The organism is Pseudomonas fluorescens, assembly GCF_902497785.1.
Taxonomy (GTDB): Bacteria; Pseudomonadota; Gammaproteobacteria; order Pseudomonadales; family Pseudomonadaceae; genus Aquipseudomonas; species Aquipseudomonas fluorescens_BO.
Genome location: NZ_CABVHK010000023.1, coordinates 1 through 113,027 on the forward strand (window position 1 = coordinate 1; position 113,027 = coordinate 113,027).

Below are 113,027 nucleotides of genomic sequence, written 5' to 3' on the forward strand. Positions count from 1 at the left end.
TTTCGCCCTTACGGCGAGTCACTTTTGAAAAGCGCAAAAGTAACCCAAACGCTCTTGCCCCACCACTCGGCACCTCGCTTGGGCTCGGTGTGCCCTCACTCCGGCATTGCTCCGCGGGTCGCCGCGAAGGGCCATCCCTGGCCCAGCGCGGCTAAACCGGCATCCTTGCCGGTTTCCCCGCTACGCACTACCTGCGTTCGGCCAGCGTGGTTTTATGGGGCGCTCAGGATCAAAATCAAAACCGCGGCGGCCTGCGGGCCGACCTGGCTGTTAGCTCGGCCAAGTGATCGCGGTGAATAACAATGCCACGCCCAACTAATTTTCCATTGTGGGAGCGAGCCTGCTCGCGAATGCGGACTCACATCCACATTGATGTTGGCTGACCCACCGATTCGCGAGCAGGCTCGCTCCCACAGGGAATCATTCCAAGTCCAGAAAATGTGCACGATCAAACAAGCGAAGCGCGCCCGCTTGATGCCCCGGTCGGCCCGAAGGCCGCCGCGGTTTTGATTTTGATTTAAGGCGCCCCGTTAAACCACGCTGGCCGAACGCAGGCATTGCGCAGCGGGGAAACCGGCAAGGATGCCGGTTTAGCCGCGCTGGGCCAGGGATGGCCCTTCGCGGCGACCCGCGGAGCAATGCCGGAGTGAGGGCACACCGAGCCCAGGCGAGGTGCCGAGTGGTGGGGCAAGAGCCTTTGCTTACTTTGGGCTTTTCAAAGTGAGTCGCCGTAAGGGCGAAACCAATACCCGCCGTTACCCCAACAACGGATATGTACTCAACCTCATCCAACCCACCCCCAAAACAACAGCATCACGCCGAGTGGATATCTGCGCGAACCTGATTATGCTTCATGAAACCTTGCAGAGATGCGAGGCGGTCAGCCTGTTGCCAGGCTTTGTGCATTCCGTAGTCCTATGACTTCAGCCCAAGGCCTGGGTGCAATAGTGTTAATGAGGTGCTCCGGCCTACTACAAGAGCAAGACGGAGAAGACTCATGGCCGCAATCGACAACACCACCACGGGCAACCCGCCCAACCACGGGATCACCAGGGAGGAGCGCAAGGTCATCTTCGCCTCATCCCTGGGCACCGTGTTCGAATGGTACGACTTCTACCTCTACGGTTCCCTCGCCGCGATCATCGCCAAGCACTTCTTTGCCGGCGTCAACGAGACCACGGCGTTCATCTTCGCGCTGCTCGCATTCGCTGCGGGGTTTGCCGTACGGCCATTCGGCGCGATTGTGTTCGGTCGGCTGGGCGACATGATCGGGCGCAAGCACACCTTCCTCATCACCATTGTGATCATGGGTATTTCCACCGCCATCGTCGGCTTTCTACCCGGCTACGCGACCATTGGGGTGGCGGCACCGGTCATTCTGATCATCCTGCGCCTGCTCCAGGGCCTGGCCCTGGGCGGTGAGTACGGCGGGGCGGCGACCTACGTGGCGGAGCATGCGCCGAAAGGCAGACGCGGCTTTTTTACCTCGTGGATTCAAACCACCGCGACCCTCGGCCTGTTCCTGTCGTTGCTGGTGATTCTCGCGTGCCGCACCCTCCTGGGCACCGAAGCCTTCGAGGCCTGGGGCTGGCGGATTCCTTTCCTGCTGTCGATCCTGCTGCTGATTGTCTCGGTGTACATCCGCCTGCAACTCAGCGAGTCGCCGGTATTCTTGAAGATGAAGGCTGAAGGCAAGGCTTCCAAAGCGCCGCTGACCGAATCTTTCGCCCGCTGGGACAACCTGAAAATCGTGATCATGGCATTGCTGGGTGGCACCGCCGGCCAGGCGGTTGTCTGGTACACCGGGCAGTTTTATGCGCTGTTTTTTCTGCTGCAGATGCTCAAGATTGACCCGCAGACCGCCAACCTGTTGATCGCCGGCTCGCTGCTGATCGGTACGCCGTTCTTTGTGATATTCGGCAGCCTGTCCGACCGCATCGGCCGCAAGGGCATCATCATGGCCGGGTGCATTCTCGCGGCCCTGACGTACTTCCCGATCTTCCACGCGTTGACTCAGTACGGTAACCCCGACGTGTTCACGGCCCAGGCGAACAATCCGGTCACGGTGGTCGCCGACCCCGACCAGTGCTCGTTCCAGTTCGACCCGGTGGGCAAAGCCAAATTCATCAGCTCCTGTGACCTGGCCAAGACCGTGCTGGCGAAGAAGGCCATTCCCTATAAAAACGAGAAAGCCGAGCCGGGCACAGTCGCGCAGGTGCGAATCGGCGACAAAGTGATCACCAGTTTTGAGGGCACCGGCATGCCGGCTGCGGACTTCAAGACTCGCAACGACGCCTTCACCGCCACTCTCGGCACCGCACTCAAGGACGCCGGTTACCCCGAGAAAGCCGACCCGGCCAAGACCAATTACCCGATGGTGCTGTTATTGCTGACCATCCTGGTGATCTACGTGACCATGGTCTACGGACCGATCGCGGCCTGGCTGGTAGAACTGTTCCCGGCGCGCATTCGCTACACCTCGATGTCGCTGCCGTATCACATCGGCAACGGCTGGTTCGGTGGCTTCCTGCCGACCGTTGCGTTCGCGATGGTCGCGGCCACCGGGGATATTTATTACGGGCTGTGGTACCCGATCGTCATTGCGGTGATGACGGCGATTCTGGGTACGTTCTTCCTGCCGGAAACCAAGGATCGGGAAATCAATCACACCTGACGTTGGCGTCTGCCCTCTCCCACGTGGGGGAGGGTGGGACCGGGTAGAAACCGGAGGCATTCTTCAACACCCGCGCACGAAAAAGCCCGGTTTTTCAGACCGGGCTTTTCGTTGAGTCGTGCGGTAAAACCATGCATTTACGCGTTACGGCTTTCGATCAGACGATCCGAGCCGCCTTCGGCAACACGCTTCTCGATCAGACGATCCGAACCACCTTCGGCAACACGGTTCTCGATCAGACGATCCGAACCACCTTCGGCCACGCGGCTCTCGATCAGACGATCAGAACCACCTTCAGCAACGCGATTCTCGATCAGACGATCAGACCCACCTTCGGCAACGCGATTCTCGATCAGGCGATCAGAACCACCTTCGGCAACGCGATTCTCGATCAGACGATCAGAGCCACCTTCGGCTACACGTTGTTCGATCAAGCGATCCGAGCCACCTTCAGCGACAACCGGATGAACAGAGGAAGCGGCAAAAGCGTTAACTGCAAAAACCGAGAAAGCGATGCTGAGAAGAGTTTGGCGTTTCATGATCGTGTGCTCCGGGGTGTTATTGGTTGGTATGGATGCGATGTTACGCCCCGGAGTTTTTAAGAGAACTTCATTGAGTTGATGGTGACTATCGACGCCGGCAATGTATGGATACCGTCCCAAGCCCGTTTGTATTCAAACCTCAACCCCCATCAAGCCTCCCGAATCTGGCTCACACTGGTCACCTGTCCATTCCACACCATCTCGTAATGCGCCGCCTGAATCACCGATACAACCGGTTTTGGCGTCATCAGCGCCCAGCAATGACTGCCCGACATCCGCACCGAGTTGTAACGCAGCCCTGGGCAACCGGTGTTTTTGACCGACTTCCCCAAGCGACGAGCCTCCGTGTAATCGTCCGGGTCGTACACCGGATCAGTCATTGCAATCGATGTCGCATCTTTCATCCCGCCATCCACAAACGTGCAGGCCAATCCGCGAAAAACAAAGCGTTCATAGTTGAGGCTCGGGACGTTTGACCAATACAGGCTCTGGTGATGACGTACTTCAGCCAGCGCGGTTTCCATCGTGTCTGCGAGGTACAACACCCCGAAACTGCCATCGCTGAACCGCGAGCCGGCCGGGTTGACGTGGGTGAACGGCGCGGTCGCGTAGGAACAGCCGGGGATGCCGAACGGAATTTGATTGCGGGGTATCAGTTCAAGGCGACCGACTTCATTGTTCAGCCTGGGGTTGGTCAGTTCCTGGATCTGGTACAGCACCTCGAACTCGTCAGCGTCGGCGACGTCGTCAAACAACGCCACCGGTGGAAATTTTGAATTGACCAGTCGATAGGCCTGCAACGACTCGCCTGCACACGGTGCCAGGTCGTCCGGCTTCACCATTGCGCGCCTCGCAGCACGTCGATGCGGCGGAAGGTTTCGTACAGGGAAATCATATCGCCCTGAGCCATGATCTCGAGCGGGGAGCGGCCATTGAAGAACTCGTTTTCATTGGCCATCGACGCGAAGCCGTAGACGTTTTCCGGGTTATCGAACACCAGGCGCAACGCGGCGTGAATGTTCAGGACAAAACTGATGCGCTGCATCTGGTCCGCGTCCAGCGCCACGGCCCAGTCGGGATCGCGTTGGCGGGCGCGGGTGTAGGTGCTGCGAGAAATGCGCAGGATGCGGCAGGCCTGATCGCTGGACGCTTGCCATTTTTCGAGGATGCCGACAGCGGCACGCAGGCCGGTGACGCATTGGCTCTTGCTGAAGGCTTGTTGCTGCAGGGCAACGGCCATTTCTATCACTCCCTTTGATTCCATAGATTCAAATCTAGGCAAAGAGCGTCTATAGAGCAAGTTCTGTGCGACCAATGGAGGCTGCTATGGTTATAAGCCCCGGCCACGGGATTTGAGAGGAGGGCGCACCATGGACCGATTTACCGGCGGTTGCCAATGCGGCAACGTGCGAATCGAGGCGTCGGGAAGTCCTTACCGGGTGGGCCTGTGTCACTGTCTCGATTGCCGCAAACATCATGGCGCGCTGTTTCATGCGTCCGCGATATTTCCCGAGGAGGCCGTAATAATCAGCGGCGAAACCCGCGATTACGCCGGTCGGCATTTTTGTCCGCGCTGCGGCTCGTCAGTTTTCGCCCGCAGCGCCGATGAGATCGAAGTAAATCTCGGGTCGCTGGATGAGCCTGACCAACTGACGCCCACCTACGAAAGCTGGATCGTGCGTCGCGAGTCGTGGCTGCCGCCGTTTGCGCTCACAAGGCGCTATGAGCGCGACCGTGAGGGCACAGGCCGCTCTGAGGAGTAGGGGCCGACGTTCGACAAATCAGCCCCTTTGCGATTGAAGCTTTTTCAGAATCGCCACGCTCGGATCAACATTCTTGGCGCCGGATTGTGCGCTGTCAGAGCCGTCCGTCACGATACCCTCGAGAATTTCCGCGAGATTGTGAAAGTGCCCGGACTTTTTCTCGGCGGGGTCCACGCCTGCGCTTTGATTCAATGCCGCCTCCAGTGACAAGTGCTGGGACAGCCACTCAGGTGTGGCTTTTTCTTCAGGGCTCATGTTGTCCATGAAATCCAGCGCTGCGCGGGCTCGACCGTAAGGGTCGCCGGCAAAGGGGTCTTTCCAGTTTTTTTCCTGGTCCGCCGGGCCGCTGTAATAGCCGGTGGCGAGTCGGGATTGCTGGCGCATCAAGGCTTGTGCCGAGGCTTGTTCCTGCGCGGTGAATTGTCCGCCCTGGTTGGTGGCGACGGCGTTCAGCGAACGTCGATCCAGATCGCCCATCAACGCATTACGGTCCTCATCGCTACCGGTGTACGGTTTGCCGCTGGCGGTCATCAGCGCGTACTTTTCATCCATGCGCTTGCGCGCATCGGTGGCTACTTCGGCAAAGGTCTTGTCCTTGGAACTGGAGATCGCGCCAGGCTTGGAGGCCCCCAGAACAAGTGCGTCGGCATTCATTCCCGTACGAACCGGAAAGAACGGTGCATTACCGCTGATCGAGTTGCTGTAAGCGGTCGACGTACTGGACAGACTCACCGAATCATCGTTTTGTGTTTTGGCCTGATCATCCTCAGCCACGGTTTTTTGCACAGCGGTCGCAGTCTTGGTCTCGACGGCAGACGTGTAGGCAGACATCGCCGCATTCGTTGAAGTTGATGCAATGATCATGGTTCTTCCTTGACGAGGGAGGTTCGCAAGTGGCCGCGTTGAGACGCTCTTTGGCGGACAAGATACGCGGTAATTGTGAACCTGGCATTCATACCTAAGTGTCAGCGGCAACAGCGCAGGGCGAATCAACATGAAGGCTGCATTCGCCACGGCTGGCTGCGCAGCTAGAATGAAAGGTCAGCCGCTCTTTTGGAGATCCAAAATGGTCAGCAAAAACACGATTTGCCTGTGGTACGACGGCACCGCGCTGGACGCCGCGACGTTCTACGCCGAAACCTTCCCGGACAGCACGGTCAACGCGGTCCATCGCGCGCCGGGCGATTACCCGTCGGGAAAACAGGGCGACATTCTGACGGTCGAGTTCACCGTGATGGGCATCCCTTGCCTGGGTCTGAACGGCGGGTCGGGGGTGCAACACAACCACGCGTTCTCGTTCCAGGTGGCGACCGATGATCAGGCCGAAACGGACCGCTTGTGGAACGCGATTGTCGGCAACGGCGGTGAGGAAAGCGCCTGCGGCTGGTGCAGGGACAAGTGGGGGCTGTCATGGCAAATCACTCCGCGCGTGCTCACGGCGGCCTTCACCAGTCCTGATCGCGAGGCGGCCAAGCGCGCGTTTGCAGCGATGATGGAGATGACAAAAATCGACGTCGCGGCGATTGAGGCGGCGGTCAAGCAGTAAACATACCGTGTGGGAGCGCAATGCTGTTCACATAAGCGCAACGCTGACTCTGTGGCTAGGGAGCTTGCTCCCGATGGGCCGCGAAGCGGCCTCAAAAAAGGAACTGCTGCGCAGTCCAGCGGGAGCGAGCTCCCTCGCCACAGGTATCTCACTCGGCTCAAGAGGTCTCTGTGGGAGCGAGCCTGCTCGCGATGCGGACTCACATTCAGCATTGATGTTGGCTGAGCCAATGCCTTCGCGAGCAGGCTCGCTCCCACAGGGTTCCCGCAAATTCGGTTAAGTGCACCATCCCCCCCACGCGACCCTTCATCGGCTTTCAAGCCAACGTTTTTGAACGCCGCAGATTTTCCGCCTCTCCAAATCCTTAGAAGCGCGCATAAGGTGACATCGGTCACCAGGGTCGCTCTTCGACTGCAGGAATTGGCGTCGAAGCCAGGTCGCTACTGTGCTTCAGATTTTATTTTGGTGATGACCGAAAGGAATTTGTATGAACCTCATAGAGCAACCTGACTCACAACTGACCGCCACTTCGCTCAACGCTGAAGCGCACCTCGCCCAATCGTTGCGTCCTGTACTGCTGTGCCTGTCGCACCTGCGCTGGGGCTTTGTGTATCAACGACCGCAGCATGTGATGTCGCGCCTGGCCAAGGATTACGACGTGCTGTTTTTCGAAGAGCCTGTGCATGACGCCGTCGACCAACCCTGGCTGGAGCAGACGCAACCGGCGGACGGCGTAACGGTACTGGTGCCGCGTCTGCCGGCGGGTCTCGACCCTCAGCAGACCAACGCCGCCCAGCGTCACTTGCTGGACGAATACCTGGCGATGCACGCGCCGGTGCCGTTGTTGCTGTGGTACTTCACGCCCATGAGTCTGGATTTCACCGCGCACCTCGAAGGGCAGGTCACGGTCTTCGACTGCATGGACGAACTGTCGGCCTTCAAAGGTGCACCCAAGGAGTTGGTCGAGAAAGAACGCACGCTGATGCGTCGCGCGGACGTGGTTTTCACCGGCGGCTTCAGCCTCTGGGAGGCCAAGCGCAAGTACCACAACAATGCGCATCCGGTGCCCAGCAGTGTTGACCTCGAACATTTCGGTGCCGCAAGGCAGGCTTTGCCCGAACCCGCAGATCAGGCCGGCATCGGCGGTCCACGTCTCGGATTCTTCGGCGTCATTGATGAAAGATTCGATATTGCCCTGGTGAGCGAACTCGCACGCCGACGGCCGCAATGGCAGATCGTATTGATCGGTCCGGTGGTGAAAATCGATCCGGCGATGCTGCCGCGAAATTCCAATATTCATTACCTGGGCAGTAAGGATTATTCACAGCTGCCGGCCTATCTGGCGGGCTGGGATGTCGCCCTGATGCCGTTCGCGCTGAACGAGTCGACGCGTTTCATCAGCCCCACCAAAACGCCTGAATACCTGGCGGGCGGTTGCCCCGTCGTGTCCTCACCCATCGCCGATGTGGTGCGCACCTATGGCGACAGTGGCGTGGTGAAAATTGCCGCATCGGTCGATGAGTTCATCGACGCCATCGACAGCATTCTCACTGACGAACCGGATGCACAGGCGTTCACTCAGCGCATCGACGCTGTGCTCGACGGCATGTCCTGGGACAAAACGTGCGCGGTGATGAAGGAGCAGATCGAATGCCTCAGATAACGCTGGAGACGGCCCTCGACGGTTCATCCGCAGACGGCTCGGCGGTTTACGATTACTTGATCGTGGGTGCGGGTTTTGCCGGCAGCGTGTTGGCGGAACGCTTGGCCGCCGGGCTGGGCAAGCGGGTTTTGTTGATCGATCGCCGCGAGCATATCGGCGGCAACGCCTACGATCATGTCGATGACGCGGGTGTGATGGTTCATCGCTATGGCCCGCACATCTTTCACACCAACGCCGAGCGCATCGTGCAGTACCTGTCGCGGTTCACCCGATGGCGCCCCTACGAGCATCGCGTGCTGGCCCAAGTTGCCGAACATCGCGTGCCGATTCCGATCAACCTGACCACGCTGAATACCTTGTACGGCTTGCAGATGACCGAGGCCCAGGCCGCCGACTTTCTTGCCAGCCGGGCGCAGCCGGTCGAGGCCATTCGTACGTCCGAAGACGTGGTCGTAAACCAGGTGGGCCGTGAACTGTATGAGCTGTTTTTCCGCGGCTACACGCGCAAGCAGTGGGGCCTGGACCCGTCGGAACTCGACAAGTCCGTGACGTCCCGCGTGCCGACACGCACCAACAGCGACGATCGCTATTTCGGCGACACTTTTCAGATGATGCCGCTCGAGGGCTATACGCGGATGTTCGAACGCATGCTCGATCACCCGAACATCGACATCCTGCTCGGCACGGACTTCACCGCCGTGGCGGATCAGGTGCCCTACGGTCACTTGGTGTACAGCGGTCCGATCGATGAATATTACGATCACTGCTTCGGCAAGTTGCCGTACCGCTCGTTGCGGTTTCAGCACGAGACACACGCCCAACCGCATTTTCAACCGGTGGCGGTGGTCAACTACCCGGATGAAGCGGTGCCCTACACGCGCATCACCGAATACAAACACCTGACCGGCCAGACGCACCCGCTGACCAGCATCAGCTATGAATTTCCCTGCGCGGACGGCGACCCGTATTACCCGGTGCCACGTGCGGAAAACGCCGAGCTGTACAAGCGTTACAAGGCGCTGGGCGACAGCACGCCGAACGTCACCTTTCTCGGTCGGCTGGGGACCTACAAGTACTACAACATGGATCAGGTGGTGGGCCAGGCGTTGGCCCTTTATCAGCGGATAGCCGAGGCGACGGCGGATGCCAGCGTCCGGGGCTGTGGAGTGGAATCGTGACCACCGGCGATCCGGGCGCGGCTGCGGTGTCATGAACCCGGTGGGCCTGTTCGACAGTTTTCTCCTGGCGGGCTACGAATGCTCGTCCCACCGGCGCAATGACGGGCGACGTCTGGATTTGTCTGCCACCACGGGCCACGCTCGTTGGGTGCAAAGCGATTACCGCCAGTTGTCGGCCGCCGGCATTCGCACGGTCCGCGATGGCTTGCGCTGGCATTTGATCGAGACGCGTCCCGGTCATTACGACTGGAGCAGTTTCCTGCCGATGCTGCGGGCCGCGCGGGACGGCCATCTGCAAGTGATCTGGGATTTGTGTCATTACGGTTATCCCGACGATCTGGATATCTGGCGGCCGGCCTTCGTCGAACGCTTTGCGCGTTTCTGCGCGGCGGTGGCGCGGCTGGTGCGGGAGGAGGGGATCGACGTGCCGTTTTATTCGCCGCTCAACGAAATTTCGTTCTGGAGTTGGGCGGGCGGGGCGGTCGGCTACTTCAACCCATCCGCCCAGGGGCGCGGCGTGGAACTCAAGCATCAATTGGTGCGCGCAAGCATCGCGGCCATCGAAGCCATCCGTGAGCAGGCACCGGCCGCAAGGTTTATCCAGTGCGAACCGTTGATCAATGTCATCGCCGGTTCGCACCGGGTCGATCAGGTCAATGCCGCCGAAGATTATCGTCAGTCGCAGTTCGACGCCTGGGATTTACTGACCGGCCGACAGTGGCCCGGCCTCGGTGGACAAGAGTCTTATCTGGACATCGTCGGGGTTAATTACTACCCGCATAATCAATGGATTCTCAACGGCCCGAAAATCCTTCGCGATGCTCGAGAATATCGACCGCTGGCGGGCATGCTCAGTGAAGTTCATCAACGCTACGGGCGACCGATGATCCTGTCGGAAACCGGTGCCGAAGGTGATGAGCGCGTTCCCTGGCTGGCCTACATCAGCGATCAGGTCGAGTTGGCCATACGTCGCGGCGTACCGATCGAAGGCATCTGCTGGTACCCCATCCTCGACTACCCCGGCTGGGACAACGACCGCTATTGCCCGGCCGGCCTGTTCGGCTACGCCGATGGCGAAGGCCTGCGCGCGCCGTGTCATCCGCTGGGCCTGGCCATGCAACAGCTGACGCAACGGTTCAGTCGGGCCGGTGCCGGTACGAATTCCCATGGAACGTGAAGAACATAACCATGAGCAGCCGTTGCCGGATCAACCGGTGGCGTTTCTCTGGCGATATGTGTGCCGGCGGCCCTGGCATTTCGGCGGGATGCTGTTTCTTGTAGTTGGCGCGGCGAGTTGCGCGGTGGCCGTGCAATACGGCATGAAATTGCTGGTGGATGTGATGACGCTGGGCGATCGGGCTAGCGCGCATATCTGGTCGCCGTTCAGCCTGTTCATCGGCTTGATCGTGCTGGAAAACATCTTCTGGCGACTGGGCGGGTGGCTGGGTTGTCGCACGGTGGTCGCCAGCTGCGCGGACCTGCGCATCGACCTGTTCAGCCATCTGACGGGCCATCCCATGCGCTATTTTTCCCAGCATTTCGCGGGGGCGTTGGCCAACCGGATCTCGTCGGCGGGAGCGGCAGCGGGCTCGATCTACGGCGGGCTGGCGTGGAAGATCATTCCGCCCTGCGTCGATTTCCTCGGTGCGGTGATCGTGCTGTGCACGGTGAGCGTCGGTATGGCCGGCGCACTGATCGGCTGTGTGTTTGTCGTCGGCCTGCTGATTACCTACTTCGGCATTCGCGGAAGAAAACGCCACATCGACTTTGCATCGCAATCGGCGCGGGTTGGTGGCGAGATTGTCGACCTGGTGTCGAATGTCTGGACGATCAAGGCATTCTCCGCCCGCCACCGCGAGCGCCAACGACTGGAACGCGCGATTGGCGTCGAAGCCAAGGCCCAGCGCCGCAGCTGGATTTACCTGGAAAAGGCACGAGTGCTGCACGATATTTTTCTGTCGTTCATGGCTGGCGGCATGCTGATCTGGGCGATCAGTCTCTGGCGCGACGCCGGCATCACCGCAGGCGATGTGGTGATGATCAGCGCGCTGACCTTTCGTATCCTGCATGGCTCACGGGATCTGGCACTGGCACTGGTCGACACTTCGCAACAGCTGGGGGACATCGCCGAAACCCTGCGCATCATCGTTCAGCCCCATGCCCTGTCCGATGCCCCGGAAGAAATGCCGGCCCCGCGCGGCGGGATCAAATTCATCGACGTCAGTTACAGCTATCCGGATGGGCGCGAGGTGTTCAAGCACCTGTTTCTCGACATCCCGGCAGGGCAAACGGTGGGGGTGGTCGGCACTTCCGGCGCGGGCAAATCAACGCTGATCAATCTGCTGCAGCGCCTGGACGACGTGCGCAGCGGCATCATCCTGATCGACGACCGCGACATCCGCACGGTCAGCCAGGACAGCCTGCGTCGGCAGATTGCCGTGGTGCCGCAGGAAGCGGCGCTGTTCAACCGCAGCATTTTCGAAAACATTGCCTACGGCCAGCCGAAGGCCACCGACCAGCAAGTCATGGACGCCGCCAAACAAGCCTATTGCGAAGTGTTTATCCGCGCCTTGCCCCATGGTTATGCAACGCTGATTGGCGAACGCGGCGCGATGCTTTCAGGCGGGCAGCGTCAACGGCTGGGGCTGGCCCGGGCGTTTCTGAAAGACGCACCGATCCTGGTGCTGGACGAAGCGACGTCCGCGCTGGACTCGCAAACCGAGTCGGTCATCCGCACCGCGCTCACCGCCTTGATGCGCGGTCGGACGGTGCTCGCGATTGCGCACCGTCTGTCGACCGTGGCGAGTTTTGACCGGGTCATCGTTCTGCACGAAGGGCAAATCGTCGAAGACGGTATTCCCGAAGACCTGCTCAAGCGCGACGGGCCGTTCAAGGCGTTGTGGCAGGCGCAGGCAATGGATTCGCGCAGTGCCTGAGAGGGCGTGTCGCCTAGTGTTCGAGCCACGCAGCATGCAGCTGTGGAAAACGCTGTTGCAACCACTCGATAAACACCTGCACTTGCGGGGCGATGTGCGTCCGGCTCGGGTACAGCACCGATACCGGGCGAGGGGCAGGGCGATAGGGTTTGAGAATCTCCACCAGAGCGCCGCTGTTCAGGTACTGACCGACCGCGATTCCCGGCGCCTGAATGATGCCGAAGCCGGCCACACCACATTGCACATACGCGTTTGATTCAGTCACGGTGATGCCCGCATGGCTGACATGAACCCTGTCTTTGCCCTCAACCAGAAAGTGCCATGGCAAGGTCCTGTTACTTTGCCCGGACAGGAAGTTCACCCCTCGGTGCGCTGCCAGATCTTCCAGCCGTTTGGGTTCGCTGTGCTGGTGCAGGTAAGCGGGGGCGGCGCAGGTGACCATGGTTGCCATGCCGACCGGGCGCGCGATCAGGGTCGAGTCCGGCAATTCGCCGATGCGCAATGCGCAATCAATGCCTTCACCCACCAGATCGACCGTGCGGTCGGTGACGCCGAGCACCAGATTGATGCCCGGAAATAACGTGGTGAATGCTTTCAGGCTGTCGATGAATTCCACTTGGGCGAAAGCGGTCGGGATGTCGATGCGCAGCCGCCCACTCAGGGTCGCTCCGGATCGGTCGAACATCGACGTCGCCGCAGCAATGCTGCCGAGAATGTCTTGCACCCGTTCGTAGAAACGTTCGCCTTCCGCGGTAAGCGTCACCTTGCGTGTGGTGCGCTGGAACAGGCGCACCCCTAATGACGATTCCAGTTCCTGGATGTAGCGGGTCACCTGCGGTCGGCCGATGTCCAGCGATTCCGCGGCTTTGGTGAAGCTGCCCAACTCGGCGAGTCGGGCGAACAGGCGCATTGATTGAAGCAGTTCCATGATCTCTTCCTGTGCGGATTCTGACGTCCGGTTTGACTCTAGTCGGGGATTGTTGCCTGCGAATAGAACAATCATGTCCTTTTATACGCATTTATTGCGCGCCACTAACAGCGAAAGATACGCCCAGGGCAGGGCCAATCATGGCGATGCCACCACAGACAACGCTTTGGAGATTCGCAATGAAGGCTTGGTTACTCAAAGATTTCGGACTCGACAACCTGCAGATGGGCGAAGTGCCGACCCCGGATCCAAAAGCCGGCGAGCTGCTGGTCAAGGTTGGCGCCGTGTCGCTCAACTTCCGCGACAAGGCCATCGTCGATGGCATTTATGAGCCGGACAGTGTTCCGAAAAATCTCATTCCGGTCAGCGATGCGGCGGGCACTGTGGTTGCCGTCGGTGACGGCGTCACCCGCTTCAAGGTCGGTGACCGCGTCAACTCGCACCTGTATTCACGGTGGCTTGACGGCGAGCCCGGCCCGCATGAACCCGACTACTGCTTCGGCTCGCCTCTGCCCGGCGGGCTGGCCGAATACATGATCATCCACGAGGACAGCGCAGTGCGTGCGCCGGATGACATGAGCGACGAGGAAGCCGCCACGCTGCCGATTGCGGCGCTCACCGCGTGGTACTCACTGGTTGATTTCGGGCAGGTCCAGCCGGGTCAAACCGTGCTGGTCCAGGGCACCGGCGGCGTTTCCATTTTCGCCGTGCAGATCGCCACGGCGCTGGGTGCGAAAGTCATCGCCACCTCCAGCAACGACGACAACCTGCGCATCGTGAAAAAACTGGGCGCCGTGGCGGGGATCAACTATCGCAGCACGCCGAACTGGGAAGAGGAAGTGCTCAAACTTACCGATGGCAAGGGCGTTGACCTGCTGCTCGACGTCGCTGGCGGAAGTGGCATTAACCAATCCGTCGCGGCGACCAAGGCGGCCGGACGGATCGCCCAGATTGGTTTCCTCACCGGTCAAACCGTGCAGCTCAATCTGATGCCGCTGATCTTTCGCCAGACCACCATTCGCGGCATCGCGGTCGCACCGCGTTCGTCCTTCGACCGGATGAACGCGTTCTTGAACGAACACAAGATTCGCCCGGTGATCGATCAGGTCTACCCGTTTGAAAAAGCCCGGGAAGCCTACGAGCACCTCGCCAGAGGCGCATTCGGCAAGGTAGTCATCAAGATCGCCTGACCTTTCAAAATCGCCGAACGATAACCCGTGCACGCTGAATCAATACGGTGTTCTGTAGGAGCGAGCTCGCTCCGGGCGGCGTTCCGACGATGGTCGTTAACGATGACGCGTGCATGCTGGATGAACGCGGCGCTCTCAGGTGCATCGCGAGCAAGCTCGCTCCTACAGGGGGGGCGGTGTGTCTATGGGCGGGAGGCGACCTCGTCCAGATGATGGAGCAAATCCAAGGGATCTTCGTACACCCTGAGCGCGCCGGCGCGCTCAAGCTCACCGGTATCGTAGCCACCTGACAACAATCCAATACCTGTCGCCTTACACCGTCTCGCGGCCAGCATGTCCCAGACCGCGTCGCCAATCACCAGGCATCCCTCGATGGCGACATCCATCTTGTGCGCGGCCGCCAGGAACAGGTCCGGGTCGGGTTTGCCGTATTTGACGTCGTCGCGGGTGATCAGATTGATGTCCTTCACGTCCAGATCCAGGGCCTTGAGATTGATTTTCGCGGTCTCCATCGCGCCGCTGGTGGCGATGCACCACTTGATGTGCTCGCGGGTCAGCGTACTCAAGAGCTCAACGGCGCCGGGCAGCGCAATGATCTGCCCCTGTAATGCCTGGTAAGCCGAGGCATGCTTCGCGCTCAGCCTCTTGGCCTGTTCTGCACTGATCTCCAGCCCGGTCTCGCGCGACAACGTCTTGAGCATCAGCCCGCCACTCATCCCGATTTTGCGATGAATTCGCCACATAGCCAGAGGGATGTTTTCCGAGTCCAGCGCTTCTTTCCAGGCGGCTACGTTTTGATAGACGCTGTCCGTCAACGTGCCGTCAAGATCGAAGATAATAGAAGTTTGCGGTCGCATTCATGGCCCCACGCTTATAAGTGGCATCACATGGAAACTGTCCGTTTCCATTTCACTTTATGCCCCGAGTACAGGGCGCTTAACTTTTCGAGACCATTGCGGGCCCAGCGTTCAGTCTTTCGGTGCAATGCGTTGATGGGCGGGTAGCGGAGCTTGGGAGAGAAGGTGTTATAAAAGGGGACGCGTGCGGTGCGGTTATCGTGCATTCGACGCCTTGTCGCTTAGGCGATCCCCTTCAATCAGGATGAATCGCCATGCGCCTTTCCAGTTTTTTGCTCACACACATCGAGCCCATTCTTCAAGAGTGGGAAAACTTTGCGCGCACGATTCGAACTGAGAGCAAACCGCTGGATTCCGAGGGGCTGCGTGACCATGCCGAGCTGATGCTGCGGGCGATTGCAGAAGACCTTCGAACCCATCAGTCGCCGCAAGAGCAGGTCGAAAAATCCAAAGGGCTAGGTCCGACCGAGGAAGATACAGCGGCCAAGACCCACGCGATCACACGGCTGATGGCTGGCTTTACCATCGAACAAGTGACGTCCGAATTCCGTGCATTGCGCACCAGCGTTATCAGCCACTGGATGAAGCAAGTGAAGGTCGGCGAAGAGTTTGAAGTGGAGGACATGATTCGCTTCAACGAAGCGATCGATCAGGCGCTTGCGGAGTCGATCAGCAGCTACGCTGCCGCCGTGCAAGCTTCGCGCGACGTTTTCCTGGGCGTTCTGGGGCACGATTTGCGTACGCCCTTGAGCGCCATTCTCCTCGGCGCCGATGTGTTGCTGCGCACCGACGAATTGGGCACCCGGGCGACCAAGATCGCCTCGAGGATCTATGCCAGCGTCAAGCGTGCATCGCACATCGTGGGCGACTTGCTGGACTTTACTCGCTCACAAATAGGTGGCGGGATTCCGGTCAACCGCGTGTTGCTCGACATAGCCCCTGCGTGTGAGCGGATTGTCGATGAATGCCGCGCCGTCCACCCCGAGGCGAGCATTCGGGTGACGACGGTCGAGCACGCCGAAGGTTTATTCGACGGTGCGCGGCTCGAGCAAGTGTTCTCCAATCTGATCGGCAACGCGGTCCAGCATGGCGCCAGTCAATCACCGATCACGGTGGCCCTGGACCTCACTGACCATGCCGTGCTGTTCTCCGTCCACAACATGGGCAAGCCCATCCCCAAAGAGGTGCTGCCCTTTATCTTCAATCCCATGGGCCGTTACTCACCAGAAGCCTCGATGGAGAACGGGCCCTACGCAAGCCTGGGCCTTGGCTTGTTCATCGTTGATCAGATCGTCAGCGCGCATAACGGCACCATCGAAGTGTCATCGGATGCGGAGCGGGGCACGAAGTTTGTCGTGCAAATCCCTCTAGGCGCTCCGGCAGCCGTCACGACGTGAAGCAGCGCTTCTCGACTATCACGCCACCGCCGTTATCTCTGCCTTGTTCTCACCCGACGGAACATCATGCAGAGAAATCCTTGAAGTCTCCGGCAATGCCAAACCTCCGGCCAGCGCGAGCAGTGCAATGGCAATCAAATAGAACGCCGGCGACAGGTTGCTGCCGGTGGTGCTGATCAGCCAGGTCGCCATCAACGGCGCGGTGCCGCCAAACAGCGTGTAGGCCATGTTGTAGGTGATCGCCGACGCGGTGTAGCGAGTGCGGGTGGGGAAGGTTTCCGAGAGCAACGCCGCGGTTACCACGTTACACAGCACCGCGCCAATCGCCAGGAGCATGACGCCGACGATGGACGCGGCGAACGAGCCGGAACTGGCCATCATGAACGAGGGATACACCGCCACTATCAACAGCGCGCAAGCCGTCATCACCGTCATCCGACGCCCGACCCGGTCCGAATACAACCCGGCCAGCGGACAGATCAGCGCGGCGAAGATCAGCGCGATCAGCGACACCAGCAACGCCGTTGCGCGGCTCAGGCCGCCCGCGACTTGCAAGTAAGTCGCGAAGTAGGTGGTGAACATATAGAACGACAGGGCCGTCAACGAGATGAACGCACCCAGGCAGCACATCGCTTTGCCATGGTTGCGCAAGGTGTCCTTGAACGGGGAGTGAGCGACGGCATGTTGCTCGGTCACGGCCTGGAACGCCGGGGTTTCATCCAGCTTCCAACGCAAGTACAACCCCACCAGGCCCAATGGCGCGGCAATCAGGAACGGCAGGCGCCAGCCCCAGCTGCCCATGGCTTCGGCGGATAAGGACGCCTCGAGCGCGTAAGCCACCACGGCGGCCGATGCGAAGGCTGCGAAGGTCGACACCGGAATGAAGCTGCCGTACCAGGCCCGTTTATCATTGGGCGCGTGTTCCATCAGATAGGCGCAGGCCCCGGCGTATTCGCCGCCGGCAGAAAAACCCTGGGCACATCGGATCAGGCTCAGCAGCACCGGGGCCATCACGCCGATAGCCGCATAGGTCGGCAACAACCCGATCAAGGTGGTTGCACCCGCCATTAGCAGGATGGTCATCGCCAGGGTGCGCTTGCGACCGATCCGGTCACCGAGCATGCCAAAGAAAATCCCACCGAGCGGCCGAAACGCAAACGCCACGGCGAACACCGCGAAGGTTTTCAGCAAGGCAACGCTGGCATCGCCGCTGGGAAAAAATTGCTGGGCGATGGTCGTGGCCAGGAAGCCGTAAACGGCAAAGTCAAACCACTCGACGAAATTGCCGATGCCGGCGGCGACAATCACTTTTCTCAGGGTTTTCGGGCTGACCTGCTCTGTAGCGGCGCTTGTCATGCTGAACCTCGACGTTTCATCCATTAGCCCGGGATTATCGCGGCAGACGCTGAATCGTTTCGGTTCAAAAGTGTCGTCCGCGTAGTCAGGACCGACCTGAAACCAGTGGGCGGCTGGAAATACTGCGCTGACCCGGCATGGGTCAGGGACGACTCGTCTGTGGTCTGGCCGTCGCCGTCTCGGGGATCGCAACCCAATTAAAGCAAACACGCACTTGTGGGAGCGAGCCTGCTCGCGAAAAAGCTCCTGACAACGCGTTCATCCAGACAGTACGCGTCTTCGTTGTCGTTCTTCGCGAGCAGGCTCGCTCCCACGCATTGGCACGGCGCGACCGCGACCACCGGCATGAGCCATATCGCGATTGCCAAGGTGCAGGACGGCAAGGTGGTGGACTGGATGGAGCAGGTCAGCGCAACAGATTACGCCCGCGCGCAGTAATCGCCGCTGGCGGGAACAGCGATAAACGCCTGGCTGTTCCCGCCAACCTCGATCAAATCATCGGCGGTAATGTGTCCAGCAGCTTGTCGAGGGTGATCGGGTATTCCCGAACCCGTACGCCGGTGGCGTTGTACACCGCGTTGGCAATCGCCGCACTCACTCCGCACAAGCCCAGTTCCCCCACCCCCTTGGCTTTCATCGGCGAGGAATAGGCGTCGGTCTCGTCGAGGAAAATCACTTCCTGATGCGGGATGTCGGCATGCACCGGCACTTCATAGCCGGCGAGGTCGTGATTGACGAAAAAGCCCTGACGCTTGTCCACCGCCAGTTCTTCCATCAGCGCCGCACCGACGCCCATGGTCATCGCCCCGATCACCTGACTGCGAGCCGACGTCGGATTGAGAATTCGACCCGCCGCGCACACCGCCAACATCCGCCGCACCCGCACTTCTCCCGTGGCGCTGTCGACGGCAACTTCGACAAAATGCGCGCCGAAGGTCGATTGCACAAACTGTTTGCTCAGCTCGCCAAACTCGATGGCATCCTCGGCGACCAATTCACCGGCCCGGGCCGCGTTGCGCAACGGCAGGCGTTGATCGCCGACGCGCACTTCGCCATCGCTGAACACGGCCTCCTGGGCATTCAAGCCCAGGCGTTGCGCGACCGCTTCGCGCAGTTTCACGCACGCGGCATACACGCCCGCCGTCGAACAGTTGGCACCGAACTGGCCCCCGGAACCGGCCGACACCGGAAAGCTCGAATCGCCCAGGCGCACCACCACTTTGTCGAGGGGCAGGCCCATCATTTCGGCGGCGGTCTGGGCAATGATGGTGTAGCTGCCCGTGCCGATATCGGTCATGTCGGTTTCAACGGTGACGATGCCCTGATAATCGAGCCGCACCCGTGCTGCGGATTTCACCAGTTGATTGCTGCGAAACGCCACGCCAACGCCCATGCCGATCAGCCAGCGACCCTCGCGTTGCGTGCCCGGTTGCGGATGTCGTTTATCCCAGCCGAAGTGCTCGGCACCGGTTTTCAGGCATTCAACCAACTGCCGTTGGGAGAAGCGCCGTTCGGGTTTGGTCGGGTCAACTTGCGTGTCGTTGCGGATGCGGAACTCGATGGGGTCGAGGTTGAGCTTCTCGGCCATCTCGTCCATGGCAATTTCCAGCGCCATCAGCCCCGGCGTTTCGCCCGGTGCGCGCATGGCGTTGCCTTCCGGCAGATCCAGGATCGACAGACGTGCGGTGGCCAGGCGGTTGGCTCCGGCATACAGCAACTTGCTCGGTTGCGCGGCGCGCTCGACTTTGCCGCCGGGCAAATCCCCGGACCAGCCCTCATGCCCCATCGCGGTGATCTTGCCGTCAGCGGTGGCGCCGATCCGGATGCGTTGAATGGTCGCCGGGCGATGCGTGGAATTGTTGATCATCAGTGGCCAGGTCAACGCGACTTTCACCGGTCGGTTCGCCAGGCGCGAGCCAAGGGCGGCGAGCACCGCGTCGGCGCGGGTGAACAGTTTGGCGCCGAAGCCGCCGCCGATGTACGGGGAGATCAGCCGCACGTTTTGCTTCGGCACGCCGAGGGTGGTCGCCAGATCGGTGAGGGACCGGTCGATCATCTGGGTAGAGGTCCAGACCGTCACCTGATCGCCAGTCCAACTGGCCATCGAGGCGAAGGGCTCCATCATCGCGTGGGCCTGATCCGGGGTGGTGTAGGTCGCGTCCAGTTGCACTGGCGCGGCGGCGAACGCGCCTTCGAAATCACCGTGTCGGGTGTCGGCCAATTGTTCCGTGACCTCCACCCCGGCGTCGCGAACGCTGGCCAGGTCAAACGCACCGTTGCTGCGCTGGTAGGTGATCTTCACCAGTTGCGCGGCACAGCGCGCCTGCTCGAAGGTGTCCGCGACCACCATGGCCACGGCCTGGTGGTAGTGCTGGATCTCCGGTCCGCCCAGCAGTTTGGCGGTGTTGAACTTGCCCTTGCCGAGCTTTCCCGAGTTGGCGGCGGTGACAATCGCGATCACCCCCGGCGCGGATTCGGCATCGGACAGGTTCATCGAGGCGATGCGGCCCTTGGCGATGGCCGAGCCGATGACATAGCCGTAAGCCTGATTCGGCACGGCGTCATGATGTTCATAGGCATAGGGGGCGAGGCCGCAGGTTTTCAGCGGGCCTTCGACCCGCACGGTGGGCTTGCCGACCACTTTCATCTGGTCGATGGGGTTGGTTGTGGCGGGGGTATCGAACTTCATGCCAGGGCCCTCGCTTGGGCGATCACCGCGGCGAGCGTGCGCTCGACCAGGGTCAGCTTGAATGCGTTTTCAGAGGTGGGAGTGGCGCCGGCGAGCAAGCGTTCGGTCACCGCTTTAGCGCCGTCGGGCATTGCCGCTTCGGCGCTTTCCACGCGCCATGGCTTGTGCGCGACACCGCCCAGCGCGACACGGCCGCTGCCGTCCGGTCGAATCACTGCGCCCACCGAAATCAGGGCGAAGGCGTAGGAGGAGCGGTCACGCACCTTCTGATAAATGTGCGTGCCGCCAAGGGGCGCCGGCAGGGTCACGGCGGTGATCAGTTCATGGGCTGCCAGGGTGGTTTCGATGTTCGGCGTGTTGCCCGGCAGACGATGCAAATCCGCCATCGCGATAACGCGTGTGGAGCCGTCGGGGCGCACGGTTTCGACTTGGGCATCGAGGGCGCGCATGGCGATGGCCATGTCGCTGGGATGCGTGGCAATGCACGCGTCGCTGACGCCGATGATTGCCGATTGCCGACTGAAGCCGCCAATGGCTGCGCAGCCACTGCCGGGCTGGCGCTTGTTGCACGCCTGATAGGTGTCATAGAAATAGGGGCAGCGCGTGCGTTGCAGCAGGTTGCCCGCAGTGGTCGCGACGTTGCGCAACTGGCCGGACGCGCCAGCGAGCAAAGCGCGGGACAGCAGGGCGTAATCCTTTCTGATCCTCGCATCGGCGGCGAGGTCGGTGTTGCGTACCAGGGCACCAATTCTTACGCCGCCCTCGGGCGTGGCGTCGATACGGTCCAGTTCCAGGCCGTTGACATCGATCAGGTGCGTCGGCGTTTCAATCTCCAGTTTCATCAGGTCCAGCAAATTGGTGCCGCCGGCAATAAACCGCGAGCCGTTGACCTGTGCCGCCAGTGCGGCGGCTTCGGCCGGGGATTTGGCGCGTAGATAGGTGAAGGGCCTCATGCGCTGACCTCCGCGACTTCGCTGATCGCCTCGATGATGTTGGAGTACGCCCCGCAGCGACAGATGTTGCCGCTCATGCGCTCCTGAAATTCGCTGGCGCTCAGTTGCGGCGCGAGGGTGAGGCTGGCACTGGCGTGGCTGGGAATGCCCTGGCGTATTTCATCCAGCATCGCCACAGCGGAACAGATCTGCCCGGGCGTGCAATAGCCGCACTGATAGCCGTCGTGTTTGACGAACGCCGCTTGCATCGCATGCAGTTTGTCCGGGGTGCCGAGGCCTTCGATGGTGGTGATCTTCGAACCTTCATGCATCACCGCCAGGGTCAGGCATGAATTGATCCGCCGGCCATCGGCAATCACTGTGCACGCGCCGCACTGGCCATGGTCGCAACCTTTCTTGGTGCCGGTCAGCTTGAGGTTCTCCCGCAGGGCATCGAGCAAGGTCGTGCGGGTGTCGATGTCCAGCGCCTGACTCTGGCCATTCACCGAAAGATTCAACGTCGACTTGATCGGTCGCGCGAGGTTGGCTGCGGAGGCTTCTGCGCAGATGAACGGAGGAAGCGCCACGGTCGCTGCGGTCACCGCGCCCACGATCAGAAAGGTGCGTCGAGACAGGGTTATCGGATGGTCCATTGGTTCTATTCCCGGGTGGCGGCAGCGGTTGTTCAGGCGACGGCAGCGCGGCGGTGCGGATCTTCGTCCGGTGCGCCAGAGCATTATTGCCAGTACTCATCAAAAAGACTGGCCCCCATCATTGCAGAATGTTTTTGCGTTGTTCGGCTATAGAGTCATGCGCACCATTCATGAATCGACTGGGTCTACGGATGATTGGGCTCTTGGCGATCGGGCCCGGCCAGTGGGGCAGTACGGAGCTATTTCAAGATGTATCCGTACCTGTTCCAGACGCTGTCTGCTGGCGTCTGGACAACCGGCGTTACGACTCGCGAAACGCAGCGCAGCCCATTTAAGTCTCGGGTGACGGGTCAGAGGGTGTAGTATCAAGCTCTGTTCATCAGATATCAGTTAGCCATGTCAGCGCTAAGCGAAGAGAGCCGCCAGATCGTAGCTTCTCTGGCGCACCGTGTTGGCCCCAACGCCGACATTGCAAGGATCGCCCAGGCGATTGTTTCAACCTTGCAGGCTATGGACGCCGCCCTCACGCCCATTATTGGCGTGCAAGGGGTTGCCGCGCTTTATCGCCGCAGCCTGCATCTGTGCGCTTCCAAACATCCGCGCCTGGCGGGCATCTGCAACGATGTGCAGTCTGCGCCGGATCCGACGGATCTCAATTCTGTGCTCGTTGCGCAAAGCGAAACCGATGGCTGGTATTTCGGTGAAGCCTTGCTGATGACCTATTACGAGTTGCTGACTACCCTGATCGGGCCCTCGCTCACCGCACATTTGCTTCGTGACGTGTGGGAACTTTCTTTGAGCAACACCCCTTCGCAGGACATTTCGCCATGAGCACCAAAGTGACTATCAACCGCCTGGCCACCGGCGTGCCAGGACTGGACGATGTGCTGGGCGGAGGTTTGCCGGAGTTTTCGTTCAACCTGATCGCCGGCCCGCCGGGCTGCGGCAAAACCACTCTGGCCCACCAGATGATGTTCGCCCTCGCGACGCCGGAGCGCCCGGCGCTGTTCTTCACTGTGCTCGGTGAACCGCCACTGAAAATGCTGCGCTACCAGCAGCAGTTCGACTTTTTCGACAGCGAAGCGATCAACCACTCGATCCGCTACGTCAACCTGGCCGCTGACACCCTGGCCGGGAATCTGGACGAGGTGCTGCGGCGCATCATCAGCGAGGTCGAGGCGCATTCCCCGGCGCTGGTGTTCGTTGATTCGTTCCGCTCCGTGGTGCTGGCCAGCCAGACTGAGGACAACCCTAACAACAATCTGCCGCAGTTCGTTCAGCAACTGGGCATGTTGATGACCACCTGGCAGGCCACGACCTTCCTGATTGGCGAATACTTCACCGAAACCGACACCAACCCGATTTTCACCGTGGCCGACGGCCTGATCTGGCTGCGCCAGAGCGTCCAGCGCAATTCCATGGTGCGCAAGATGGAAATCATGAAGATGCGCGGCCAGCCGACATTGCCGGGGCTGCACACCTTCCGCATCGCCACCTCGGGCATCAAGGTATTCGCGCCGGCCGCTTTCAAGCCGGATGAAGCGCCGCTGGAGTTCCCGATCAAGCGCCTGAAAATGGGCGTACCGGAGCTCGACGAGATGCTGGGTGGCGGCCTGCCTCGAGGTTATTCCTTGCTGGTGGCCGGGCCGTCGGGCTCGGGCAAAAGCATTCTGGCCGCGACCTTCCTCGCCGAAGGTGCGCGCAACGGCGAAACAGGCGTGATCGCGGTGTTCGAGCAGCGCCCCAATCATTCGCAGAACGCCACCCTCGCCAACCTGATCCAGAGCGGGCAGGTCGCCCTGGTGGACAGCCGCGCCCCGGACCTGTCCATTGACGAGATCGTGCATCTGCTGTTGAGCGAGATCAGCCGACTGAAAGCCACCCGCGTGGTGATCGACTCTCTGTCCGGTTTCGAACTGGCGCTGGCGCCGACCTTCCGCGAAGACTTTCGCGAGTCGCTGTCGCGCATGGTCACCGCCCTGACCAGCATCGGCGTCAGTGTATTGATGACCTCGGAGCTGGAAGACCGCTACACCGACCTGCGCTTCAGCCCCTACGGCACGGCGTTTCTCACCGACGCGATCATTGTCCAGCGTTACATCGAAGTGCAGAGCCGCCTGCTGCGCATCCTGGCCGTGGTCAAGATACGCGCCAGCGCACACTCTGATGAATTACGTCAGTACCACATCGACAATGACGGCCTGCACATCGGTGACACACTGCCGGATCAGGAAGGGCTGCTCGGCGGCCGTCCCACGCAGCATCGGCTGAGCAAGGACGACGGATGAGGAACCATCATGGATGAGACCAACGGCAAGAACGAACCAGCGGTAGCCTCTGCTGCTCGCGAACTGTTCCTGCTGGGCCAGAAAACGGTCAAGGCGCGCGCGGTGCTGGCGGCATTACACAAACAGCTGAGCGAGGCCAATGCCCAGCTCGCCGACAGTGCGCAAATCGAGCAGCTGATCGAGGCCAATCAGCAATTGGTCCTGGCGATTCTATCGGCGCAGTCGGAAGCGGATCTGCCTTGGCGTTCAGCCCAGGAACATCAGCGTTACCTGGAGATGCGCGAGGCCAACGAACAATTGGTGCTGGCCGTCCTCAGTGCGCAACACTTGCAGGACTCGGCCGAAAAGAGCCTGGCACAGCAACGAAATATTCTGAGCCAGGTGGCCCACGAGTTGCGCAACCCGTTGGCGCCGATCAGCATGATTGCCGGGCGACTGGTGCGGGTGCCGAGTGAAGAATTGCCGCGCATGCAGGCGCTGATCGAAGGCCAGGTGAAACACATCTCACGTTTGGTGGATGACTTGCTCGACGTCTCCCGCGTCAGCACCGGCAAGTTGCGCCTGGACCGCAGCATCGTCGACATGGTGCAGATCACTCAGGAGGCCATCAGTGTGTCCAGCCCGGTGATGATCGCTCAGCAACTGAGCTTCACGGCTGATTTGTCTGAAAATCCGCTGATGGTGGACGGTGACCCTGTACGACTCGCGCAGATTCTCGGCAACCTGCTGGGCAATGCAGGCAAGTACACGCCGGCGGGCGGGACGGTCAGTCTTACGGTCACCGCCGACGACAATTTTCTGCAAATCAGCATCTGCGACACCGGCATTGGTATTTCCGCCGCTGCGCTGCCGTTTATTTTCGAGCCCTTTGTGCAAGACAATCATGCCGTCGGTTTCAACGGCGCAGGCCTTGGCATTGGTCTGACGGTGGTGCGCGAGCTGGTCGAAGCCCATGGCGGCACGGTGGCAGGCAGGAGCGAGGGTTACGGCCAAGGCAGCGAGTTTGTGGTGACGCTGCCGCTGGTGAGCAATCCGCAATAGCCATTCTTGGATTCAGGGGCCGATGCTGAGTGTCCCTGGTCGTCGGCACCGAAGCCCGTATTCTTGGGGCGGGAACAATCCCCTGAAATCCGGCTGCACCTGACGATTAAGGTCTCGACCTATACCTGGGTATGGTCCCGGATACCTCTGTATGGTACCGGACGCGTTGGGGCAAGTTGCACAATCACTCTCCTGGCGATCCGTCGCTCTCGCACCGTGAGAGCCGCTTTCGCCTGAAAGTCCTGACCCAGGCATTCGGAGAGCGACCATGACAACCTATCTGAACCACCCCACCCAAAACACGGGGCTCCAGCAGAACAGTCACGACCAACGCGAGTCAGACAGCAGCGCATACCCCGGTGCAGCCGGATTCGAGGAGCTGGTTCCGTCGCGCTATTCGCTGAGCGTCGGCGACATCGAGGTGCTGGTGGTCAGCGATGGCGTGCTGCCGCTGCCGACCTCGACGATGTCCACCAATGCCGACCCGGCCGCCCGCGCGACCTGGTTCAAAGAGATGTACCTGGGCCCGGATGCGTTCGATTGGGCGCTGAATGTGTTGGTGGTGCGCAGCGGCGACCAGACCATTTTGGTCGACGCCGGGCTGGGAGGGCAGTTTCCTGGCTTTCCGCGGGCAGGGCAGTTCCCCAAGCGGCTGGAGGCCGCCGGTATCGCACTGGCCTCCGTGACCGACGTGATCATTACCCACATGCACATGGACCATATCGGCGGGCTGCTCGTCGACGAGGTCAAGCACCAGCTGCGTCCGGACGTGCGCATCCACGTTGCGGCCACCGAAGTCGCGTTCTGGGAGTCGCCCGATTTCACCTTCACTGACATGCCGTCGCCGGTACCGGACGTTTTGCGCGCGACGGCCGATCAGTTCATCAACGATTACCGCAGCAATGTGCGCACCTTCGAGGACGAGTACGAAGTAGCGCCGGGCGTGGTGGTGAAGATGACCGGCGGCCATACCCCCGGGCACAGCGTGGTCTACGTGACGTCGGGCGGCGAGCGCTTGACCTTCGCCGGCGACGCGCTGTTTCCGGTTGCGTTCGACCACCCCGACTGGCACAACGGCTTCGAACATGATCCTGAAGAATCGGTTCGGGTTCGGGTTCGCCTGATGCAAGAGGCGGCGGCAAGTGGTGAGCTGCTGGTCGCCACCCACTTGCCGTTCCCCTCCGTGGGCCGCGTGGCGGTCAACGGTGACGCCTTTCGCTGGATAGCGGTGTTCTGGGATTACTGACCGGCAGTGGCGGGGCCTCTGTCCATGCCGGTCGGAGGCCCATCCTGACCGGCAACTATTGCTGGAAGTAATAATCACCATCATGAAAGACACGTTCTCCTTTGACGCAAATACCCGGAAAATCCCCTCCATCGAACACACGGCTCTCGGCCTGTGCGTGACTTGAAAGCCGAACATTTTATTTTCAGGATGAGACCGATGCGTCTTTTATTTATGCCCGCCCTGGCGCTTGGCGCTTTGTTGCTCGCCGGTTGTGCCTCTGCGCCGAATGACCCGACCCTGACGTTGCAGACCCGCAAGACGCCGGCGCAGTACGCCGACTGCGTCGTCCCGAAATTGCAGGGCAGTGCGTTGCACCCGACGGTCTCGCAGACGCAGCGCAGCTACCGGATCGTGGTGCCGAGCAAAGTCTCGGCGGACAACGTGCTGGAAGCCTACAAGGCCGGCAACGGCGGCAAGGTGTACGTCTACGAGCGCCACTTGCTGGCCTCGAATTTACTGCCTTCGAGCTTTGGACGGGCCGCCCAGGATTGCATCTGAGCCGCGCCCGCCAACGCTTTCTACAGAGCTCCTTTGGTTGGCCGCAACCAACCAATTTTTTGCCCCGCAGCCCATTGGCATGCGGGGTTTTTTTTGTGCGCGAATCGGCCGTTTCCGCAACGTGAACCGGCGCCTCATACACTCGCCTGCATCGACAGGCCAAACCGGTACTCCCGGTCTGTCCCCTCGTGCCGGGAAACGGGCTCGACCAAGAAGCCACAGCGTTCGAGCACTTTTGTCGAGGCGATATTTTCAACGTAGACGTTGGCCATCAGGTGAGTAAGGTTCCAACGCCGTTGCGCCTCTCGAATCAGATGCTTGACCGCCTGTGTGGCCAGTCCTCGCCCGCAAGCGCTTTGAGCGATCCGATAGCCGACTTCTGCTGTCCGTGCGGACGTGTCGATGGCTTTCAGGTTCGCTCGACCGACTATTCTTCCGCCATCTTCCTCAATGACAAAAGGGTGCCAGGTTCCAGCGGCATGCTCGGCCAAATATTCCCTGATGTGGTCGGTGACCCCCTGCACCGAGTAAAACGCAGCGCCACGGGCATCAATATGGCGCTCGAACCATTCGCGATTGTCCACTTCAAACTTCAGCAGTGCTTGAGCATCAGTGCGTTGCAGGGTACGAATTCTGACGGACTTCATAAGGGCGCTCACCTTCCTGGTGCAGTTGTCTGGCTGGTTTTGCAGAAGAATACTAACGCAACGGCTTGAACGCCTTGCGCAGCTCTTCAGTAAACAGTTGCGGCTGCTCCCACGCGGCGAAATGACCGCCTTTGTCGGCTTGATGGAAGTAAATCAGGTTGCGGTAGGCGCGCCGGGCCCAGGATTCGGGCGGGTAATACACGTCATCCGGAAACACCGTGACCGCCACCGGCAGGGAGATTTCGGTGGTCTTCTGGGCAGCGGAGGAAAGCGGACTGCGTCCCTTGTTTTCCCAGTACAGCCGTCCCGCCGAGGCGGCGCTGTTGGTCAGCCAGTACAGGGTGAAGTTATCCAGTACTTGATCCTTTGTCGGCTGTTGCCCGGCGTCGGCGCCGTAGGTCCATTTTGCAAAGCCTGGGTGAACCAGCATGAGCGCGGCGAGAAAGGCCGGTGAGTCCGCCACGCCGTAGCCCATCATTTGTGGCCGTGCTGCCAGCATCGCGCTGTACGCCAGATTGCCCTGCTTGATCAGCGTGGCGACGGCCTCGAAGGTCGCGCGTTCCTGCTCGGAGAAACTCGCCGGTGCCGGCCCTCCGGCAGCGAGTGCCGCCGTCGCTTCCGGCGGTATCGTCGCCGGTAGATTGAGGTGAATGCCGAGCAACCCGGGCGGTGCCTGGCGCGCCATCGCGCTGGTAATCGGGCCACCCCAGTCGCCACCCTGGGCGACGTAGCGCGAGTAACCGAGACGTTCCATCAACTGCGCCCAGACCTTCGCTATTTTATCGGGATCCCAACCGATACCCGTCGGTTTGCCGGAGAAGCCGTAGCCGGGAATCGACGGAATCACCACATCAAAGGCATCCGCAACATTGCCCCCGTGGGCGGTGGGGTCGGACAGCGGGCCGACGACATCGATAAACTCGAGAATGGAGCCTGGCCAGCCGTGGGTCATGATCAACGGCAACGCCTGCGGCTGGGGAGAACGCACCCAGATGAAATGAATCGGGACCCCCTCGATCGTTGTGACGAACTGCGGCAAGGCGTTGAGTCGGGCCTCCACCTTGCGCCAGTCGTAACTCGTGCCCCAGTAGTGAACCAGCTCGCGCAATTGCTCCAGCTGAGCGCCCTGGGACTGATCGGCAACGGCCTCTCTGTCCGGCCAGCGGGTCGCCGCAATGCGCTCGCGCAGGTCCGCAAGCTCGTGGTCTGTCACGTGGATCTGGAAGGGCCGGATGGCGTCGGGATCTTCTGCGGAAAATGCAGGAGCGGGGAGCAATGAGCAGAGCACGAGGGCAACTACGACGGCGACGAAGGCGCGTTTCATTTTCAATTCCTCGGATGAGGGCATGCAAGGGGGCATTGCAAATTGAAGGGTAGCAGTTCACCTGAAGGCGTCTGTATCGGTGGCCCGTTCACACTGACTGCCGGCCTGAGTTGGCGGCGAATCCAGGTCACCCGCCAGCATCAGGCATAAACATCGGCAGGCGCTGTTGCACCCAATTCAGCAATTCTTGCGCGGGGGCGGCCAGCGGGCGACCGGCTTTCACCAGCAACTTGGCCTCGACACCGAGAAACAATGGATGATCGATGGGTACGGCCGCCAGGCTGCCCTGGGCGATTTCGCGATAGGCCGCTACTTCGCCCAGCAACGATGCAAACTCCCCGCAGGCCACCAACCGCTTGAGCGCGGCCAGTGAGTTGCTGACCAGTGCCGGACGGATCTCGATTTTCTCGGCGTACTCCAGCATCTTGATCGCATGCCCGATGCCGAACGTGGTCGGGGTCAGCACCAACTGACAGCTGAGTATGTCTTCGACAGTGGCCATCCCACCGCGCAGGGCCAGTGGATGATCCGGTCGCACCAGCAACATCACCGGCTGCAACGACGTGGCTCGATAGTCGATATGCGGGTGAGGAGGGGGGTTGTAAGCCAGGCCGATATGGGCACGGTTTTCAGCGATTTCCTTGAGCACATCGTCGACGGGCAGGATGTCCAGCGTGATGTCCAGCTTCGGGTACTGTTTACAGAAAGGGGCGAGCACGTGGTCGACCAATGCATCGACGTAGCCTTCGCTGATGACCACCCGCACCTGGCCTTGCTGCAAACCCTTGATCGCCTGTAGCTGGTCTTCGAGTTTCTCCTGGTGCGATCGATAGCCGCGCCAGAACTCCAGCAAATGCGCGGCAGCCTCAGTGGGCTGAACGCCACGCGCCTGACGCTCGAACAGCTTTGCGCCAAGTTCTTCCTCCAGCAACTTGATCTGGCGCGTGATCACCGAGGGCGACGTGTTGATGTGGTCCGCCGCCGCCCGAATCGATCCGTGGACCAGTACCTCGTGAAAATAGCGCAGGCGCTGTTGATTGATTTCGCGCATATCCGACCCTCCATTGAAAAAACCTGCCATCCCCTGTGGGAGCGAGCCCTGTGGTGAGGGGATTTATCCCCGTTGGGGCTGCGTAGCGGCCCGCTTCGCAGCCGAACGGGGTGGTGCGGCATTCCGATAAATCCCCTCACCACAGGGCTCGCTCCCACAGGGAATTGTGTACTGCGTTGCCCACAGAGCAACGATACCTGAACTTAGTTGCTCTTGCTGACTGTGCACGCCGGGGCGCAGCATTCTGGTCACGAACGCTGGCCAATAAGAACAACGGAGATTCGTATGTCGACCCTTCAGATACCGCCCGGCAGTGATGCCATTTCTGCCCTGTACCGCAAGCTCAACTGGCGGCTGCTGCCGCTGCTGTTTGTGTGTTACGTCTTTGCGTATCTGGACCGGATCAACGTCGGCTTCGCCAAACTGCAGATGCAAAACGACCTCGGACTGTCCGACGCGGCTTATGGCGCCGGCGCAGGTATTTTCTTTCTGGGGTACGTGCTGTTCGAGTTGCCGAGCAACCTGATGCTGCCGAGGGTGGGGGCGCGCAAAACCTTCAGTCGCATCCTGGTGTGTTGGGGAATCACTTCGGCGTGCATGCTTTTTGTCCGCAACGTGCCGATGTTTTACGCCATGCGTTTTCTTCTCGGTGTATTCGAAGCCGGTTTCGCGCCGGGAATGATTTATTACCTCTCGTGCTGGTACGGCCCGAAGCGCATGGCGCGGGCCATTGCGATCGTGTTTATCGCCGGCCCGGTGGGCGGCATTGTGGGTGGTCCACTGTCTGCCTGGCTGATCACCACGTTCGAAGGCGTGGGCGGTCTGGCGGGCTGGCAGTGGATGTTTTTGATTGAAGGGCTGCCGTGCGTTTTCCTTGGCGTCCTGACCTTTTTCATTCTTGCCAACCGGCCGGCTGAGGCGCGTTGGCTGAGCGTTGAAGAAAAGCGCCTGCTGGAGAGCGAGCTGGGGACGGTCTCGGGGCCGGTGCATTCGTTCAAGGCGATCCTGCGCAATCGCAAAATCTACATCCTGGCGTCGGCTTATTTCTGCATCATCTTCTCGATCTACGCCCTGAGTTTCTGGCTCCCGGCCATGCTGAAAGCCCAGAGCGTCAACGACACCATGCAATTGGGTTGGCTTGCGGCCATTCCCTATATCGCCGCAGCTGTCGGCATGTACTGGATCGGCCGCCGCTCCGACCGGACCGGGGAAAGGCGCTTGCACTGCGCAATTCCCGCGGGCCTCGGTGCGTTGCTGATGCTCTCGTATCCGTTTGCCGATGGAAACCTGATGCTCTCACTGGGCGTGCTGACACTGGCGACCGCCATGATGTTCATGGCTTACACGGTGTTATGGGCGATGCCCTCTGAACTCATCAAAGGCGAAGCGGCAGCCGGAGGCATCGCGCTGATCAACACCATCGGCCTGTCCGGGGGATTCTGGGGACCTGCCGTGATCGGTTGGGCAAAAACTGCCACCGGCAGCATGAACCCCGGCATCGTCGCGGTGGGTTGCGTATTCCTGTGCGCAGCGCTGGTCATCATCGCGAACAAACCGCTGAAGCGCAGTCAACCGGTGCCTGACTACACCGCTGGCTAACCTCATTAAATTTCAACCCGCCATGTTCCGAAAGGAACGCTTTGAAAGAGAGAACTCACATGCTTTTACACCTATCGACCTGGGCCGAGATCGGGCAATTTCTGCAACGCAGTCGCACCATCGTCATTCCGATTGGCTCCAACGAACAACACGGTCCTACCGGCCTTCTGGGGACCGACTGGATGTGCCCGGAAATCATCGCTGGCGAAGCGCAGAAAAGCGCGGACATCCTGATTGCTCCGACCTTCAACATCGGCATGGCCCAACACCATCTCGGTTTCCCGGGGACCATCTCGCTCAGGCCTTCGACGTTCATCGCCGCCATTGGTGACTGGGTTCGCTCATTATCGGCACATGGTTTCGACAAGATTTTTTTCCTCAATGGCCATGGCGGCAATGTCGCGTCGATTGAAGCGGCTTTTTCCGAGCTGTATGCCGAGGCGAGTTTTGCCCGACGCCCATCCGGGTTTGCCCTGAAATTATGCAACTGGTGGGACCTGGAGGGGATCGGTGATCTGGCCAAAGAACAGTTTCCAACCGGCCACGGCATCCACGCCACGCCTTCCGAAATCGCAGTCACTCAATGGGCCTATCCGGACTCGATTAAATCGGCCGACTACTCGCCGCAGATCGCGAACTGGGGACCCATCCGTGAGGCACTCGACTTTCGTGCGCGTCATCCGGATGGCCGCATGGGTTCGGACCCGGCGCAGGCGACACCGGAAAAAGGTCGGCAACTGGTGATGCTGGCCGCGCAGGGCCTGGTTCAGGAACTCGAAGCGTTCAGCCGGGAATCGACGCCCGGCTAAGTGAAGTCGGCAACCTGATGAGCAGTGAGGAAGGGTGATGATCAAGAACATGATGAAAGTGGGTTGGCTGACAGCCTGTGTTGTTGCAACGGCTGTCTTGCCGTTCGCTCAGGCCCAGCCTTTGCCGCTCGGTAAAACGGGTTCGCTGGCGAATGAAGAGGTGGAGTGGCGCAGCTTTCCAGCGTTCCCGAAAGAAGTGAAACTAGCCGTCCTGGTCGGTGACCCGGGCAAGCCAGCACCCTATGTGGTGCGGGTCAAAGTGCCGAATGGCACGAAGTTGATGCCTCATACACATCCCGAAGACCGTATCTATACGGTGATGTCCGGAGTTTTCTACATCGGTTTCGGTGCTGTGTTTGATCCGGAGAAGCTGATGGCTTACGGTCCCGGCAGCGTGGTGGTCCTTCCGGCCAATACGCCACACTTCCATTGGGCGAAATCAGGCGAGTACATCTCTCAGGTCTACGGCACGGGGCCGCTGGGTCTGGAGTACATCGATAAGCACGATGACCCTCGCAATGCGTCGAAGCACGAATAAAAAAACGGGCGCTGTTGGCGCCCGTTTTTCCGTTTGATGGACTCAAGTGTCAGCAATGATCTGCCGAAGTGCCTGCTCGTAGAAGTCCGCCGGTTGCGCACCGGTGATTAACTGACGGCCGTTGAGCACCACGCCCGGCACCGAGTGAATACCGCGAGTGGTGAACCAGGACTCCCGCTCGCGCACTTCGTCGCCGTACTGCGCTGAAGACAGAACCTCGCGAGCCTGGACGTCAGACAAGCCGACACCGCTTGCGATACTGGCCAGCGTTGCGTGCGAGCTGATGTCCTGGCCCTGTGTGAAGTAAGCCTTGAAGAGGGCATGGGCAAGAGGGCGTTGAACCCCCTCAAGTCCCGCCCAGAACATCAGTCGATGCGCATCGAACGTGTTGTAGAAATGGCTTCTCTTCTCAAAATCAAAGTGAAATCCGACGCGTTGGCCGCCCGCGCGAATACTGACCTGGCTGCGGGCGATGTCCGAAGCGCTGCTGCCATATTTGTGCATGATGTGCTCAACCGCGTTCTGACCGCCGACGGGCATCTGCGGGTTTAACTCAAAAGGTTCAAAGTTGATGTCGACTTTCACTTCATCCCCCAGGCGCAGAATCGCTTGCTCCAGGGCACCCAGACCGATTGCGCACCAAGGGCAGACAATGTCGGAAATAAAGTCGACGCGTATCGGCGTGCTCATGTCGAGACCTCTGGTTATAAAGCGAATTGTTCGGCAATGACGCGACGGCCTTCCACAAGTTCTCGGGTGACCCGTGCTACGCGGGCACCCAGATGTTCAGCCGTCAGGATGTCGGGGTTTTTCGGGGCGGTGTCCGGGCCTTCATCGAAGTTGGACTGGGTGCCGACACCGATGAAGTAACTGTCTCGGTTGAGCATTTCTTCTGTGGTGGCAGAGCTGTTGTGGCCAGGCGGCAGACCGAGGTTGACCCAGTGCATGGCGTGCTGGGCGGCGAAGATACTCAGCTGTTGCAGCGTTGCCAGTTTATCGCCCGAACGCGAGGCTGCGTTGGTAAAGCCGGCAGCCACTTTGTCAGCCCAGACTCCGCCTTTGGCGAACACATGGCGTGAGGTGGCATCCATGAAGGTTTTGAACTGCGCCGACGCACTGCCCATGTAAGTGGGGGAGCCGAAGATGATGGCATCCACCTGCTCAAGCGCTTCCCAGTGTTGGTCGATGTCCTCGACTTGAACCAGCAGGCTCTGGGTGTTTGCGACACTTTCGGCACCGCGCGCCACCGCTCGTGCAACATTGGCGGTGTGTCCGAATCCACTGTGATAAATAACAGCAACTTTTAAGGTCATGTGAGTGCTCAACTGTTTTTTGGAAACTGTTGGCCTCACTATATTTATGTCGTGAGTTCGAATAAATGAACGATCTGCAACAACAGTTGATACTTGGTGTAACTAATCATGGAACGTAACTCACTGTCGCGCCAAATCCGAAGCGTTGAACTAAAAACTGACCGACAAGTCAGGGTATTGAGCAGCGCTTCTGCCCACACGAGGATCCCACCATGCACAACTACACCCTGGAATACCTGTTCAACGGCGAGCCCCGCCGCCAGACGTTCGAATTCGAGCAACCCCGGCTGCCCGTCCATGAAGCGGCGATGCACCTGCTTCAGCTGCATTTTGGCGATGCAGAAAACGGCTTGATCATGCCCAACGCGGACGCGACGCCGGAGGAGATTCTGGAGCAGGCTGAGGTGATGGGGCTGACGCAGATAAAGGTCGTCGTTCAACCCGGTTGATGCGACCGCGCCGGCGCATTACCCTGCCGCCCACATCCCGCGTCATGGGCCGCTCGCACTCATGGCCAAGGCGCCGGGCATTCGTAGTGAAAAGGAACTGCAGTTGAACCAACAGACATTGTCCATGCGCCTTGAACGCGTGGCGGCGCATGTACCCGCCGGTGCGCGCCTGGCCGATATCGGCTCGGACCACGGCTACTTGCCGGTGGCGTTGATGCGCCGTGGCGCCATCGTGGCGGCGGTGGCCGGCGAGGTGGCCTCGACGCCGTTTCGAGCGGCCGAACGCACGGTGCGCGACAACGATCTGGACCAGCGGATCAGCGTGCGCCTGGCCAGCGGTTTGGCGGCGATCGAACCGCAGGACGGGATCACCGCGATCAGCATTTGTGGCATGGGCGGCGAGACGATTCGCGACATCCTCGACAGCGGCAAAGCGCGCCTGAGCGGGCAGGAGCGCCTGATCCTGCAGCCCAACGGCGGTGAACAGCCACTGCGCCAATGGCTGATGGAAAACGGCTACCGCATCCTTTGCGAGGAATTGCTGCGGGAAAACAGCTTCTTCTACGAAATCATCGTCGCCGAGCGCGCCGGTCCGGTGACGTACACCGCCGAGGAGCTGTACTTCGGCCCCCTGCAGATGCAGGCCCGCAGCCCGGCGTTCCTGGTCAAGTGGCAGCGCATCCTGCGCCATAAGCAGCAGACCCTGAGCCATTTCGCGAATGCGCGACAGGCAGTGCCTGAGGAGAAACTGCAAGATGTCGCCCGGCAGGCCCGGTGGATCAGCGAACTGCTCGCTTGAGAGCGATCCGGACTTTGTACTAAACCGAACAAATTTATTGAAAAAATACGCTATAAGCTTTAAACGGGAAGCTCGCTGGCGCATTGCTGGCACCCAGTAGTGTGGATCGCCAGTTTCTGGCTCAGGGAGCGCTGATGAGTTTTCGTCCATTGACGGACTTGCCGCGGCAATCGAACGATTGCGACGTTGTCGCATCTCAGCAAAAAAACCATTCGGATACTGGCGGCATGGCTTACGCCGGCAACGAAGACGCGATCGAACAATTACTGCATTCAGCGCGCCACTGGACCCATTCCACTGCCTGGGTGGTTTACCGCGCCGGTGAACAAATGCATTTGATCGGGCAGGGCGACCCGCAGGTGCACTGGCCATCCAGCGTGGCAAATGCAGACTTCGAAGCCTTTTGCCTGAGCCGGCACCTGCACCGCTGGCCGACCGGTAGCGGCGAGAGTGCGCTCGGTTGGCTACTCGCGCCCATCGAAGACGCTGCGGAACCGGCGCTCGCCGGGTTTGCCCAGCGCTTGGGCGTTCAGGTACAGACCAATACCCTTGCCCGTGCGCAGATTACTCAACGGGTGTTGTATGAAATTACCTACCTGGCCAGCTCGACCCGCGACCGCTCGGTGTTTCTGGAAGGGGCTCACCGGCTGCTGGCGAGCCTGATCGATGCCGAGAACTTCTATCTCGCCCTGTACGACCCGCATACAGGCAAAATCGACTACCCGTATTACGTCGACATCATCGATGTGGATGCCGTGGAGTCCCAGCACTACGAATACCTCGACCTGTCGCACCTGTCGTTGACCGGCCAGGTGCTGACCACTGGCCAGCCGTTGCTGATCGACGCCGCCGGCATTCTCGCGGCGCAGGCCGAGGGCCGTTTCTATTGCGTGGGTGATCGTCCGGAATTCTGGATGGGCGCACCGCTGAAAAACGCCTCGGATGATGTGTTTGGCATGCTAGCCATGCAGGTCTACGACGTTTCCCGCACCTACAGCGCCGAAGACCGCGCGCTGTTTCTGGTGGTCGCCCGCCACGTGGCGATGGCGCTGGACCGGATTCTCCATCGCGAGGACCTGGAAGCGACCGTGATGCGTCGCACCCTGGAGCTGTCGGCGCTCAACGACGCTTTGCGCCAGGAAGTGGCCGAGCGAAAGCGCGCCGAACATCTGCAGAGCGCACTGTTCCAGATTGCAGAGCTGTCGAGCCAGCCGGGAGATATGGCCGAGCTGTTTCAGACCTTGCATGGCATCGTCGGTGATCTGCTGTTTGCGCATAACTTCTACATTGCGCTGTTCGACGACGCGACCGGTGAAGTGACCTTTCCCTATTACGTCGATGAGCGCCAGACAACTTGCCCGGTGGCGCGGCGTGGGCGTCGGGGCCTTACCGAGTACGTGATCCGTCAGCGTCGACCTTGCCTGATCGACGTCGACGAGGCTGAACGATTGTCTGCGCACGGCGAAATCGAACTGGCCGACGAGTACGTCCGATCCCACTCGTGGCTGGGCATTCCCTTGTTCGATGGCGACGTGGTGCGTGGCGTGCTGGCGGTGCAAAGCTACACCTCACAGGTGCGCTACACCCCGCGTGATCAGGAATTGCTGACGTTCGTGTCGCGGCACATCGACACCGCGTTGTCGCGGCGCACGGCGGCCGAAGCCATTCACGCCGCCAACCTCAAGCTCGAAGCCCGGGTGCAGAACCGCACCCGCGAACTCGACCACGCCAATGCCAAGTTGCAACACGAAAACTCCCACGATGCGCTGACCGGGCTGCCGAATCGCACCTACTTGCAGCAACGCCTCAATCTGGCCTGGTCGCGGTTCGGCAGTGAAGGCGGGCACCTGGCCGTGATGTTCATTGACCTTGACCGTTTCAAGATGGTCAACGACAGCCTCGGCCACCATTTTGGCGACCTGCTGTTGATGCAGGCCGCCCACCGTTTGCGCGGTTGTCTGCGCGACACCGATATGCTGGCGCGCCTGGGCGGCGATGAGTTTTCGGTGCTCGCGCCCGAGGCGCCGCTGGAAGTGGTCATCGACATCGCCGAACGCATTCTACTGGCGTTCGACCTGCCGTTTTTGATCAATGGCTATGAGGTTTTTTCGTCCTGCAGTATCGGAATCGTCAGCGCCGACAGTCAGTTCCATCACGAGCCCGCCGACTTGCTGCGCGATGCCGATGCGGCGATGTACCGGGTCAAAAGTGCCGGGCGCGACAGCTACGCGGTGTTCAATCAGGAAGTGCGCCGGGAAGTCTCGGATCAGGTCGAGCGTGAAGGGGCGTTGCGCAACGCGCTCAAACGCACCGACGAACTGCTGCCGTATTTCCAGCCGATTGTCAGCGTCGACACCGGCGAGCTAATGGCCCTCGAAGCGCTGATCCGCTGGCATCAGCCGGGCGGCCGGGTGATTGCCCCGGGCGAGTTTTTGCCGGACGTCGAGGGTCTGCGCCTGATCGGTCGGCTGGATTTGTACATGCTGACCAGCATCGCCGTGATCCTCGCGCAGCCCGAACACGCCAATTGGCCGCCGATTCACGTCAATTGCTCCAGCTACAGCATGACGCGTCCGGATTTCGCCAGTGATGTACTCGCGCTGCTGGAACGACACGGAGTCGCGCCGTCGCGCATTTGCCTGGAATTGACCGAAGGCGCGCTGGTGGCCGAGCCGGCAATTGCCCGGCTGACCATGCAGCAACTGGCCGACAACGGCATGTCGGTGGTGCTCGATGACTTCGGCGCCGGGTTTTCATCCCTGAGCTACGTGCATCAGTACCGCTTCAGCGGCCTGAAAATCGACAAGTCGTTCATCCTCGAACTGACCACCAGTGCCCGCAGCCGCGCGATCGTCCGGGCGATTGTGCGCATGGCCGAATCGCTGGACCTGAGCGTGGTGGCCGAAGGTGTCGAGGATGAAGCGACGCTGGTGCTGCTGCGAGAAATGGGCGCGGGGCAGGCCCAGGGGTATTTTTTTGCGAAGCCGATGGGGCTGGAGGCGTTGTTGGCGAGTTCGTTGATGGGGGGTAGGGGGCTTCTATTTCCCTAAAGCCCTTCGTATCAAGTCAAATACGGGCGCCTTTAGCGCCCGCTTTAATTTATGCCTTAGCTTGCACCCGCAAACGTCGGCCAATCACATCCATCAAGTCACAGCCGTCGCGCAACGGGATGGCCAGCAACTGAGAAAAGTCCTTCAGCACCACCGTGTCGCAACCAAGCTCGGCGCGGAAGGCGATGTTTTCCAGTACTTGCGTGACCGTGCGAATTCGGTAGTCCGCTGCGGTTTGCAGTACTTCGAGCGGTGCTTCGGTGTCGATGAGCAAGGAAGCCGGAATCAGGTCGATTCCGGTGAGGGGCATATATCTAGTCATTTGAAGATCTCAGTTTGATTGGCTCAAAGGCCGTTACTCAGTCTTCTCTGTGGTCAGGTCGCCAAACCTGAATCGCCATTTTGGGCGACGGAGCGGACTATAAGCTGCATCGGAACGGCGGGCAAGGTGAGGGATTCCGAGGTTTGTGTAGGAATTTTTATGGTGGTCCTAGGACCGTTATATCTGTTTCGCGGGCGACTGCTATCGGCCAAAAGCAGTCGTTCGAAGTACGTGATATAGGGGGGGGCAACGTGAATTTCGAAGTTATAAAACGTAAGTTTATAACGAGGAACACTGCACTATTCTAGAGTTTGACTTCATTCCTCTGGCTGATTTACGCCAGCCACCACTGACAATAATTCATAAAATCGAAATCATAGATCTTTATAACTAGGACTAAGTGCCGTTAGGAGGGAGTCATAATTAAATAGAAAGGCAGAGCCGTTTCTTTTCCAGAATCTAGAATTATCAACAATTAACTGTGTAAGTGCCTCTAGCTTTTTATCCATTTCCCCACTAAGTCCTGCCGCCCAAGACCCAGGAATTTTTCCGATGGTCTCTTCAACTACGTGGCCTAACGTGAACCGACGTGTTTCTGGATTAGACTGGGCATCGCACGCCGAGTCCAAAAACAAGCCGAGAGGACGACCTTCTGCATTCAACCCATAGGCTAGTCCTGCAAAATCCTGCAGTGAAAGATAACTGATTCTGTCCATCTGAATTGGTAAGCTGCCGTACTTCCCCGTGAGCCGGTCTACTAGATCAGTATCTATGTACTCCGAAATATACTTTCCACCAAAAACATAATGATCACCAAACGTCACTACTAGCAATCGATAGTTACAGCCAACAAAATCCTTTATTTTTGATAAGCCATCAGCGACAGACTGACCTTGGTGAATTGCTTTGATATAGCTTGACTCCAGAAGACCTTTCAGCAATTTTGCATCAGCGGTACATTTCATTAAATCCGTAGGTTCAATTGCCTTGCACTCAATCAAAGTAACGCGATCCTCCTCTCTAACTATAAAATCGACCAGCTTACCTTTTAAGCCTTGACCTGTCAAAATCGTGCTCAATTCACTCTCAGCGATTACTTTATCAAAATTCATTCCATTAAGAATCTCCCCTACCCTTAACTCCATATCATTCCCGAATTTATCTTTGAATGCAGGAAATTCTTTTTTTAAAATGGCGGGAGCCAAAGCACATAATGCAGTTATGCAGAATTTTGAGTTAAAAGCCACAAGACAACCTTCCTCCAACAAGAACGGAATATATTTGAATGGAGTTTCTTGGAAATACTCACTTTCGTATATGCCTCCTAAATCATGGAGCTCCATAAAACTTGGAATGGCGCCAGCTTCACAGCTAGCGAGTCGTATGAAAGCTAAAATATGAGCATTAGGTATTCCTGGGGAAAGATAGAACAGGATTTCAGATATTGGCATTTTTACAACACCACCTTGTTGCTTATCTAGCCGAGTAACGATGAACATTGCTATCTTCAGGTAGCTATCTAGACTTAACCCAAAAAACCTAACAAACAATTCGTCATAATAATTATCTGAGCGACTTAGTATAGCCCCCTGAACAATCAGTTCACGCATACCACTTGTAGTGGTTTTCTGATATAACAACTGGGATAAAATCATAGCCCTTAATTTCAATTCCAAGCTTCCGACTTCCAAGGCCGCTGCAGCACTTTGCAAATGAAAAATTTCGTTAGCAATCCTGTGGAATTCTGTTGTACTAATCTCTTTGTTACCAGCCTCCCCCAATACAGCCATTTTCAGCATAAACATGATAATCCAGGGCATTTTCCCTGCTTCGGGCGTGCCGTCTACTACCCTCATACCTAAATATTCAAGTGAATGATTTAGCACGGACTCGTGTGTATAGCGAGCCAACTGTTCTTTTATAGAACTGATACCAATTAAATATTTGTTAGAATTCATACGTTTCTCAACTACAGTTAGCAGTGCCGAATCTTTGTACAAGCTCACTTGTGTATTGAGCCCCAAACAAAATAATAGTGAAATTTTTTCCACTTAAGTATCTATTAAATTTAATCTAATGCCGTGCCCACAAACAAAAACCAAGGGATTTTATTCGGAAACAAGAACGCTGAACAAAGCGCACCGATCTTAACTTCCGGAAGTTTTAGCGATACATCCAAAGCTAACTGAGGCAAACATGATGTACGCCATCTAGATACCAAATCCTTCACTTCCCAAACACCATGCCCTATCTGGAAGACGTGATTGAGGCCGTTTTCGATGCAAGGTAGAGAAAATTGTGTATGATCATTCGGTATAAACACATGGAGGTGCGAGTGATCTAAAAGTTCGAGATTGTAGTTAATCAAATTTTGTAGAGAAAGCACCTCACCCATTAATAAAACGAACGCTAAGGATTCAGACGGATGGCTACTGGACTCCCTTTGTGTTTCTAGATCATTACATGCTCGCGCACGCAGATAGCCTAATACATTGCTAGGCGGTAGATCCGCCCTCGCAAGCGCACCGTCATTTTCTATAAGGGCGTTATAAAGCGAGCTAATTATCTGCTCGCAAATTTCAGTATCTCCATTCTCATTTGCAGTGAGCAGAAACGCTGCCAAGAACGGTGTTTCAGACTCAGACATTCCTGTTGCGGAAGCCGCGTAATGATCAGAAATGTATTGACTAAACTTAACACCAAGCTCTTTAATCTCAGCGATTTCCAGGCTATATTGTTTTGCGATGTATAGCGCTGCGCCTATCCAGCCTAATATTCTTGTTATTCTCTGAGGCAGATAAAATAAATCAGGTATGCCGTGTCGACAGAGGCTCTTAGGATTTGTTTCCAGGGCTGCCAATACGCTTACCAATACGTCGTGCAGCTCAACAAAAAGATCTTTCGCAAGATTACGTACGCAGACTGCCGAAGTTAAATCACGTGGCACTGATGGAAGAAGAAGCGATATGCACGTTGCCGTAAACTCAATATGAGCAAAGGAGTTCGCCTGTTTTCTAACTGAATCCTCCAATGAGCGCCAGACACTCTCGATAAAAGTTGCCGCAGCACCAGGTATCTTTTCAAGGTGTTCCATGCTCTGGAACATTTTCTCATACAGCTTTTCAGGAGTGAGCTCCGATGCAGGAGCGAACATCAGGCCTAGGAGCTCCGAGGATCTGTTCCCAATCACCACACCAGCGGCTGATGTAGGCGATATCCCAGTAATTTGTAAAAGCGAATTAGGTGTTCTATCGACTGCATGAGGATTACCGAATACTGGCATAGGACCATATAGGTTCATACCCCAGACCGATGGGAGCTGCTTTCCAGCGCTGGTGACTGCTACGTATTGAGCAGCTGCTCGTCCAATGTCCAAGAGGTCTAAAAATGGAGCTCTTGATCCTGTATCAATTTCACCACGTAAAATCCGCAATATCGCATTTGTTCCCCATCCGCCAGCGTTATCTTCCGAAGCCGCTTGATCAGAAGCAGAGGAAACAAAAATTGATACGCCGCAACTTCTTGCCTTTCCAATTACCTCCGGCTTGAGGAGCGTTCCCATGTCAGAAATCATACCGCCAGCTTCGCAAGCATCAATAATCAAGTTGCAATGCGCGGCTTTTATTTCGTTGATAAACTCGAATAAATGACTAAGCGCCAACCCTGTCGTTGACATCCTATCGTTGCGCGTATCACACAAACAAAGATAATACGTTCCGTTAACGACCCCGCCATGACCTGCAAAAAATATCGTTAAACTTTCTATTTCCTCGAAACGATCCTGCAAATTTTCTAGAGTTGCCCTAATGTCATTTAACGAGGGAGAGAGCACTAGAAGTGAGTGTTCTGGCTTTATACAACTCAATGTACTTGCGGTCAGCTCTGAATGGATTTTTTTTGCGTCAACTTCCGCTCCCGTAAGCTTGCCAAGACTCAGATATTCGTTGCAACCGATGCTAAGTAGAACTCGCTTCGACATTATTGCGGCTCCTTAACGAACTTGGCCTTTCGCGCCGCTTCTTTCTCAAGGGCTTCGGCAGACTTCCTCTCTTTTATCTCGGCAATTTTATCTCCGAACTCGATTGAATTCATAGTTTCGTCACGCTTAAACGCTTCTATTACTGCGGTTCCTGCATGTATTTCAGGCATCGATACGTTTCCATTTCGATCAACGCCAAACTCAATTTTTTCAAGCATTTCGACGAACGCTCTCGCAGGCTCCTTGCCCCCATTGACCACATTCCCATACTTGTCGCAAGTGTCTGAAACTGTGGCGTACAAACTCCTTATAAACGTCTCTGCCATCTCGTTTGATAGTTCATTAAGCGTATTTTCTAAAACTTCAAAGCGCCGCAGCATTATGTCTTCAAATTGAATGTTCATTTGATGGTGGTGGCGTTCCAGCTCCGATATCTGGTCAGGATCAAAGCTTTGATGAGATTGCCATGATCTGCCATGAAGGAATCGTTGGACATTTCTAGGATCAACATACGCATGTTGCGATTTTCGCAATTGCTTTATGACTTCTTGGCCAAACTCCTGCATAACCAGGCCTGCCTCGGAGTCAAACGGAAAAGGATGCTGATCCATCATAATTGCTGTCCTTTATGGATTGCGATTTCAGTGGGCGAAACAAAAACTACCGATGAGATTAGCGCTTGCTGGAAGGAATAACCACCAGGGCGGAATCTCTACTCAGGCTGCCGAAATAAAAAAACGGGGGCGCGTCATTAGTCCAACGCCTGTCTAACCTCAAATCGCATTAGCGGCAACTATTGGTCAGCAGTGGCCTCTGCAGCATCCAGTAGCTGCGTCATAAGACAAGGAAAAGGGGACGGATTTATTTTTCCGGAACCAAATGTCGCTACTGGTCGGTAGCTGCCTTGGGCGAAGGGCTGCTTCTGGCCGTTCTCTGCCGGTCATCATTCCCATGTGCGCTGCTCAAGTCCGATGCAAATGACTCGTCAGTGCTGATGCAGTTGGGGGCAATTCCGTGCAACCCCAAACCGCTTTTTACTGCCCGCTCATCTGCTCAGTCGCACACTGTTCACCTGCCGACTTCAAACTATTACGGCCCAGCAAAGCTGGACCTCATGGGTGAGGTGGGTATGTCTTCCGATTCGAGTTTTCAAGACCAAACACAAGGTTCTGTTCCATCCAAACCTGAGCCAGGTTCAGATGAGCCGACGCTGGATCCAGACGATCCGAATAAATACGATCCGTTAACAAAACCCAGCGATGATCGTTCAGAAGACTGGAAAGAGCCTGGTGAGAGGACTACACCAGAGGCAGATGAAATAACACCGCTATCAGACGATATGCGATAGGAGAGAAAGCCCGGCCAGCAAGCCGGTTTTTTTTGTGTTCGCCGTCTGTCCAATGGTAGGCACTTGCAGCGCACGACCGCTTCTCATGATTAAGCACGCAAATCCCGCGCATTAGATCGGAGAGCCACCATGGAGATTGACGAGAACGCACCCGGCAATAAATCGCAGCAACGCGAAACACGCACCACGGACAACGAAGCTGGCCATGACCCGAGCGGGAACCAGTACGAAGTTCCGTTACCGACCGACGATGAAGCCCCTGTCGATGCAGATATGGCTGATGTGGATGCTACTAATTCGGTATCGAGTGAGCATCCAAAAGCGGGTACGAACAGCCACGTCGATAACCCAGACAACGACCCACAGATGAACGAGCAGGACGAAAACGATAAGGAGGCTCGCGGGATGCCTGCGAGTGACCCTGAATCAGGTGCCTGAATGAGTTCGGATGATTTCCGATGCCCGCTCAACGCGGGTAGCCCTCGGGGAGGCCTGCATTCATAACAATCAAGCTAAAAGGCCACTTAGTCGGTGCCGGTGAACGAGCCGCACGATTTGGACCTAATGCCCCATTTAAGAGTTATCCGCCTCGGGCGCACGGAAGGCCTTACTGTAGTAACCGGACGGGTCGAAACAGCAAACGTGCTTCTTGCCGGAGGCGAGCATGTCGCAGGCATCACTGATTCGTTTTGCACGGGTCTTGAGTTGCTTGGCTGAAGTCATCCAGTGAATCCAGTCTACTCGTGCGAGGGTCGTCGTACTGTTCCAGACTTTACGAGCCTCAGGAGTGGCTTGCAGTGCCTCCTGAAAATCTGCCGGGATGTCAGGCTCGGGTTCCTTTTTCACAGAGGCTAGCTCCAGCGTAACGATGTCCCCAACCGCCGCGCCTGCGGCTTCGAGTAACTCTCTGCTGACCCGCAGCCAATGGCTCAGCTGACCATCCGGCTCAAGGGTTGCCTGGAAGTGGTGCGCATTGATTGTGCCTTCAACTGTCGTCCTCCCTCGCCTCGGAAGCTGTTCACTTGCGTCTCCTGGCAGTACCAGAAACGCCCACGACGTATCATTACCAGGCTTAGCCGGACGGAGAAGCTTTGCTTCGAATCGGGATTTCACGTTGATTGTTGTCATTGCAACTTCTCCAACCAATACGCCTGATGATTCAACTACGGGAAAGATTCAGTGCAGAGGGTCGACGCTACCTATTAGCCACTTGTCTGTCCAGCGGCTGCTATTGGCCGGCTGCTACTCTTCGTAACTGGTCGTTCTCCAGCAGCCACCTGCTAGCATTGCTACGCCCGGTAATCGACCTGATAACAGAAGTCGCAATCCAGTCTCGCGCAATCTTGTCATTTGCCAAGGCTTAGGGCAGGGTCGATACCACTGACATCTCTGCCAAAGGAGTCACCCATGTCAAAGCTATATCCCAGTATCGATCCCGAGGGGCTGGTCGAGTATTCAGTGGTCTACACCGACCGCTCGCTCAACCACATGTCGCAGTCATTTCAAGGCGTGATGAAGAACATTTCCAAGACCCTGAAACAGGTCTACAACGCCCAGGCTGTTGCGGTGGTTCCGGGCAGCGGCACCTTTGGCATGGAAGCGGTGGCGCGACAGTTTGCCACCGACCAGCAATGCCTGGTGATACGCAACGGCTGGTTCAGTTATCGCTGGAGCCAGATCCTTGAGATGGGCAACATTCCGGCGGCCACCACGGTGCTGAAAGCCCGACCGGTCGACACGGGTCGCCAGGCTGCCTACGCTCCACCTCCTCTGGACGAAGTGCTGGCAGCCATTCAGGCGCAGAAGCCGCAGATTGTCTTCGCCCCCCACGTTGAAACCTCATCAGGGATTATCCTGCCCGACGAGTACCTGCGGGCAGTCGGCGACGCCGTGCATGCGGTGGGTGGCCTGTTCGTGCTGGACTGCATCGCCTCGGGCACGCTGTGGGTTGATATGCACAAATGCGCAGTCGACCTGCTGATCAGCGCGCCGCAGAAGGGCTGGAGCGCTTCCCCTTGCTGCGCCCTGGTGATGCTCAGTTCTTTGGCCCTCGAGCGCATCGAACAGACGCAGAGCAGCAGCTTCGCCTGCGACCTGAAAAAGTGGCTGCAGATCATGCAGGCCTACGAGCAGGGCGGACATGCCTACCATGCGACCATGCCCAGCGATTCCCTCGCGCGGTTTAACGAAGTGATGAAAGAGACGCAAGCCTACGGTTTCGACAAGGTTCGCGGCGAACAACAGGCCCTGGGCGATCGGGTGCGCGCCATGTTGACCGGCAAAGGTTTCAAAAGCGTGGCCGCTGTGGGCTTTCAGGCCCCTGGCGTAGTGGTGAGCTACACCGATGATGCCGACATCAAGAGCGGTAAGAAATTTGCCAGCCACGGCCTGCAGATCGCCGCCGGAGTGCCGTTGCAATGCGACGAGCCGGCCGACTTCCAGACCTTCCGCATCGGTCTGTTCGGCCTGGAAAAGCTGCACAATATCGAGCGCACGGTCAGCACCCTTGAGCAGGCACTGGACGAGGTGATGGATAACTAAGCCCTTGTCGTGCCGAGGGTAGGGCGACGCTATCGGGCAAGAAGTCATATTGACTATTATGGTGTCATTATGACCAATATTGTATTGGGTCATAATGACTATTTAGCTTCATAAGTATTTGATATTAAGCATTAAAAAATATTGGCCCGTTTTGTGTATTGGTTAGCGAACTTAATGCCAACCTCAAAGGGACAATGTCATGACTCGTTCAATCGCGCTCGGTTTTACCCTGTGTGCACTGCTGTCTCCGCTATGCCAGGCAGACCAGATAATCCGTGAAGTCCCCGACACAACCGCTGGCAAGGGTTTCGGCGCCTTGACCGGAATGATGGTTGGCGCGGCAGGCGGCCCGATTGGTGCACTCGTCGGCGCAGCGGGCGGTTTTTTCGCCGGCAGTGCGGTGCAGACAGGCATTGGCAAGTCTGAAACCGCTTATGAAGTGAAAAACGCGCATGGCGAAATCAGTACGGTGCGCTCACCCAATGCGACTTTTGAAGTCGGGCAACAGGTTACGCGCCAAGGTGTGCGACTGGTGGCATCTGAGGAGTAAGGAGCAGAAACAGTTTCATCTGATTAATTGAACTCCTTTTTATCATCGGACCGACCCCGCGCAGCTGCTGCAAGCGAACGGCCGTTGGCTCACTTGCCACGCGCGCCAACGGTCATTGGGGTCCCATGTTCAAAGTGAAAAGCTTCGCGGGGCTTAAGTCAGCCGCGCGAGTAATTCAAGGGTTTTACTCAGTGCCATCTGTGCCCGGTCCAGCCCACTCACGCCCTGTTTCAGCAGTTGCGCGGTGGGAATCTCCAGACTCAAAGGAATGTTAGCCGGCAGACACCGCAACAGCCCTGGCAGATCACATTCGCCATCGCCTGGAAAACGCCGTTCATTACGCGCCTGCCGTAAGATCTCGGCCATGTCTGCAGGCCTGGGACCCGCTACGTCACACAACTGCGCATACCGTAACCGCGAGGGGGAAACCCTGGCCAGATCTTCCAGCCGTGACCCAGAGCGATCGAAGTGAAACGCGTCGACCAGCACTGCTGCGTTTTCACGTCCGGCCTTTTCAACGATGCGCACGGCTTGCTGCAGATCACGCGCGTCGGTCCAGGGCATGAACTCCAAGTGCGGATGCAGCCCGTAAGGCGCCGACAGATCACATAGCCGGGCAAAGTTTTCTGTCAGCCGCTCCTCGTCAGGATCGTTACCCGCCACCAGTAGCTCACTGGCACCGAATTCAGCTCCCACTGCCAGCACCCGCTCGAAATCACCCACAACGGTGTCCGGTTTAAGCCGCAGGATTTCAACATCCAGGACACGAATGCCGGTATCGCGCAGACGTGCCAGGGTCTGGCGTCGGAGATCGTCATCGGTCACCAACGCAAAATGGTGTTCCTCTGGCGTTGCCGGCACCAGGCGCAAGCCGACATGACTGTAACCGGCCCGCGCCGCAACCTCGACCATGTCTGGCGGTGACAACTCCAACACAGTCAGACTGGCAAGGGAAAAAATCCGTTCACTCATGGTCAATCCTCGATCAAGGCGGGTGCGCAGGCGCGCCCGGTTTCAGCGGCTTGGCGAATGGCTTCGACCAGCGCCAGGGTGCGGGCTGCATCGGCGGCGCAGACCAGCGGTTGAACCTCTCCACGCGCAACGCGCACGAAGTGTTGCAACTGCAAGCGCAGCGCTTGATCGTTACTGCAAGGCTCGTCAGTCGGCACCAAGGGTTGATGCCATCCACCGTCCGCTTGCGTGTAGTGCCAGCGTTTGAGCTGCGGGATGCTCAGCGCCCCCGCAGTGCCCGCCAGCAAATAGCACGGTTGGTCGGCCTGGCGTGGATAGACCGGGTTCTCCCCGGAGCCCAGCTCCCAGCTCCAGGGTGCCGCCACCGCATCGGACCCGGTCAGACTGCCCAGCGCACCGTTGTCGAATTGCAGCACCACGGCGACGCAATCCTCGTTGGCAAACCCACGCACGGCGTTACTGGTGATGGCCTGCACCTGGCGAACTTCGCCGCACAGATGCCTGAGCAAATCGAGATCATGGATCAGGTTTGTCAACAACATGCCCGCACCGGGCTCGCGGCGCCAGGCGGTCTCGAAGTAACTATCGGGTTTGCGCAGTTGCCAGAGCGCGGTCACGGTGCTCAACCGGCCCAACGCGCCGCTGTGCACAAGTTCATGGGCGCGCACGATCAAGGGGTTGTGGCGTCGATGATGGCCGACCAACACCGCAACGCCGCTCGACTTCGAGGCAGTCACCAGCTCACGAACCTCATCCAGGTGCACGCCCACCGGCTTTTCCAGCAACACCGGGACGCCGGCAGCCAGACAATCGAGCGCGGTGCTGACGTGCAGCGCATTCGGGTTGGCGATGATGACGGCCGCAGGCTTTGCCTGCTCCAGCATCTGACGATGATCGGCGAAATATTGCACCCCCCACTCCTTCGCGAGACCCGGCGCTTGCGGGCCGGGGTCGGCCACCGCACACAAGGTCGCCTCAGTCAGGGTTTTGAGATGCTGGTAATGCTGCTGGCCCATGGTGCCAGCACCGATAAGGGCTATTCGAAGGGGCAAACTCATGCAGCGGTCCTCTTGTGATTATTGTTTGAAGTTGAATTCCAACAATTTAGAACCTGATTCCAGTTTCTGACACAAGCGTGCTTTGAAAGTGTTCGAACAGCGCACAACTTTGTAGGCTCTTCGCGAGCAAGCCCGGACTCACAAAGGATTTTGGCTGTCCGATAACCGCCCATTTTACGCACCGGCGACTTGCCGCTTCATTCCGGCTTGCTATATTTTTCGGAATCAAATTCCAAAATCACAAGAACCGGAGCTAATCATGCCTGCCGTACCGAACTGCCTCCCCGACATCGACTGCGATGTGCTGATTGTCGGCTCCGGTGCGGCCGGCCTTGCAACAGCCGTAACGGCGGCATGGCATGGCCTGAAAGTGATAGTGGTGGAAAAAGATTCGGTTCTGGGCGGCGCCACCGCCTGGTCCGGTGGCTGGGCGTGGGTGCCGTGTAATCCTCTGGCCCGACGGGCCGGCATCGTTGAAGACGTTGAAGAACCGCGCACTTACTTGAAACACGAACTGGGCGATCAGTACGACCCGCCGATGATCGATGCCTTCCTTGAGGCCGCACCGCGCATGGTGGCGTTCTTCGAACAGCACACCTCGCTGCAATTCGCCGACGGCAACGCGATTGCCGACATTCATGGCGACACGCCGGGCGCCGGTACCGGCGGGCGTTCGGTGATCGCCGCGCCCTATGACGCGCGCAAGGTCGGCAAGCTGCTCAAGCGTCTGCGCAAAACTATGCGCGAAACAGCCTTCATGGGCATGCCGATCATGGCGGGCGCAGACCTTACCGCGTTTCTCAACCTGACCCGCTCGTGGTCGGCGGCCTGGCACGTTACACGGCGATTCACTCGCCATTTGCTCGACCTCGCCGTGCATGGTCGGGCGATGCAATTGGTCAATGGCGTGGCGCTGGTAGCGCGCCTGGCGAAATCCGCTGACGATCTTGGCGTGCTGCTGTGGGAGTCGGCACCGGTGACCGAGTTGTTGCGCGAGAACAATCAGGTCCAAGGCGCGGTGGTTCGCACCGCCAAAGGTTCGATTCGCATCAAGGCTCGCAGGGCCGTGGTGCTCGCGGCCGGCGGTTTCGCCAATGACATCGAACGGCGCAAGGCCCTGTTCCCCCGCACACCGACCGGACACGAACATTTGGCACTGCCGCCCCTCGGCGTGTCTGGCGATGGCCTGCGGCTGGGTGAGAGCGCCGGCGCCCGAGTCGACACCCACCAGGTATCGCCTGTGGCCTGGGCTCCGGTTTCACGAGTGCCACACCGCGATGGCAGTAGCGGCCACTTTCCGCACATCATCGAGCGCGGCAAGCCGGGGATCATTGGCGTGCTGAGCAACGGTCAGCGCTTCGTCAACGAAGCCAACGGCTACTACGACTATGTGACGGCCATGGTCGCCTGCTCCCCGCCCGGCGAAGCAGTGGCCTCGTGGCTTATCTGCACTCATGCTTTTCAGCGACGTTACGGTCTGGGTATTTCTCGGCCGTTTCCGGTACCGCTGTCATCCTTTATCCGCAGCGGTTATCTGAAAAGCGGCAAGTCGCTGGAGGAATTGGCACAGGCTTGCGGCATTGATCCAGTTGGCTTGAGCACCACCATGGCGGACTACAACCGCCACGCGCGCGATGGTCAGGACCCGCAGTTCGGCCGAGGCTCAACGCCCTACAACCGCAAGCAGGGTGATGCGCTACAGCAACCCAACCCCTGCGTCGCGCCGATCGAACAAGGGCCGTTCTATGCCGTGAAAGTCGAACCGGGTTGTTTCGGCACCTTTGCCGGGCTGAAGGTCAATCAACACGCACAAGTCCTCGACGACTCGGGTCAGGCCATCACCGGCCTGTATGCGGCGGGAGGCGACATGGCCAGCATCATGGGCGGCCATTACCCAGCGGGTGGCATCAACCTGGGGCCAGCGCTGACGTTTGGCTACATCGCCGCGCGCCATATCGCCGGCATCACTGCTTATGAAAAGGAGATCGATCATGACGCACATCGTTAATGCTCAGGGTTTGAACATGCCCAAGCTCGGCCTCGGTACCTGGCCGATGCTCGGTGAAGCGTGCACACGAGCCGTGGAGCAGGCCCTCGCGCTAGGTTATCGACACATCGATACCGCTGCGGCCTACAACAATGAGGACGCTGTCGGTCAGGCCCTGGTGAACAGCCCGACACCCCGCGAACACGTCCATGTCACCAGCAAAGTCTGGTGGGACCAGCTGCAACCCGACGCCATGCGCCATTCCATGGACCGCAGCCTCAAGGCTTTACACAGCGATTACGTCGACCTCTTCATGATCCATTGGCCCAGCACCGATTGGGACTTGCCGAGTACGATCGAAACCCTGGTGTCCTTAAAGGAGCAGGGGCTGGCGCGCAATATCGGCGTGGCGAATTTCCCGCTGCCCCTGCTGCGCACGGTAGTCGAGGAACTGGGCACGCCGCTGTCAGCCATTCAGGTCGAGTACCACGTGCTACTCGGCCAAAACGCACTGCTGGACTACGCCCGTCAACACGATCTGGCACTGACGGCCTATTCGCCGCTGGCACGCAACAAGGTGTCGGATGTTCCGGTTATCCAGCACATCGCCGCCAAACACGGGGTACTGCCGACCCAGGTCGCACTTAAATGGTTGTTGGATCAATCGAACGTGGCGGCTATCCCCAAGGCCAGCAGCGAGGCCAACCAACGGGCCAATCTGGCAGCGCTCTCCGTCAACCTGGATGATCAGGATCGCGCGCTGATCGCCGGCCTGTCCAAACGCGAGCGTCAAGTCAGTCCGGACTTTGCGCCGGTGTGGGACGCGTTCGATCGATAACCGCGAAAGAGCCACTCTGCAGGGGGGCGGCCATAAAACGCTCCCTCTCAACCGGGTTCTCAGGATCTGGGCATTGCCATTTATGTGCTAGAAAAAATCAGCTATCACGAGCGTATTTTCCGTCGCAAAAATTGACTCGTATATGGCTTCATGTGGGACTTCACGAGCTAACCAAGCGCTCGCGTTATAGACACGCGCCTTGTCGAAAAACGACAGGTGCATCCCGTCTCCACACTCAAACAGTTTGAATTGTTGCTCCTCCATTTCGGCACAAAGGTCGTCGAATAGCGCTGGGTCTCTTTTTGACAGTGCGACTACGATTTCGGCCCTGTTCAGGCCGGCTTCACTGGCTGCCCACAATACGATACGAGTTGCTACGTCCATTTTTTTGCTTGGGATGCCAGCGTCCAATGCATGTTGGACATCGGGGTAGCTGGAGGCCAAGCGTGAAGGCATTGCCTTTCTACTGATATGTCTCATTACAGACTCCCGTTGGATGTTCTTGATCACTTCGCGTTCGCTCATCTGCCCCGGCGATTTTTTCCGCCTTGGAAAGGGTCATGTTGACCGGCTGATTTCCGTCAATTGCCTGCCCGGCAAGAACTTTTGCGGCGATGTAACCGAAGGTCATCCCAGGACCGAGCGTGATGCCGCCGCTTGGGTAATGGCCGTTCATGATGCTGTTCATGTCATTGCCTACGGCAAATAGCCCCGGAATCGGCGCGCCGTGTTCGTCTAAGGCGCGGGCGCTGGCATCGGTGTTCAGACCGGCGAAAGTGCCGAGGCTGCCGGGCACCAGCTTCACCGCATAGAACGGTCCTCTGCGCAGACTGCCAAGGGACGGGTTAGGCCCATGTAAAACTTCCCCCTGTGCTCTGTTGTACAGCGACTCACCACGTTGAAAGAGCGGGTCGTGACCGAGCTCCGCGCCAAGGTTGAATGCGCTGACGGTCTCTTCCAGCTGCTGCGCATCGATGCCACATTGGCGTGCCAGTTCGACCAACGTCGGGGCCTTGATCAAGTAGCCCTCGCGTACGTACTTTGTAGTCGGGAACGGAAACGGTTTCGACCAGCCCAGGCCATAGCGGCGCTGGGTGCGGTGATCGCAGATCAGCCAGGAAACAGGGGCTTCCCGGGGACCCGTGGCCTCAAACAGCGCGCACATGAAGTCGTGGTAGGAGTCGGCCTCGTTGACAAAGCGTTGGCCATTTTGGCGCACGGCGATGAAACCGGGTTTGGCTCGTTCCATCAGGTGCGGAAAACCGCTGAAACCGCCATCTTCACGCGGCACTCGGGACACCGGTGCCCACGCGGCGGCATGGGTCAAGTCGGATGCCACGCATGCCCCGACGCTTTCGCCAAGGCGCAAGCCATCGCCCGTATTACCCTTGGGCGCTGCGCTCAAATGTTCGGTGCCATTGGGGGCATGCCGGAACAGGCGGGCGATGCGCTGCTGGTCGTGGGGAAAACCTCCGCAAGCGAGCACCACGCCACGTCGAGCGCGGATCTCGATCAGGCGCCCGGCAGATTCGACTCGCGCTCCGAGCACGCGCTCACCGTCACGCAGCAGTTCGCGCACGGGCGTGTCGGTCAGCAAGCGAACCTGACGATCCAGCGCGCTTTTGAGCAGGCGGGCAACCAGTGCGTTGCCGTTCACCAGGTGCAGGCCCCGGCCATGAAACAGCAGGTCGCGGGCGTGGCGCAACAGGCGCTTGCCGGCGTAGAGCAATGAGGACGGCGACTGGCGGGCGTTGAGAAAATGATTGAGGTCGGCACCGCCGGCGATGCCCATTCCCGCGAGGCTGATCACGTCGAGCGGGCGTCGGAGTTTGTTGATCCAAAGGCCCAGGCGACGACCGTCGAAGGGTTGCGCACAGACCGAGCGGCCACCTTTTGCATAGCCTTCGCTGGCGTGAAAATCAGGCATTTTGCTGCCGGAGAAAAATTGCACCTCGGTATGGCCTTGAAAAAAGTCGATCATCTTCGGCCCTTGTTCCAGGAACGTTTCCACGCGCGGGTCGAGCACTTCGCTGCGCAGTTCATGACGCAGGTAAATCCTCGACTGTTCCAGGTCTTCAACGATACCGTCGGCGATGGCCAATGGGTTACGCGGAATCCACAGCCAACCGCCCGACCAGGCGCTGGTGCCGCCTAGCTGCGGCTCCTTCTCCACAACGATGACGTCGAGGTTAAGTTGCGCAGCAGTCACCGCCGCTGCCAGGCCAGAGGCGCCAGAGCCGACGACCAGAACATCACAAATCAGGGGGTCGCTGATGGACATAGGGATTACCGCGAGAAGGAATGAGGTTGGCTGCTCCCAATCAGAAGCAGCGCAACGCAGCGAAAAGGTTATTTGAGCGGAGAAAAGTCGGTCGGACGCAGCAGTCGTGAATCCAGCGTCACCACGGCGTCCAGTTCCTTGTTTTGCCGCGCGAAGTCCTGCCAGCGTGGATCGGCCGCCATGGCATTGCGGCGTGTCATGCGGTCGTCAAGGCTGGCGTAACCCCAGATGTGCACCACTTGATTGACTTCACCGATTTCGGTGGTGAAAAAGCCGACCAGGTTGCCCAAGTGTTCTTGCTGCACGGCCAATGCGGCGCTTTTGTACAGGGTCAGCCAGTCGCCGAGCTTGGTTGGTTTAATCGTGTAGGTGCGCAGTTCGTAGTACATGGTGTTCTCCAGTGTGGGATGGTTGTGCAGTGCTGTGGTCGAGCCGGCGAGCGATATCGCTGGCGGCGAGGTAACCGAAAGTGATGCCTGGGCCGAGGGTGATACCGGGACCGGGGTAAGTACCGTCCATGATCGAATTCATTTCGTTGCCGGCAGCGTAGAGGCCGGGGATCGGCGCTGCGCTGCGATTCAGCACGTTGGCCTGGCCATTGGTGACCAGGCCTCGGGCTGAACCGAGATCGCCGGTGAATAAACGCACGGCGTAGAAGGGCGCCTTGCGCAGGGGTTTCAGGCATGGATTGGGTTGATGCAGCGGATCGCCCATGTAGCGGTTGTAGGCCGTACTTCCCTTGCCGAACTGTTGGTCGACGCCTCGTTCGGCATCGTCGTTGTATTGCGCCAGGGTCTGCTCCAGAGAATGCGCATCCAGGCCGGCCATGCGCGCCAGTTCGGCGAGGCTGTCGGCACGCAGCAGATAACCGGCGTCTATCAATGCGCTGTTGTCGACGGGTCGCGGACGCGCCAGACCCATGCCGTAGTTGTTCAGTGCTTCGCTGTCACAGAGCAGCCAGCAGGGCGCATTGGCGCCGCCATCGGCGAACATGGCTTCGACAAAACAGTGATAGGAATTGGATTCATTGACGAAACGCCGCCCGGCACGGTTGACCGCGATGACACCGGGTTTGGCGCGGTCGGTGACCAGATGCGGAAAGCGTTCCACGCTGCCGTCGGTCTTGTGCAGCACCGAAACCGGGGCCCAGAAGAAATTCGCCGACAGGTTGTCACCGATTGCCGCGTCGACCGAGGCGGCCAAGCGTTGCCCATCACCGACGTTGGCAGGCGGTGACATGCTCCAATGCTCCGAACCAGTGGAAGGCCGCTGTTCGGCGGCTTGTGCCCCCGCGGCAAAACCACCCATGGCCAGCACCACACCACCGCGAGCGAACACGGGACGGGTTATTCCGTGCCTGGAAATCTGCACACCCTTGACCGAGCCCTGCTCGACGATCAATGCCTCGGCCGTCGCTTGCAGCCATAGATCGACGCCGTTGGCCATAGCGCTGGTGGCCAGGCGCGCGATCAATGCATTGCCGACGGTCAGGCGGGTGCCGCGTGGGTGGCTGAGGCGGTCGACGGCATAACGTCCGATAAGTTTGAGGCAGTGCCAGAGTGATTTCGGCGAACGCTTGAAGCTGAGGAAGTGCTGGATGTCGACACGATTGACCATCATGCCGCCGAAAAGCAGCATGCCATCCGGGGGGCGCTTGAGGTCTTTGAAATGCTCGCCAAGACGGCGACCGTCGTACTCGTCGATTTCCAGCGCACGACCCGTTTGCGTGCCACCCGGCAAGTCCGGGTAGTAGTCGGGAGACAACGGTCGCAGGCTGTACTTGAGTTCGCTGTGGGTTTCCAGGTAACGCAGGGCTTCACGAGCCTGTTCGATGAAGGCATCGATCAATTGCGGGTTGTAGCCGTTACCGATCACCTCTTTCAGGTAAGTACGCATCTGTTCGGCGGGCAGGTGATGCCCGGCAGCCCGGGCCTGGTCGGTATCGTGCAGCCATACCGCACCACCGGAAATCGCCGACGTACCGCCAAAGGCCTCGGTTTTTTCCACCAATAAAACCTTGAGGCCGCGGCAACTGGCAGTCACCGCTGCGGCGAATCCGGCTGCGCCGCTGCCCAGGACAATCACGTCATAGGTCAGCTCGGCAGTGGCAGAAGGCAGGGAAGTCGTAGTGTTCATTGTTATCGCCTGTCAGGGACGCGCCGGAGAGTCAGATCTCCAGCGGCGTCACACCCATGAAGTGACCGAGGTTACCCAACTGCGCCAACGCCATTTCCGGCCCGGTCTGAATCGGACAGCCCAGGCTTCGGGCCAAGGCGAGGAACGGTGTCACCGCCGGTGATGTCACGACATCGGCCACCAGGGTTTTGGCGTTCAGGGTTTGCATCAGCGCGGTCGGCAACGGCATCGGGCCGTCATCACTGGTTGCACTCATGCCGACTGGCGAGGCGTTGACGACAAGGTCGAAGTGCTTGAGCGAGTCCGGTCCTGCGCTGATCGTAATCTGCGGGAAAGCGTTGCGCAGAAGGTCGCCGAGCACCTCGACGCGCTCGTGGCTGATGTCGCTGATGGCCAAGTGGCTGACCCCGGCCTGGCACAACGAATACGCAATCGCGCTGCCGACGCCGCCGGTGCCGATCACCAGAACCTGTCTGTCTTCGGGATTGAAACCGTGCTTGCGCGCAGCGTTGAGAAAGCCCTCGCCGTCAACGATATCGCCCACCAGTCGACCGTCGGCTTCGCGGCGGATCACATTGACCGAGCGCAGCGCCGCCGAGCGTTCACTGACGCTATCCAGGCAGGTGGCCAACAGTTGTTTGTAAGGGACGGTGACCACGCATCCGCGTAAGTTTTGCCAGCCACGCAGGGTCTGGACGAAGTCATGCAGCGCAGTCTGTGCAAGGTCGATGGCGAGCATGGAGACGTTCTGCTGGTGGTCGGCGAACCAGCGATTGAAGTTTTCCGGCGATTTCACCTGGGCTACAGGCGAGCCGACGATGGCGACTAGTTCAGTCGAACCCTGAATCATGGGAGGTACCCGCTTATTGGCTTTGTTGTAAGGCCGATACTGCAAGCGGTGAACGCGGCGGACAATCGAGCGTGTGCACGATTCGGTTGATAATCGCATCGCTAGTGCGATAATCGCAGTCTATGTGCGATAAAGAGTCCAACTGATGAAGCAACCTACGATCCACCCGCGGGATTTGATCGTCGGCCTGCAAAAAGGCTTGGCGTTGCTGCAGTTGTTTTCTCAGGGGCACCCGCGCCTGAGCGTGCCGCAAGTAGCACGAATGGCCGATATGACCCAGAGCGCCGCCCGACGTTTTCTGCTGACCTTGGTGCATGACGACTTTGCGCAGACCGACGGCCGCCATTACTGGCTGACCGCCAAGACCTTGCGTATCGGCCAGGCTTACGTCGATTCCGCAGTGCTGCCGCGCATGCTGAGGCCCATCGTCGAACAGGTGGCACGAACCACCCAAGAGCATGTCTCGGTAGGAGTTCGCGACGGTGATGACATTGTGCATGTGGTGCGTAGTCGCTATAGCCACATAACCTCAATGTCGATCCGCCCCGGTTCACGGGTGCCGATGTATTGCACCGGCAGCGGACGGTTGTGGTTGGCGAGTTTTTCGCAGGAGGCGCTTTGCGCTTACTTCAAACGCAACCCGCCCCAGGCCATCACGCCTTATACGCTCACCGACGAAGCATTGATCTGCCGCGAAATCGCCTTGGCGGGCGAGCGTGGTTACGTGATGGTGGATCAGGAATATGAAGTGGGCATGCGGGTGTTGAGCGTGCCGCTGACTGATCGGGAAGGGCAATTGCAGGCAACGCTGACACTGACTACTCACGCGTCGCGCATGACCGTTGAGGAGATGCGCGAGCGGTATCTGTCGGCGCTGTACGAAGGGCAGGCGCTGCTGCGGCCGATCATGACGCTTTAAAGCTCATGGGCCGGTGGTTTGGGCCAGGGTGTGAAACTCACAGGGACGGTTAATGGCGCTTTTAGATGTGGCAGCCATTTACTGTTACAACGAGTTTACAAACTGCCTGCTTCGTCGACAGATGCCTGAAGAAACTCTGCTATCAGCGATGTAATCTGCTGTTGAATCGCCTCACGCTGGCGGGCGCCGTCGCCATCCCGGCAAATGATGCCATCGCCTGGTACTTCTTCTTCGAGCATCTCCTGCGCGCCAGGTTTGCATACCGACACAAAGCTGAAATGACTTGCATCGCTGATTTCGACGTAGCGGCTTGACGCCGCAGGCAGGCGTTTGGCCAGGTTGGCAGACTCCAGCTCGGCGGGAAGATCGTGCGAGGGTACGCCAGCAGCGATCACCAGCGCTGGCACCGGCAGCGAAGCCAGGCTTTCATCGGTCAGGCCCCGTGAAAGGCCCAGGTCCAATGCAACCACCGCAGTGACGCGTTTATCGCGCAAATCGGCGGCCAACGCGGCCTTTGATTGCGAAGTGCTTGCGGGGTTTATCTTTGCATAGACGCTGCAACTCGCTAACTGCGGGTGTGCTTTGCAGTCATGGGCGAAGCGGTCTGGATCGAAACGAGCACCGGCGATCTCCAGGGCGGTCATACCGCCGAGTGAATGGCCCGCTACGGCAATTCGGCCATCCGCGACCACGCCGAATTTTTCAGGTTGAGCCGTGACGCTATCAATGACTCGGCTCAAATCAACAGGACGCTGCCATAACTGCGCCGCTGCTTGAGGGCTACGGTCATGGGTCGTGGTGCCAGGGTGATTGACGGCGGCGACGATGTAACCCTTATGGGCCAGCGCACTGGCGAGCCAGATCTGGTTGCTCCAGTTCCCCCTGTATCCGTGGGAGAGCACCAATAGTGGATGCTTGCCCGCTGCGGGCGGCGCGTTCCGAACCGCAGAAGCACCGACAAACACCGCATCATCGCCGATCAATTGCGCGGTTGCGGTCGTTGCACCGGGGTACCAGACGACCATCTCGAGTGAGCGGTCATTGTGCGCGTCCTGCAGTGTGGAAGACTGGAAGCCGACAGGGTTCCCGTCAGCGAATGCGGTAGTCGTCAGACAGGTCAACAACAGGGCGCCGAAAGCTATTTTCAATGTGGTTTCTTCCTTGATTGGACGAGTGCATAGCCACCTGAAACCGCCATCAGGCGCATCCACCCGATTATGGAGTCGCAACTATCTGGCTGACTATAAGCCTGGACATTAAAGCCTGCATTCGGCAGTCACGCATAACTTTCATTGTTAGCACTATTCGCGGTTTTTCGTGAGGAGGCGGAACGTCCGCTTCTGGCCGGCTTGGTTTTTTCGCCAAGGACTTAAGCGACCCGAAGCCGTCAGTCGACCTGGGGACATAATTTGGATGGCGTGTACCAGTGGACTGCGGAGTCGACATGAACGTGTTTTTGCTTTTGAGGTATGAAGGGCGTGTCTAGCGTGCCCAGTGCTATGCCCATTACTTACATGGTTCATTGTCCATAGTTGATCCGATACAAATAATGACCAGGTTGTAATGCAATAACGGGTGAGTCGATTGCAGTCCGATGGTCAAGAAGGACGCATTTTTTCAACTGCCCACTGCCCACCGAAAACAGGTCAAATCAACGCTCCTGCGCTATCGCCGGTTGCGAACAGGTGAAGAATAAGAGTGATGCAATAATCTTTATTGCCATTATGTATAAGATTGGGTCTGAGTTTTGACATACTTTCAAACGTAGATGTGGGTAGGGAAACGGATGATATCTGCGCTGGTTTAATTAATCGGGTGTTTTATTTATGGTCGCGATTGCGGGACTTGCGCCAAGCCGGAAGCTTTCAGAGCGCCTCTTTGGATACGATGTGTTTGTTTCGTTTGCACTGGGTGAGCCGCCGCGCGGTAATTTTTTCTATGCTTCCGACTTGGCGCGGCGATTACAAGATGCCGGGCTGGTCGTGTTTTTTAGCGAAGTGGAGCTGGGCTACGAAGATACGTTGAGCGCCTCGATACAAAAGGCCTTGGTCAATACCAAGGTACTGGTCGTGATCACGAATGCTGAAGTCCTTAAACATCCTAGGTGGATCCAGACCGAGGTACAGCTGTTCAGAAAACACCACCCCCAAAGGCCTATTATTCCCATCTCGCTCGATGGTTGTCTCCAAGCCGCTTTAGCGGAGAAGGGGGTGGTCGACAATTGGCATGATTTCGAAAAAAGGAAGTTTATTGTCGAATCTTTCGATGGTGGGGCTTCAGATAATGCTTCATTGCAGACCTTGAATAGCATAGTCGCTAGTGTTGGACGTCTTCGTGCGAATAAAAAGTGGCGTGCGCTGGTTGTGTCAGTCGTGTTGCTGCTACTTGTGCTTACCGTGGTTTCCTGGCGTATGAAGTTTGCAGCTGATGATGCCCGTGATGAAGCCCTGCATAAGCAATATGCCGCGAATATGATGGTGGTCGGAGCAGAGCAAACAAACGGCGAATTTCTTCAAGCCGCAGACAGGGCGGCAAAGAGTAATGAGTTTCCAAAGTACTTTCAGGAGAATGTCCAGCAGGCTATGTTTCAAAGGGCCGTGTTACTCGATACCCAAGGTGGATCGAGCATAAGCAGTATGAAATTTTTTGACGACGGGGTGTCGAGTAATGTCGTGCTTGGCAGCCGTTATGGAGGTATTGGCGTATTGCCTTTGAACGGCAAGCAAGAGCTCTATGGATGTGATGGCCTTGAGCGCGAGTTTTCTAATGCAGCCGTGTCATCTGACCGTTTTTTTTGGGTCGGATATGACTTGGGAACTGCCGAGCATGGATCAGCAATAGTGCGACGTTGGCCCAGCTGTGAGGCCTTGAGCCCAGGGCCTTCCCGTTGGGAAGAGATGTTGTCGCAAGCCCGCTCCAATGCAGCCTTGCAAACGTTGGTGCCTTTGCCGAACCAGCGCCTGCTGGTGGGATGGCTGGATGGGCGTTTACAAATTTACACTGCCAGTGCAAATCGCATTTCTCTGCCGGTTAAGCCGTTTCCGTTAGCAGCGGTGTGGGCAGATAGCGAAGGGGATAATATTGCAGTGCTTGATCGAGGAAATCAGTTGCGGCTCTTCGATCTGGATGGAAAAACAATGGGCTTGCCGTTGAAGTTGGCCATTGGAAAGCCAGAGCGTACAACCTCGAAAGCCTGGTTGAGTTTTTTCGGCGACCTTGCAGAAGGGAAGGCCAAGGTATTGAAAGCTCAAGTAAACGACAAAGCCGGTATTAAAGATCTTGTGTTGATTGTCGTGCCCGACCCAACCGGGGCCGTGATGTTGCTTGATTATTTTGCGACTGAGACCGACCCGCTTTTGGATGCAGTCTCGGTGAGGGATGAGGTGAGTGGCTGTGATTATGCTTACTATTTAACCGCGACGAGGCTTGCAAGGGTTGTTTTGCATGATCGTTGTTTAGTTGAAGATGAAAAGCGGCGAGTTGAGATTGAATACCCGCGTGCAAGTACGGAGTATCCGGCTGGGGCTTTTTGTGAGAATGGTGGGTTTGTCGTAGGAGATTGGGACGGGAATGTTTATTGGATGCGCTATGTACGAAATTTTTTCGATGAATCCAGTGTTGAAATTGAGCATGTAGAGCACTCATGGCCTGATGCGGTATCCGGCGTGGTGTGTTCTGATTCTGGCGCAGCTTACGTGTCATTCAGAAGCAACGGTGTGAAATTATTTCAATCCTCATGGCGCTTGCAGACACGTGAAATAAATCGAGGATTAGTTCCCGTTACCTTGGGTGATTGGCCGGAGGCAGACGTCACGTGGAAGTTGGAGACGTTTCATGGGCCCGCCGTTTTGTATTTGCGTCACGATCGGGGGGATATGGAATTGATTTCCCAAGAGCAACTGGTCTGGAGAAAAAATTTCGCTCGACCAAGGGAATATGAAACGGGAAATTTTACCGACGTTATTCAATCAGTTGTTGTGGATGACGTTCGTAATCGATTTTGGGTCCTGACCTCTTTTGGTCGTCTTTCTCTTGTCGAAATGAACACCGGCAGCATTCTTGCGCGTTTTGGCACTAATTTTTTCTCGGCAGCACCAGCCATTCCTTCGGGGTTCGATAAACTCACTTTGTCTGATCAGGGGGGAGTTTCTTTCAGCTACGCTCTGGATGGAAAAGTCATCGAGGTGGCTGTCACACCGAGAATCGAATAGCGCTTCTGCCGAATTGCAAGGATTGATGGCAAGCAGATCAACTCGGCTGACTGCAGTGCTGCCCGAATCAAATGGATTCAAGCACATCACCAATGACTTCCCCGCTGTACAAACGTAATCTTGCCGACTCGTTGACCAAGAAAAAACACAAAATCAGGAGTCATTGATGCAACCGATCCGTCTCGGTCTGGTGGGCTACGGCAAGATTGCCCAGGATCAACACGTCCCCGCTATCAACGCCAACCCCGCTTTTCAACTGGTGGCTGTCGCGACACAAGGCCAGCCCTGCGCCGGGGTAGACAATTTCAAGTCCCTGGGCGAGCTGCTCGAACACGGCCCGCAGGTCGATGCGATTGCGTTTTGCACACCGCCGCAAGGACGCTTTGCGTTGGTGCAGCAAGCGCTGGCGGCTGGCAAACATGTGCTGGTGGAAAAACCGCCGTGCGCCACGTTGGGTGAAGCGCTGGCGTTGGTCGACCTGGCAGGGAAGCAAGGCGTCAGCGGCTTGTTCGCCTGGCATTCGCGCTACGCGCCGGGCATCGAAGCCGCCCGTGACTGGCTGGCCAGCCGCACCCTGCAAAGCGTGCAGATCGACTGGAAGGAAGACGTGCGCAAATGGCACCCGGGCCAGGCGTGGATCTGGCAACCCGGTGGCCTGGGTGTGTTCGATCCCGGCATCAATGCGCTGTCGATTGCGACCCACCTGCTGGCGCTACCGCTATTTGTCGAGTCCGCCGAACTGCGCGTCCCCAGCAACTGCCAGTCGCCGATTGCGGCGTCGATCAGAATGTCTGACGCGCGCCACCTCGATGTCCGCGCGGAGTTCGATTTCGACCACGGTCATGACGAACTCTGGAGCATCGAGATGCGCTGCACCGAAGGCGTCCTGCGACTGGACAACGGTGGCGCCCTGTTGAGCATCGACGGTGTGCGCCAAGGCGTCTCGGAGGAGGGCGAGTACGCGGCGGTGTACCGGCATTTCCAACAGCTGATCGGCGACAAGGCCAGTGACATGGACCTTCAGCCGCTGCGATTGGTGGCGGACAGTTTTTTTGTTGGCAGTCGGGCGTTGGTCGAGCCGTTCTACGATTAGTGGTCAGCCGCGCCAAGGGTGCGTGGTTTTCATTGTGGTCTTCCTTGATGAGTCGTCGAGAGGGGCAACGTGACAAACCACAGCACCAGCGCCGTTGCGCTGATCAAGGCGCCCAGCAGGCTCACGGCCATCCAGCCCCAAAGCGCGTAAACCTGGGTCGCGGCGGCCGCCCCCAGCGCGCTACCCACCGAGTAGAAGCACATGTAGGCGCCGACCATGCGACTCTGCGCGTCGGGCCGTGCAACGAAAATCAGGCTCTGGTTGGTGACGTGAACGGCCTGCACCGCGAAGTCCAGCAGGACGACGCCGCAGACCAGCGCAATCAACGACGTCTCGGTCAACGAGATGGGCAACCAGGACAACGTCAGCAGACCCAACGAAATACCGGTCACTCGTTGCCCCAGGCCTTTATCGGCCCAGCGCCCGGCTTTTCTGGCAGCAAGGGCACCGGCGACACCGGCCAGGCCGAACAGGCCGATGGCCGTGTGTGAAAGCGACAGCGGCGGGGCGCTTAATGGCAGCACCATGGCTGTCCACAACACCGAAAACGCGGCAAAAATCAGCAAGGCCAGCAGGCCCCTGACGCGCAAGGTGCGTTCGGTGACGAACAGTTTGAACAGCGATTTGATCAGCGCGACATAGGATTCTCGCTGGCGTGGCGGCGCTGCCACCGGCACCACTTTGCACAGCACCGCCGCGAGGGTCAGCATCAGTCCCGAGGACACAAAATAAACGGCGCGCCAACCGGCAATGTCCGCAATCAGGCCGGAGGTGAATCGCGCAAGAAGAATGCCCAGGACAATGCCGCTGGTGACCGTCCCCACGGCCTGCCCGCGTTGTGACGGCGTTGCCAGCACGGCGGCGTAGGCCACAAGCACCTGAACGACAACGGCCAACAAACCCATCACGATCATGGCGCCCAACAGGGCTAGCCATTGCTGTGCTGCGCCCACTGCCGCGAGCGCCACGGCGGACAGCAGTACTTGAGTCAAAATCAGCCGTTTGCGGTTGACCAAATCACCCAGTGGGACGATTAACAGCAACCCCAGCGCGTAACCCACTTGAGTCGCCGCCACCACAACCCCGATCATCGATGAGGCAACATCCAGACTTTGAGCCATCGAATCGAGTAATGGCTGGGCGAAGTAAACGTTGGCAACGGCGAGCGCGCAGGTGACGGAAAACAATAACGTCAGCGACGGAGAAAGCCCTGGAGACGGAACGGTGCTGCGGTTTTCTCCCGCGTCCGCGAGGGGTAGCTGCGCAGGTTTTTGGACAAAGGGTCGGGTGGCTGAATCGACATCGGCTGTCATGCGCGGCTCCATGGCGTTAAACTGGTTTCAATTTAAAACTGGATGCGATTGTTGCTCTAGCAGGTTTCAAATTGCAACCACGTTGCGCAAAATGGGTCGACAGACCTGGCACATTCACATTCTGCAAGGACCGAAACATGATCGAACAAGCGTCACCGCCAACCAGCGAATGCCCGGTCGCCAGAACACTGGAGGCCATCGGGGATCGCTGGTCGCTGATGATTATTCGCGATGCTTTTGACAACATTCGCCGCTTCAGCGAATTTCAAAAGAGCTTGGGTGTGGCGAAAAATATTCTGGCATCGCGCCTGAAAACGCTGGTCGAGGTCGGGGTGTTCGACATTCAACCCGCGTCGGATGGAAGTGCCTACAAGGAATACGTGCTGACGGACAAAGGACGGGAGATCTTTCCAGTGGTGGTCTGCATGCGGCAGTGGGGCGAACGTTTTCTGTTCAACCCGCAGGAGACGCGTTCAGTGCTGCTCGACAACGCGTCGGGCCAGCCTCTGCAGCCGATGGACGTGCGCTCATCCAGCGGTGAAAAACTGGGGCCATTTGACTGCCACCGGGTAAGGCTCGTGGAGGGGCAGAGGTGAATCGACAACAGACTTGCCCCGCGCCCCTTGAAGGCCCATTTTGCATGCCGGGTGTTAGTTGGCGCCATTCTTTAACTGGTCACTAATGAGTTGCGCCAGTATCCGCACAGGCTCGGTAAAACTCTGGCGAGACCTGTGCACCAAACCGATATCACGATGAAAGGTATGCGCTCCGAGGTCGAGAACTCTGACAGCCGCTGGCCAGGCCTGATGCGTCGCGGTCTGCGGCACCAGTGCTACGCCCACGCCGTTTTCCACCAGCTTGATGATGGCCTCCAACTCATCCAGTTCGCACACTTCGCGCAAAGTGAAATGCATTTGCCGCAGGAAGCGATCCACCTGCCTTCCCCCGAATGATGATCGGTCATACCGAATAAACGGTTGGCTGGACAGCAGTTCTGCCCAGTCCTCGCCCGGTACGTCGCGCGGAACAATCAGTCGGTAAGGTTCAAGCGCCAGGGTTGTCCAGCGCAGATCGCTCTGGAGCGAAAAGGGTGGGCGAATAATGGCTGCCATGTCGATCTCGCCGGCATCCACGAGGTTCACCAACTCCATGGATAGCCCCGGTATGACTCGGGTTCGGCAGTGCGAGCATTGTTGGTGAAACCGGGCCAGCGCGTCTGGAAGATAGGAGCGCTGCACGGAGGCAATGGCACCGATATTCACCAGCACGCTCGCGGGCAGCCCAACCGAGGTGGAGCCCAGATTGTCGTAGAGCCGAAGCAGTTCCTGCGCTTGCAGGAGTATCTGATGGCCCATCCTGTTGAGATGGGCTGAGCGTCCCTTGCGGTCGAATATCTCAAAGCCGAGCTCGGCTTCCAGGCGTTGCATCTGGGCGCTGACCGCTGCCTGGGTGAGGCCGATTTTATTGCCGGCAGCGGCAAAAGTACCTTCCCGTGCAACGGCGACGAGTGTCTTCAGTTCTTTGATCATTCACAAATATTAATTGTGTTTCTAAGAAATATATATTGATTTTTTTGCTGTAATTGTCGGCCTACGATGTCTGCCTTCACCCACAAAAACAGTGTCTATGGAGTTCTGATGAGCCTCTCGCCTTTCCATCTCGCAATCCCGGTTTACGACCTTGCTGGCGCCCGCACCTTTTACGGTGAAGTGTTTGGCCTGGAAGAAGGTCGCTCCAGCACCCAGTGGGTCGACTTCAACTTTTATGGCCATCAACTGGTTATTCACGAACACCCAAAAACCGCTTCCCAGGAGAGCGTCCATAGCAATCCGGTAGACGGCCACGACGTGCCCGTTCCGCACTTCGGCATCGTCCTCGGCTGGGAAGAATGGGAAGCGTTGGCCGAGCGCTTGAAGTCCTTCGGTACCGAGTTCGTGATCGAACCCTACATTCGTTTCAAGGGGCAGGTCGGTGAGCAGGCCACCATGTTCTTGTTCGACCCTTGCGGGAATGCCCTTGAGTTCAAGGCATTCAAGGATATGAGCCAGCTCTTCGCAAAATAAGAGAAGTATTGGCACAACTGCGTTGTGCCATTTGATCTCAAGTGAGCTGGAAGCTCATGAATCGTCATGGCGACCTACGGCTACCTGATTCAGCAACTCAACCGGTTCAACCTGGCGTATCTGCACTTTGTCGAAGGTGCAACCGCCACCTCTCGCACCGTCCCTGAAGGCGTTGATCTGGACGCGTTAAGTGCGCAGTTCGAAGGACCGTTCATTGGTAACAACAACTATGACCTGGAGATGGCGCTGGAGCGTCGGGCGCAAGGCCGGATTGACGCAGTGGCGTTTGGTCGTTTGTTCATTTCCAACCCCGACCTGGTAGAGCGTTTGCGTCGTGGTCTCGAGCTGACCATCGCGCCCCGCGAGAGTTATTACGGCGGCGGCGCCAAGGGCTACACCGATTGGCATCTCGCCGACTCGCCAGGATTAGTGACGGCGCAGCGGCCAGATGTGGCGATCCATCAGACAATCATTCAATCAGGAGTTACACCATGAGCAATCCAACTTACGTTCAGGAATACAACGCCATCGTCGACGTGCTTAGCCAGTACAACGAAGGTGGGGCCAAGGCAGACAGCACGCTGATGAAGCCCGCGTTTAACGAGCAGGCCACCATGTTTGGTGTTGACGGCGACAAGCTGGTCGGCGGTGCGATCCAGAATCTGTACGACATCATCGACAGCGCTTTCCGCCCCTCTCCCGAAGCCAAAGCCGCGATCGTTCGCATCGACATCGTGGGCACTGCCGCCAGTGCTCGGGTCGATACCGATAACGTTTCGGGGTTTCGCTTCACCGACTTTTTCAATCTGCTGAAAGTGGAAGGCAAGTGGACCATCGTCAGCAAGATCTACCACACCCACCCGAGCGCCTGATCCCTTGATCGGCCCTGGCGAGGTGCGATGCACCTCGCCTTCAAACACTTGGAGAGAACGCGGCGCCGGGAAGGTTATCGCCACGCTGTATCACCCGCTTGAAAGGGGCATACACAATGCGGTTGGTTCATCCCGTAGTCTGCCAGCCGATTCGATGCGATATCCAATCACGGCTGTGAGCCAGAACCCTGGCTGACATGGCGGTCGGGAAGTGGATAAACCCATGGGCGGAAGAGGGCAGCAGATGCACTTCGACGGGTGCCGATTTCGTCCACCGCTCTGCCAGTTCGAGCGTGTCGTCTATCAGCGGGTCCAACTCACCGGCAAACATCAGCGCAGCAGGGAAGCCCGTAAAGTCACCGTACAGCGGTGACAACGGCGGCTGCCGGCGTTCCTCGTCGCTTAACCCCGGCGTGAGCATGCGCAACGCTTCGACTATTCCGGGACCATCCAATAACAGCGTTTGAGGAGGGGCTGCGCGTACGCTCGCCGTGCCGGTCAAATCGTAGACGCCGTAATACAGGACCGCGCCCCTCACACGTTGAAGCAACTCGGGCCATTGTTTGAGCCCGAGCAACGTGGCGGCAGCAAGATGAGCCCCTGCCGATTCACCGACAACGATAACCGGCAGATCAGCAAACTCTCCGCCGTCCTCACTCAATAGCCAACGAGCGACACAAAGACAGTCCGCCAACAGACCTTCAATTGGCGTTGTAACCGCAAGCCGGTAATCGACAGAAACCACCGTCACATTGCACGCCTTAACCATGGCAACGTTAAGGTCGTCGTTCATCTGCGCATTGCCGATCACCCATCCACCGCCATGGAAATCAAGCACAACGCCTTTCGCTTTTCCGTTCGGTCTGATTATCCGCACGGGCACTGAAACGCCACCCACACTAACCACAGTTCTTTGCGCCTCAAGCCCCTGCTTGCGCAACTTCGCCGAGCCGCGCATTTGACTGACGCGCAGCAGCGCCTGGATCAGCCGAGGCGTAATACGATTGCGGATTCTAAAACGCGGTAACCAGGCGAGTTTTTTGTTAAAGCGCTGCATTTGCGCGAGATCGCGTTCGTCAGCAAATAGCGCCGTGGTCAGCAGATGCTGTCGCGCATTCATCATCACCGGTTATTACGCAGGATGGAAAAATTCAGCGCAGCGGCGACACAAAGCCATGCAAGGTAAGGCAACAGAATTAACCCGGTCACAATGTCCAGACGCAGCCCCAGTACCACCATGCCAGCGACAACTATCAAAAGCAGCGACAGAATCACCATGCCGGCGAAGAGCTGATGTGCGCCAAAGAACACCGGCGTCCACAGTGTATTAAGCGCAATCTGCGCCGCCCATAACGCCAGCAGCACCTGGCTCCCTGGAATCAGGGTCAAACGGTAACCCGCCCAGGCGATCAGTAAATAAATGATCGACCAGGCGACAGGGAACAGCCAGTTGGGTGGCGTGAAGCTCGGCTTGATGAGGTCTTCGTACCACTGGCCAGGTTTGAAAATGATTCCGGTGCTCGCGGCGGCACCGCAGGCTATAAGAAAAATGAGAATGGTCATCCGTTGTCCTTGGCTGAGGTCAGCTATCTGGGTTTGAAATGCCACGTCGGCAACTTCAACGGTGGACGCTCAGTGACGCGAAAAGTTTGATTTGGGAGAGGTAATTGGTTGCTCATCGTTGTGCGCAAACAGGCAGACGCCGGTCGAAACACCGTTGCCATTGGAATGCCCGGTCCAACGCAAATACGTTTCTCAGCCCTCAGAGGCGCTGACCGAGTCGTCACTGGTTTCAGCCGCCAGCTTCAAACGGTCAGCTTTGCTGATGTATTTATCCTTTGCCGGTGCCAATTTGGCACTGGCTTTTTTGGCGTGAGCCTTTAATAACTGCTTTATTTTTTTACGACGATTCATGGTTCGCTACCCGGCTTGTCAATTCTTGAACGACATCGGCCCGAATGTTAAACCACAATCCCGTGGCGCGTCCTTGGCACTATTCGTCCACGCTGATACCCGATCCTCCTGATTCGCTGGGGACGTCCTTCAGCTTGGGCAATCCATCCTTGATGCGCAGCACGGTCTCCTGATAATGCACGTGAACGCCTGGCGAGTACGCGAGATCCGGGATAACCGCGGCATACACATCGATCAGCCCCATTCCGGGGTGTTCAGTGAACAGGTGCCCGCCGCACGTTTTGCACCACTTGCGGTAGCTTCGCGGTGTCTTGTTGTACGTGCCGATGTTGTCCGCACCCCGAGTCACTTGCACCGCCTCGGGTTTCCACAGCGTGAAGGCGTTGACCGGCCCTGCTGACCAATGCCGACATGACTCGCAATGGCAATAACCCATCGCGGCCGGCTCGCCGCTGACGGTGAATTCGACTGCGCCGCAAAAGCAACTGCCCTGGTAAGACCGTTCAGTGTTCATGGCATGACTCCTCGATCAATGGTTTGCCTTCACTCGTCGATGTAGCGCACCGCTGTCGCCGGCGTGCGCCGTACCTGCAACTGGAAAATGTCAGGGCGCGCGTAATGCCCGGTGACGTCGAGCGCCCGTCGCGCTGGCGCCACCAGCGCGACGTCGATGTCCGCATACAAAATGCCGGCCTCCCGGTGTAACGGGCCGGCCACGATCCGCCCTTGCGGATTGACCACCACCGAGTCGCCGTCGTTGATCCATTCATCCGGATCGGCAAACAGTTGCGCTCGCGCCGGGAAATCCTCAGGGACATCACTGCCACGCAGCGCAGTGCCACTGCCGAGCACCCAACAACGGCCTTCGAGCGCAATGTGACGCATCGTGCTGATCCAGCCCTCACCGGTGTCGTACGTGGGGGCGACGTAGATCTCCACCCCTTGCGCATACAGCGAATAGCGCGCCAGCGGCATGTAGTTTTCCCAGCAGATCAGCGCACCCACGCGCCCGACCGGTGTCTCCACCGCACGCAACCCCGAGGCATCGCCGAAGCCATGCACCATGCGCTCCGGATTGGTCGGCATCAGCTTGCGGTGACGGTTGAGCACGGCACCGTCCGGACCGATAACGACTACGCTGTTATAGAGCGTGCCGCCTCCAGTTCGCCGGTCGCATTCATTGATGCCGCACACAATTGTCACCGCGTGAACCCTGGCGGCCTCGCACAAGGGGCTCAAGTCACCGTGGGCGATATCGACGGCGTTGGCCAGCAGTCGCGTGTGCAACTGGCCCATGACGGCCCCGTCCTTTCCCGCCGCCAGTCGCCAGATCCACGACGGGTAACCGGGAATGTACGATTCGGGCAACACGATCAGCGCGGCTCCCGCCGCCGCTGCCTCGGCGACCGATTGCACGGCCCGGGCGATCGTCGCATCGCGGTGGAGCAGCACCGGCGGGCGCTGAATGATGGCTACGCTGGTCATGGCGTTCTCCTTTGGCTTTTGGCTTTCGAAGGCTTGAGCGTGCGCGTGGCGAAGTGGCGGGGCCAGTTCAAAAAGTGAAGCGTTGCGGAGTCCAGACGATGGAAGGAAGCTACGGTCAGTTCTGCACGGTCGCACGCGGTGCCGAAGCCCTGTGCGAACGCTGGACACCCTTGGTGGTGCGCGAACTGTTGTGCGGCAGCAAGCGCTTCAACGAACTGCACCGCGGCGTCCCTCGCATGTCCACCAACCTGCTGGCACAGCGGCTGCGCCATCTGGAGGAAATCGGCGTCATACGTCGCACCGCCGCCGGCAACGTCTGGGAGTACAGCCTGACCGAGGCGGGCGAGGAACTGCGGCCCATCATCATGGCGCTGGGTCATTGGGGCGCGCGCTGGATCGGCAGTCGCCTGCGCGAGGACGAACTCGACGCCGGACTATTGATGTGGGACGTGCGCCGGTTCGTGCGCATCGAAACGTTCCCGGCGCGGCCGGTGGTCATTCAGTTCACGTTTCGCGACGCCCGGCCCGGCGAGCAAGCGTGGTGGCTGGTGGTTGAGGAGGGTGTGGCGGATCTGTGCCGCGATGATCCGGGCCGCGAACTGACCCTCGTCGTGGACTCCAGCGTGCGGGCGTTGACCGAGGTATGGACGGGCGACCGCACGCCGCGGGAGGTGCTTCAGTCGCGCGAGATGCGCGTGGATGGCGCGCAGAAGGACGCGGAAAATTTGTGGCGCTGGCTGGGGACGAGTGCGTTTGCGGGGACGAGGAGGGCGGTGGTGGCTCGGTGATCCGAAAAGGGGACAGATTTATTTTCGGTGAAAGCGGAAACTAAATCTGTCCATTTTTCACAGCGGTAAAAAAGCGGACGGCGCATTGGCAGTGCGCGTCATGCGGGTCTCATATTGAACGCTGATTCACTCGGGCGGTGAGCTGCTCAGCGGTCTCTTTTCGTTCCGAATAGCGATCCACCAGCGACGTCTGGTGGTCGCGCAGCAGCAGGGTGAACTTCACCAGTTCTTCCATCACGTCGACGACCCGGTCGTAGTACGCCGATGGCTTCATCCGGCCTGCCTCGTCGAACTCCATGAAGGCTTTCGGCACCGAGGACTGGTTGGGGATGGTGAACATCCGCATCCAGCGACCCAACACCCGAAGCTGATTGACCACGTTGAACGACTGCGAGCCACCACAGACCTGCATCACCGCCAACGTCTTGCCCTGAGTAGGCCGGATGGCGCCGAGCGCCAGCGGTGTCCAGTCGATCTGCGCCTTGAACACTGCCGACATCGCGCCGTGCCGTTCCGGCGAACACCAGACCTGACCTTCCGACCACATCACCAGGTCGCGCAGCTCCTGCACTTTGGGATGCTCGACCGGTGCATCGTCCGGCAGGGGCAAGCCGCAAGGGTTGAAGATGCGCGTCTCTGCACCGAAGTGATCCAGAAGGCGGGCGGCTTCTTCCACCAGCAGACGGCTGAACGAGCGCTCGCGGGTCGAGCCGTACAACAGCAGGATGCGCGGCTTGTGAGCGCCTGGGTGTTTCGCCGTCTGCGGGTCATCGAACAGGGTGAGATCAAGATTGGGAAGGTGTTCGGACATGGGTCCTCCAGCTTAAAGACAGCCGATTCGATCCAGCTCGCGCTTGAGTTCATCGCGGCTGAGGTTGTTAAAGGGGAGGGCGAGGAAGGCTGCGCAGCGTTGCTCGATGCGCGCCAGCGTGGAGCGAAAAGCCGCGTCAACGGCAGCTTCGTCACCCTTCACGTCGGACGGATCTTCCAGCCCCCAATGGGATTTCAACGCCGGGCCGAAGTAGACCGGGCAGGCTTCGCCCGCTGCCTTGTCACACACGGTGATGACGATGTCTGGAGGATTGTCCTCGAAAGCGTCATTGCCCTTGCTGCTCAAGCCATCGATGCCGATACCGGCTTGCTGCAGCGTGGCCAGACTGCGCGGCAGCACCTGACCTTTGGGAAAACTGCCGGAACTCACCGCTTCAAATCCTTCCGGCGCCAAGTGATTGAACATGGCTTCTGAAAGGATGCTGCGGCAGCTATTGGCCGTGCACATAAACAGGACTCGCATACATAACTCCTGCCGCTCCGGGCGGACATCAAAGGCTTGGGTCAAGGCGGGTTCAACAGCAGGCAACGTCGCGGACAGGGCGACTTTCCATGCCCTGCAAGCGAGCGGCGTTGCTCTGCAGCCAGTCGACGTTGGCCCGCAACGTCACCTGCAAAATGTCGAGCACCCAGGCCGGCAGATCCGGGTTAAGGCGGTAATAAACCCACTGGCCCTGACGGCGATCCAGCAACAGGCCATTACTGCGCAGCTGGGCGAGATGACGGCTGATCTTCGGCTGGCTGTCATCCAGCGCGCACATCAACTCGCAAACACACAGCTCGCCGTAAGAAGCGATCAACAGCGTGGCGCGGGCACGGGTCTCGTCGGCGAGGCTTTTGAATAGTTCGGGAGGGGTGAGCATGGGGTGTGCCCTGGACATATGGGTGAACGAATATACGGATATCCATATGTGTTGTGCAAGGGGGGGCCGAGTGTTCGACTACTGAAACCGCCGATGCAAATCCGGAAAAATATCCTGAGCAAACCAGGCGGGCAGGCCGGGAGTGACGATACGGGATTTTGGCGTTTGACTTTCCACCAAGCCTGCTTTGATCAGTCGGGAAAGCTCATCGATTGCCGGTCGAGGGGTGAGGCCGGTGAAGGTCTTTATTTCGTTGCGCGGCAGGCTTCCTTGTGTGATTAACGCAATCATCGCGGGCGCACTTTCGGGGCGTATACCGTGTTGTTGAAGTTTCTCATTGTAGCGAAACGCGTGTATCACACGCCCCCGAAGTTGGGACGGGTCCACCGCTGAGGTCATGTAATCGACCTGGTCGTGACACACCTGCAGCATGAACTCGATGAATTCGAAATAGCGTCGCTGAGACAACTGGCCACGTCCGTCCAGATCACCCTCTCTCGGGCGGTCGGCCATGGTCAGGGCGGCGTAGTAGTCGCGGTGTTGCCTTGCAAGCCCGCGCGACAGCGACCATAGCGTTGGCTTCAGGCCAAGGCTCACCAACTGTAGATGAGTGACCAGCCGCGCCACCCGACCATTCCCGTCCGCGAAGGGGTGAACCCAAGCGAGGCGATGATGGTAGGCAAGCGCAGCAATAAGCTGACGGCGGGTATCTGTCTGCCGACCAAAGCCAGTCTGGAGGTGTCGCAGCATTCCGTCTACAGCGCGAGCGTCCGGCGCGTCATGATTGCCGACAACAACGTTCTGGCCTGTGACTGATCGCAGGTTGCCGGGCTGCATGATCGAACCATCTGACAACGTGCGTTGCGCATCACTGGCACCGCGAAAAAGTCGTTTGTGTGCTGTGCTCACGAGCTCGGGTGCAAACATGTCACCCCAGGCAAACGAAGCCCGCTGGCGCAACGCCCGTTCGAGCAACGATTGTACCGCCATCTGTTCAACCGCCAGGTTTTTAAGCTGCTTGCGATCCTTGACTGGGGCCGCTTGTGCTTTTTGCATTTCAGCGGGCTCGGTGTATTGCCCTTCAATCAAGTTCGAGTAGTACGTATTGGTGATTTGCAGCAAACGGCCGAGGCGCGCAGCGGTTTCAGGTGGCAGGCGTCCGGCAAGAAATTGGGTCTTTCTGGGTAGCGCGTCCGCGAGAGCAATGATTGACGGGGGCAAACTATCGGGGAGAATTGGGTCGAGCCAGGTTTTCGATGTGATCAGGGACATAGCATCTGTACCGTATGAAAGGCTTCACATTTTATTTCACATATCGACTTGATGAACAAGCGCTAATTTGTTGGGCTTCATGGGTTTTTAACGCTTTCAAACGAGAATTATCTTCACATTTTATTTCGCATATTTTTTTGTGTGGCTTTGGTCCAGAGGATCGCAAAATAGATTCGATAACCGCGCTGATCGCAGCTGCAAACGGGCCCGCATTGGCAGGCATGTCAGTCAAACTGTAGGAGCGAGCTTGCTCGCGATGGACTAAAAACGCAGCGTTTTCCTATGAACCAACCCCGCGTTTACGTTCGCGCCCATCGCGAGCAAGCTCGCTCCTACGCCAACACTGCGTCCATTCGGCGCCGTGTGCATAGCTAATTCAGGATGAACAGATCCCCTTCCACGGCCGTATCGCCGTGTTTACGACTCTGTGCAGCGGCGTCGTAGAGTATCAGCAGAACCTCCCCAGGCTGCTCGCCCGATTGGAACAGACACATGCCCTCAGCGTGATCGTCGCCTTTGCCGAAAGGCACCTCCAGCACCTTTTCCAATTGATCTGTAAAAACCACGCTTTCCTGCTCGGACGCGAAACCGCCCCGCCAGCGGTAGACCGTTACCGGGCCGTCCTGGTCCATGGTCGGGCCCGCCAGGATCAGCAGATCGTCACCGCTCGTGCACAGATCGCGCACGCCCAAGCCATTTAACGCGAAGAAGTGCTTGCGATAGCGGCGCCCACCCGGGCCGATCTTCTTGAGTACTAGCGTGTCAGTCGAGGCTTCGTTCAGCTCAGGTTCGATCTCCAGCAACACAGCCCAGCCACGCAGGACCGGTCCACGCATCCCCAGCAGAAGGCGCGAGCCGATCACCGCCAAGCCTTCGATATCGAAGCCGTTGTCCTTGCCCGGGATACTCAGGAAATTGCGCAACTGAGGATCTCCAGCAATTGCCGCAGTCAGGTCGTTACCGACTTCGTTGCCGTGTAGCTGCGCCGCCGAGCGTCCATCGGCGTCCACTTTCCTGGCGAGTGCATAGCCGTTGTTCTGCTGAATTACAGGAATGCGGGCCAGCAGATAGCGATTACCGTCCGCCTCAACCGTCGATAGACGCTTGATATTCTTCTGAGCGGGATTGCCCGCTTTGGGCTTCTTTCGCTTCAGGCTATGGGAGCCCACCACCCAGAGGTAACCACTGTCGCGGACATACGCCAGCCCCTCGATATCGATCTCGGCGTCGTGCTGCGGTAGGGGCAGATCCAGAAAGTCCTGGAGCTGAAACGATAGGTGCTCATCGCACGTTACGACGTCGCCGGGCGCGGCGGCCTGGATTGTCAGGCGTTCGAGGCTCGTGGTTTCGTCGTTCGCCACCCAGAGTGTGTCGTCAATCTGCAGAGCGACCGAAAGGCCATCGCGCAACGACGCAAACGCCGGATCAAATTTCAACATCGCAACATTGGTTCGCTCGCCCATGAGCGGTCTCCTGTCTATATGACGCGCCGCGCCGGTCATCCAGAACTGAATTTATTGCCTCTTCGCCGACAAGCGGTCGCGCCCTTGGGCACAAAGCCTGCAATAGGCCATCGGCAGACATTTGACGTCAATCAACCGCCACGCAGATTTCACCATCAGCCTGCCCAATTAACACAGCTCAACTGCGCGGGTTAGAGCGCAACTGTGGCCGCACCATTCCCGCATAAGGATCCTTGACATGATTGACCTCGCCACCTGGAATTTAAGCATCCCTGAAGGCAGCCCACCGGCCACCATAGAAACGCCTCGACTGGCGCAAGGGTTCAAGGACCTCTATTTCAGTTCTGAGGGCGATGTTCTTTCCTTCTGGACGCCTGTGACCGGTTCCAGGACGGCCAACGCCATTTACCCGCGCAGTGAATTGCGAGAAACCTATAGCAATGGAACGCTGCGCAACTGGCAGTTTCCGGCGGCGGATAACAAACTGCGGGCGAGTCTGGCCATCAATCAGGTACCCAGCACGGGCAAAATCGTGATTGGCCAGATTCACAACAAGGACAGCAACAGCCCTATGGTGAAGCTGGAGTACCAATACAAAACGTCGGGTGCGGCTGGAAACATTGTCGCCAAGGTGCGCATGCGTCCGGACGATGAAGAGGGCCTGGTCATCACCATCGCGACGGGTGTGCCGCTCAACCGCAACTTTTCCTACCAGATCCACCTCAGTCCGCAGGGAGCGCTGGGCATCAGCGCAGCAGGATACAACTGGAGAACCACCGTTGATCCGACCTGGAAGACCCAGCCACTGTATTTTAAAGCGGGTGCGTATGTGCAGGACAACACCGGCTATCCCACCGAGGGCGCAAAAGTGACGTTCAGGATGCTGGAGATTCACCATGAGATTTAGTCGACACTTTAGTCACAGCGAATGACCCGACAAGCTTTCCCTTGTTCTCGGGCCGAAGTCGGAAAACGGCAAAAAACCGCCAGTCGGTTGCATCCCAGGCGACAGAGGACAACACAGCCTGATAAAGCTGCCAGGGCGTAAAGCCCCGGCAGACAGCAGAGTCACTTTTTCTTTTTCGCCGGCTTATCTGCCTTGTCTGATTTCTTCGCCTTGTCTGGCTTGCTATCAGCTTTTTTCGCAGATTTCTTTGGTTCGGCATCTTTTTTCTTATCTTTCTTGTCGGAAGATTTCGAAAGAGCCGAGGCCGCAGCAGATTTCTTTGCCGGTGATGACTTTTTGTCCTTCAAGTCCTTGCTGGATTTCGAAGCGTCACCTTTGCTTTTCTTCTCATCTTTAGCCACGTCACCCACCTCTCGGAGTATGCCGGTATTGGCAAATTGCCTCTGGGATTATCCATAAGGTGATCATTAGGCGAGCGCGGCTAGAAGCGGTTCAAATTTTTTGACGGTCGAGAGTGGCCTACGCTGGAAGGCAGGTTATAGAAAAAAGGGGACGGATTTATTTTCCCGTCCCTGAAAAATAGATCCGTCCCCTTTGGTTCCTTTGGTGTCCCCTTTGGTTGTCCCTTTGGTTACCGTCCCCTTTGGTTATCTCGTCGACACACCCGACAAGGGTGAGGGTTTCCGAGATTTGTGTAGGAATTTTATGGTCGTCCTAGGACCTTTATTCAATATGGCCAAACGACCAAACCAGCGCCAAAGCATCCATCCAACTTTGTTCATCCCCGCTCACGCTATCCTCTAGAATCCAACTCCGCACCCGAGACGGACCTCCACCCAATGCAAACCCCAACCACCCCAAACCCCCTCTGGAAAACCTACCTCCTTTTCCTCGCCCCCATGGTCCTCTCCAATTTTCTCCAATCCATGTCGGGCACCGTCAACAGTATCTACATCGGCCAAATGCTCGGCACTCAAGCCCTGGCCGCTGTTTCGGGCATGTTCCCCATCGTGTTCTTCTTCATCGCGCTGGTCATCGGCCTCGGCGCAGGGGCGGGTGTGCTCATCGGTCAAGCCTGGGGTGCCAAAGAAGTCCATCTGGTGAAAACCATCGCCGCCACCACGTTGCTGCTGGGCGCAATCATCGGGCTGACAGCGGCGGTGCTGGGCAGTGTGTTCGCCCGCCCGGCCTTGCAGGGTTTGGGCACGCCGGCGGATGTGTTGGACGACGCGGTCGCCTATGCGCACGTGATGATGTGGATCATGCCGTCGCTGCTGGTTTACGTGTTGTTTACCCAATTGCTCCGCGGGGTGAGCGATACGGTGTCGCCGCTGGTGGCGTTGGTGGTGTCGACGTGTATCGGGTTGGCGCTGACGCCGGCGTTGATTCGGGGGTGGTTCGGGTTGCCGATGATGGGGATTCAGAGTGCGGCGTATGCCGGGTTGGCGGGGAACCTCGCGGCGATGGGGTGGTTGGCGTGGCGGTTGATTCGGCGGGGGCATCCGTTGGCGCCGGATCGCGAGATGTTTGCGGCGATGCGCCTGGATCGGGTGATTCTGGGCAAGGTGTTGCGCATTGGTTTGCCCACCGGGTTGCAGATGGTGGTGTTGTCGCTGTCGGAATTGGTGATTCTGGCGTTGGTGAATCAGCACGGTTCGCAGGCGACGGCGGCGTATGGGGCGGTGACGCAGATCGTCAATTACGTGCAGTTTCCGGCGTTGTCGATTGCGATCACGGCGTCGATTCTCGGGGCGCAGGCGATTGGTGCCGGGCGGGTCGAGCGGATCGGGCCGATTTTGCGCACCGGGATGTGGATCAATGTGTGCCTGACCGGTGGCCTGGTGCTGTTGGGTTATTTGCTGTCGAACTGGTTGCTGGGGTTGTTCCTGACCGAGGATTCGACGCAGGCGAAGGCTGAACACTTGTTGCACATCATGCTCTGGAGCCTGTTGGTATTTGGTTTTCAGGCGATCATCGGCGGGATCATGCGTGCCAGTGGCACGGTGTTGGTGCCGATGGCGATTTCGATTGTGTGCGTGCTTGGGGTGCAGTTGCCGGTGGCCTATGTGCTGGACGGACAATTTGGATTGCAGGGTGTGTGGATGGCGTTTCCGGTGGCGTATCTGGGGATGCTGGTGTTGCAGACGTTGTATTACAAATTGGTCTGGAAGCATCAGAAAATCGAGCGGTTGGTGTAGGCGCGTAGGGGGCAGCGGTCGTGAATATGCAAATGGTCAAAGTCGATGATGACGCTCTGGATCAACTGCGGCATGAGCTGCGTCAGGCAGGATTGCCCTGCGATGATGTGAGCCAGCCCGGACGGCAGTTTTACCGTTTTGAAGTGGAGGGCAAAACGGTGGCCTTTGGAGGGCTGGAGGGTGCCGCACCCGATATGTTGCTTCGCTCGGTGGTGGTGTGTAAGTCGCATCGCGCAGAGGGACTGGGCACGCAGGTGCTGCAGGCACTGGAGCAAAGTGCCGTTTCCCAAGGTGCATGCCGACTGCATCTGTTGACCCAGGGAGCAGCCGGGTTTTTCGCCACCCATGGCTATGAACGGTGCGACAGGCAGGAAGCGCCGGGCGCCATCAACGAAACAGCCCAGTTCAAACATCTGTGCCCGGCGTCGGCGAGCTATCTTCGAAAAACGCTGAGTACCGTCCTTGGATAGTGTTGGGCTCGGGCAGCGGTCGATGTAGACGAGCGCATGCACCGGGTGACTACCACTCGTCGACAAAGCACGTGAAGACCCATTGACACCAATCCGTCTCTGAGCGAATATTTATATATCGCGTACGACCTAATCGAATGCGGCACAAAACCAAACCCATTGCACCGTAGAGGATTCACCCCATGAGCAAGATCGATAAAGTCCTGGCCACCGGCAAAACCCACACCACCGCCAGCGCTGCCGGCATCACTTCGCGTGGCCATGACGGCAGCCTCGACATCACCCTGTCGACGCCCGGCACCGCCAAGCCAGCCCATGTGTTTGCCGCGACTCAGCCGCACCCGACGGCAGAGCAATTGTTCGCCGGTGCCTGGTCGGCTTGCTACACCGCAGCGGTCGGTCTGGTGGCGAATGACTTGAACGTGGTGTTGCCGGCGGGTCTGGCGGTCGAGATCGAAGTCGATTTGGGGCAGGGCGGTGCGGAGTACTTTCTTCAGGCGCGTTTGACCCTGCGTGTACCGGGCCTGTCGCAGGAAATTGCCCATACCTTGGCGCACACCGCTGATCAGATCTGCCCTTACTCGAAAGCAACTCGCGGCAATATTGATGTGGCACTGAACGTTATTACTGCTTAATTGTTATCTAATACATCGCGTGCGATAAAAGCGCACGCGCAAACAACTGTATAATCTCAGGAGCATCGTCATGAGCAAGATCGAAAAAGTACTCGCTACCGGCAAAACCCACACCACCGCCAGCGTTGCCGGGAAAACCTCGCGCGGGCATAACGGCAACCTCGACATCGTGCTGTCGTCGCCGGGAAGCGCCAAACCGGCACACGAGTTCGCGAACGTTCTGCCGCACCCGACCGCCGAGCAATTGTTCGCCGGCGCCTGGTCGGCCTGCTACTCCGCCGCTGTCGGGCTGGTCGCCCAGAACTTGAAGGTGACGCTGCCGGAAGGGACGGCGGTGGACATCGAAGTTGATCTGGGCCAGACCGGTGACCAGTATTTCCTCCAGGCGCGATTGACCCTGCGCGTGCCGGATCTGTCACCTGAGATCGCGAATAAACTTGCCCACGGCGCCCATGAAATCTGCCCGTACTCCAAAGCCACACGCGGCAACATCGACGTGGCGCTGAACGTCATCACCGAGTGATGCCACCCATGGCCGGTTCGACTGCGCGACGCGGTTCGCGCCGGCCAGTGGCACAAACCACGGATCTTTGCTTTATTCCATCTGTGGCGGGCCCGGGCATGCAGCCCTCAGTGCCTACGCACCCCGCCCGGAGAGTCCCATGCCCCCTCGCTTTGCGCTTGCCGCCACCTGGGTTGCCGCGCTCACCTTCAGCGCGCTGCCCTGCGCGGACGCGGCGGTTTATAAGCAGGTCAACGCGACCGCCAGCACCCTTTCCTTTACCTACAACCAGTTCAGTTCGCGGGTCTACGGCACCTTCAGCCGGTTCGAGGGCACGCTGGATTTCGACACGGCGAACCCTTCAGCGGCGCAGGCCGGGCTGACGATCCAGCTCGACAGCATTGATGCCGGCAGCAGTGACGCCAACGAGGAACTTAAAAAACCGGCCTGGTTCGACACGACTAATTCCCCCGTGGCGACCTTTGAATCGACCGTCGTGAAATCGCTCGGTGGCAACCGCTATTCGATCACCGGAAACCTCACCCTGCGAGGCATCACGCGCGTGGTGCAAGTGCCGGTGCTGCTGAAGGCCGAGAACGCTATCGGCATCTTCGATGGCCAACTGACGCTCAAGCGCAGCGATTTCAAAATAGGCGAGGGCGAGTGGGCGGACACGGTGGTGTCCGACGATATCAACATCCGCTTTCGCATGGTCGCGCCGCAGCAGTAGGGTGCAGGTCGCGACTTTACGTCGCTTGCTCTGCCATGGTTTTGCTGTCATCGTTTGTGCGACTGGTAATCTTTCTTATTTGAGAAATTTTTTCGTATGCGCGATGTTTCCGTGGCTGATCACGACTTCAACCGTCGTCAGCAGACCTTTACCGAGCTCTACAGTGACCATCATTCCTGGTTGCATGGCTGGCTGCGGAAAAAACTCGGCTGCTCGCAACGCGCGGCCGATCTGGCCCATGACGCGTTCATTCGGGTGCTCACCCTCGCCGAACCGCACACCATCAAAGAGCCGCGGGCATTTCTGGCGACGATGGCGGGGCGCTTGCTGATCGATGGCGCGCGGCGTCGGCGGATCGAGCAGGCCTACCTTGAGGCATTGGCGATCCAGGCTCACGACGCTGGAATGCCCGACCCGGAAGCGATCCATGTCGCCCTTGAGGCACTGGAAAAAATCGCGGTGATGCTTGCCGGGTTGCCGGCCAAATCCCGCGAGGCGTTTTTGCTCAGCCGGCTCGACGGCCTCACTTACAGCGAAATCGCGATTGAATTGAAAGTGTCTGCCAGCACCGTAAAAAACTACGTCGCCAGTGCGCTGGTGCATTGTTACAACACCTTGTACGGGGCGGATCAACCGTCGTGACGCGCCCTCATCCACCTTCTGAAAAAATGATCAGCGAAGCGGCGTATTGGCTGACGTTGCTGCATGACGATCTGTCCACCGAGGCCGACCGCCAGGCCTTTGATGCCTGGTGCGAGGCGGACCCGCGCCATGCCGTGGCACTTGAGCGCATGCGTGGTTTGTGGGGCAGTCTTGACGATCTGCCCGCCGCGCCGGCGCGGGTTGCGCTCAAGCAGGCGTTTGCCCGGTCGGGGCCGAAGGCGTCGGGTCGCAGTGCTCAAGCGCTTGCATTGTTTGGCGTGTTGTTCTGCGGCTGGATCGGCCTGGACAACCTGCCCGTGTGGCTGGCTGATCAGCGCACCGGTTTCGGCGAGCGACGCGAGGTGGCGTTGGCGGATGGCAGCCGGATTCAGCTCAACAGTCACTCGGCGCTGAACGTGAAGTTTGACGGGCACCAGCGGGTTATCGAGTTGCTGGAAGGGGAGATGTGGGTCGAGGTGGCCAAGGACGCGCAGCGTCCGTTTGTGGTGCGCACGGATCAGGGCACGGCGACTGCCCTGGGCACGCGTTATCTGGTGAAACGTGAAACCGAGGGTTCGACCGTGGTCAGCGTGCTGGAGTCCGTGGTTGCCGCCAAGGCCAATGGCGCCGAGGCGGTGAACGTCGCGGCCGGTGAGCAAACCACGCTCAGGGCGGGCAAGGCACTTGCACCGAAACCGATCGGCAACAGCGACCCGGATGCCTGGACCCGAGGTTTGCTGAAGGTTGATGACCGTCCGTTGAGCGAGGTGCTTCAGGCGCTTGCCGGTTATCGACGCGGGGTGGTGCGCTACGACGAACAGGCGCTGCAAGGGCTGCGCGTGTCCGGGGTGTTCCGCCTTGATGACACCGATGCGGCACTCGCGACCCTGGCCGACAACCTGCCGATCAAGGTCGAGCACTTCACCGGTCTGCTGGTCCTCGTCAAACCCCTCTGACAACGAATAACCCTGTAGGAGCGAGCTTGCTCGCGATGGTCGTTAACGAAAACGCGTGCTTCCTGAATCAACATGGCGTCTTCGAATCCATCGCGAGCAAGCTCGCTCCTACAGAGGTGCTGCGGCGATCCAAAAATTATTAATGCAAATCGCTCGCATTCGTTGTCTGTTTTTTCGACATGGCCGTCATGGTTAGTAACGCCTTCCATTTCGCAGGATTTCCCATGTCACGCTTTGCTCGTCCTTTGCATCCACTGGCGCTTTCAGTGGCGATGGCTTTTGTCGCGGCGCCACTGATGGCCGCCGAATCGCCGGTCGTGGATTCCCACACCAGCGCCGTGCGCAGTTTTTCGATTGCCGCCGGGGATTTGAGCCAGGCGCTGAACAGCCTGGCCGAGCAGGCGGACCTGGTGCTGGCCTTCGACCCGGCTTTGACGCGCGGCAAACGCAGCAGCGGCGTGAGCGGATCATTCAGCACCCACGATGCCCTCGCGCACGTGCTGCAGGGCAGCGGCCTGAACGCCATTGCATTGTCGGCCACGCGCTATCGCATCGAGCCTGTGCCCGAGGCCGTCGAAGGTTCTCTGGAGTTGCAGGCCACCAACATCAACGGCGCGTATGCCAGCGAAAGTCCCACCGGCCCGGTGGCGGGTTACGTCGCCACCCGCTCGCTGACCGCGACTAAAACCGATACGGCGCTGAACGAAACGCCGCAATCGATTTCCGTGGTGACCAAGGATCAGATGCGCGCCCAGGGCGCCATGAGCCTCAACCAGATTTTGCGCTACACCGCGGCGGTGGTTCCGGAAACTCGCGGCTCAACAGCTTCGCGACTGGACCAGATGACCCTTCGCGGCTTTTCCCCGGCAGTGTACCTGGACGGCCTGCGCATGCCTGGAAGCCGTGATGCATCGCCGCAAAAAGATGCCTTTGACCTGGAGCGTGTCGAGGTCCTGCGCGGGCCGTCGTCCGTGCTCTACGGGCAGGCCAGCCCAAGTGGCGTGGTGAACATGGTCAGCAAGCGGCCGCTGGACACGCCGTTCCATGAAGTCGGCGTCGAGTACGGCACGTTCAACAAGAAGCGCACAACGTTCGATTTGAGCGGCCCGATTGATGATCAAGGGGTTTATTCCTATCGCCTGGCCGGTCTGTACGACGACGCCGACGGCCAGCTCGAACACACCGAAACCCGGCGTCAGGCCATTTCCTCTGCCTTCACCTGGCGGCCAAGCGCAGACACTTCGCTGACGTTGCTCGGGCATTTCCAGAAAGACCCGAAAGCCGCTTCGTACGGTTCGATGCCGGCGTGGGGTTCGGTACTGGACAGCCCGATCGGGCGCGACATCGACGTCGATTTTTATGACGGCGACAAGGATTTCGAGAAGAGCGACCGCGAGTATTTCTCTGTCGGTTACCTGTTCGAACATCACCTCGACGACGTCTGGACGTTGCGTCAGAACGCGCGCTATCTGCGCAGCGAAGGCGTGTATCGCAGCCTCTACAGCAGCAACCTGCGCGCCGATTACCGCACGTTGACGCGCTCGACCATTGCCACCGACGTCGACCTCGATTCCTATGCCCTGGACAATCAGGCCCAGGCCAAATTCGACACCGGGCCGGTGCAGCACACCGTGCTGTTCGGCACCGATTACCAGAACACCAGCACCGACACCAAATCCGGTTTCGGCGCGGGTCCGACGCTGGATATTTTCGAGCCGGTCTACGGCGTTCCGGTGACCACACCGACGTTCGCTTCTGACGCGACGCAGCGCAACCAGCAGAAGGGTTTGTACCTGCAAGACCAGCTGAAGTGGGACCAGTGGGTGTTGTTGCTGGGCGGGCGTTATGACTGGGCGAACAACCACAACAGCTCGTTGAATTTGCGCAATAACCTCAAGACCAAAACCTCGCTGGACAGTGAGGCGTTTACCGGGCGCGTGGGCCTGGTTTACCTGTTCGATAACGGTATTTCGCCGTATGTGAGCTACTCGGAATCGTTCGAGCCGCAGTCGGGCACCGGCTACGGCGGTTCGGTGTTCAAGCCGACCGAGGGCAAGCAATACGAGGTGGGGGTCAAGTATCAGCCACCGGGCAGTAACAGTTTCATCACCGCGTCGATCTACGATTTGCGCCAGAGCAACGTGCCGACGCTTGATCCGGATCCGACGCACCTGTGCGGCACCGGGCGTTGTCAGGAACAGAGCGGTGAAGTGCGTTCTCGTGGTTTCGAACTTGAAGGCAAGGCCAGCCTCAATGACAACCTCGATATCACGGCGGCGTATGCTTATCTGGACAACCGCATCACTCAGTCCAACAGCACGGTCAGTTATGCGCCGCTGACCGATGTTGCCGTGGGTCCGGCGGTGTCGGCCAAGGGCACCACCCCCTATGCCGTGCCTCGCCATACCGGCTCGGTGTGGGCGGACTACACCTTCCACGACGGGGTTGCCAAAGGTTTCGGGGTGGGCGCCGGTGCGCGGTATGTCGGGTCGTCCTGGGGTGATACAGCCAACACGTTGAAGGTGCCGGGCTACACGTTGGTGGATGCGGCGTTGCATTACGACATTCCGCACATCAACAGTCTCAAGGACAATCTGCGTCTGGCGTTGAATGCCAGTAACCTGGCCAACAAAGAGTATGTGGCGTCGTGCTTCTCCTACTCGTGGTGCTGGTATGGCGCACAGCGCACGGTTCAGGCGAGTGCGACGTATCAGTGGTGATAGTCCCGCAGGTACCCGCGCCCCCTGTGGGAGCGAGCCGGCTCCGGGCGGTGTTCCGACGAAGGCGGCCTGATGGTTACCACATTTCCCCGGATGAACTCGGTCCTATTGTGGGAGCGAGCCGGCTCCGGGCGGCGTTCCGACGAAGGCGGCCTGACAGCCGACCACGTTCTTCAGGTGTACATATCCATTCCTGGGTAACGGCTACCTAGGGTTTCGCCCTTACGGCGACTCACTTTTGCAGACGCCCAAAAGTAAGCAAAACGCTTCGCCCCGGCGTCCGGCCCCTCGCCAAGGCTCGGCGTTCCCTCGCTCCGGTCCTGCTCCGTGGGCCCGCTGCCATCGGCCATCCATGGCCGGGGGCAGCTAGCCCGGCATCCATGCCGGGCTGCCCACTGCGCAGAACCTCCACTCGGCCTCCCGAAGGGGCGGGTAGATCAAAATCAAAAGCAGGATCAAAAGCGCAAGGCGAGCTAACGCTCGGCCTTGTGGTTTGGTTGGGGTTGGCACAGTTTTCATTGTGGGATCGAGCCTGTTCCGGGCGGCGTTCTGACGAAGGCGGCTTGCAACCGTCGCAATTTCCCGGACGTACCCGGAAACCCTGTGGGAGCTGGCTTGCCAGCGATCGCGTAAGTCCTGCACCCTGCGTCGCAGGGTTCGCCAGAAAGCCGGTATCTACTGGATTGTTGTTGTTTCGGGTAAATACGACCGCCGTCGGACTATCTGATTGCGGAGTGTTTGATCCAGAGTGACCGGAACGTCGCCCCATTTTTCCACAGCGGTGAGATGCCTAGCATGGCTCCACTTATTACTGTGGAGTTTTCCCATGAACGATATGCAGGCAATACCGGCCAGTGTTGCGCTCGATCAAACGCAGCCCTCTTCCTGGCGCGACTGGCTGTCGGTGTTTTCCGTGGCGCTTGGCGCCTTTGCGTTTGTGACGACAGAGTACCTGCCGGTGGGCATCCTGCCGCAGATCGCCAACAGCCTCGCCATTACCGACGGGACGGCCGGGTTGATGGTTACCGTGCCGGGGATTGTCGCGGCGGTCTCTGCGCCGGCGATTATGCTCGGGGCAGGGCGGTTGAACCGGCGGCATTTGCTGTTGCTGTTGACCCTGGTGCAGGTGGTGGCGAACCTGGTGTCGGCGTTCGCGCCCTCGCTAGTGGTGATGCTGTTGGGCCGGGGTTTGTTGGGTGTGGCGTTGGGTGGGTTCTGGGCGGTGGCGATTGCCGTGGCCGCGCGTCTGGTGAGTGAATCCCGGGCAGCCAAAGCCACGGCGCTGATTTTTGCCGGGATCACAATGGCGACTGTGTTTGGGGTGCCGTTCGGCACATTTGTCAGCACCTTGTTTTCCTGGCGCGTGTCGTTCGCGGTCGCGGCGGCACTCGCGCTGTTGGCGTTGATCGCGCAAGGGCTGACATTGCCTTCGTTGCCTTCTCGCGAAGGTTTGCGCGTGGGCGCGCTGCTGGGTTTTCTCGCGCGAAAAACCGCGCGACGCAGCATGTTGCTGTTGGGGCTGGTGGTCGCTGCACACTTCTCGGCTTACACCTACATCGCGCCATTCCTCGGCCGTGAAGCAGGTTTCTCGGCGAGTGCAATCACTTCGATTCTGCTCGGTTTCGGCTTGGTCGGCATGTTGGCCAACTTCGCGATGGCCCGTGGTTCGGCCCGGCACCTTCGGGCCTCGTTGGGCGCGGTGGTGCTCTTGATGGTCATCGCGCAATTGGCCTTGCCGCAGTTACAGGCTGTGGGCGTGGTGCTCGCGGTTTTGCTGTGGGGCATCGCTTATGGTGCGATTCCGTTGGGCGTGAGCACATGGATGCAGCTGACATCGCCGCAATTGCCGGAGGCCAGTGCAGCCATGCTGGTCACCATGTTTCAGGTGGCCATTGCTACGGGCTCGCTGCTCGGTGGTTTGATGGTTGACCATCACGGCGTGCCGTCTGCGCTATGGCTCGGGGCCGCAATTGGCTTGCTCGGACTGGCGGTCATGCTCAGTTTCGGCGTGGGCAAAGCCCCGATTGCCGAGGCCCTGCAACGCTGAGTTCAGGCTTTCAGAATGTTGTCTTTGAAGTAGTCGATCAGCACCCGCAATCGGGGTGCGGTCTGCCTCGACGCAGGCCAGAGCATCCACAAATGGCCGCTGTGGTCGGTGTAATCCTCCAGCACCACTTTCAGCCTGCCATCAGCCAATGGTTGGCGGATTGAAAAATCCGGCAGGCAGGCAATCCCCACGCCATCTAGCGCCAGGTGCAGCAGCGGATCAGTCGTGGTGCAAATCATGGATTTGGTCAGGTTCGGCTCGATGTGCGTGTCGCCGACGCGCAGCGGCCAGCGTTCGATCATCCCGGTGGCCGGGAACTTGTGCAGCAGGCACACATGACGGATCAAATCGTCAGGGTGCGTGGGCGCGCCATGCCGTTCCAGGTATTCGGGTGATGCGACCAATTGCAGTTGAAAACCGCCCAGCTTGCGCGCCATCAGCCGCGAATCCTGTGGTGCGCCGGTGCGGATCACCGCGTCGAAGCCTTCCTCGATGACGTCCACCATCCGATCGGACGTGTCCACGTCCAGCTCAATGTCCGGGTAGGCGCGGATGAACCCCGCCAGCACTGGCATGATCAACACGTTCTGGATCGGCACGCTGATGCGCACCTTGCCGCGCGGGTTGGCGGACAATTCCAGCAACTCCATTTCGGCGGCTTGCACTTCACTGAGGATACGTTTGCAGCGGTCGAGGAACAGCTCGCCTTCAGTGGTCAGGGTGACGCTGCGGGTGCTGCGATGGAACAGGCGGACACCCAGGCGTTCTTCCATGCGCGCAACGCTTTTGCCCACCGCCGAGGAGGAAATTTCCAGCAGGCGGCCGGCTGCGGTGAAGCTGCGGGTCTCGGCCACCTGAATGAAGGCCGTGATACCGCTGAGGCTGTCCATCATGGGGGGCTCGATGCGGGGAGGGATCACGCAGAGTAGAGGTTGGTGGGGGATTTGCAAAGCGGGGGATTTAGACACGTTGACGCCTTCGCGAGCAGGCTCGCTCCCCATTAGATCTTCAGTGAATACCCAATCGGGTGCTCGACGAAAATCCACTGTGGGAGCGAGCCTGCTCGCGGAGGCGGTCGTACCTTGTGGTCGGGTGTATCAGTTAATGCTTGAGGCCAGTTCGAATATCGGGATGTACATCAGGATCACGATGACCCCGATCAGCAGGCCGATGAAGGTCATGAGCAGGGGTTCGAACAACCGCACGAACCATTCGATCCAGCGGCTGATTTCTTCATCATAGAAGTCGGCGCTGCGCTCCATCATTTGCCCCAGGTTCCCGGACTGTTCACCGGCGCGCAGCAAGCGCAGGGACACCGGGGTGACCAGGTGATTGAGTTCCAGCGCGGTCGACAGCGATTGCCCTTCGCGCACCCGTTCGCAGGCCTGGTCCAGGCGCACGCGGGAGGCGGGGGTGAGCAAGCCGCGAACCATGCCCATGGCCGTGACGAGGGGAATGCCGCCTTGCAGCAGAATTCCCAGCGAGCGGTAGAAACGCGCCAGTTCATACATGAAGATGCGTTGGTGCACCGCCGGGAGTTTTTCGATGACCCGGTCCACGCCGCGACGAAAAGCCGGCTGGCGTTGCAGGAAGGCGAGGGCGATGACAAGCGCTGCGAAGGCGCCAAAGAATTCGCCTTGGTGGGCGTGCAGGAACATCCCGCCGCTCATCAGGATCTGCGACAGCCACGGCAGGTTATTGCCCAACCCTTCAAACACCAGGCTGAATCGCGGCACCACGTAGCCCATCAAAAACAACACCACGCCACCTCCCACCACCAGCAACAGCAGCGGGTAGATCGAAGCGCTGACGATCTTCTGGCGAACTTCGTCCATGCGCTGGCGATAGCTGACATAGCGGCCCAGGGCTTCACCCACGGCGCCGGTCTTTTCACTGGACTGTACCAGCGCCACGTACAACGGCGGGAACACCGCCGACAACTGGCCCAACGCCTGGGAAAACGATTTGCCCTCGTAGAGCAGGCGCACCAGTTCACTCAAGGTTTTGCGCGCCTGGGGCGCGGTTTCCTTTTCCGCCAGGCTTTCCAGCGCATCGATCAACGGCAGGCCGGCATTCAGCAGGGTGGTCAGTTCCTGGCTGAACAGCACCAGGTTGAAGGTTTCGCGCTGGCGGATGCGCAACGCCCGCCAATGCCGCTCGGCGTGCAGGCTGACCACGCGCAAGCCCTGGTCTTCGACGATGCGCCGGGCTTCGCTGTGGCCCGGCGCTTCGACGGTCATCGCGACCACGCCGGCCTTGCCGACCGCTTTGAGATGAAAGCGCATGGTCGTCTCCCGTCATTGCCAACTGGCGACTTCGGCGTTTTCACCTTCGCCGCCGGGTTGACCGTCCTTGCCCATGGACAGCAAGTCGTACTCGCCGTTTTCGCCGGGGTAGCGGTAGGTGTAATTACGGCCCCACGGGTCCTGCGGCAGCTTTTTCTGCAGGTACGGGCCGGTCCAGCGGGTTTCGTCGCTCGGCGCGATGACCAGCGCCTGCAAACCCTGTTCGGTCGACGGGTAATGGCCGACCTCCAGGCGATACAAATCCAGTGCCTTGCCCAGGCCTTCGATTTGCGCCTTGGCCACCTTCACCTCGGAGCGGCCCAACTGGGCGAAATACTTCGGCGCGACGATCCCGGCGAGTAAGCCGAGCACCACCAGCACCACCAACAATTCGAGCAAGGTAAACCCGCTTTGGGTACGCGGGGCACAACACAGACGCTGATTCATGATGACCTCACACAGTCGGCAGAAGGGTCGCCTTCACCCTTATGCAATTGCCATGCTCACCCTTTGTCATCTTGCTGAACCCCCTGAATTACCGGCCTTCGCGCAGTCGGCACAGTGCTTGCGTATGGCTGGTTGACTACCGGCCATTGGGGCAATTGCCCCGTTTTTCGGGGCCGGTCAGGGGAGACAAAATAATGAAAACACTCACCACAGGACTGCTCGGTTGCCTGCTGCTGGCAGGCACCGCCCAGGCCGATGTGTTCGTTTCCGTGGACGCCAAGGGCAGCTACGTTTTGTCCAACGTCCACCGGCCCGGACGCACCTACGAACGGGTGATTCCCGAGCCCGAAAAAGCGCTGGTCAGCCTTGATCAGCAGCCGCAAATGATCGCCGCCCGGCCCTATGCCGAGCTGGTCTCGGCGGCAGCCACGGCCAATCAATTACCGGCGGCCCTGCTACACGCGGTGATCCAGGCCGAGTCGCGCTACAACGCCGATGCGACATCCCCCAGAGGCGCCGGAGGGCTGATGCAATTGATGCCCGACACCGCTCGGGAAATGGGGGTGAAAAACGTCTACGACCCGAAAGCCAACATCCAGGGCGGGGCCAAATACCTCAAGCGCCTGCTGACCCTGTTCGACAACGACATCGCGCTCGCCGTGGCGGCCTACAACGCCGGGCCGCAAGCGGTTTTGAGCCGTGGCGGAGTGATTCCACCGTTCGCTGAAACCCAGCGCTATGTGCCCAGCGTGCTGCGCCAATACCGGCGCTTGCAGGGCCTGGCCGTGGACGCGCCGCTGTGAGTGGGGGAGGCCCCCATATGTGGGGGGAAGTCAAAAGATCGCAGCCTGCGGCAGCTCCTACGGGAATACGCCGAGCGAATGTAGGAGCTGCCGCAGGCTGCGATCTTTTGATCCTGGACCCGGAAACCGGGGAAACGGGTGGGGAATTTCCCCCGAGTTGTTAAGTGATAACTGTAACTAACTGAAATTAAACATAAACATTTATGGCATGCGGATTGCTCTGGGGTTGTTGTCGAGAATCATTCCCTGTGAGCATCTACAGCGAGGACCGTGATCATGACCGGCTTATCCCACGCTCCGTCATTACTGAAAATGCTGCTGTTGGTGGCGCCGATGCTGGGCATCGAGCTGGCCGAAGCAGCTGTGCGCTGCGAGCGCAATCTCGTGGCCAACGTCGTGGCGCTGGATCAGCCGCTGATGTTCAACCGCCTCGGCGCCCAAAACGCCAACGGCATGATGTTCGCCTTGCGACGTGACGTGGTTGATGACCATGAACGTTCCCTGGCCAACGGCGGCGCGGCGGTGCCGGGCAAAGTCTCGCTGCGACCGGACAAGCGCCCGCGTCCGCTGGTGTTGCGGGTAGCTGCCGGTGACTGCCTGACCATCAACCTGCAAAACCTCCTCGCGTATCAGGCCAACCCCGGCAGCCACGATGGCGGCGAGGAAGAAGAGGAAGAAGAGGGCGAGATCGAAGGTGAAGTGCCCGTCGGCGACGTTGATCAATTCAAAGTCGATGAGCAGGTCACCGACCGCCACGTCGGCTTCCAGGTCAACGGCCTGCAAGCGGTGAACAGCATCGACGACATCGCCTCCTACACCGGGCGCAACGCCAACACCCTGATCGCCCCCGGCGCCACTCGTTCCTACACCCTGTTCGCCGAACGTGAAGGCGCCTTCGCCGCCAGCAGCCGTGGCGCGACCTTCGGCGGTGAAGGCGATGCGGGCAACGTCGCCAACGGCCTGTTCGGCCAAGTGGTGGTCGTGCCCAAGGGCGGCCGCACCTATCGCAACACCGTGACCGAAGAAGAAATGCGTCTGGCCACCACTGGCCGCGCGCCGACCGGCCAACCCATCGTCGATTACCAGGCGCGCTACCCGCAGCGCGAACCGTGGATCCGTGAAGGCAAGGCCGGCACGCCGATTATCAGCATGGTCGACGGCAGCGAAATCATTTCCAGTGAGAGCGACGCAGTGGTGATGGGTGGCAATGCCGACGGCAGCTTTGCGCCATCGACCTATCCGCTGGAATCCATCGGCAAACGCAACCCGGCGCTGCCCAACCGGCTGGAAGCGTTCCGTGATTTTGCCTCGCAGTTCCAGGATGAAACCGCCGCCACCCAGGCGTTCCCCGCGTACTGGGCTGACCCGGTGATGGCCCACGTGCTGGAGCCGACCCGTGATTCCTTCATGATCAACTACGGCTCCGGCGGCATGGGCGCCGAGGTGGTGGCCAACCGCTTGGGCGTCGGGCCGATGCACGATTGCCTGTCCTGCGCCTATGAAGAATTCTTCCTCAGCTCGCACACCGTCGGCGACGTGGCAATGCTCGTGGACGTGCCGGCCAACGCCGGTCTCGAAGGCATTCTGCCGGGGCAAGTGCCGAGCGCCGATCAGATCGGGGTCAAGGCGACGATGGCGCTGTACCCGTCCGAGCCGTCCAACGTCAACCACAGCTACATCGGTGACTTCGTCAAATTCCGCAACACCCACAACGGCCACGAGCAGCATATTTTCCACTTGCACGGGCATCAGTGGCTGTTCAACCCGAACGACGACAACTCCGACTATGTCGACGCCCAGGGCATCGGTCCGGGCGCCGGCTACACCTATGAAATCGCCAACGGCGGGTCGGGCAACCGCAACCGCGTGGCCGGTGATGCGATCTATCACTGCCACTTCTATCCGCACTTTGCCCAAGGCATGTGGAGCATGTGGCGCGTGCATGACGTGTTCGAAGAAGGCACCCGACTCGAAGTGTCGCAACAGGGCGAAGACGGCTATCACAGCGAGCCTTACGCCTTGCGCAGCGGCAAACCGGCCGCCGGTTCCCGGGCCTTGCCCGATGGCGAAATCGTTGCCGGCACACCGATTCCAGCCGTCGTGCCGCTGCCTGGCAAAGCCATGGCACCGATGCCGGGCAAAGTCGCGGTGGTGCCGAAAATCGGCGCAACCCTGGTGGCCGGTCATGAGGATGATGAAGAGGACGACGACGATGACGGCGAACACCATGGCGGCAACGGTGGCGCGCACGCCATCGGTTCGCTGGCGCTGGTGGATCGCAGTGAAGCCAACCGCAATGCCGACGGCAGCCTGAAAAACCCTGGCTATCCCTTCTGGATCGGCGGCATGGAAACCTCGGTCGGCCAACGCCCACCAACCCCACCGCTGGACATGCTCGACGCGGCCACGGCCCAGTCCCTGAAAACCAGCGGCAACGCCCTGTGGGCCAACCTCGATCCGGCGTCGTCCGGTGGTTGGGACGGCGGTTTAGGGCGGCATTCGCTGGACGGATTCTCCTCCGGTGGCGAGGCGCAAACGGTGACCACGTCGCTGGATTTCTCCAAGGAAGTGACCCGCGCCAAACCGATCTACATGCCGGAAGAGGGCACTGAGGTCGAACAGGCGGCCATGGCTTTCCACGCGAAAAAAGACCACCCAAGCTACGCCTTGCTGCCCGGCAATCAAATCGTTGCGCGGGCGTTCCGCACCAACGGTGCCTTGCCGATCGCGGGCGCGCCTTACTACGAGCCGTGCATGGATGACCGGCAAAAACGCCTGACCAGCAGCGCCGGCACGGGTGAGTTTGCCAGCGGCGAGCGGGCCGACGGCATGTCCTACACCGGTTCCTCGACCTTCACCGCTGACCGTCCACGGGTCTACAAAGCCGCGAACATTCAGTTCGATGCGGTGTACAACAAGGTCGGCTACCACTTCCCGCAAGCGCGCATTCTGGCGCTGTGGGAAGACGCCTGGCCAGTGATCACCAAGCAGCGTCCACCAGAGCCGCTGGTGATGCGCATGAACACCTTCGATTGCGTGCAGTACCAGCAAACCAACCTGGTGCCGGCCATCTACGAGATGGACGACTATCAGGTGCGCACGCCCACCGACGTGATCGGCCAGCACATTCACCTGCCGAAGTGGGACCTGACGGCGGCGGACGGTTCGGCCAATGGCTGGAACTACGAGGACGGCGTGCTTTCCCCCGGTGCCGTGCAAGAACGCATCCGCGCGATTCGCGAGTTCAACCAGTGCACCGACACCGATCCGCGTGACGGCACACCGGCCTGCCCGAAAGCCAAAAATCACCCGTACTTCGGCCAGTTTGGCCGGGCCGACTGGGTCGGCGCGCGGACGGCCATGCAGCGCTGGTTTGTCGATCCGGTGATCAACACCAAAGGGGTCGACCGTGGCCTGGGGACCATTTTCACCCACGACCACCTCGGCCCATCGACCCACCAGCAGATTGGTCTGTACGCCACCGTACTGGCTGAACCGGCCGGTTCCACCTGGTTCCACGCCGAAACCGGTGAACCGCTGTACAGCGGCGCGCGGCAGGACGGCGGCCCGACCTCGTGGCAAGCGGTAGTCTCCACCGGTGACCTGGATGGCGACGGCAAGAACGACAGCTTCCGCGAGTTCTTCCTCGAATACAGCGACTTCCAGCACGCCTATGAAGCCGGTGTGTACGTCGGCGCCGGCCCCAACGGTATCCCCAACGCACAAGCGTTCCCAGCCACCGCCGACAGCTTCCGCTACGCGATCAACCCACCGGTGCGCAACAACGCCAGCACCTTGCTCGATGGCATCATTGAAGTGCAGGGCGGGATAGTGCCGGGTTGCCCGACCCGGCCGTGCCCACAGGCGATCTCGGTCGATGACCCGGGCATGTTCGTGGTCAATTACCGCAACGAACCGCTGGCCCTGCGCGTGTACGACCCGAACAAGGTCGGCCCGGACGGCAAGCGCGGCATGCAGGCCGACGGCCTCGGCGGCGACCTTGCGTACGCCATGCAAAGCCGTACCGACCGTGCGATCCCGGCGATGAACCTGGCGCCTAACCTCGTCACGTCAGCGACCGGTCCTACCGGCGGCACCACGCTGTTCCCGCCGCACGTCAACCGTGGCGGCGCCGAACCGGGCGACCCGTTCACCCCGATGCTGCGCACTTACACCGGTGACAACGTGCGGTTGCGGGTGCATGCCGGCGGTCACGAAGAGGAACACAACATCACCTTGCACGGGGTCAAATGGCTGCAAAGCGGTTCCGGCTTCGGCAACAGCTCCAACTCCGGCTGGCGCGCGTCGCAGATGGTCGGGATCTCCGAGCAGATGGGCTTCAACGCACCGGTCTCGATGCTCTCCAGTTCGGCGGCGACCACCGGCGATTACCTGTACTCGATGGACGCGTCCATTGAAGGCTACTGGAACGGCATCTGGGGCGTGATGCGCAACTACACGGCCCAGCGCAGCGACTTATTCGCCGTGCCGAACAACCCGAAACCGGCGGGCATGCGCAACACCGTGGCGTTCGATGGCTCCTGCCCGCGCTACAGCGCCAACCCCAATGGCATCGGCACCCGGCCGACCGTGCAACGCAACTATGAAGTGGTCGCGGCGCTGGCCAACGACATCCTGCGCAACCCGTTGAGCCTGAGCATCGGCGATCCTGCCGGCGTCGGCCAACACGTCGGCGGGCCGTTGAATCCGGCGGGCGGCACCCTGGTGTTCAACTCGCGGCCGGTGAATATCCCGCAGGTCACGGTGGTTGATCCGGAAGATGGCGAGACCATCACCGTCGGCGGTCAGAGCGGGCCATTGCATGACCCGACCGCGATCCTGTACGTGCGCAAATCCGACCTCGACCCGAGCACCGGCAAGCTGAAAGCAGGTGTACCGGTGGAACCGCTGGTGTTGCGCGCGGCGGCGGGTGATTGCATCAACGTCACCCTGGAAAACCGTTTGCCGATGATCATGCCGGACCTGACCCAGACCGCTGTGATGCAAGGCCTGGTCAAGCGTGACCGCAACAGTGGGCAGGGCTCGACGATCTTCACTAACAACTTGATCCGGCCGTCCAGCCACGTCGGTTTCCACGCCCAGTTGCTGTCGTACGACATCACCAAATCCGACGGCACCAACGTCGGCGCCAACCCGATCCAGACCGTTCCACCACGGGTCGGCAACAGCGGCGCGTACCCGACGCGTACTTACCAGTACTACGCCGGGCACCTGGAGCGTGAAGGCAAACCGGTCACGCAACTGGGCCGCAGTGTCGACAACATCAACGCCACGGCGGTGGAGTTCGGCGGGCTGAATATCACCCCGGCGGACCTGATCAAACAACCGCAGAAAGGGCTGGGCGGGGCGATGAGCATTCTGCCGATCGGCGCGACCTGGGTTGAGGATGCGCGCAAAACCAACGCAACCGTCACCGCACCGGGGCAGGCCGTTTACCGCGACTTTGCGATGGTCTGGCAAAAAGCGTTGAACATCCGCTGGGCCAACGGCCGGCCGGTGGAAGGCATTGCAGCTGAAGGCTTCGGGGTGCCCACCGATCCACAGGACAACTCGAGCATGGCCATCAACTACAAGGCCGAGCCGATGTGGTTCCGCTTCGGGCTGGCGCCGGACGCACCGTTCGGTCATGCCGACGGTGCCGGTTACGGCGACGTGCCGAACGCGCACATGGCCTACAGCAATGCGCTGATCGGCGCGGATCCACAAACGCCGGTGCTGTACGTGAAACCGGGGCAACCGTTCCGTACCCACATCCTGATGCCGAGCGGTGGCAGCCGGGGCACGACCTTCCAACTGGACGGTCACGTCTGGTCGGTCAACCCGTTCCAGTCAGAGAAGAGCGACACCGGCGGCTACCCGATGTATGCGCCAGGCGTGGGTTCGGTGCGGTTCGGCTACAACCCGATGTCGATGTACATCGGCGCCCGCGAAAGCATCCTGCCGGCGGCGCACTTCAGCTTCATGCACCCGAGCGCCGGGGGCAGCAACGCGATACCGGGCGACTACCTGTTCCGCGACTACGCCGCGTACGGCAACACCGCCGGGCTCTGGGGATTGCTGCGGGTAACCAACGAACCCGAACCGGCGCCAGCGCCGTAAACCGGAGGGCAGCCTCGCTCCTGTAGGAGCGAGGCCTTGAGGTGAAAGTGGTGGCTGGCACCACTTCTTTAGGGTTGCACCGTTGTGGCGAGGGGATTTATCCCCGTTGGGCTGCGAAGCAGCCCCAAAACCAGCATTGACGTTGAATCATGTACGCCGCAAGCAACGTTTTCACGACTGCTGCGCAGCCGAACGGGGATAAATCCCCTCACCACAAGGACTCGCTGCCACAAGGGGGCGGGTGTACCGCAAAGATGGCGACCGCAAGACAGGCACAGATCTGTAAGGGGATAAGGTGATATGAACAGGACCATTGGAACTGCCAGCTGTGCGTTGATTATCGGGCTAGCGCTGGTCTGGCTCGGCGTCTGGCGCACGGCGCCACCGGTGATGCTCGCCGAGGTGGCGTTGCCGGACACCTGGAGCGGACAAAAAATCGAGCGTGACGGCGTGGTGGTGACGCTGGAGCTGCGGCCATTGGCCGAGGACAGCATGCTGCGTGAAGGCCAGTTCGCCGACGTGCTGTTTCGCGTCACTGACAGCGCCTCGGGCCAACCGCTGTCGGGGGTCAATCCCGGCGCCTGGCTCGACCCGGAAACCGTCGCCGCCGACGCAGCCCAGGGCCGGGAAAAGAGCTGCAAATCACGGGTCGGGGTGTTCCTCAAATCGAGCATCGGTGCGCGGCCACTGCTCGACCTCAACAGTTATTTCCTGATGGTCATGAACCGCGATGCCAGCGTCTCCGTGGTTGACCCGTCGGTCTCGGTGGGCGGCATCACCAGCACCCTGGCGCGGATCGACATCAAACAAGCACCGATGGATTGGGTCACCACCCGCGACAACAAACGGGTGTTCATCTCGATGCCCACCGCCGGGGAGGTTGCGGTGGTCGACAGCGAACAATTCAAGGTGCGCGACTCGGTGGCCGCCGGCAGCAACCCGGTGCGCCTGGCCCTGCAACCGGACGAGCGCCTGCTGTGGGTCGGCAACAACGCCGCGAAGGCTGAAGAATCCGGCGTCACCGTGATCGACAGCCAAAGCCTCAAAACCCTCAAACATTTGGCCACCGGCAGCGGCCATCACGAAATCGCTTTCAGCAAGGACAGCCGTTTTGCCTTCGTCAGCAACCGCGATGACGGCACACTGAGCATCATCGACGTCGCCAGCCTGACCATCAGCAAGCAACTCAAAACCGGCTCCAACCCCTTGTCGGTGGCGTATTCGCCGCTGTCCCAGGCGGTGTACGTCGCCGACGGCAAGGACGGCACTGTCACTGTGGTCGACGGTGCCAGCCTCGAGGTGCGCCGCGTGATCAAAGTGAAACAGGGGCTGGGCCCGATGGGCTTCAGCGCCGACGGGCGTTTCGGCATCGTCCTCAACACCCTGGAAAACCAGGTGGGCGTGATCGACGCTGCCACGGATTCGCTGATCCATGAACTGGACGTGTCCGCCGAACCCTACCAAGTGGTGTTTACCAAGGCCTATGCCTACGTGCGCGGACTGGCCTCGGCCAAGGTCACGATGATCAACCTGTCGTCGCTGGGCCTGGGCCGCACGCCGATCAGCCAGGGTTTCGAGGCCGGGCCGCAGGCGCCACGGCTGGCCGGTGATCTGCCGCTGGCGTCGAGCCTCGCGGTGTCGCGGGACGACAACGCGGTGTTCGTGGTCAACCCGGTCGACAACACCACCTACTTCTACGCCGAAGGCATGAACGCCCCGATGTCCGGTTACCCCAATCGCGGCCAGGTGGCGCGGGCGGCGCTGGTCATCGACCGCAGCTTGCGCGAAGTCGAGCCGGGGCTGTACAGCTCGCGGATCAAACTGCCGGGCGCCGGGCGGTTCGACGTGGCGTTCCTGCTCAATCAACCGAACATTATCCACTGCTTCACCGCGGTGGTTGAACCGGACAAAAACCTCGCCAAGCTCCCCGGCGTACCCAAAGTCGAGTTCATGCTAGACAAGTCCACGGCCGCGCTGGGCAGCCCCTACACCGTGCGTTTTCGCATCGTCCAGGGTCAGCAAAAGACCCAGCGCAGCGGGGTGAAAGACGTTCAGGTGCGCTACTTCCGTGCCCCGAGTTCCCGGGCCCAGGCGGTTGCCGCCCGAGAGGTCAGCGACGGGATTTATGAAGCCCCGGTCACCCTCGACCAGAACGGCGCCTGGTACCTGCACGTGCGTGCGGCGTCCCTGGGCGCGAGCTTCGATGACAAGACTTTTGCCAGCGTTCGGGTCATGCCCGGCGACGCCCACTGAAGAGGAAATCGACATGAACCGATTCGCACACCGTGGACTGCTGACGTTATGCCTGTTGGCCGTCGGTATCGGCCAGGCCCTGGCGCACTCGGCGGACGAACACGCCGGGCATGAGATGCCGGCCAAAAGCGCCCGCTCGGAAAGCGCCCAGGTGAAATTCGCCGACGTCGCGCTGGTGGACCAGAACGGCCAACCGGTACGCCTGGAAAAAGACCTGGTGACCAACAAAATCGTGGTCATGAGTTTCATCTACACCAGTTGCACCACCGTGTGCCCGGTGGTCTCGTCGATCATGGGCAAGGTGCAAAAACAGCTGGGCGCGCGCGTGGGCACCGAGGTGCAGCTGGTGTCGATCAGCATCGACCCGCAGCGAGATGATGCCAAACGCCTGAACGAATACGCCCGCGCCTTCCAGAAAGGCCCGGGCTGGAGCTGGCTGACCGGCAACTCGCAATCGATCAGCGAAACCCTCAAGGGCCTCGGCTCCTTCAGCGGCGACTTCAAAAGCCATCAACCGCTGATCCTCGTCGGCGACGGCAACAGCCGCCACTGGACGCGCTACTACGGGTTTACCGACCCGGCGGTGCTGACCCGTGAAGTGGAAAAACTCAGCGGCCAGCGCAACGCCCACGCCAAGCACACCGCCATCGCCATGGACATGGAGCACCAACCATGAGAGCCCTCGACCGGATCACCTTGACGGCATGCTTATGCCTTTTCAGCGCAATGGCGTTTGCCCACGAAGGCCATCAGGACCCCACGCCAGCGGCCGCTGCCGCCCAACCGGCGACCGGCACCCGTGATGCGAAAACCTGGTTCACCGACACGCCGCTGCAAGACCAGAACGGTGAAACCCTGCGCTTCTACAGCGATGCGCTGCAAAACCGCGTGGTGCTGGTGAACGTGATTTTCACCAGTTGCAACGACGCCTGCCCGCTGATCACCCGCAAGCTCAAGGAAGTGCGTGAGTTGCTGGGCGACAAGGCCGACGGCATCACCTTTATCTCCCTTACCAGTGATCCGCTGCGGGACACCCCGGCGGTGCTCAAGGCTTACACCTTGAAACAGGGCGTTGATGGGCCCCACTGGCTTTTTCTTACCGGCGACAAGGCGCAGATGGACCTGGTCCTGAGCCGGATCGGGCAGATCGTGCCGACGCCCGAGCAGCATTCAACGCAACTGATCGTGGGTGACGTGGCCAACAAACGCTGGAGCAAGATCCGTCCCGATGCCCCGGCCGCCGCCATTGCCCAGCGCTTGCAGTTGCTGACAATGCCCGTGGCCGGCCGCTGAGCCTGCGCCATGAAAATAGCCCTCGTCCTTGTTGTGCTGCTGATCGGCGGCTTGCACTGCGCCGCCGACGCCTTGCCCCTGACCCCCAGCGAAAGCGCCGGCAAACGTTTGTACCGCGAGGGCGTCACCAGCACTGGCGCGCCGGCGATGGCGCGGGTCGGCGCGGCGAGTATGCTGCTGCCGGCCACCAGCCTGCCGTGCGCCAACTGCCATGGCGCCGATGGTTTGGGGCGGCCCGAAGGTGGGGTGCGTCCCCCGGATCTGAGCTGGTCGCGACTGACCAGCACTTACGGCCAGCAGCAGATCAATGGCCGCAGTTATCCGCCGTATACCGAAGGCACGTTGGCGCGGGCGGTGCAGGAGGGGCGCGACCCGGGCAACAACCGACTCGACCCGGCCATGCCGCGCTTCGTGCTGTCGATGAATGATCAGCGCAACCTCACGGCGTACCTCAAGCGCCTGGCCGATGAACGCGATCCCGGCCTGACCCCGGACAGCCTGCAGCTGGGCACGTTGTTGCCGAGTCAGGGACCGCTGGCCGATGAGGGCGCGACCGTGGCCGCAGTGCTCAATGGCAGTGTGGCGCGGATCAATGAAGCGGGGGGTATTCACGGCCGCAAGCTGCGCCTGACCATTCTCGATCCCGGCCCCGACCGTGCCAGCGCCGAGCAGGCGCTGGACCGCTTGATCGAGCAGGAACAAGTGTTCGCCCTGATCGCGCCACTGGCGCCGGCACTCGATATGCAATTGGTCACGCGCCTGGAGCGGGCGGGCATTCCGTTAATTGGCCCGCTGTCGTTGCAAGGCAAGGCCCAGAGCAGTCGGCAGATTTTCGAACCGCTGCCGGGCCTGCGCGAACAATTGATCGCCTTGGCCGACTACGCCACCGACAGTTTGCGCGTGCTCCAGGGACCGACGCTGATCATCTACCCCGACGACCCTGGCCAACTGTCGGCCGCGCAGAACCTCGGCCAGTACCTGCAAGGGCGCGCCTGGCAAAACGTCACGCTGAAAGCCTACAACCCAACGCATGAGGACCTGCCGCTGGGTTCGCGCTCGGTGTTTTACCTGGGCAGCGGGGGCGGGTTCAGCCGCCTCGCCGAATGCTTGCAGGAGGCGGGGCAGGTGCCCTACCTGTTCGCCACCTCGAATCAGGTCGCGGGCGATCTGTTGCAAGTGCCCAGGGATTTTTCCCGGCGGGTGTTTCTGTCCTATCCGTTCGTGCCCAGCGACTGGACGGTGGCCGGGCGCCAGGCCCTGACCCGATTACGCGAGCATCAGAAGATCGGCGGACAGCATGCGGTGCTGCAAGTCGCCGCGTTCAGTTCGATGCTGCTGCTCAGCGAAGGCATGAAGCAGGCCGGACGCGACGCCAGCCGCGAGAAGCTGATCAATGCGCTGGAAGGCCTGCATGACTTCGATACCGGGCTCACGCCGCTGATCAGTTTCGGCCCCGGCCGGCGCCTGGGTTTGAGTGGCGCGCACATCGTCACCGTTGACTTGCCCGATCAGCGTTTTTACCTGGTCGCCCCTTACAAACCCGTTGCCGCGACACCCTGACTGGAGGTCTCGATCATGAAGCTCAAAACGCTGCTGATTCTGCTGTCGTGCTGGCTGCCCGTGGCGTTTGGCAGCAATGGCCCGGCCGCCGCGCGGGTCAATGGTGAGGAAATCTCCGAATACCGCCTCGAACGCTATTTTGCCGAGTACCTGGAGGATCAGGGCCGGGCGCTGGGCAGCATTCGCAACCCCAAGGCCTACAAGCAATTGCGCCGCAAAGCCCTGGACGCGCTGATCGACCGCGAGTTGCTGTGGCAGGAAGCGGTCAAGCGTGGCGTGGTGATCAGCGATGCCACGGTGCAAAGCCAGATCGAGCAGACCCGCCAGGCCATCGGCGGTGCCGAAAAATTCGCGCGACGCCTGGAAGACGCCGGTTTTGATGAAGCGGGCTTTACCGAGTACACCCGCCGGGAACTCGCGGCGCAACAGGTGTTTGCCGACTTGCTCAAAGTCGCTGAGCCGGACGAAAAACAGGTCCGCGCTTTCTTTGAAGAACACCGCGCCGAGATGAGTCGGCCGGAACAAGTGCAGGCCCGGCACATCCTGGTCAAAGTCCCTCAAGGAGCCGATGCCGCCACAGTTGAAGCGGCGCGACTACGCTTAGTAGAGATGCGGATGAAAATCAGCCACGGTGCGGACTTTGCCGACGTCGCCCGAAGCGGTTCCGAGGATGCCTCGGCCAGCGCGGGCGGGGAGCTGGGTTATTTTCCTCGCGGGCGCATGATGCCGGAGTTCGAAGCCGCTGCATTTGCCCTCGCGGCGGGAGACGTCAGTGAACCGGTGCGGACGCCGCTGGGCTGGCATTTAATCTATTTACAGAACCACGAGGACGCAGCCGATGTCCCAGAACAGCAAGGGCTTGAAATGGTCAGGGCTTACCTTGGCCGACAGCAACAAGCCTTGGCGCGTCAAACCGTTCTGGGGCAATTGCGCTCGAACAACCGGATTGAACGGATTGACGAGAATTGAAGGTTCCCCCCCAATAGTGGGGGAAAAGCTGAGAGGCCATTCCGTGTGCGTCCCCGCCTTTGGGGGGCGGGTTTCTGGTCGAACAGGCTTTTCCATGAAAATCAATGATATGCAGCGATGAAACAACCGGCGCTCAGCCTGGCATGAAGTGTGCGTTAGCCTCAGTAAGGCGCGCTCTGCCAGGTTCGTAACTCGGACCTGCGGTTTCAAGGAGTCCACCTTGTTAAACAAAGTACTGGTTGTCGAAGACGAAAAGTTGCTTGCACAAAACCTCCAGGATTATCTGCAGGCGCAAGCGCTGGAAGTCCGGATTGCACATGACGGTGCGACGGGTATCGGTGAAGCCGAACAGTTTGCACCCGATGTGATGGTGTTCGATTACCGCTTGCCTGATATGGAAGGTTTTGAGGTGCTCGATGCCGTCCGCCAGAACAGGAACTGTCATTTTGTGCTGATTACCGGGCACCCGACCGCTGAAGTCTGTGAGCGGGCCCGGCAACTGGGAGTCAGCCATATCCTGTTCAAACCCTTTCCGTTGGCGGAATTGGCCCGTGCAGTTTGTGACCTTCTGGGGATGCAGCGCGAACCCAGAGCAGGCATGAGCATATCCGAAGGTTTTGTCGAACGACGCCAGAGCAGGACCGAGAGTTTCCCGCTGCAGTTGTACGACGGCAGTTGGGTGCTGGCGGATCGTCGACGAAGTCTATCGACCTCCATGGCACCAGACGACGAACAATTGCTCACCGGGAAGTAGTGGCGCGACCAGCCGTTGCGGTAACCCCCGTAATTGCTCGCCGCGTCGACAGGGCTCAAAGCCCCCGGCGTTGGAGAGCAAGCCATGGACCGTCTATCCCTTGTCACCGAACCGGCGAACAGTGTGGGAGCGAGCTTGCTCGCGAAAGCGGTGGGGCAGCCATCCGAGATGCTGGATGGGCCGACGTCTTCGCGAGCAGGCTCGCTCCCACCACTGGAATCTGTACCTGCTCGTTTTACCAGCGAACAATTGGCCCAGGCACGGTCACTGGCCAGCACGTCCGGCGAGCGCATGCTCCAGGCCCTCGGGGTGTTGTGCGAACTGGCCCCCATGCCATTCATCCAGTGCCTCGGCGCTACCCTGCATTATCCGGTGCTCGACACTGACAGCCTGTTTAACGCCACGCCTGTTTTCGATCGGGTCACCCTGGCCCAGTGCCTAAAACGTGAATTCATCCTGCTGCGTCACGACGACGCGGTCATCGGCGTGTTTGCCGACCCCTTCGATACCTCGCGCCTGGCCTGGATCGACGATTGCCTGCACGGCGCGCCGCTGTACCTGGTGCATGCCGACGACCTGAAAGCCTATCTGGCCCGCCACGAAGAAAGCTTCCACGCGGTGGAATCGCTCAACGCCCAGGCTGACGCCAACGTCGAAATCGATACCCTGCAAAGCCTGTCCCTGACCAGCATCAGCGAAGACGCCAGCGTGGTCGTCAAGCTGGTCAACTCAACCCTGTATGACGCGCTGAAAATGCACGCCAGTGACATCCACCTCGGCACCACCGGCAGCGGCCTGGTGATCAAGTACCGCATCGATGGCGTGCTCAACAACATCAGCAAAATCCAGGGCAGCGAGTTCGCCGAGCAGGTGATTTCCCGGGTCAAGGTCATGGCCGAGCTGGACATCGGTGAAAAACGCGTGCCCCAGGACGGTCGCTTCAAGATCGGCATCAGCGGCCGGCAGATCGACTTCCGAGTGTCGATCATGCCGAGCATTTTTGGCGAAGACGCGGTGCTCCGGGTGCTGGACAAACAGGACCTCGCGGACAAGGTCTGCGGCGTGCAATTACAGGCGCTGGGCTTTGAAGACGAAACCCTGCGCCAACTGCGCCGCCTCGCCGCCGAACCCTACGGCATGGTGCTGGTCACTGGACCCACCGGCAGCGGCAAAACCACCACGCTGTACGCGATGATCACCGAGATCAACCACGGCGTGGACAAGATCATCACCATCGAAGACCCGGTGGAATATCAACTGCCGGGCGTGCTGCAAATCCCGGTCAACGAGAAAAAGGGCCTGACCTTCGCCCGTGGTTTGCGCTCGATCCTGCGCCATGACCCGGACAAGATCATGGTCGGGGAAATCCGCGACCCCGACACCGCGCAGATCGCCGTGCAATCGGCGCTCACCGGGCACCTGGTGTTCACCACCATTCACGCCAACAACGTATTCGACGTGATTGGCCGTTTCACCCAAATGGAAATCGATCCTTACAGCCTCGTCTCGGCGCTCAACGCCGTGCTCGCCCAGCGCCTGATTCGTCTGGTGTGCGCCAGTTGCAGTGCGCCGAGCTATCCGACTGACGAGGAGCTGCGCGCCTCGGGGCTCGACCCGCGTGCGGTCGATCACTACCAGTTCGTCCATGGCAAGGGTTGCGGGCATTGCCGTGGCACCGGTTATCGCGGGCGCACCGCGATTGCCGAATTGCTGCACCTGGACGATGAGCTGCGGCAGATGATCGTCGAGCGCCAACCGATTTCGAAAATCAAGGCGCATGCCTGCAAACGCGGTTTGCGCCTGCTGCGCGAGTCGGCCCTGGAACTGGTGCAGGAAGGGCGGACCACGCTCGAGGAGATCAATCGTGTCACTTTTATCTCGTGATCGTTTTGTCGCCGTCGTCGGTGCCAGTGGTGTCGGCCTCGGTCAGCGCCGTGGCAACGAAACCCAGTGGCTGGGCAGCGTCGGTTTCATCGACGAAGGCTTCCATGCCTGGGCCGTGGCGCTGGACACCCTCGACCATCTGCTGGCCGACCACACTCGGCCCGGTGCCGAATTGAGCGTGGTGATTTCCGGGCATTTCAGCCGTTTCTGCCTGGTGCCCTGGAGCGAACAGATCAGCAGCCCTGACGAATTGCTCGGCTTCGCCCGGCTGTGTTTCGAAGACCTGTACGGCGCGCCGACCCAAGCCTGGAGCCTGGTGCTGTCGGCAGAACCGGCGGGGTATGACCGGATCGCCGCCGCGCTGCCGGAGGATCTGCTGGCGCGTCTGCGCACCCTGGTCAGCGCGCGCAATCTGCGCCTGCGTTCGGTGCAACCGTACCTGATGGCGGCGTTCAATCACTTCGATAAAAGCCTGGAAACCGGCGACTTTCTGTTCGTGGTCGCCGAGCCGGTGCGCAGCGTCTTGCTGGTGGCCCGGGAAGGCCGCTGGGCGTCGGTGCGTTCGGTGGGCAGCAGCGACAGTGATGCGGCACTCAGCGCGTTGATCGGTCGCGAAAGTCAACTGCAGGCCTCCACCAGCGAGCGCCCCTTGAACGTTTACCTGCACGCCCCGGCGCGCCTCGACGCGCAGCCCGAGGTGCCCGGCGTGCACTTGCGCACCCTTGAAGAAGACCGGACCAGCGTACGCGACGCGTTGTACGTGATGTCCCGGGCGGTGGCCTGACATGCGCGCCCTGATGCTCGACTTTCAGCCGCGCCGCCGCTCGGGCCCTTTGGGCTGGAGCCTGCTAACCGTCGGCGTAGTGCTGGCGCTGAGCTGCCTGGTCGCTCAGCAACACCTCGGCGAACAAGTGGCGCAACAACACGGCCACCTGCAAACCACCCAGCGCGTGCTCACCGGCGACACCGGCGCCAAAACCAGCCTGAGCCCGGCGGAAACCCGCGAGCAGGCGCAGAACCTCGCCGAGATGCGCAAGGTCTCCCAGCAACTGCGCCGGCCCTGGGAAAGCCTGTTCGCCATGCTCGAAGCCATGCCCCGCGACAACATCGCCTTGCTGACCCTCACCCCGGATGCGCGCAAAGGCCAGGTGCGGATCAGCGCCGAGGCCAAAGACCTCGACGCCATGCTCGACTTCCACCGCAATCTCGAGGCCAGCGACGAGCTGTCCGATGTGTCGCTGCTCAGCCACGAAATCGTGGCCAACGTGCCGGAACACCCGGTGCAATTCAACCTGTCGGCTAGCTGGGAGATTGGCGATGCAAATCCCTAGATTGATCGTCCACGAATACCTGCAAGGTCTGGGCATTCCGGGGCTGGCCGGGCTGGCGATGCTGCTGGTGGCGCTGGTGTATGGGCTGGCGGGCTTGATGCCGCAGTGGCAGTCGCTGCAACAGCTGAGCGAGCAAACCCGCGAAGCTGGCGAATACCTGGCGAAAGTCGAGGACGGCAGCATCGCGCCACCGGTAGTGCCGCAACGGCAACTCGACGACTTCCGCAGCAAGCTGCCGTCGCAACCTCAGGCCACGGTGGCCATCGACAAAATCTACGCGCTGGCGGCGCAGGAACACATCACGTTGGCGCGCGGGGAATACTCGCTGGGCATCGACCCCAAAACCCATCTGGCGCGTTATCAGATCCTGCTGCCGGTGCGCGGCAGCTACCCGCAACTGCGGCGCTTCCTGCACGCCTTGCTCGGTCAGTTGCCGGCGGTGGTGGTGGAGGACGTCGAGTTCCAACGCAAGAAAATCGCCGACACCGACCTGACCGGCCGGATCCGCATGACCCTTTACCTGTCGAGGTCATGATGAATACCAAGCGCGTGATGGGATGGGTGGGCTTCTTCGGTGTTGCGGCGGCGCTGGCCTGGTTGCCCGACTACCTGATGCCGGCAGAAGAGGGCGACGTGGCCGTCGCCAGCGTCACTGCTGCGGGCAAAAGCAAAACCCGCGGTGCGCTGCCTGCCGCGCCGGCCACCGGCAAAGCAAAAGCAGTGAAGGACTTGAGCCCCGCCGGCGACCTGTTCGCCACGCGCAGCTGGAAGGCCGCGCCGACGCTGGCCAGCGTCGTCGAACAACCCGTCAACCTCACTCCGGTGGTGCAAGCCCCAAGCATGCCACCCATGCCGTTCCAGTTTGTCGGGCGGCTGGATGACCGCTCCGACCTGCAAGTGTTTTTGCAGAACGGCGAAAAAATATACGTCGTACGCAAAGGGGATGTGATCGACGAAACCTGGCGGATCGAGGGCATTTCCGATGTGGAACTGAGCTTTGTCTACTTGCCCTTGCATTTGTCCCAGACCTTGTCTGTGGGGAGCGCGCAATGAACAGATCCTGCCGTAATACCAAAAAAACGCTGACCAGCCTGTGCCTGTGTGCAGCGCTGGCCGCGTGCAGTTCGGCGCAGGTCGCCAACAAGGAAGCGGCCGAGTTGATCGAGCAGGGCCAGTATGAAGCCGGCCTGGCCCGCATCGAAGAAGGCCTGCGCGAAGACCCCCGCGACACCGAATTGCACCTGGCCCTGAACAGCGGGCGAGTGAAGGCAATTAACGCATTGTTGACCCAGGCCGATGCCGACCGCGCCCACCGCGATTTCGCCCAGGCGCGCATGGGGTACAGCCGGGTGCTGACCATCGAGCCGAACAACCGCCGCGCCCAGGACGCGATCCGGCAACTCGAGTACCTGCGCAGCATGGATGAAAAACTCGAACTGGCCCGTGGCGACCTGCGTCGCGGCGACATTTACGGTGCCGACCGCCAGGTCAAACAGATCCTCGAACTGGACCCGAAAAACGAAGGCGCACTGGAACTGCAAAGCAACATTCGCTTGGTCCAGAGCCGCAACGTCATTCCGTATCCGCAGCTGCGCACGCGCCTGGACCGGCCGGTGACCCTGGAGTTTCGCGACGCCAACCTGAAAACCATTTTCGAAGTGCTGTCCCAGGTGGCCGGGTTGAATTTCATCTTCGACAAGGACCTGCGTCCGGACATGAAAGCCACCATCTTCGTGCGTGACGTGCGCATCGAGGACGCCGTGGCCCTGCTGCTGCAACAGAACCAGCTGCACCAGAAAGTGGTGAACGAAAACACCTTGCTGATCTACCCGGACTCGCCGCAAAAACTCAAGGATTACCAGGAACTGGTGATGCGCACTTTTTACCTGACCAGCATCGATGCCAACACCGCGCTGAACATGGTCAAAACCATGCTCAAGACCCGCGACGTGTTTGTCGATGAACGCCTCAACACCCTGACCATGCGCGACACCGAAGACGCGATCCGCATGGCGGAAAAACTCCTGCAATCCCAGGACCAGTCCAACCCGGAAGTGGTGCTGGAAGTGGAGGTGATGGAAGTCGCCACGCAACGGATTCTCGACCTTGGCTTGCAATGGCCGAACACCTTCGGCGTGGTCAACAGTGACGGTTCCCCGGTGGCGCTGCTCGATCAACTCAAGGGCATCGATTCCGGCCGCATCACCATCAATCCATCGCCCCAGCTCAAGATCAATGCCCAGGACAACGACATCAACACCCTGGCCAGCCCGACCATTCGCGTCAGCAACCGCGAACAGGCACGCATCCACATTGGTCAGCGGGTGCCGATCATCAGCGCCACCTCGGTGCCCTCGACTCAGGGGCCGGTGATCACCGAGAGCGTCACCTACCTGGACGTCGGCCTGAAGCTGGAAGTGCAGCCGACCGTGCACCTGAACAACGAAGTGGCGATCAAGATTGCCCTGGAAGTGAGTAACGCCACGCCGCTGGAACCAACCCGCCAGGGCACGATTCCGGTGCAGGTCGACACCCGCAACGCGCAGACCACCTTGCGCCTGCACGACGGCGAAACGCAGATCCTCGCCGGCCTGATGCGCAACGACCATGGCGCCACCGGCAACAAGATCCCGGGCCTTGGCGACATTCCCGGGCTGGGTCGCTTGTTCGGCAGCAACAAAGACAACGTCAGCAAATCGGAACTGGTGCTGTCGATCACCCCACGGATCGTGCGCAACCTGCCGTACCAGAGCCCGTCGGACATGGAATTCCCCACCGGCACCGAAACCAGCATGCACATCCAGGCACCTGATCGCCGCATGGAGTCGCAAGTGCAAAACGCGCCCATCGAGCGTCCGGTGGCGGCGGTGTCTACCCAAGTTTCCATAGAGAAGCCTTGATCATGAACGCCTCGCAACGTGGTTTTACCCTGATCGAAGTCGTGGTGACGCTGTCGCTGATCGGCCTGTTGGCCGGCATGGCCGCGCCCCTGACCGAGACCGTGGTGCGCCGGGGCAAAGAGCAGGAATTGCGCACCGCGCTGTATCAGATTCGCGATGCCATCGACGCCTACAAACGGGCGTTCGACGCCGGCTACATCGAGAAATCCCTGAACAGCAGCGGCTATCCACCGAACCTGAAAGTGCTGGTCGAAGGCGTGCGCGATGTGCGCAGCGCCAAAGGCGCCAAGTTCTATTTCCTGCGCCGCGTACCCCATGACCCGCTCAAGCCGGTCAAGCGTGACGACGAAGGTGGCTGGGGCTTGCGCTCCTATGACAGCACGGCTCAAAACCCGCGTGATGGTGAGGACGTCTTTGACGTTTACTCCCAGGCGCGGGGCAAGGGGCTCAACGGCATCGCGTACCGGGAGTGGTGAGCATATGCGCCGGGAAAAGGGTTTTACCCTGCTGGAACTGATGGTGGTCATGGCAATCATCGCGACCCTGATGACCATCGCCTTGCCACGCTATTTCAACAGCCTCGAGGCGTCGAAAGAAACCACCCTGCGCCAGAGCTTGTCAGCCATGCGCGAGGCGCTGGATCACTACTACGGCGACACCGGGCGCTACCCCGATTCCATCGAGCAAATGGTCGAGCAGCGTTACCTGCGCAATGCACCCATGGACCCGGTGGCCGAACGCAAGGACCTCTGGGTGTTGGTCGCGCCGCCAGACGGCGTACCGGGCGGGGTCGCCGACATCAAAAGCGGTGCCACAGGGAGGGCGCGTGATGGCAGCCTTTATTCCGAGTGGTAAGCCTGCGGGCGAGGGTGGCTTTACCTACCTGGGCGTGCTGTTCCTGATCCTGGTGATGGGCATGGGCCTGGCCAGTGCCGGCGAGTTGTGGTCGACCGCGTCGCGCCGTGATCGCGAGCGCCAACTGCTCTGGGTCGGCACTCAATACGCTCAGGCGTTGCGCAGTTATTACCGCAGCTCGCCGGGGTTGGCGCAGTACCCCAAAGCCCTCGAAGACCTGTTGCAGGACGAACGTTTTCCCAACCCGAAACGCCATCTCCGACAGCTCTACCCGGACCCGATTGGCGGCAGCGAATGGTTCCTGATGCGCGGCTTCGACGGGCGCATCACCGGCCTCAGCAGCGCCTCCACGGACAAGCCGCTCAAGCAGGCGGACTTCCCCACTCAATGGTCGGATTTCACCGGCATGGCCAGTTACAAGGACTGGCAGTTCGTCGCCGAAAAAGCCTTCCTCGACGGCGCGCCGGGTCCTGGCAAAGGCGCCTCGAAACCGGCTCAGGCGGTGCAGCCATGAACCGGTTCTGCTTCGCCTTGATCGTCCTGCTTTCGTCCCCGGTCGTCGTTGCCGCTGAGGAAGACGAAATGATGGGGTTCATCGTCGATGACACGATCTCGCACATCGGCCACGACTTTTACTACTCGTTCAGTGAGCGCCTGCGCGCCACCAGCCCTATGGATTTCAACCTGGTGGTGCGTGAACGGCCTTCGGCGCGCTGGGGCGCACTGGTGACCGTCGAGTATCAGCAGCGTTTGGTTTACCGGCGTTTTCTGCCGCCGAACACCGTGGAACTCAAGGAGGAGGCCTACGCCGCCGCCGAC

Annotated in this window: 105 protein-coding genes and 3 pseudogenes (1 of these 108 running past the window's edge); 63 read left to right on the forward strand and 45 right to left on the reverse strand. The window is 59.5% G+C overall.

Annotated elements, in window-relative coordinates; translation table 11 throughout:
* Nucleotides 1-997: 997 nt before the first annotated feature.
* Nucleotides 998-2,674 (forward strand): MFS transporter, encoded by a 1,677-nt coding sequence (locus tag F8N62_RS27455; RefSeq protein ID WP_150713614.1) that lies wholly within the window; start codon nt 998-1,000, stop codon nt 2,672-2,674.
* Nucleotides 2,675-2,811: 137 nt separating this feature from the next.
* On the opposite strand, the gene F8N62_RS27460 is transcribed toward F8N62_RS27455, so the two are convergent.
* The 3 genes from F8N62_RS27460 to F8N62_RS27470 form a co-directional block, all read right to left on the reverse strand.
* Nucleotides 2,812-3,213 carry a hypothetical protein gene (locus F8N62_RS27460; RefSeq protein ID WP_150713615.1) on the reverse strand — a complete coding sequence of 134 codons (402 nt, stop codon included), beginning with the start codon at nt 3,211-3,213 and terminating at the stop codon, nt 2,812-2,814.
* A gap of 152 nt (nt 3,214-3,365) precedes the next feature.
* Nucleotides 3,366-4,058: an RES family NAD+ phosphorylase gene (locus F8N62_RS27465; RefSeq protein WP_150713616.1), complete on the reverse strand. Its 693-nt coding sequence runs from the start codon at nt 4,056-4,058 to the stop codon at nt 3,366-3,368.
* Nucleotides 4,052-4,456 (reverse strand): antitoxin Xre-like helix-turn-helix domain-containing protein, encoded by a 405-nt coding sequence (locus F8N62_RS27470; protein WP_150713617.1) that lies wholly within the window; start codon nt 4,454-4,456, stop codon nt 4,052-4,054. Before F8N62_RS27470 ends, F8N62_RS27465 begins: the two co-directional genes overlap by 7 nt.
* A gap of 130 nt (nt 4,457-4,586) precedes the next feature.
* Here F8N62_RS27470 and F8N62_RS27475 point away from each other — a divergent pair, with 130 nt between their 5' ends.
* Nucleotides 4,587-4,979 carry a GFA family protein gene (locus F8N62_RS27475; RefSeq protein ID WP_150713618.1) on the forward strand — a complete coding sequence of 131 codons (393 nt, stop codon included), beginning with the start codon at nt 4,587-4,589 and terminating at the stop codon, nt 4,977-4,979.
* Between the two features lie 18 nt (nt 4,980-4,997).
* Here the strand turns inward: F8N62_RS27475 and F8N62_RS27480 are convergent, their stop codons facing one another.
* The gene (locus tag F8N62_RS27480; RefSeq protein ID WP_150713619.1) at nt 4,998-5,843 is read right to left on the reverse strand and encodes a hypothetical protein; all 846 of its coding nucleotides are present in this window, start codon (nt 5,841-5,843) and stop codon (nt 4,998-5,000) included.
* A gap of 202 nt (nt 5,844-6,045) precedes the next feature.
* Between F8N62_RS27480 and F8N62_RS27485 the strand changes: the two genes are divergently transcribed.
* From F8N62_RS27485 to F8N62_RS27505, 5 genes are all read left to right on the forward strand, one after another.
* Complete coding sequence (locus F8N62_RS27485; RefSeq protein WP_150713620.1) at nt 6,046-6,525, forward strand: VOC family protein; 480 nt, start codon at nt 6,046-6,048, stop codon at nt 6,523-6,525.
* A gap of 487 nt (nt 6,526-7,012) precedes the next feature.
* Nucleotides 7,013-8,188: a glycosyltransferase family 1 protein gene (locus F8N62_RS27490; protein ID WP_150713621.1), complete on the forward strand. Its 1,176-nt coding sequence runs from the start codon at nt 7,013-7,015 to the stop codon at nt 8,186-8,188.
* A complete protein-coding gene (gene glf, locus F8N62_RS27495; RefSeq protein WP_150713622.1) occupies nt 8,176-9,366 on the forward strand; it encodes a UDP-galactopyranose mutase in 1,191 nt (396 codons plus the stop codon). Before F8N62_RS27490 ends, glf begins: the two co-directional genes overlap by 13 nt.
* Nucleotides 9,367-9,397: 31 nt before the next feature.
* Nucleotides 9,398-10,543: a beta-glucosidase gene (locus F8N62_RS27500; protein WP_150713623.1), complete on the forward strand. Its 1,146-nt coding sequence runs from the start codon at nt 9,398-9,400 to the stop codon at nt 10,541-10,543.
* Nucleotides 10,533-12,302, forward strand: coding sequence for an ABC transporter ATP-binding protein (locus tag F8N62_RS27505; protein ID WP_150713624.1), 1,770 nt, complete (start codon nt 10,533-10,535; stop codon nt 12,300-12,302). Before F8N62_RS27500 ends, F8N62_RS27505 begins: the two co-directional genes overlap by 11 nt.
* Before the next feature lie 13 nt (nt 12,303-12,315).
* On the opposite strand, the gene F8N62_RS27510 is transcribed toward F8N62_RS27505, so the two are convergent.
* The gene (locus tag F8N62_RS27510) at nt 12,316-13,230 is read right to left on the reverse strand and encodes a LysR family transcriptional regulator (protein WP_150713625.1); all 915 of its coding nucleotides are present in this window, start codon (nt 13,228-13,230) and stop codon (nt 12,316-12,318) included.
* A 179-nt stretch (nt 13,231-13,409) separates the two neighbouring features.
* On the opposite strand from F8N62_RS27510, the gene F8N62_RS27515 reads away from it, so the two are divergent.
* Entirely contained in the window at nt 13,410-14,420 is a 1,011-nt protein-coding gene (locus F8N62_RS27515; RefSeq protein WP_150713626.1) for a zinc-dependent alcohol dehydrogenase family protein, read from the forward strand.
* A gap of 182 nt (nt 14,421-14,602) precedes the next feature.
* On the opposite strand, the gene F8N62_RS27520 is transcribed toward F8N62_RS27515, so the two are convergent.
* Nucleotides 14,603-15,277: an HAD family hydrolase gene (locus tag F8N62_RS27520; RefSeq protein WP_150713627.1), complete on the reverse strand. Its 675-nt coding sequence runs from the start codon at nt 15,275-15,277 to the stop codon at nt 14,603-14,605.
* 254 nt (nt 15,278-15,531) lie between these two features.
* Between F8N62_RS27520 and F8N62_RS27525 the strand changes: the two genes are divergently transcribed.
* Complete coding sequence (locus F8N62_RS27525) at nt 15,532-16,674, forward strand: sensor histidine kinase (protein ID WP_150713628.1); 1,143 nt, start codon at nt 15,532-15,534, stop codon at nt 16,672-16,674.
* An 18-nt stretch (nt 16,675-16,692) separates the two neighbouring features.
* Here F8N62_RS27525 and F8N62_RS27530 read toward each other — a convergent pair whose 3' ends face one another.
* Nucleotides 16,693-18,030, reverse strand: a complete 1,338-nt coding sequence (locus F8N62_RS27530) for an MFS transporter (protein ID WP_150713629.1) — start codon at nt 18,028-18,030, stop codon at nt 16,693-16,695.
* Between the two features lie 315 nt (nt 18,031-18,345).
* Here F8N62_RS27530 and F8N62_RS27535 point away from each other — a divergent pair.
* Nucleotides 18,346-18,468 (forward strand): annotated as a pseudogene (locus tag F8N62_RS27535) (cupin domain-containing protein); the annotation flags it as partial.
* Nucleotides 18,469-18,520: 52 nt separating this feature from the next.
* Here the strand turns inward: F8N62_RS27535 and paoC are convergent.
* Genes paoC through paoA form a run of 3 tightly spaced genes read right to left on the reverse strand, consistent with a single transcriptional unit; the run spans nt 18,521 to nt 22,292 of the window.
* Nucleotides 18,521-20,719: an aldehyde oxidoreductase molybdenum-binding subunit PaoC gene (gene paoC, locus F8N62_RS27540; RefSeq protein ID WP_150713630.1), complete on the reverse strand. Its 2,199-nt coding sequence runs from the start codon at nt 20,717-20,719 to the stop codon at nt 18,521-18,523.
* A complete protein-coding gene (locus F8N62_RS27545) occupies nt 20,716-21,672 on the reverse strand; it encodes an FAD binding domain-containing protein (RefSeq protein WP_150713631.1) in 957 nt (318 codons plus the stop codon). Before F8N62_RS27545 ends, paoC begins: the two co-directional genes overlap by 4 nt.
* Nucleotides 21,669-22,292 carry an aldehyde dehydrogenase iron-sulfur subunit PaoA gene (paoA, locus tag F8N62_RS27550; protein ID WP_150713714.1) on the reverse strand — a complete coding sequence of 208 codons (624 nt, stop codon included), beginning with the start codon at nt 22,290-22,292 and terminating at the stop codon, nt 21,669-21,671. The genes F8N62_RS27545 and paoA overlap by 4 nt, the downstream gene beginning before the upstream one ends.
* A gap of 408 nt (nt 22,293-22,700) precedes the next feature.
* On the opposite strand from paoA, the gene F8N62_RS27555 reads away from it, so the two are divergent.
* From F8N62_RS27555 to F8N62_RS27575, 5 genes are all read left to right on the forward strand, one after another.
* Nucleotides 22,701-23,135: a hypothetical protein gene (locus F8N62_RS27555; protein ID WP_150713632.1), complete on the forward strand. Its 435-nt coding sequence runs from the start codon at nt 22,701-22,703 to the stop codon at nt 23,133-23,135.
* The gene (locus F8N62_RS27560; RefSeq protein WP_150713633.1) at nt 23,132-24,592 is read left to right on the forward strand and encodes an ATPase domain-containing protein; all 1,461 of its coding nucleotides are present in this window, start codon (nt 23,132-23,134) and stop codon (nt 24,590-24,592) included. The genes F8N62_RS27555 and F8N62_RS27560 overlap by 4 nt, the downstream gene beginning before the upstream one ends.
* Before the next feature lie 9 nt (nt 24,593-24,601).
* Complete coding sequence (locus F8N62_RS27565; RefSeq protein ID WP_150713634.1) at nt 24,602-25,633, forward strand: sensor histidine kinase; 1,032 nt, start codon at nt 24,602-24,604, stop codon at nt 25,631-25,633.
* A 268-nt stretch (nt 25,634-25,901) separates the two neighbouring features.
* On the forward strand, nt 25,902-26,879 hold the full coding sequence (locus tag F8N62_RS27570; RefSeq protein WP_150713635.1) for an MBL fold metallo-hydrolase: 978 nt from the start codon (nt 25,902-25,904) through the stop codon (nt 26,877-26,879).
* Between the two features lie 198 nt (nt 26,880-27,077).
* Nucleotides 27,078-27,419, forward strand: coding sequence for a hypothetical protein (locus tag F8N62_RS27575; RefSeq protein ID WP_150713636.1), 342 nt, complete (start codon nt 27,078-27,080; stop codon nt 27,417-27,419).
* Between the two features lie 134 nt (nt 27,420-27,553).
* Here F8N62_RS27575 and F8N62_RS27580 read toward each other — a convergent pair whose 3' ends face one another.
* From F8N62_RS27580 to F8N62_RS27590, 3 genes are all read right to left on the reverse strand, one after another.
* On the reverse strand, nt 27,554-28,066 hold the full coding sequence (locus tag F8N62_RS27580; RefSeq protein WP_150713637.1) for a GNAT family N-acetyltransferase: 513 nt from the start codon (nt 28,064-28,066) through the stop codon (nt 27,554-27,556).
* Between the two features lie 52 nt (nt 28,067-28,118).
* Nucleotides 28,119-29,390, reverse strand: coding sequence for an epoxide hydrolase family protein (locus F8N62_RS27585; RefSeq protein ID WP_150713638.1), 1,272 nt, complete (start codon nt 29,388-29,390; stop codon nt 28,119-28,121).
* Between the two features lie 127 nt (nt 29,391-29,517).
* The gene (locus F8N62_RS27590) at nt 29,518-30,441 is read right to left on the reverse strand and encodes a LysR family transcriptional regulator (protein ID WP_150713639.1); all 924 of its coding nucleotides are present in this window, start codon (nt 30,439-30,441) and stop codon (nt 29,518-29,520) included.
* Nucleotides 30,442-30,726: 285 nt separating this feature from the next.
* Here F8N62_RS27590 and F8N62_RS27595 point away from each other — a divergent pair, with 285 nt between their 5' ends.
* Genes F8N62_RS27595 through F8N62_RS27605 form a run of 3 tightly spaced genes read left to right on the forward strand, consistent with a single transcriptional unit; the run spans nt 30,727 to nt 33,387 of the window.
* Nucleotides 30,727-32,040 carry an MFS transporter gene (locus tag F8N62_RS27595; RefSeq protein ID WP_150713640.1) on the forward strand — a complete coding sequence of 438 codons (1,314 nt, stop codon included), beginning with the start codon at nt 30,727-30,729 and terminating at the stop codon, nt 32,038-32,040.
* Between the two features lie 59 nt (nt 32,041-32,099).
* Nucleotides 32,100-32,849, forward strand: coding sequence for a creatininase family protein (locus tag F8N62_RS27600; protein ID WP_150713641.1), 750 nt, complete (start codon nt 32,100-32,102; stop codon nt 32,847-32,849).
* Between the two features lie 37 nt (nt 32,850-32,886).
* Nucleotides 32,887-33,387 (forward strand): cupin domain-containing protein, encoded by a 501-nt coding sequence (locus F8N62_RS27605; RefSeq protein WP_150713642.1) that lies wholly within the window; start codon nt 32,887-32,889, stop codon nt 33,385-33,387.
* 42 nt (nt 33,388-33,429) lie between these two features.
* Here F8N62_RS27605 and F8N62_RS27610 read toward each other — a convergent pair whose 3' ends face one another.
* Both F8N62_RS27610 and F8N62_RS27615 read right to left on the reverse strand, forming a co-directional pair.
* Nucleotides 33,430-34,077, reverse strand: a complete 648-nt coding sequence (locus F8N62_RS27610) for a DsbA family oxidoreductase (protein WP_150713643.1) — start codon at nt 34,075-34,077, stop codon at nt 33,430-33,432.
* A 14-nt stretch (nt 34,078-34,091) separates the two neighbouring features.
* Nucleotides 34,092-34,700 carry a flavodoxin family protein gene (locus F8N62_RS27615; protein WP_224791425.1) on the reverse strand — a complete coding sequence of 203 codons (609 nt, stop codon included), beginning with the start codon at nt 34,698-34,700 and terminating at the stop codon, nt 34,092-34,094.
* A 212-nt stretch (nt 34,701-34,912) separates the two neighbouring features.
* Between F8N62_RS27615 and F8N62_RS27620 the strand changes: the two genes are divergently transcribed.
* The 3 genes from F8N62_RS27620 to F8N62_RS27630 all read left to right on the forward strand — a co-directional run bounded on the left by F8N62_RS27620 (nt 34,913) and on the right by F8N62_RS27630 (nt 38,998).
* Nucleotides 34,913-35,149: a hypothetical protein gene (locus F8N62_RS27620; RefSeq protein ID WP_150713645.1), complete on the forward strand. Its 237-nt coding sequence runs from the start codon at nt 34,913-34,915 to the stop codon at nt 35,147-35,149.
* Nucleotides 35,150-35,252: 103 nt separating this feature from the next.
* Nucleotides 35,253-35,948, forward strand: coding sequence for a tRNA (adenine(22)-N(1))-methyltransferase (locus tag F8N62_RS27625; RefSeq protein ID WP_318181642.1), 696 nt, complete (start codon nt 35,253-35,255; stop codon nt 35,946-35,948).
* Between the two features lie 134 nt (nt 35,949-36,082).
* Nucleotides 36,083-38,998 carry an EAL domain-containing protein gene (locus F8N62_RS27630; protein WP_150713647.1) on the forward strand — a complete coding sequence of 972 codons (2,916 nt, stop codon included), beginning with the start codon at nt 36,083-36,085 and terminating at the stop codon, nt 38,996-38,998.
* A 49-nt stretch (nt 38,999-39,047) separates the two neighbouring features.
* Here F8N62_RS27630 and F8N62_RS27635 read toward each other — a convergent pair whose 3' ends face one another.
* The 4 genes from F8N62_RS27635 to F8N62_RS27650 form a co-directional block, all read right to left on the reverse strand.
* The gene (locus tag F8N62_RS27635; RefSeq protein WP_150713648.1) at nt 39,048-39,320 is read right to left on the reverse strand and encodes a hypothetical protein; all 273 of its coding nucleotides are present in this window, start codon (nt 39,318-39,320) and stop codon (nt 39,048-39,050) included.
* A 374-nt stretch (nt 39,321-39,694) separates the two neighbouring features.
* The gene (locus tag F8N62_RS27640) at nt 39,695-41,371 is read right to left on the reverse strand and encodes a hypothetical protein (RefSeq protein WP_150713649.1); all 1,677 of its coding nucleotides are present in this window, start codon (nt 41,369-41,371) and stop codon (nt 39,695-39,697) included.
* A gap of 17 nt (nt 41,372-41,388) precedes the next feature.
* Nucleotides 41,389-43,299 (reverse strand): caspase family protein, encoded by a 1,911-nt coding sequence (locus F8N62_RS27645; RefSeq protein WP_150713650.1) that lies wholly within the window; start codon nt 43,297-43,299, stop codon nt 41,389-41,391.
* Nucleotides 43,299-43,913: a hypothetical protein gene (locus F8N62_RS27650; protein ID WP_150713651.1), complete on the reverse strand. Its 615-nt coding sequence runs from the start codon at nt 43,911-43,913 to the stop codon at nt 43,299-43,301. The genes F8N62_RS27645 and F8N62_RS27650 overlap by 1 nt, the downstream gene beginning before the upstream one ends.
* A gap of 290 nt (nt 43,914-44,203) precedes the next feature.
* Between F8N62_RS27650 and F8N62_RS31995 the strand changes: the two genes are divergently transcribed.
* Nucleotides 44,204-44,647, forward strand: a complete 444-nt coding sequence (locus F8N62_RS31995; protein ID WP_224791426.1) for a hypothetical protein — start codon at nt 44,204-44,206, stop codon at nt 44,645-44,647.
* A gap of 129 nt (nt 44,648-44,776) precedes the next feature.
* Nucleotides 44,777-45,085 carry a hypothetical protein gene (locus tag F8N62_RS27660; RefSeq protein ID WP_150713652.1) on the forward strand — a complete coding sequence of 103 codons (309 nt, stop codon included), beginning with the start codon at nt 44,777-44,779 and terminating at the stop codon, nt 45,083-45,085.
* 135 nt (nt 45,086-45,220) lie between these two features.
* On the opposite strand, the gene F8N62_RS27665 is transcribed toward F8N62_RS27660, so the two are convergent.
* The gene (locus F8N62_RS27665; protein WP_150713653.1) at nt 45,221-45,775 is read right to left on the reverse strand and encodes a YdeI/OmpD-associated family protein; all 555 of its coding nucleotides are present in this window, start codon (nt 45,773-45,775) and stop codon (nt 45,221-45,223) included.
* A gap of 279 nt (nt 45,776-46,054) precedes the next feature.
* Between F8N62_RS27665 and F8N62_RS27670 the strand changes: the two genes are divergently transcribed.
* On the forward strand, nt 46,055-47,188 hold the full coding sequence (locus F8N62_RS27670; protein WP_150713654.1) for an aminotransferase class V-fold PLP-dependent enzyme: 1,134 nt from the start codon (nt 46,055-46,057) through the stop codon (nt 47,186-47,188).
* Between the two features lie 199 nt (nt 47,189-47,387).
* On the forward strand, nt 47,388-47,738 hold the full coding sequence (locus tag F8N62_RS27675) for a hypothetical protein (RefSeq protein WP_150713655.1): 351 nt from the start codon (nt 47,388-47,390) through the stop codon (nt 47,736-47,738).
* Nucleotides 47,739-47,891: 153 nt separating this feature from the next.
* On the opposite strand, the gene F8N62_RS27680 is transcribed toward F8N62_RS27675, so the two are convergent.
* Nucleotides 47,892-48,710: a sugar phosphate isomerase/epimerase family protein gene (locus F8N62_RS27680; protein WP_150713656.1), complete on the reverse strand. Its 819-nt coding sequence runs from the start codon at nt 48,708-48,710 to the stop codon at nt 47,892-47,894.
* A 2-nt stretch (nt 48,711-48,712) separates the two neighbouring features.
* Nucleotides 48,713-49,768: a Gfo/Idh/MocA family protein gene (locus F8N62_RS27685; RefSeq protein WP_150713657.1), complete on the reverse strand. Its 1,056-nt coding sequence runs from the start codon at nt 49,766-49,768 to the stop codon at nt 48,713-48,715.
* Between the two features lie 259 nt (nt 49,769-50,027).
* Here F8N62_RS27685 and F8N62_RS27690 point away from each other — a divergent pair, with 259 nt between their 5' ends.
* Together F8N62_RS27690 and F8N62_RS27695 are read left to right on the forward strand one after the other, a co-directional pair.
* Nucleotides 50,028-51,776 carry an FAD-dependent oxidoreductase gene (locus F8N62_RS27690; protein WP_150713658.1) on the forward strand — a complete coding sequence of 583 codons (1,749 nt, stop codon included), beginning with the start codon at nt 50,028-50,030 and terminating at the stop codon, nt 51,774-51,776.
* A complete protein-coding gene (locus tag F8N62_RS27695) occupies nt 51,760-52,593 on the forward strand; it encodes an aldo/keto reductase (RefSeq protein WP_150713659.1) in 834 nt (277 codons plus the stop codon). Before F8N62_RS27690 ends, F8N62_RS27695 begins: the two co-directional genes overlap by 17 nt.
* 87 nt (nt 52,594-52,680) lie before the next feature.
* On the opposite strand, the gene F8N62_RS27700 is transcribed toward F8N62_RS27695, so the two are convergent.
* From F8N62_RS27700 to F8N62_RS27720, 5 genes are all read right to left on the reverse strand, one after another.
* Nucleotides 52,681-53,073, reverse strand: coding sequence for a hypothetical protein (locus F8N62_RS27700; protein WP_150713660.1), 393 nt, complete (start codon nt 53,071-53,073; stop codon nt 52,681-52,683).
* A complete protein-coding gene (locus tag F8N62_RS27705) occupies nt 53,057-54,874 on the reverse strand; it encodes an FAD-dependent oxidoreductase (protein WP_150713661.1) in 1,818 nt (605 codons plus the stop codon). The genes F8N62_RS27700 and F8N62_RS27705 overlap by 17 nt, the downstream gene beginning before the upstream one ends.
* A gap of 68 nt (nt 54,875-54,942) precedes the next feature.
* Complete coding sequence (locus tag F8N62_RS27710) at nt 54,943-55,263, reverse strand: NIPSNAP family protein (protein ID WP_150713662.1); 321 nt, start codon at nt 55,261-55,263, stop codon at nt 54,943-54,945.
* A complete protein-coding gene (locus tag F8N62_RS27715) occupies nt 55,232-57,010 on the reverse strand; it encodes an FAD-dependent oxidoreductase (protein WP_150713663.1) in 1,779 nt (592 codons plus the stop codon). The genes F8N62_RS27710 and F8N62_RS27715 overlap by 32 nt, the downstream gene beginning before the upstream one ends.
* A 31-nt stretch (nt 57,011-57,041) precedes the next feature.
* The gene (locus tag F8N62_RS27720; protein ID WP_150713664.1) at nt 57,042-57,860 is read right to left on the reverse strand and encodes a shikimate dehydrogenase family protein; all 819 of its coding nucleotides are present in this window, start codon (nt 57,858-57,860) and stop codon (nt 57,042-57,044) included.
* Nucleotides 57,861-58,005: 145 nt separating this feature from the next.
* Between F8N62_RS27720 and F8N62_RS27725 the strand changes: the two genes are divergently transcribed.
* Nucleotides 58,006-58,779, forward strand: coding sequence for an IclR family transcriptional regulator C-terminal domain-containing protein (locus F8N62_RS27725; RefSeq protein WP_150713665.1), 774 nt, complete (start codon nt 58,006-58,008; stop codon nt 58,777-58,779).
* A 95-nt stretch (nt 58,780-58,874) separates the two neighbouring features.
* Here F8N62_RS27725 and F8N62_RS27730 read toward each other — a convergent pair whose 3' ends face one another.
* Nucleotides 58,875-59,927 (reverse strand): alpha/beta hydrolase family protein, encoded by a 1,053-nt coding sequence (locus F8N62_RS27730; protein ID WP_150713716.1) that lies wholly within the window; start codon nt 59,925-59,927, stop codon nt 58,875-58,877.
* Nucleotides 59,928-60,166: 239 nt separating this feature from the next.
* A pseudogene (locus tag F8N62_RS32000) lies at nt 60,167-60,286 on the reverse strand (GFA family protein); the annotation flags it as partial.
* 319 nt (nt 60,287-60,605) lie between these two features.
* On the opposite strand from F8N62_RS32000, the gene F8N62_RS27740 reads away from it, so the two are divergent.
* Nucleotides 60,606-62,990 carry a toll/interleukin-1 receptor domain-containing protein gene (locus tag F8N62_RS27740; protein WP_150713666.1) on the forward strand — a complete coding sequence of 795 codons (2,385 nt, stop codon included), beginning with the start codon at nt 60,606-60,608 and terminating at the stop codon, nt 62,988-62,990.
* Nucleotides 62,991-63,156: 166 nt separating this feature from the next.
* Nucleotides 63,157-64,083: a Gfo/Idh/MocA family protein gene (locus F8N62_RS27745; RefSeq protein ID WP_150713667.1), complete on the forward strand. Its 927-nt coding sequence runs from the start codon at nt 63,157-63,159 to the stop codon at nt 64,081-64,083.
* A 29-nt stretch (nt 64,084-64,112) separates the two neighbouring features.
* Here the strand turns inward: F8N62_RS27745 and F8N62_RS27750 are convergent, their stop codons facing one another.
* Nucleotides 64,113-65,396 (reverse strand): MFS transporter, encoded by a 1,284-nt coding sequence (locus F8N62_RS27750; protein ID WP_150713668.1) that lies wholly within the window; start codon nt 65,394-65,396, stop codon nt 64,113-64,115.
* A 137-nt stretch (nt 65,397-65,533) separates the two neighbouring features.
* On the opposite strand from F8N62_RS27750, the gene F8N62_RS27755 reads away from it, so the two are divergent.
* On the forward strand, nt 65,534-65,992 hold the full coding sequence (locus F8N62_RS27755; protein WP_150713669.1) for a winged helix-turn-helix transcriptional regulator: 459 nt from the start codon (nt 65,534-65,536) through the stop codon (nt 65,990-65,992).
* 54 nt (nt 65,993-66,046) lie between these two features.
* Here F8N62_RS27755 and F8N62_RS27760 read toward each other — a convergent pair whose 3' ends face one another.
* Nucleotides 66,047-66,925 carry a LysR substrate-binding domain-containing protein gene (locus tag F8N62_RS27760; protein WP_150713670.1) on the reverse strand — a complete coding sequence of 293 codons (879 nt, stop codon included), beginning with the start codon at nt 66,923-66,925 and terminating at the stop codon, nt 66,047-66,049.
* A 108-nt stretch (nt 66,926-67,033) separates the two neighbouring features.
* Here F8N62_RS27760 and F8N62_RS27765 point away from each other — a divergent pair, with 108 nt between their 5' ends.
* The 3 genes and pseudogenes from F8N62_RS27765 (at nt 67,034) to F8N62_RS27775 (ending at nt 68,331) form a co-directional block, all read left to right on the forward strand.
* Complete coding sequence (locus F8N62_RS27765) at nt 67,034-67,459, forward strand: VOC family protein (RefSeq protein ID WP_150713671.1); 426 nt, start codon at nt 67,034-67,036, stop codon at nt 67,457-67,459.
* Between the two features lie 63 nt (nt 67,460-67,522).
* A pseudogene (locus tag F8N62_RS27770) lies at nt 67,523-67,954 on the forward strand (hypothetical protein); the annotation flags it as partial.
* A complete protein-coding gene (locus tag F8N62_RS27775; protein WP_150713672.1) occupies nt 67,951-68,331 on the forward strand; it encodes a nuclear transport factor 2 family protein in 381 nt (126 codons plus the stop codon). The pseudogene F8N62_RS27770 and the gene F8N62_RS27775, both read left to right, overlap by 4 nt.
* A 127-nt stretch (nt 68,332-68,458) precedes the next feature.
* Here the strand turns inward: F8N62_RS27775 and F8N62_RS27780 are convergent, their stop codons facing one another.
* The 5 genes from F8N62_RS27780 to F8N62_RS27800 all read right to left on the reverse strand — a co-directional run bounded on the left by F8N62_RS27780 (nt 68,459) and on the right by F8N62_RS27800 (nt 71,730).
* Nucleotides 68,459-69,451 carry an alpha/beta hydrolase gene (locus F8N62_RS27780; RefSeq protein ID WP_224791427.1) on the reverse strand — a complete coding sequence of 331 codons (993 nt, stop codon included), beginning with the start codon at nt 69,449-69,451 and terminating at the stop codon, nt 68,459-68,461.
* Nucleotides 69,452-69,453: 2 nt separating this feature from the next.
* Nucleotides 69,454-69,894, reverse strand: coding sequence for a tryptophan-rich sensory protein TspO (tspO, locus tag F8N62_RS27785; RefSeq protein WP_150713718.1), 441 nt, complete (start codon nt 69,892-69,894; stop codon nt 69,454-69,456).
* A 192-nt stretch (nt 69,895-70,086) separates the two neighbouring features.
* Nucleotides 70,087-70,245: a DUF2986 domain-containing protein gene (locus tag F8N62_RS27790; protein WP_150713673.1), complete on the reverse strand. Its 159-nt coding sequence runs from the start codon at nt 70,243-70,245 to the stop codon at nt 70,087-70,089.
* Nucleotides 70,246-70,324: 79 nt separating this feature from the next.
* Complete coding sequence (locus tag F8N62_RS27795; protein WP_150713674.1) at nt 70,325-70,759, reverse strand: GFA family protein; 435 nt, start codon at nt 70,757-70,759, stop codon at nt 70,325-70,327.
* Between the two features lie 29 nt (nt 70,760-70,788).
* Nucleotides 70,789-71,730: a carbon-nitrogen hydrolase family protein gene (locus F8N62_RS27800; protein WP_150713675.1), complete on the reverse strand. Its 942-nt coding sequence runs from the start codon at nt 71,728-71,730 to the stop codon at nt 70,789-70,791.
* A gap of 98 nt (nt 71,731-71,828) precedes the next feature.
* Between F8N62_RS27800 and F8N62_RS27805 the strand changes: the two genes are divergently transcribed.
* A complete protein-coding gene (locus tag F8N62_RS27805; protein WP_150713676.1) occupies nt 71,829-72,518 on the forward strand; it encodes a winged helix-turn-helix transcriptional regulator in 690 nt (229 codons plus the stop codon).
* A 109-nt stretch (nt 72,519-72,627) separates the two neighbouring features.
* On the opposite strand, the gene arsH is transcribed toward F8N62_RS27805, so the two are convergent.
* From arsH to F8N62_RS27830, 5 genes are all read right to left on the reverse strand, one after another.
* Nucleotides 72,628-73,329, reverse strand: coding sequence for an arsenical resistance protein ArsH (gene arsH / locus F8N62_RS27810; RefSeq protein ID WP_150713677.1), 702 nt, complete (start codon nt 73,327-73,329; stop codon nt 72,628-72,630).
* A gap of 12 nt (nt 73,330-73,341) precedes the next feature.
* Nucleotides 73,342-73,812: an arsenate reductase ArsC gene (locus F8N62_RS27815; protein ID WP_150713678.1), complete on the reverse strand. Its 471-nt coding sequence runs from the start codon at nt 73,810-73,812 to the stop codon at nt 73,342-73,344.
* A gap of 52 nt (nt 73,813-73,864) precedes the next feature.
* A complete protein-coding gene (locus F8N62_RS27820) occupies nt 73,865-74,212 on the reverse strand; it encodes a metalloregulator ArsR/SmtB family transcription factor (protein ID WP_150713679.1) in 348 nt (115 codons plus the stop codon).
* Between the two features lie 78 nt (nt 74,213-74,290).
* Nucleotides 74,291-75,484: a Fic family protein gene (locus F8N62_RS27825; RefSeq protein ID WP_150713680.1), complete on the reverse strand. Its 1,194-nt coding sequence runs from the start codon at nt 75,482-75,484 to the stop codon at nt 74,291-74,293.
* Nucleotides 75,485-75,855: 371 nt separating this feature from the next.
* The gene (locus F8N62_RS27830) at nt 75,856-76,947 is read right to left on the reverse strand and encodes a DUF3616 domain-containing protein (RefSeq protein ID WP_150713681.1); all 1,092 of its coding nucleotides are present in this window, start codon (nt 76,945-76,947) and stop codon (nt 75,856-75,858) included.
* A gap of 238 nt (nt 76,948-77,185) precedes the next feature.
* On the opposite strand from F8N62_RS27830, the gene F8N62_RS27835 reads away from it, so the two are divergent.
* Nucleotides 77,186-77,854, forward strand: a complete 669-nt coding sequence (locus tag F8N62_RS27835; protein WP_150713682.1) for a polysaccharide lyase family 7 protein — start codon at nt 77,186-77,188, stop codon at nt 77,852-77,854.
* 161 nt (nt 77,855-78,015) lie between these two features.
* On the opposite strand, the gene F8N62_RS27840 is transcribed toward F8N62_RS27835, so the two are convergent.
* The gene (locus F8N62_RS27840) at nt 78,016-78,255 is read right to left on the reverse strand and encodes a hypothetical protein (protein WP_191632455.1); all 240 of its coding nucleotides are present in this window, start codon (nt 78,253-78,255) and stop codon (nt 78,016-78,018) included.
* 438 nt (nt 78,256-78,693) lie between these two features.
* Between F8N62_RS27840 and F8N62_RS27845 the strand changes: the two genes are divergently transcribed.
* The 9 genes from F8N62_RS27845 (at nt 78,694) to F8N62_RS27885 (ending at nt 88,754) form a co-directional block, all read left to right on the forward strand.
* A complete protein-coding gene (locus F8N62_RS27845) occupies nt 78,694-80,052 on the forward strand; it encodes an MATE family efflux transporter (RefSeq protein ID WP_150713684.1) in 1,359 nt (452 codons plus the stop codon).
* Nucleotides 80,053-80,078: 26 nt separating this feature from the next.
* Complete coding sequence (gene arsN2 / locus F8N62_RS27850; protein WP_150713719.1) at nt 80,079-80,522, forward strand: arsenic resistance N-acetyltransferase ArsN2; 444 nt, start codon at nt 80,079-80,081, stop codon at nt 80,520-80,522.
* 182 nt (nt 80,523-80,704) lie between these two features.
* On the forward strand, nt 80,705-81,157 hold the full coding sequence (locus F8N62_RS27855) for an Ohr family peroxiredoxin (protein WP_150713685.1): 453 nt from the start codon (nt 80,705-80,707) through the stop codon (nt 81,155-81,157).
* A 70-nt stretch (nt 81,158-81,227) separates the two neighbouring features.
* Nucleotides 81,228-81,680: an Ohr family peroxiredoxin gene (locus F8N62_RS27860; protein ID WP_150713686.1), complete on the forward strand. Its 453-nt coding sequence runs from the start codon at nt 81,228-81,230 to the stop codon at nt 81,678-81,680.
* A 139-nt stretch (nt 81,681-81,819) separates the two neighbouring features.
* On the forward strand, nt 81,820-82,389 hold the full coding sequence (locus tag F8N62_RS27865; protein ID WP_150713687.1) for a YceI family protein: 570 nt from the start codon (nt 81,820-81,822) through the stop codon (nt 82,387-82,389).
* Between the two features lie 96 nt (nt 82,390-82,485).
* On the forward strand, nt 82,486-83,031 hold the full coding sequence (locus F8N62_RS27870) for a sigma-70 family RNA polymerase sigma factor (RefSeq protein WP_150713688.1): 546 nt from the start codon (nt 82,486-82,488) through the stop codon (nt 83,029-83,031).
* Between the two features lie 26 nt (nt 83,032-83,057).
* Complete coding sequence (locus tag F8N62_RS27875; RefSeq protein WP_191632457.1) at nt 83,058-83,987, forward strand: FecR family protein; 930 nt, start codon at nt 83,058-83,060, stop codon at nt 83,985-83,987.
* Between the two features lie 224 nt (nt 83,988-84,211).
* Nucleotides 84,212-86,707, forward strand: coding sequence for a TonB-dependent siderophore receptor (locus tag F8N62_RS27880; RefSeq protein ID WP_150713690.1), 2,496 nt, complete (start codon nt 84,212-84,214; stop codon nt 86,705-86,707).
* Nucleotides 86,708-87,533: 826 nt separating this feature from the next.
* Complete coding sequence (locus F8N62_RS27885; protein WP_150713691.1) at nt 87,534-88,754, forward strand: MFS transporter; 1,221 nt, start codon at nt 87,534-87,536, stop codon at nt 88,752-88,754.
* Nucleotides 88,755-88,756: 2 nt separating this feature from the next.
* On the opposite strand, the gene F8N62_RS27890 is transcribed toward F8N62_RS27885, so the two are convergent.
* The 3 genes from F8N62_RS27890 to gspG form a co-directional block, all read right to left on the reverse strand.
* The gene (locus tag F8N62_RS27890) at nt 88,757-89,644 is read right to left on the reverse strand and encodes a LysR family transcriptional regulator (RefSeq protein ID WP_150713720.1); all 888 of its coding nucleotides are present in this window, start codon (nt 89,642-89,644) and stop codon (nt 88,757-88,759) included.
* A gap of 207 nt (nt 89,645-89,851) precedes the next feature.
* Nucleotides 89,852-91,039 carry a type II secretion system F family protein gene (locus F8N62_RS27895; protein WP_150713692.1) on the reverse strand — a complete coding sequence of 396 codons (1,188 nt, stop codon included), beginning with the start codon at nt 91,037-91,039 and terminating at the stop codon, nt 89,852-89,854.
* Nucleotides 91,040-91,051: 12 nt separating this feature from the next.
* On the reverse strand, nt 91,052-91,486 hold the full coding sequence (gene gspG, locus F8N62_RS27900; protein WP_150713693.1) for a type II secretion system major pseudopilin GspG: 435 nt from the start codon (nt 91,484-91,486) through the stop codon (nt 91,052-91,054).
* Nucleotides 91,487-91,680: 194 nt separating this feature from the next.
* Between gspG and F8N62_RS27905 the strand changes: the two genes are divergently transcribed.
* From F8N62_RS27905 to csgE, 18 genes are all read left to right on the forward strand, one after another.
* Complete coding sequence (locus F8N62_RS27905) at nt 91,681-92,289, forward strand: lytic transglycosylase domain-containing protein (RefSeq protein WP_150713694.1); 609 nt, start codon at nt 91,681-91,683, stop codon at nt 92,287-92,289.
* 276 nt (nt 92,290-92,565) lie between these two features.
* The gene (mnxG, locus tag F8N62_RS27910) at nt 92,566-98,409 is read left to right on the forward strand and encodes a manganese-oxidizing multicopper oxidase MnxG (RefSeq protein WP_150713695.1); all 5,844 of its coding nucleotides are present in this window, start codon (nt 92,566-92,568) and stop codon (nt 98,407-98,409) included.
* Nucleotides 98,410-98,709: 300 nt separating this feature from the next.
* Nucleotides 98,710-100,662, forward strand: coding sequence for a YncE family protein (locus F8N62_RS27915; protein WP_150713696.1), 1,953 nt, complete (start codon nt 98,710-98,712; stop codon nt 100,660-100,662).
* Between the two features lie 13 nt (nt 100,663-100,675).
* Nucleotides 100,676-101,338 (forward strand): SCO family protein, encoded by a 663-nt coding sequence (locus F8N62_RS27920; protein ID WP_150713697.1) that lies wholly within the window; start codon nt 100,676-100,678, stop codon nt 101,336-101,338.
* Entirely contained in the window at nt 101,335-101,955 is a 621-nt protein-coding gene (locus F8N62_RS27925) for an SCO family protein (RefSeq protein ID WP_150713698.1), read from the forward strand. The genes F8N62_RS27920 and F8N62_RS27925 overlap by 4 nt, the downstream gene beginning before the upstream one ends.
* A 9-nt stretch (nt 101,956-101,964) precedes the next feature.
* Nucleotides 101,965-103,515 carry an ABC transporter substrate-binding protein gene (locus F8N62_RS27930; protein WP_150713699.1) on the forward strand — a complete coding sequence of 517 codons (1,551 nt, stop codon included), beginning with the start codon at nt 101,965-101,967 and terminating at the stop codon, nt 103,513-103,515.
* A gap of 15 nt (nt 103,516-103,530) precedes the next feature.
* A complete protein-coding gene (locus F8N62_RS27935) occupies nt 103,531-104,484 on the forward strand; it encodes a peptidylprolyl isomerase (RefSeq protein ID WP_150713700.1) in 954 nt (317 codons plus the stop codon).
* Between the two features lie 220 nt (nt 104,485-104,704).
* On the forward strand, nt 104,705-105,238 hold the full coding sequence (locus F8N62_RS27940) for a response regulator (protein ID WP_150713701.1): 534 nt from the start codon (nt 104,705-104,707) through the stop codon (nt 105,236-105,238).
* A gap of 168 nt (nt 105,239-105,406) precedes the next feature.
* Nucleotides 105,407-107,122: a GspE/PulE family protein gene (locus tag F8N62_RS27945; protein ID WP_150713702.1), complete on the forward strand. Its 1,716-nt coding sequence runs from the start codon at nt 105,407-105,409 to the stop codon at nt 107,120-107,122.
* Nucleotides 107,103-107,906 carry a hypothetical protein gene (locus F8N62_RS27950; RefSeq protein WP_150713703.1) on the forward strand — a complete coding sequence of 268 codons (804 nt, stop codon included), beginning with the start codon at nt 107,103-107,105 and terminating at the stop codon, nt 107,904-107,906. The genes F8N62_RS27945 and F8N62_RS27950 overlap by 20 nt, the downstream gene beginning before the upstream one ends.
* A 1-nt stretch (nt 107,907) precedes the next feature.
* On the forward strand, nt 107,908-108,453 hold the full coding sequence (locus F8N62_RS27955) for a PilN domain-containing protein (protein ID WP_150713704.1): 546 nt from the start codon (nt 107,908-107,910) through the stop codon (nt 108,451-108,453).
* Nucleotides 108,440-108,988, forward strand: coding sequence for a GspMb/PilO family protein (locus F8N62_RS27960; RefSeq protein ID WP_150713705.1), 549 nt, complete (start codon nt 108,440-108,442; stop codon nt 108,986-108,988). The genes F8N62_RS27955 and F8N62_RS27960 overlap by 14 nt, the downstream gene beginning before the upstream one ends.
* Entirely contained in the window at nt 108,988-109,506 is a 519-nt protein-coding gene (locus F8N62_RS27965; RefSeq protein ID WP_150713706.1) for a hypothetical protein, read from the forward strand. The genes F8N62_RS27960 and F8N62_RS27965 overlap by 1 nt, the downstream gene beginning before the upstream one ends.
* Nucleotides 109,503-111,353: a secretin N-terminal domain-containing protein gene (locus tag F8N62_RS27970; protein WP_150713707.1), complete on the forward strand. Its 1,851-nt coding sequence runs from the start codon at nt 109,503-109,505 to the stop codon at nt 111,351-111,353. Before F8N62_RS27965 ends, F8N62_RS27970 begins: the two co-directional genes overlap by 4 nt.
* 2 nt (nt 111,354-111,355) lie before the next feature.
* Nucleotides 111,356-111,829, forward strand: coding sequence for a type II secretion system protein (locus F8N62_RS27975; RefSeq protein ID WP_150713708.1), 474 nt, complete (start codon nt 111,356-111,358; stop codon nt 111,827-111,829).
* Nucleotides 111,830-111,833: 4 nt separating this feature from the next.
* Nucleotides 111,834-112,208, forward strand: a complete 375-nt coding sequence (locus F8N62_RS27980) for a type II secretion system protein (protein WP_150713709.1) — start codon at nt 111,834-111,836, stop codon at nt 112,206-112,208.
* Nucleotides 112,183-112,722 carry a type II secretion system protein gene (locus F8N62_RS27985; protein WP_150713710.1) on the forward strand — a complete coding sequence of 180 codons (540 nt, stop codon included), beginning with the start codon at nt 112,183-112,185 and terminating at the stop codon, nt 112,720-112,722. Before F8N62_RS27980 ends, F8N62_RS27985 begins: the two co-directional genes overlap by 26 nt.
* Nucleotides 112,719-113,027, forward strand: partial view of a curli production assembly/transport protein CsgE gene (csgE, locus tag F8N62_RS27990; RefSeq protein WP_150713711.1) — the 5' portion only. The gene runs 81 nt beyond the window's last position; the window shows 309 of its 390 coding nt (coding positions 1-309); the start codon lies at nt 112,719-112,721; its stop codon lies off the right edge, out of view. Before F8N62_RS27985 ends, csgE begins: the two co-directional genes overlap by 4 nt.

What these genes read in the sequence shown, in the direction of transcription:
- F8N62_RS27605 (WP_150713642.1), top strand. Translation starts at nt 32,887, where the DNA reads ATGATCAAGAACATGATGAAAGTGGGTTGGCTGACAGCCTGTGTTGTT.
- F8N62_RS27945 (WP_150713702.1), top strand. Translation starts at nt 105,407, where the DNA reads ATGCTGGATGGGCCGACGTCTTCGCGAGCAGGCTCGCTCCCACCACTG.
- F8N62_RS27610 (WP_150713643.1), bottom strand. Translation starts at nt 34,077, where the DNA reads ATGAGCACGCCGATACGCGTCGACTTTATTTCCGACATTGTCTGCCCT.
- F8N62_RS27855 (WP_150713685.1), top strand. Translation starts at nt 80,705, where the DNA reads ATGAGCAAGATCGATAAAGTCCTGGCCACCGGCAAAACCCACACCACC.
- F8N62_RS27895 (WP_150713692.1), bottom strand. Translation starts at nt 91,039, where the DNA reads ATGCGCTTTCATCTCAAAGCGGTCGGCAAGGCCGGCGTGGTCGCGATG.
- F8N62_RS27665 (WP_150713653.1), bottom strand. Translation starts at nt 45,775, where the DNA reads ATGACAACAATCAACGTGAAATCCCGATTCGAAGCAAAGCTTCTCCGT.
- F8N62_RS27490 (WP_150713621.1), top strand. Translation starts at nt 7,013, where the DNA reads ATGAACCTCATAGAGCAACCTGACTCACAACTGACCGCCACTTCGCTC.
- F8N62_RS27750 (WP_150713668.1), bottom strand. Translation starts at nt 65,396, where the DNA reads ATGACAGCCGATGTCGATTCAGCCACCCGACCCTTTGTCCAAAAACCT.
- F8N62_RS27890 (WP_150713720.1), bottom strand. Translation starts at nt 89,644, where the DNA reads ATGGACAGCCTCAGCGGTATCACGGCCTTCATTCAGGTGGCCGAGACC.
- F8N62_RS27700 (WP_150713660.1), bottom strand. Translation starts at nt 53,073, where the DNA reads ATGAGACATATCAGTAGAAAGGCAATGCCTTCACGCTTGGCCTCCAGC.
- F8N62_RS27685 (WP_150713657.1), bottom strand. Translation starts at nt 49,768, where the DNA reads ATGAGTTTGCCCCTTCGAATAGCCCTTATCGGTGCTGGCACCATGGGC.
- F8N62_RS27600 (WP_150713641.1), top strand. Translation starts at nt 32,100, where the DNA reads ATGCTTTTACACCTATCGACCTGGGCCGAGATCGGGCAATTTCTGCAA.
- F8N62_RS27485 (WP_150713620.1), top strand. Translation starts at nt 6,046, where the DNA reads ATGGTCAGCAAAAACACGATTTGCCTGTGGTACGACGGCACCGCGCTG.
- glf (WP_150713622.1), top strand. Translation starts at nt 8,176, where the DNA reads ATGCCTCAGATAACGCTGGAGACGGCCCTCGACGGTTCATCCGCAGAC.
- F8N62_RS27460 (WP_150713615.1), bottom strand. Translation starts at nt 3,213, where the DNA reads ATGAAACGCCAAACTCTTCTCAGCATCGCTTTCTCGGTTTTTGCAGTT.
- F8N62_RS27965 (WP_150713706.1), top strand. Translation starts at nt 108,988, where the DNA reads ATGAATACCAAGCGCGTGATGGGATGGGTGGGCTTCTTCGGTGTTGCG.
- F8N62_RS27515 (WP_150713626.1), top strand. Translation starts at nt 13,410, where the DNA reads ATGAAGGCTTGGTTACTCAAAGATTTCGGACTCGACAACCTGCAGATG.
- F8N62_RS27510 (WP_150713625.1), bottom strand. Translation starts at nt 13,230, where the DNA reads ATGGAACTGCTTCAATCAATGCGCCTGTTCGCCCGACTCGCCGAGTTG.
- F8N62_RS27670 (WP_150713654.1), top strand. Translation starts at nt 46,055, where the DNA reads ATGTCAAAGCTATATCCCAGTATCGATCCCGAGGGGCTGGTCGAGTAT.
- F8N62_RS27715 (WP_150713663.1), bottom strand. Translation starts at nt 57,010, where the DNA reads ATGAACACTACGACTTCCCTGCCTTCTGCCACTGCCGAGCTGACCTAT.
- arsN2 (WP_150713719.1), top strand. Translation starts at nt 80,079, where the DNA reads ATGCAAATGGTCAAAGTCGATGATGACGCTCTGGATCAACTGCGGCAT.
- F8N62_RS27720 (WP_150713664.1), bottom strand. Translation starts at nt 57,860, where the DNA reads ATGATTCAGGGTTCGACTGAACTAGTCGCCATCGTCGGCTCGCCTGTA.
- F8N62_RS27620 (WP_150713645.1), top strand. Translation starts at nt 34,913, where the DNA reads ATGCACAACTACACCCTGGAATACCTGTTCAACGGCGAGCCCCGCCGC.
- F8N62_RS27970 (WP_150713707.1), top strand. Translation starts at nt 109,503, where the DNA reads ATGAACAGATCCTGCCGTAATACCAAAAAAACGCTGACCAGCCTGTGC.
- F8N62_RS27985 (WP_150713710.1), top strand. Translation starts at nt 112,183, where the DNA reads ATGGCAGCCTTTATTCCGAGTGGTAAGCCTGCGGGCGAGGGTGGCTTT.
- F8N62_RS27915 (WP_150713696.1), top strand. Translation starts at nt 98,710, where the DNA reads ATGAACAGGACCATTGGAACTGCCAGCTGTGCGTTGATTATCGGGCTA.
- F8N62_RS27525 (WP_150713628.1), top strand. Translation starts at nt 15,532, where the DNA reads ATGCGCCTTTCCAGTTTTTTGCTCACACACATCGAGCCCATTCTTCAA.
- F8N62_RS27530 (WP_150713629.1), bottom strand. Translation starts at nt 18,030, where the DNA reads ATGACAAGCGCCGCTACAGAGCAGGTCAGCCCGAAAACCCTGAGAAAA.
- arsH (WP_150713677.1), bottom strand. Translation starts at nt 73,329, where the DNA reads ATGTCCGAACACCTTCCCAATCTTGATCTCACCCTGTTCGATGACCCG.
- F8N62_RS27520 (WP_150713627.1), bottom strand. Translation starts at nt 15,277, where the DNA reads ATGCGACCGCAAACTTCTATTATCTTCGATCTTGACGGCACGTTGACG.
- F8N62_RS27710 (WP_150713662.1), bottom strand. Translation starts at nt 55,263, where the DNA reads ATGTACTACGAACTGCGCACCTACACGATTAAACCAACCAAGCTCGGC.
- F8N62_RS27955 (WP_150713704.1), top strand. Translation starts at nt 107,908, where the DNA reads ATGCGCGCCCTGATGCTCGACTTTCAGCCGCGCCGCCGCTCGGGCCCT.
- F8N62_RS27565 (WP_150713634.1), top strand. Translation starts at nt 24,602, where the DNA reads ATGGATGAGACCAACGGCAAGAACGAACCAGCGGTAGCCTCTGCTGCT.
- F8N62_RS27875 (WP_191632457.1), top strand. Translation starts at nt 83,058, where the DNA reads ATGATCAGCGAAGCGGCGTATTGGCTGACGTTGCTGCATGACGATCTG.
- F8N62_RS27925 (WP_150713698.1), top strand. Translation starts at nt 101,335, where the DNA reads ATGAGAGCCCTCGACCGGATCACCTTGACGGCATGCTTATGCCTTTTC.
- F8N62_RS27870 (WP_150713688.1), top strand. Translation starts at nt 82,486, where the DNA reads ATGCGCGATGTTTCCGTGGCTGATCACGACTTCAACCGTCGTCAGCAG.
- F8N62_RS27575 (WP_150713636.1), top strand. Translation starts at nt 27,078, where the DNA reads ATGCGTCTTTTATTTATGCCCGCCCTGGCGCTTGGCGCTTTGTTGCTC.
- F8N62_RS27630 (WP_150713647.1), top strand. Translation starts at nt 36,083, where the DNA reads ATGAGTTTTCGTCCATTGACGGACTTGCCGCGGCAATCGAACGATTGC.
- F8N62_RS27585 (WP_150713638.1), bottom strand. Translation starts at nt 29,390, where the DNA reads ATGAAACGCGCCTTCGTCGCCGTCGTAGTTGCCCTCGTGCTCTGCTCA.
- F8N62_RS27645 (WP_150713650.1), bottom strand. Translation starts at nt 43,299, where the DNA reads ATGTCGAAGCGAGTTCTACTTAGCATCGGTTGCAACGAATATCTGAGT.
- F8N62_RS27545 (WP_150713631.1), bottom strand. Translation starts at nt 21,672, where the DNA reads ATGAGGCCCTTCACCTATCTACGCGCCAAATCCCCGGCCGAAGCCGCC.
- F8N62_RS27755 (WP_150713669.1), top strand. Translation starts at nt 65,534, where the DNA reads ATGATCGAACAAGCGTCACCGCCAACCAGCGAATGCCCGGTCGCCAGA.
- F8N62_RS27455 (WP_150713614.1), top strand. Translation starts at nt 998, where the DNA reads ATGGCCGCAATCGACAACACCACCACGGGCAACCCGCCCAACCACGGG.
- F8N62_RS27570 (WP_150713635.1), top strand. Translation starts at nt 25,902, where the DNA reads ATGACAACCTATCTGAACCACCCCACCCAAAACACGGGGCTCCAGCAG.
- mnxG (WP_150713695.1), top strand. Translation starts at nt 92,566, where the DNA reads ATGACCGGCTTATCCCACGCTCCGTCATTACTGAAAATGCTGCTGTTG.
- F8N62_RS27880 (WP_150713690.1), top strand. Translation starts at nt 84,212, where the DNA reads ATGTCACGCTTTGCTCGTCCTTTGCATCCACTGGCGCTTTCAGTGGCG.
- F8N62_RS27480 (WP_150713619.1), bottom strand. Translation starts at nt 5,843, where the DNA reads ATGATCATTGCATCAACTTCAACGAATGCGGCGATGTCTGCCTACACG.
- F8N62_RS27760 (WP_150713670.1), bottom strand. Translation starts at nt 66,925, where the DNA reads ATGATCAAAGAACTGAAGACACTCGTCGCCGTTGCACGGGAAGGTACT.
- F8N62_RS27885 (WP_150713691.1), top strand. Translation starts at nt 87,534, where the DNA reads ATGAACGATATGCAGGCAATACCGGCCAGTGTTGCGCTCGATCAAACG.
- F8N62_RS27780 (WP_224791427.1), bottom strand. Translation starts at nt 69,451, where the DNA reads ATGAATGCGCGACAGCATCTGCTGACCACGGCGCTATTTGCTGACGAA.
- gspG (WP_150713693.1), bottom strand. Translation starts at nt 91,486, where the DNA reads ATGAATCAGCGTCTGTGTTGTGCCCCGCGTACCCAAAGCGGGTTTACC.
- F8N62_RS27845 (WP_150713684.1), top strand. Translation starts at nt 78,694, where the DNA reads ATGCAAACCCCAACCACCCCAAACCCCCTCTGGAAAACCTACCTCCTT.
- F8N62_RS27820 (WP_150713679.1), bottom strand. Translation starts at nt 74,212, where the DNA reads ATGCTCACCCCTCCCGAACTATTCAAAAGCCTCGCCGACGAGACCCGT.
- F8N62_RS27905 (WP_150713694.1), top strand. Translation starts at nt 91,681, where the DNA reads ATGAAAACACTCACCACAGGACTGCTCGGTTGCCTGCTGCTGGCAGGC.
- F8N62_RS27660 (WP_150713652.1), top strand. Translation starts at nt 44,777, where the DNA reads ATGGAGATTGACGAGAACGCACCCGGCAATAAATCGCAGCAACGCGAA.
- tspO (WP_150713718.1), bottom strand. Translation starts at nt 69,894, where the DNA reads ATGACCATTCTCATTTTTCTTATAGCCTGCGGTGCCGCCGCGAGCACC.
- F8N62_RS27695 (WP_150713659.1), top strand. Translation starts at nt 51,760, where the DNA reads ATGACGCACATCGTTAATGCTCAGGGTTTGAACATGCCCAAGCTCGGC.
- F8N62_RS27680 (WP_150713656.1), bottom strand. Translation starts at nt 48,710, where the DNA reads ATGAGTGAACGGATTTTTTCCCTTGCCAGTCTGACTGTGTTGGAGTTG.
- F8N62_RS27745 (WP_150713667.1), top strand. Translation starts at nt 63,157, where the DNA reads ATGCAACCGATCCGTCTCGGTCTGGTGGGCTACGGCAAGATTGCCCAG.
- F8N62_RS27920 (WP_150713697.1), top strand. Translation starts at nt 100,676, where the DNA reads ATGAACCGATTCGCACACCGTGGACTGCTGACGTTATGCCTGTTGGCC.
- F8N62_RS27835 (WP_150713682.1), top strand. Translation starts at nt 77,186, where the DNA reads ATGATTGACCTCGCCACCTGGAATTTAAGCATCCCTGAAGGCAGCCCA.
- F8N62_RS27815 (WP_150713678.1), bottom strand. Translation starts at nt 73,812, where the DNA reads ATGCGAGTCCTGTTTATGTGCACGGCCAATAGCTGCCGCAGCATCCTT.
- F8N62_RS27775 (WP_150713672.1), top strand. Translation starts at nt 67,951, where the DNA reads ATGAGCAATCCAACTTACGTTCAGGAATACAACGCCATCGTCGACGTG.
- F8N62_RS27765 (WP_150713671.1), top strand. Translation starts at nt 67,034, where the DNA reads ATGAGCCTCTCGCCTTTCCATCTCGCAATCCCGGTTTACGACCTTGCT.
- F8N62_RS27825 (WP_150713680.1), bottom strand. Translation starts at nt 75,484, where the DNA reads ATGTCCCTGATCACATCGAAAACCTGGCTCGACCCAATTCTCCCCGAT.
- F8N62_RS27560 (WP_150713633.1), top strand. Translation starts at nt 23,132, where the DNA reads ATGAGCACCAAAGTGACTATCAACCGCCTGGCCACCGGCGTGCCAGGA.
- F8N62_RS27475 (WP_150713618.1), top strand. Translation starts at nt 4,587, where the DNA reads ATGGACCGATTTACCGGCGGTTGCCAATGCGGCAACGTGCGAATCGAG.
- F8N62_RS27615 (WP_224791425.1), bottom strand. Translation starts at nt 34,700, where the DNA reads ATGACCTTAAAAGTTGCTGTTATTTATCACAGTGGATTCGGACACACC.
- F8N62_RS27580 (WP_150713637.1), bottom strand. Translation starts at nt 28,066, where the DNA reads ATGAAGTCCGTCAGAATTCGTACCCTGCAACGCACTGATGCTCAAGCA.
- F8N62_RS27595 (WP_150713640.1), top strand. Translation starts at nt 30,727, where the DNA reads ATGTCGACCCTTCAGATACCGCCCGGCAGTGATGCCATTTCTGCCCTG.
- F8N62_RS27800 (WP_150713675.1), bottom strand. Translation starts at nt 71,730, where the DNA reads ATGACCAGCGTAGCCATCATTCAGCGCCCGCCGGTGCTGCTCCACCGC.
- F8N62_RS27705 (WP_150713661.1), bottom strand. Translation starts at nt 54,874, where the DNA reads ATGTCCATCAGCGACCCCCTGATTTGTGATGTTCTGGTCGTCGGCTCT.
- F8N62_RS27500 (WP_150713623.1), top strand. Translation starts at nt 9,398, where the DNA reads ATGAACCCGGTGGGCCTGTTCGACAGTTTTCTCCTGGCGGGCTACGAA.
- F8N62_RS27470 (WP_150713617.1), bottom strand. Translation starts at nt 4,456, where the DNA reads ATGGCCGTTGCCCTGCAGCAACAAGCCTTCAGCAAGAGCCAATGCGTC.
- F8N62_RS27980 (WP_150713709.1), top strand. Translation starts at nt 111,834, where the DNA reads ATGCGCCGGGAAAAGGGTTTTACCCTGCTGGAACTGATGGTGGTCATG.
- F8N62_RS27930 (WP_150713699.1), top strand. Translation starts at nt 101,965, where the DNA reads ATGAAAATAGCCCTCGTCCTTGTTGTGCTGCTGATCGGCGGCTTGCAC.
- F8N62_RS27505 (WP_150713624.1), top strand. Translation starts at nt 10,533, where the DNA reads ATGGAACGTGAAGAACATAACCATGAGCAGCCGTTGCCGGATCAACCG.
- F8N62_RS27650 (WP_150713651.1), bottom strand. Translation starts at nt 43,913, where the DNA reads ATGATGGATCAGCATCCTTTTCCGTTTGACTCCGAGGCAGGCCTGGTT.
- F8N62_RS27725 (WP_150713665.1), top strand. Translation starts at nt 58,006, where the DNA reads ATGAAGCAACCTACGATCCACCCGCGGGATTTGATCGTCGGCCTGCAA.
- F8N62_RS27790 (WP_150713673.1), bottom strand. Translation starts at nt 70,245, where the DNA reads ATGAATCGTCGTAAAAAAATAAAGCAGTTATTAAAGGCTCACGCCAAA.
- F8N62_RS27960 (WP_150713705.1), top strand. Translation starts at nt 108,440, where the DNA reads ATGCAAATCCCTAGATTGATCGTCCACGAATACCTGCAAGGTCTGGGC.
- paoC (WP_150713630.1), bottom strand. Translation starts at nt 20,719, where the DNA reads ATGAAGTTCGATACCCCCGCCACAACCAACCCCATCGACCAGATGAAA.
- F8N62_RS27675 (WP_150713655.1), top strand. Translation starts at nt 47,388, where the DNA reads ATGACTCGTTCAATCGCGCTCGGTTTTACCCTGTGTGCACTGCTGTCT.
- F8N62_RS27860 (WP_150713686.1), top strand. Translation starts at nt 81,228, where the DNA reads ATGAGCAAGATCGAAAAAGTACTCGCTACCGGCAAAACCCACACCACC.
- F8N62_RS27590 (WP_150713639.1), bottom strand. Translation starts at nt 30,441, where the DNA reads ATGCGCGAAATCAATCAACAGCGCCTGCGCTATTTTCACGAGGTACTG.
- F8N62_RS27865 (WP_150713687.1), top strand. Translation starts at nt 81,820, where the DNA reads ATGCCCCCTCGCTTTGCGCTTGCCGCCACCTGGGTTGCCGCGCTCACC.
- F8N62_RS27830 (WP_150713681.1), bottom strand. Translation starts at nt 76,947, where the DNA reads ATGGGCGAGCGAACCAATGTTGCGATGTTGAAATTTGATCCGGCGTTT.
- F8N62_RS27975 (WP_150713708.1), top strand. Translation starts at nt 111,356, where the DNA reads ATGAACGCCTCGCAACGTGGTTTTACCCTGATCGAAGTCGTGGTGACG.
- F8N62_RS27795 (WP_150713674.1), bottom strand. Translation starts at nt 70,759, where the DNA reads ATGAACACTGAACGGTCTTACCAGGGCAGTTGCTTTTGCGGCGCAGTC.
- F8N62_RS27805 (WP_150713676.1), top strand. Translation starts at nt 71,829, where the DNA reads ATGGAAGGAAGCTACGGTCAGTTCTGCACGGTCGCACGCGGTGCCGAA.
- F8N62_RS27635 (WP_150713648.1), bottom strand. Translation starts at nt 39,320, where the DNA reads ATGACTAGATATATGCCCCTCACCGGAATCGACCTGATTCCGGCTTCC.
- F8N62_RS27740 (WP_150713666.1), top strand. Translation starts at nt 60,606, where the DNA reads ATGGTCGCGATTGCGGGACTTGCGCCAAGCCGGAAGCTTTCAGAGCGC.
- F8N62_RS27465 (WP_150713616.1), bottom strand. Translation starts at nt 4,058, where the DNA reads ATGGTGAAGCCGGACGACCTGGCACCGTGTGCAGGCGAGTCGTTGCAG.
- F8N62_RS27935 (WP_150713700.1), top strand. Translation starts at nt 103,531, where the DNA reads ATGAAGCTCAAAACGCTGCTGATTCTGCTGTCGTGCTGGCTGCCCGTG.
- F8N62_RS27555 (WP_150713632.1), top strand. Translation starts at nt 22,701, where the DNA reads ATGTCAGCGCTAAGCGAAGAGAGCCGCCAGATCGTAGCTTCTCTGGCG.
- F8N62_RS27690 (WP_150713658.1), top strand. Translation starts at nt 50,028, where the DNA reads ATGCCTGCCGTACCGAACTGCCTCCCCGACATCGACTGCGATGTGCTG.